General features: G+C 64.2%; 106 protein-coding genes and 2 pseudogenes (2 of these 108 running past the window's edge). 63 read left to right on the forward strand and 45 right to left on the reverse strand.

Annotated elements, in window-relative coordinates; genetic code table 11:
* The 3 genes in view from PAA8504_RS01720 to PAA8504_RS01730 are tightly spaced (at most 4 nt apart) and all read left to right on the forward strand, a layout consistent with a single transcriptional unit that may run on beyond the window.
* Window positions 1-212, forward strand: the 3' end of a protein-coding gene (locus PAA8504_RS01720) for an NADH-quinone oxidoreductase subunit 5 family protein (protein ID WP_108892423.1). The gene continues 1,714 nt to the left of window position 1, outside the view; only the last 212 of its 1,926 coding nucleotides appear in the window; its start codon lies off the left edge, out of view; its stop codon occupies window positions 210-212.
* Window positions 213-216: 4 nt separating this feature from the next.
* On the forward strand, window positions 217-1,689 hold the full coding sequence (locus PAA8504_RS01725; RefSeq protein ID WP_108892424.1) for a complex I subunit 4 family protein: 1,473 nt from the start codon (window positions 217-219) through the stop codon (window positions 1,687-1,689).
* Window position 1,690: 1 nt separating this feature from the next.
* On the forward strand, window positions 1,691-3,082 hold the full coding sequence (locus PAA8504_RS01730) for an NADH-quinone oxidoreductase subunit N (protein ID WP_108892425.1): 1,392 nt from the start codon (window positions 1,691-1,693) through the stop codon (window positions 3,080-3,082).
* Window positions 3,083-3,112: 30 nt separating this feature from the next.
* Here PAA8504_RS01730 and PAA8504_RS01735 read toward each other — a convergent pair whose 3' ends face one another.
* Window positions 3,113-3,478 carry an ArsR/SmtB family transcription factor gene (locus tag PAA8504_RS01735; RefSeq protein ID WP_245897485.1) on the reverse strand — a complete coding sequence of 122 codons (366 nt, stop codon included), beginning with the start codon at window positions 3,476-3,478 and terminating at the stop codon, window positions 3,113-3,115.
* On the opposite strand from PAA8504_RS01735, the gene PAA8504_RS01740 reads away from it, so the two are divergent.
* From PAA8504_RS01740 to PAA8504_RS01815, 15 genes are all read left to right on the forward strand, one after another.
* Window positions 3,462-3,986, forward strand: a complete 525-nt coding sequence (locus PAA8504_RS01740) for a YeeE/YedE family protein (protein ID WP_281259928.1) — start codon at window positions 3,462-3,464, stop codon at window positions 3,984-3,986. The genes PAA8504_RS01735 and PAA8504_RS01740 overlap by 17 nt on opposite strands.
* A gap of 11 nt (window positions 3,987-3,997) precedes the next feature.
* The gene (locus tag PAA8504_RS01745; RefSeq protein WP_091846753.1) at window positions 3,998-4,432 is read left to right on the forward strand and encodes a DUF6691 family protein; all 435 of its coding nucleotides are present in this window, start codon (window positions 3,998-4,000) and stop codon (window positions 4,430-4,432) included.
* Window positions 4,433-4,435: 3 nt separating this feature from the next.
* Window positions 4,436-5,347 carry an MBL fold metallo-hydrolase gene (locus PAA8504_RS01750; protein WP_108892427.1) on the forward strand — a complete coding sequence of 304 codons (912 nt, stop codon included), beginning with the start codon at window positions 4,436-4,438 and terminating at the stop codon, window positions 5,345-5,347.
* A gap of 14 nt (window positions 5,348-5,361) precedes the next feature.
* Window positions 5,362-5,748, forward strand: a complete 387-nt coding sequence (locus PAA8504_RS01755; RefSeq protein WP_219928886.1) for a rhodanese-like domain-containing protein — start codon at window positions 5,362-5,364, stop codon at window positions 5,746-5,748.
* A 97-nt stretch (window positions 5,749-5,845) separates the two neighbouring features.
* Window positions 5,846-7,348, forward strand: a complete 1,503-nt coding sequence (locus PAA8504_RS01760; RefSeq protein ID WP_146190435.1) for a multicopper oxidase family protein — start codon at window positions 5,846-5,848, stop codon at window positions 7,346-7,348.
* 88 nt (window positions 7,349-7,436) lie between these two features.
* Complete coding sequence (locus tag PAA8504_RS01765; protein ID WP_181375662.1) at window positions 7,437-7,817, forward strand: EF-hand domain-containing protein; 381 nt, start codon at window positions 7,437-7,439, stop codon at window positions 7,815-7,817.
* Window positions 7,818-8,039: 222 nt separating this feature from the next.
* On the forward strand, window positions 8,040-8,438 hold the full coding sequence (locus tag PAA8504_RS01770; protein ID WP_108892429.1) for a hypothetical protein: 399 nt from the start codon (window positions 8,040-8,042) through the stop codon (window positions 8,436-8,438).
* A gap of 78 nt (window positions 8,439-8,516) precedes the next feature.
* Window positions 8,517-8,738 (forward strand): hypothetical protein, encoded by a 222-nt coding sequence (locus PAA8504_RS01775; RefSeq protein WP_108892430.1) that lies wholly within the window; start codon window positions 8,517-8,519, stop codon window positions 8,736-8,738.
* A complete protein-coding gene (locus tag PAA8504_RS01780; RefSeq protein ID WP_108892431.1) occupies window positions 8,738-10,198 on the forward strand; it encodes a TolC family protein in 1,461 nt (486 codons plus the stop codon). Before PAA8504_RS01775 ends, PAA8504_RS01780 begins: the two co-directional genes overlap by 1 nt.
* 30 nt (window positions 10,199-10,228) lie before the next feature.
* Window positions 10,229-11,587, forward strand: coding sequence for a multicopper oxidase family protein (locus PAA8504_RS01785; RefSeq protein WP_108892432.1), 1,359 nt, complete (start codon window positions 10,229-10,231; stop codon window positions 11,585-11,587).
* Between the two features lie 33 nt (window positions 11,588-11,620).
* Window positions 11,621-12,121 (forward strand): cupredoxin domain-containing protein, encoded by a 501-nt coding sequence (locus PAA8504_RS01790; protein ID WP_219928887.1) that lies wholly within the window; start codon window positions 11,621-11,623, stop codon window positions 12,119-12,121.
* A 49-nt stretch (window positions 12,122-12,170) separates the two neighbouring features.
* Complete coding sequence (locus PAA8504_RS22405) at window positions 12,171-12,647, forward strand: cupredoxin domain-containing protein (RefSeq protein WP_245897486.1); 477 nt, start codon at window positions 12,171-12,173, stop codon at window positions 12,645-12,647.
* 30 nt (window positions 12,648-12,677) lie between these two features.
* A complete protein-coding gene (locus tag PAA8504_RS22410; protein WP_108892434.1) occupies window positions 12,678-12,959 on the forward strand; it encodes a copper-binding protein in 282 nt (93 codons plus the stop codon).
* A 1,485-nt stretch (window positions 12,960-14,444) separates the two neighbouring features.
* Window positions 14,445-14,651: a cold-shock protein gene (locus PAA8504_RS01810; protein WP_108892435.1), complete on the forward strand. Its 207-nt coding sequence runs from the start codon at window positions 14,445-14,447 to the stop codon at window positions 14,649-14,651.
* A gap of 529 nt (window positions 14,652-15,180) precedes the next feature.
* A complete protein-coding gene (locus tag PAA8504_RS01815) occupies window positions 15,181-15,573 on the forward strand; it encodes a DUF6481 family protein (protein WP_219928888.1) in 393 nt (130 codons plus the stop codon).
* 746 nt (window positions 15,574-16,319) lie between these two features.
* Here the strand turns inward: PAA8504_RS01815 and PAA8504_RS01825 are convergent.
* Both PAA8504_RS01825 and PAA8504_RS01830 read right to left on the reverse strand, forming a co-directional pair.
* On the reverse strand, window positions 16,320-16,625 hold the full coding sequence (locus PAA8504_RS01825) for a hypothetical protein (protein WP_146190436.1): 306 nt from the start codon (window positions 16,623-16,625) through the stop codon (window positions 16,320-16,322).
* Window positions 16,626-16,961: 336 nt separating this feature from the next.
* A complete protein-coding gene (locus tag PAA8504_RS01830) occupies window positions 16,962-17,279 on the reverse strand; it encodes an ArsR/SmtB family transcription factor (RefSeq protein WP_245897487.1) in 318 nt (105 codons plus the stop codon).
* A gap of 90 nt (window positions 17,280-17,369) precedes the next feature.
* On the opposite strand from PAA8504_RS01830, the gene PAA8504_RS01835 reads away from it, so the two are divergent.
* From PAA8504_RS01835 to PAA8504_RS01865, 6 genes are all read left to right on the forward strand, one after another.
* Window positions 17,370-17,828 carry a YeeE/YedE family protein gene (locus PAA8504_RS01835; protein WP_108892440.1) on the forward strand — a complete coding sequence of 153 codons (459 nt, stop codon included), beginning with the start codon at window positions 17,370-17,372 and terminating at the stop codon, window positions 17,826-17,828.
* Complete coding sequence (locus PAA8504_RS01840) at window positions 17,828-18,268, forward strand: DUF6691 family protein (RefSeq protein ID WP_108892441.1); 441 nt, start codon at window positions 17,828-17,830, stop codon at window positions 18,266-18,268. Before PAA8504_RS01835 ends, PAA8504_RS01840 begins: the two co-directional genes overlap by 1 nt.
* Window positions 18,265-19,182 carry an MBL fold metallo-hydrolase gene (locus PAA8504_RS01845; RefSeq protein WP_108892442.1) on the forward strand — a complete coding sequence of 306 codons (918 nt, stop codon included), beginning with the start codon at window positions 18,265-18,267 and terminating at the stop codon, window positions 19,180-19,182. The genes PAA8504_RS01840 and PAA8504_RS01845 overlap by 4 nt, the downstream gene beginning before the upstream one ends.
* A gap of 399 nt (window positions 19,183-19,581) precedes the next feature.
* The gene (locus PAA8504_RS01855) at window positions 19,582-21,375 is read left to right on the forward strand and encodes a SulP family inorganic anion transporter (protein ID WP_108892444.1); all 1,794 of its coding nucleotides are present in this window, start codon (window positions 19,582-19,584) and stop codon (window positions 21,373-21,375) included.
* 246 nt (window positions 21,376-21,621) lie between these two features.
* Window positions 21,622-22,740, forward strand: coding sequence for a radical SAM protein (locus tag PAA8504_RS01860; protein WP_108892445.1), 1,119 nt, complete (start codon window positions 21,622-21,624; stop codon window positions 22,738-22,740).
* Window positions 22,741-22,774: 34 nt separating this feature from the next.
* Complete coding sequence (locus tag PAA8504_RS01865; RefSeq protein ID WP_108892446.1) at window positions 22,775-23,263, forward strand: hypothetical protein; 489 nt, start codon at window positions 22,775-22,777, stop codon at window positions 23,261-23,263.
* A gap of 583 nt (window positions 23,264-23,846) precedes the next feature.
* Here the strand turns inward: PAA8504_RS01865 and PAA8504_RS01870 are convergent.
* The 13 genes and pseudogenes from PAA8504_RS01870 to PAA8504_RS01925 all read right to left on the reverse strand — a co-directional run bounded on the left by PAA8504_RS01870 (window position 23,847) and on the right by PAA8504_RS01925 (window position 38,150).
* Window positions 23,847-24,176, reverse strand: a complete 330-nt coding sequence (locus tag PAA8504_RS01870) for a GMC oxidoreductase (RefSeq protein WP_306419511.1) — start codon at window positions 24,174-24,176, stop codon at window positions 23,847-23,849.
* A 3-nt stretch (window positions 24,177-24,179) separates the two neighbouring features.
* Window positions 24,180-24,788, reverse strand: coding sequence for a hypothetical protein (locus PAA8504_RS01875; RefSeq protein WP_108892448.1), 609 nt, complete (start codon window positions 24,786-24,788; stop codon window positions 24,180-24,182).
* Between the two features lie 404 nt (window positions 24,789-25,192).
* A pseudogene (locus PAA8504_RS01880) lies at window positions 25,193-26,286 on the reverse strand (IS91 family transposase); the annotation flags it as partial.
* A 45-nt stretch (window positions 26,287-26,331) separates the two neighbouring features.
* Window positions 26,332-26,955 (reverse strand): annotated as a pseudogene (locus PAA8504_RS21950) (tyrosine-type recombinase/integrase); the annotation flags it as partial.
* 412 nt (window positions 26,956-27,367) lie between these two features.
* The gene (locus tag PAA8504_RS01885) at window positions 27,368-29,164 is read right to left on the reverse strand and encodes a cache domain-containing protein (protein WP_108892449.1); all 1,797 of its coding nucleotides are present in this window, start codon (window positions 29,162-29,164) and stop codon (window positions 27,368-27,370) included.
* A 2,297-nt stretch (window positions 29,165-31,461) separates the two neighbouring features.
* Window positions 31,462-32,538 carry an energy transducer TonB family protein gene (locus PAA8504_RS01890; protein ID WP_108892450.1) on the reverse strand — a complete coding sequence of 359 codons (1,077 nt, stop codon included), beginning with the start codon at window positions 32,536-32,538 and terminating at the stop codon, window positions 31,462-31,464.
* Window positions 32,535-32,921 (reverse strand): ExbD/TolR family protein, encoded by a 387-nt coding sequence (locus PAA8504_RS01895; RefSeq protein ID WP_108892451.1) that lies wholly within the window; start codon window positions 32,919-32,921, stop codon window positions 32,535-32,537. Before PAA8504_RS01895 ends, PAA8504_RS01890 begins: the two co-directional genes overlap by 4 nt.
* Window positions 32,918-33,271 carry a biopolymer transporter ExbD gene (locus PAA8504_RS01900; protein ID WP_108892452.1) on the reverse strand — a complete coding sequence of 118 codons (354 nt, stop codon included), beginning with the start codon at window positions 33,269-33,271 and terminating at the stop codon, window positions 32,918-32,920. The genes PAA8504_RS01895 and PAA8504_RS01900 overlap by 4 nt, the downstream gene beginning before the upstream one ends.
* A gap of 22 nt (window positions 33,272-33,293) precedes the next feature.
* Window positions 33,294-33,953, reverse strand: coding sequence for a MotA/TolQ/ExbB proton channel family protein (locus tag PAA8504_RS01905; RefSeq protein WP_108892453.1), 660 nt, complete (start codon window positions 33,951-33,953; stop codon window positions 33,294-33,296).
* A complete protein-coding gene (locus PAA8504_RS01910) occupies window positions 33,950-34,375 on the reverse strand; it encodes a hypothetical protein (protein ID WP_108892454.1) in 426 nt (141 codons plus the stop codon). The genes PAA8504_RS01905 and PAA8504_RS01910 overlap by 4 nt, the downstream gene beginning before the upstream one ends.
* An 838-nt stretch (window positions 34,376-35,213) precedes the next feature.
* Entirely contained in the window at window positions 35,214-36,737 is a 1,524-nt protein-coding gene (locus PAA8504_RS01915; protein WP_245897488.1) for a tripartite tricarboxylate transporter permease, read from the reverse strand.
* Window positions 36,719-37,165, reverse strand: coding sequence for a tripartite tricarboxylate transporter TctB family protein (locus PAA8504_RS01920; protein WP_108892455.1), 447 nt, complete (start codon window positions 37,163-37,165; stop codon window positions 36,719-36,721). The genes PAA8504_RS01915 and PAA8504_RS01920 overlap by 19 nt, the downstream gene beginning before the upstream one ends.
* A gap of 7 nt (window positions 37,166-37,172) precedes the next feature.
* The gene (locus PAA8504_RS01925) at window positions 37,173-38,150 is read right to left on the reverse strand and encodes a Bug family tripartite tricarboxylate transporter substrate binding protein (RefSeq protein ID WP_108892456.1); all 978 of its coding nucleotides are present in this window, start codon (window positions 38,148-38,150) and stop codon (window positions 37,173-37,175) included.
* A gap of 138 nt (window positions 38,151-38,288) precedes the next feature.
* On the opposite strand from PAA8504_RS01925, the gene PAA8504_RS01930 reads away from it, so the two are divergent.
* Both PAA8504_RS01930 and PAA8504_RS01935 read left to right on the forward strand, forming a co-directional pair.
* Entirely contained in the window at window positions 38,289-39,230 is a 942-nt protein-coding gene (locus PAA8504_RS01930) for a YihY/virulence factor BrkB family protein (RefSeq protein WP_108892457.1), read from the forward strand.
* Window positions 39,231-39,640: 410 nt separating this feature from the next.
* Window positions 39,641-43,888: a chemotaxis protein CheB gene (locus tag PAA8504_RS01935; RefSeq protein WP_181375663.1), complete on the forward strand. Its 4,248-nt coding sequence runs from the start codon at window positions 39,641-39,643 to the stop codon at window positions 43,886-43,888.
* A 57-nt stretch (window positions 43,889-43,945) separates the two neighbouring features.
* Here PAA8504_RS01935 and PAA8504_RS01940 read toward each other — a convergent pair whose 3' ends face one another.
* From PAA8504_RS01940 to PAA8504_RS01950, 3 genes are read right to left on the reverse strand one after another with little or no spacing between them, the layout of a single operon-like run.
* Window positions 43,946-44,899 carry an alpha/beta fold hydrolase gene (locus PAA8504_RS01940; protein ID WP_108892459.1) on the reverse strand — a complete coding sequence of 318 codons (954 nt, stop codon included), beginning with the start codon at window positions 44,897-44,899 and terminating at the stop codon, window positions 43,946-43,948.
* The gene (locus PAA8504_RS01945) at window positions 44,896-45,705 is read right to left on the reverse strand and encodes an SDR family NAD(P)-dependent oxidoreductase (protein ID WP_108892460.1); all 810 of its coding nucleotides are present in this window, start codon (window positions 45,703-45,705) and stop codon (window positions 44,896-44,898) included. The genes PAA8504_RS01940 and PAA8504_RS01945 overlap by 4 nt, the downstream gene beginning before the upstream one ends.
* Window positions 45,702-47,147 carry a flavin-containing monooxygenase gene (locus tag PAA8504_RS01950; RefSeq protein ID WP_108892461.1) on the reverse strand — a complete coding sequence of 482 codons (1,446 nt, stop codon included), beginning with the start codon at window positions 47,145-47,147 and terminating at the stop codon, window positions 45,702-45,704. The genes PAA8504_RS01945 and PAA8504_RS01950 overlap by 4 nt, the downstream gene beginning before the upstream one ends.
* Before the next feature lie 156 nt (window positions 47,148-47,303).
* Here PAA8504_RS01950 and PAA8504_RS01955 point away from each other — a divergent pair, with 156 nt between their 5' ends.
* The 13 genes from PAA8504_RS01955 to PAA8504_RS02015 all read left to right on the forward strand — a co-directional run bounded on the left by PAA8504_RS01955 (window position 47,304) and on the right by PAA8504_RS02015 (window position 61,164).
* Window positions 47,304-47,726 carry a DUF2383 domain-containing protein gene (locus tag PAA8504_RS01955; RefSeq protein WP_108892462.1) on the forward strand — a complete coding sequence of 141 codons (423 nt, stop codon included), beginning with the start codon at window positions 47,304-47,306 and terminating at the stop codon, window positions 47,724-47,726.
* A 127-nt stretch (window positions 47,727-47,853) separates the two neighbouring features.
* Window positions 47,854-48,897, forward strand: coding sequence for a C4-dicarboxylate TRAP transporter substrate-binding protein (locus PAA8504_RS01960; RefSeq protein WP_108892801.1), 1,044 nt, complete (start codon window positions 47,854-47,856; stop codon window positions 48,895-48,897).
* Window positions 48,898-48,968: 71 nt separating this feature from the next.
* Window positions 48,969-49,490 carry a TRAP transporter small permease gene (locus PAA8504_RS01965; protein ID WP_108892463.1) on the forward strand — a complete coding sequence of 174 codons (522 nt, stop codon included), beginning with the start codon at window positions 48,969-48,971 and terminating at the stop codon, window positions 49,488-49,490.
* 1 nt (window position 49,491) lies between these two features.
* On the forward strand, window positions 49,492-50,829 hold the full coding sequence (locus tag PAA8504_RS01970) for a TRAP transporter large permease (protein WP_108892464.1): 1,338 nt from the start codon (window positions 49,492-49,494) through the stop codon (window positions 50,827-50,829).
* A gap of 4 nt (window positions 50,830-50,833) precedes the next feature.
* A complete protein-coding gene (locus PAA8504_RS01975) occupies window positions 50,834-51,637 on the forward strand; it encodes an IclR family transcriptional regulator (protein WP_108892465.1) in 804 nt (267 codons plus the stop codon).
* A gap of 41 nt (window positions 51,638-51,678) precedes the next feature.
* Entirely contained in the window at window positions 51,679-53,748 is a 2,070-nt protein-coding gene (locus PAA8504_RS01980; RefSeq protein ID WP_108892466.1) for a 3-hydroxyacyl-CoA dehydrogenase NAD-binding domain-containing protein, read from the forward strand.
* A complete protein-coding gene (locus tag PAA8504_RS01985) occupies window positions 53,745-54,920 on the forward strand; it encodes an acetyl-CoA C-acyltransferase (RefSeq protein WP_108892467.1) in 1,176 nt (391 codons plus the stop codon). Before PAA8504_RS01980 ends, PAA8504_RS01985 begins: the two co-directional genes overlap by 4 nt.
* Before the next feature lie 14 nt (window positions 54,921-54,934).
* The gene (locus PAA8504_RS01990; protein WP_108892468.1) at window positions 54,935-56,131 is read left to right on the forward strand and encodes an acyl-CoA dehydrogenase family protein; all 1,197 of its coding nucleotides are present in this window, start codon (window positions 54,935-54,937) and stop codon (window positions 56,129-56,131) included.
* A gap of 1 nt (window position 56,132) precedes the next feature.
* On the forward strand, window positions 56,133-57,254 hold the full coding sequence (locus PAA8504_RS01995) for an acyl-CoA dehydrogenase family protein (protein WP_108892469.1): 1,122 nt from the start codon (window positions 56,133-56,135) through the stop codon (window positions 57,252-57,254).
* Window positions 57,251-57,673 (forward strand): PaaI family thioesterase, encoded by a 423-nt coding sequence (locus tag PAA8504_RS02000; protein WP_108892470.1) that lies wholly within the window; start codon window positions 57,251-57,253, stop codon window positions 57,671-57,673. Before PAA8504_RS01995 ends, PAA8504_RS02000 begins: the two co-directional genes overlap by 4 nt.
* Entirely contained in the window at window positions 57,670-58,455 is a 786-nt protein-coding gene (locus PAA8504_RS02005; RefSeq protein ID WP_108892471.1) for an oxepin-CoA hydrolase, alternative type, read from the forward strand. Before PAA8504_RS02000 ends, PAA8504_RS02005 begins: the two co-directional genes overlap by 4 nt.
* A complete protein-coding gene (locus tag PAA8504_RS02010; protein WP_108892472.1) occupies window positions 58,452-59,951 on the forward strand; it encodes a class I adenylate-forming enzyme family protein in 1,500 nt (499 codons plus the stop codon). Before PAA8504_RS02005 ends, PAA8504_RS02010 begins: the two co-directional genes overlap by 4 nt.
* Window position 59,952: 1 nt before the next feature.
* A complete protein-coding gene (locus tag PAA8504_RS02015) occupies window positions 59,953-61,164 on the forward strand; it encodes an acyl-CoA dehydrogenase (protein WP_108892473.1) in 1,212 nt (403 codons plus the stop codon).
* A gap of 59 nt (window positions 61,165-61,223) precedes the next feature.
* Here PAA8504_RS02015 and PAA8504_RS22675 read toward each other — a convergent pair whose 3' ends face one another.
* Window positions 61,224-61,355: a hypothetical protein gene (locus tag PAA8504_RS22675; RefSeq protein ID WP_281259929.1), complete on the reverse strand. Its 132-nt coding sequence runs from the start codon at window positions 61,353-61,355 to the stop codon at window positions 61,224-61,226.
* A 195-nt stretch (window positions 61,356-61,550) separates the two neighbouring features.
* On the opposite strand from PAA8504_RS22675, the gene pcaC reads away from it, so the two are divergent.
* The 7 genes from pcaC to PAA8504_RS02050 all read left to right on the forward strand — a co-directional run bounded on the left by pcaC (window position 61,551) and on the right by PAA8504_RS02050 (window position 66,552).
* Window positions 61,551-61,931, forward strand: coding sequence for a 4-carboxymuconolactone decarboxylase (gene pcaC, locus PAA8504_RS02020; RefSeq protein ID WP_108892474.1), 381 nt, complete (start codon window positions 61,551-61,553; stop codon window positions 61,929-61,931).
* Window positions 61,928-62,644, forward strand: a complete 717-nt coding sequence (gene pcaH / locus PAA8504_RS02025; protein WP_108892475.1) for a protocatechuate 3,4-dioxygenase subunit beta — start codon at window positions 61,928-61,930, stop codon at window positions 62,642-62,644. Before pcaC ends, pcaH begins: the two co-directional genes overlap by 4 nt.
* Window positions 62,644-63,249, forward strand: coding sequence for a protocatechuate 3,4-dioxygenase subunit alpha (pcaG, locus tag PAA8504_RS02030; protein ID WP_108892476.1), 606 nt, complete (start codon window positions 62,644-62,646; stop codon window positions 63,247-63,249). Before pcaH ends, pcaG begins: the two co-directional genes overlap by 1 nt.
* A complete protein-coding gene (locus tag PAA8504_RS02035; RefSeq protein ID WP_108892477.1) occupies window positions 63,242-64,069 on the forward strand; it encodes a 3-oxoadipate:acetyl-CoA acetyltransferase in 828 nt (275 codons plus the stop codon). Before pcaG ends, PAA8504_RS02035 begins: the two co-directional genes overlap by 8 nt.
* Complete coding sequence (gene pcaD / locus PAA8504_RS02040; protein ID WP_245897489.1) at window positions 64,066-64,848, forward strand: 3-oxoadipate enol-lactonase; 783 nt, start codon at window positions 64,066-64,068, stop codon at window positions 64,846-64,848. Before PAA8504_RS02035 ends, pcaD begins: the two co-directional genes overlap by 4 nt.
* Window positions 64,845-65,876 carry a 3-carboxy-cis,cis-muconate cycloisomerase gene (locus PAA8504_RS02045; RefSeq protein ID WP_108892478.1) on the forward strand — a complete coding sequence of 344 codons (1,032 nt, stop codon included), beginning with the start codon at window positions 64,845-64,847 and terminating at the stop codon, window positions 65,874-65,876. The genes pcaD and PAA8504_RS02045 overlap by 4 nt, the downstream gene beginning before the upstream one ends.
* Window positions 65,877-65,946: 70 nt before the next feature.
* Window positions 65,947-66,552: a GNAT family N-acetyltransferase gene (locus PAA8504_RS02050; RefSeq protein WP_181375664.1), complete on the forward strand. Its 606-nt coding sequence runs from the start codon at window positions 65,947-65,949 to the stop codon at window positions 66,550-66,552.
* Here PAA8504_RS02050 and PAA8504_RS02055 read toward each other — a convergent pair.
* Window positions 66,549-66,992, reverse strand: coding sequence for a PRC-barrel domain-containing protein (locus PAA8504_RS02055; protein ID WP_181375665.1), 444 nt, complete (start codon window positions 66,990-66,992; stop codon window positions 66,549-66,551). The genes PAA8504_RS02050 and PAA8504_RS02055 overlap by 4 nt on opposite strands.
* A 90-nt stretch (window positions 66,993-67,082) precedes the next feature.
* Between PAA8504_RS02055 and PAA8504_RS02060 the strand changes: the two genes are divergently transcribed.
* From PAA8504_RS02060 to preA, 7 genes are all read left to right on the forward strand, one after another.
* Window positions 67,083-67,514: a cupin domain-containing protein gene (locus PAA8504_RS02060; RefSeq protein WP_108892481.1), complete on the forward strand. Its 432-nt coding sequence runs from the start codon at window positions 67,083-67,085 to the stop codon at window positions 67,512-67,514.
* Window positions 67,515-67,558: 44 nt separating this feature from the next.
* Window positions 67,559-69,265 (forward strand): malto-oligosyltrehalose trehalohydrolase, encoded by a 1,707-nt coding sequence (gene treZ, locus PAA8504_RS02065; RefSeq protein ID WP_181375666.1) that lies wholly within the window; start codon window positions 67,559-67,561, stop codon window positions 69,263-69,265.
* Window positions 69,262-71,496 carry a malto-oligosyltrehalose synthase gene (gene treY, locus PAA8504_RS02070; protein WP_108892483.1) on the forward strand — a complete coding sequence of 745 codons (2,235 nt, stop codon included), beginning with the start codon at window positions 69,262-69,264 and terminating at the stop codon, window positions 71,494-71,496. Before treZ ends, treY begins: the two co-directional genes overlap by 4 nt.
* A gap of 98 nt (window positions 71,497-71,594) precedes the next feature.
* On the forward strand, window positions 71,595-72,713 hold the full coding sequence (locus PAA8504_RS02075; protein WP_181375667.1) for a sugar phosphate nucleotidyltransferase: 1,119 nt from the start codon (window positions 71,595-71,597) through the stop codon (window positions 72,711-72,713).
* A 21-nt stretch (window positions 72,714-72,734) separates the two neighbouring features.
* Window positions 72,735-74,747 carry a glycogen debranching protein GlgX gene (gene glgX, locus PAA8504_RS02080; protein WP_108892484.1) on the forward strand — a complete coding sequence of 671 codons (2,013 nt, stop codon included), beginning with the start codon at window positions 72,735-72,737 and terminating at the stop codon, window positions 74,745-74,747.
* 145 nt (window positions 74,748-74,892) lie between these two features.
* A complete protein-coding gene (locus PAA8504_RS02085) occupies window positions 74,893-76,266 on the forward strand; it encodes an NAD(P)-dependent oxidoreductase (protein WP_108892485.1) in 1,374 nt (457 codons plus the stop codon).
* Between the two features lie 45 nt (window positions 76,267-76,311).
* On the forward strand, window positions 76,312-77,616 hold the full coding sequence (gene preA / locus PAA8504_RS02090) for an NAD-dependent dihydropyrimidine dehydrogenase subunit PreA (RefSeq protein ID WP_108892486.1): 1,305 nt from the start codon (window positions 76,312-76,314) through the stop codon (window positions 77,614-77,616).
* A 1-nt stretch (window position 77,617) separates the two neighbouring features.
* Here the strand turns inward: preA and PAA8504_RS02095 are convergent, their stop codons facing one another.
* Window positions 77,618-78,223, reverse strand: coding sequence for a TetR family transcriptional regulator C-terminal domain-containing protein (locus PAA8504_RS02095; RefSeq protein ID WP_108892487.1), 606 nt, complete (start codon window positions 78,221-78,223; stop codon window positions 77,618-77,620).
* Between the two features lie 145 nt (window positions 78,224-78,368).
* Between PAA8504_RS02095 and PAA8504_RS02100 the strand changes: the two genes are divergently transcribed.
* Genes PAA8504_RS02100 through PAA8504_RS02130 form a run of 8 tightly spaced genes read left to right on the forward strand, consistent with a single transcriptional unit; the run spans window position 78,369 to window position 85,736 of the window.
* Window positions 78,369-79,625: a Zn-dependent hydrolase gene (locus PAA8504_RS02100; protein WP_108892488.1), complete on the forward strand. Its 1,257-nt coding sequence runs from the start codon at window positions 78,369-78,371 to the stop codon at window positions 79,623-79,625.
* Window positions 79,622-80,185 (forward strand): hypothetical protein, encoded by a 564-nt coding sequence (locus PAA8504_RS21750; protein ID WP_146190437.1) that lies wholly within the window; start codon window positions 79,622-79,624, stop codon window positions 80,183-80,185. The genes PAA8504_RS02100 and PAA8504_RS21750 overlap by 4 nt, the downstream gene beginning before the upstream one ends.
* The gene (gene hydA / locus PAA8504_RS02105) at window positions 80,182-81,636 is read left to right on the forward strand and encodes a dihydropyrimidinase (protein WP_108892489.1); all 1,455 of its coding nucleotides are present in this window, start codon (window positions 80,182-80,184) and stop codon (window positions 81,634-81,636) included. The genes PAA8504_RS21750 and hydA overlap by 4 nt, the downstream gene beginning before the upstream one ends.
* Entirely contained in the window at window positions 81,637-82,047 is a 411-nt protein-coding gene (locus PAA8504_RS02110) for a VOC family protein (RefSeq protein WP_108892490.1), read from the forward strand. It begins immediately after the preceding gene.
* Window positions 82,044-82,886: an ABC transporter ATP-binding protein gene (locus PAA8504_RS02115; protein WP_108892491.1), complete on the forward strand. Its 843-nt coding sequence runs from the start codon at window positions 82,044-82,046 to the stop codon at window positions 82,884-82,886. Before PAA8504_RS02110 ends, PAA8504_RS02115 begins: the two co-directional genes overlap by 4 nt.
* Window positions 82,883-83,887 carry an ABC transporter permease gene (locus PAA8504_RS02120; RefSeq protein ID WP_108892492.1) on the forward strand — a complete coding sequence of 335 codons (1,005 nt, stop codon included), beginning with the start codon at window positions 82,883-82,885 and terminating at the stop codon, window positions 83,885-83,887. Before PAA8504_RS02115 ends, PAA8504_RS02120 begins: the two co-directional genes overlap by 4 nt.
* Entirely contained in the window at window positions 83,884-84,723 is an 840-nt protein-coding gene (locus tag PAA8504_RS02125; protein WP_108892493.1) for an ABC transporter permease, read from the forward strand. The genes PAA8504_RS02120 and PAA8504_RS02125 overlap by 4 nt, the downstream gene beginning before the upstream one ends.
* Before the next feature lie 29 nt (window positions 84,724-84,752).
* Window positions 84,753-85,736 (forward strand): ABC transporter substrate-binding protein, encoded by a 984-nt coding sequence (locus PAA8504_RS02130; RefSeq protein ID WP_108892494.1) that lies wholly within the window; start codon window positions 84,753-84,755, stop codon window positions 85,734-85,736.
* 35 nt (window positions 85,737-85,771) lie between these two features.
* Here the strand turns inward: PAA8504_RS02130 and PAA8504_RS02135 are convergent, their stop codons facing one another.
* The 11 genes from PAA8504_RS02135 to PAA8504_RS02185 form a co-directional block, all read right to left on the reverse strand.
* Window positions 85,772-87,772: a hybrid sensor histidine kinase/response regulator gene (locus PAA8504_RS02135; protein ID WP_245897490.1), complete on the reverse strand. Its 2,001-nt coding sequence runs from the start codon at window positions 87,770-87,772 to the stop codon at window positions 85,772-85,774.
* A 101-nt stretch (window positions 87,773-87,873) separates the two neighbouring features.
* Window positions 87,874-89,037: an RsmB/NOP family class I SAM-dependent RNA methyltransferase gene (locus PAA8504_RS02140; protein WP_108892496.1), complete on the reverse strand. Its 1,164-nt coding sequence runs from the start codon at window positions 89,035-89,037 to the stop codon at window positions 87,874-87,876.
* Window positions 89,038-89,124: 87 nt separating this feature from the next.
* Window positions 89,125-89,889 (reverse strand): L-fucose dehydrogenase, encoded by a 765-nt coding sequence (locus PAA8504_RS02145; protein ID WP_108892497.1) that lies wholly within the window; start codon window positions 89,887-89,889, stop codon window positions 89,125-89,127.
* Window positions 89,889-91,133, reverse strand: a complete 1,245-nt coding sequence (locus PAA8504_RS02150; protein ID WP_306419512.1) for an L-fuconate dehydratase — start codon at window positions 91,131-91,133, stop codon at window positions 89,889-89,891. The genes PAA8504_RS02145 and PAA8504_RS02150 overlap by 1 nt, the downstream gene beginning before the upstream one ends.
* A gap of 26 nt (window positions 91,134-91,159) precedes the next feature.
* A complete protein-coding gene (locus PAA8504_RS02155; RefSeq protein WP_108892499.1) occupies window positions 91,160-92,002 on the reverse strand; it encodes a fumarylacetoacetate hydrolase family protein in 843 nt (280 codons plus the stop codon).
* Window positions 92,003-92,012: 10 nt separating this feature from the next.
* On the reverse strand, window positions 92,013-92,861 hold the full coding sequence (locus PAA8504_RS02160; protein ID WP_108892500.1) for an amidohydrolase family protein: 849 nt from the start codon (window positions 92,859-92,861) through the stop codon (window positions 92,013-92,015).
* Window positions 92,861-93,604 (reverse strand): SDR family oxidoreductase, encoded by a 744-nt coding sequence (locus tag PAA8504_RS02165; RefSeq protein ID WP_108892501.1) that lies wholly within the window; start codon window positions 93,602-93,604, stop codon window positions 92,861-92,863. Before PAA8504_RS02165 ends, PAA8504_RS02160 begins: the two co-directional genes overlap by 1 nt.
* A 23-nt stretch (window positions 93,605-93,627) precedes the next feature.
* The gene (locus PAA8504_RS02170) at window positions 93,628-94,068 is read right to left on the reverse strand and encodes an RbsD/FucU family protein (protein ID WP_108892502.1); all 441 of its coding nucleotides are present in this window, start codon (window positions 94,066-94,068) and stop codon (window positions 93,628-93,630) included.
* Window positions 94,069-94,186: 118 nt separating this feature from the next.
* Window positions 94,187-95,137, reverse strand: coding sequence for an ABC transporter substrate-binding protein (locus PAA8504_RS02175; RefSeq protein ID WP_108892503.1), 951 nt, complete (start codon window positions 95,135-95,137; stop codon window positions 94,187-94,189).
* A 20-nt stretch (window positions 95,138-95,157) separates the two neighbouring features.
* A complete protein-coding gene (locus tag PAA8504_RS02180) occupies window positions 95,158-96,153 on the reverse strand; it encodes an ABC transporter permease (RefSeq protein WP_108892504.1) in 996 nt (331 codons plus the stop codon).
* Window positions 96,150-97,655: a sugar ABC transporter ATP-binding protein gene (locus PAA8504_RS02185; RefSeq protein ID WP_108892804.1), complete on the reverse strand. Its 1,506-nt coding sequence runs from the start codon at window positions 97,653-97,655 to the stop codon at window positions 96,150-96,152. Before PAA8504_RS02185 ends, PAA8504_RS02180 begins: the two co-directional genes overlap by 4 nt.
* Before the next feature lie 223 nt (window positions 97,656-97,878).
* Here PAA8504_RS02185 and PAA8504_RS02190 point away from each other — a divergent pair, with 223 nt between their 5' ends.
* Window positions 97,879-98,718, forward strand: a complete 840-nt coding sequence (locus PAA8504_RS02190; RefSeq protein ID WP_108892505.1) for an IclR family transcriptional regulator — start codon at window positions 97,879-97,881, stop codon at window positions 98,716-98,718.
* Between the two features lie 10 nt (window positions 98,719-98,728).
* Here the strand turns inward: PAA8504_RS02190 and PAA8504_RS02195 are convergent, their stop codons facing one another.
* The 11 genes from PAA8504_RS02195 to chvE all read right to left on the reverse strand — a co-directional run bounded on the left by PAA8504_RS02195 (window position 98,729) and on the right by chvE (window position 112,464).
* A complete protein-coding gene (locus PAA8504_RS02195; protein ID WP_108892506.1) occupies window positions 98,729-100,243 on the reverse strand; it encodes an aldehyde dehydrogenase (NADP(+)) in 1,515 nt (504 codons plus the stop codon).
* 18 nt (window positions 100,244-100,261) lie between these two features.
* On the reverse strand, window positions 100,262-101,203 hold the full coding sequence (locus PAA8504_RS02200) for a Gfo/Idh/MocA family protein (RefSeq protein ID WP_108892507.1): 942 nt from the start codon (window positions 101,201-101,203) through the stop codon (window positions 100,262-100,264).
* Between the two features lie 24 nt (window positions 101,204-101,227).
* Entirely contained in the window at window positions 101,228-102,193 is a 966-nt protein-coding gene (yjfF, locus tag PAA8504_RS02205; protein ID WP_219928889.1) for a galactofuranose ABC transporter, permease protein YjfF, read from the reverse strand.
* Window positions 102,190-103,209: an ABC transporter permease gene (locus PAA8504_RS02210; RefSeq protein WP_245897491.1), complete on the reverse strand. Its 1,020-nt coding sequence runs from the start codon at window positions 103,207-103,209 to the stop codon at window positions 102,190-102,192. The genes yjfF and PAA8504_RS02210 overlap by 4 nt, the downstream gene beginning before the upstream one ends.
* On the reverse strand, window positions 103,206-104,732 hold the full coding sequence (locus tag PAA8504_RS02215) for a sugar ABC transporter ATP-binding protein (protein ID WP_108892508.1): 1,527 nt from the start codon (window positions 104,730-104,732) through the stop codon (window positions 103,206-103,208). The genes PAA8504_RS02210 and PAA8504_RS02215 overlap by 4 nt, the downstream gene beginning before the upstream one ends.
* Window positions 104,733-104,785: 53 nt before the next feature.
* Window positions 104,786-105,730: a galactofuranose ABC transporter, galactofuranose-binding protein YtfQ gene (gene ytfQ / locus PAA8504_RS02220; protein ID WP_108892509.1), complete on the reverse strand. Its 945-nt coding sequence runs from the start codon at window positions 105,728-105,730 to the stop codon at window positions 104,786-104,788.
* 99 nt (window positions 105,731-105,829) lie between these two features.
* Window positions 105,830-107,572: an L-arabinonate dehydratase gene (araD, locus tag PAA8504_RS02225; RefSeq protein ID WP_108892510.1), complete on the reverse strand. Its 1,743-nt coding sequence runs from the start codon at window positions 107,570-107,572 to the stop codon at window positions 105,830-105,832.
* A complete protein-coding gene (araD1, locus tag PAA8504_RS02230) occupies window positions 107,572-108,564 on the reverse strand; it encodes an AraD1 family protein (RefSeq protein WP_108892511.1) in 993 nt (330 codons plus the stop codon). The genes araD and araD1 overlap by 1 nt, the downstream gene beginning before the upstream one ends.
* A 4-nt stretch (window positions 108,565-108,568) precedes the next feature.
* On the reverse strand, window positions 108,569-109,777 hold the full coding sequence (gene mmsB / locus PAA8504_RS02235) for a multiple monosaccharide ABC transporter permease (protein ID WP_108892512.1): 1,209 nt from the start codon (window positions 109,775-109,777) through the stop codon (window positions 108,569-108,571).
* A complete protein-coding gene (gene mmsA / locus PAA8504_RS02240; RefSeq protein WP_108892513.1) occupies window positions 109,774-111,309 on the reverse strand; it encodes a multiple monosaccharide ABC transporter ATP-binding protein in 1,536 nt (511 codons plus the stop codon). Before mmsA ends, mmsB begins: the two co-directional genes overlap by 4 nt.
* A 90-nt stretch (window positions 111,310-111,399) precedes the next feature.
* The gene (chvE, locus tag PAA8504_RS02245) at window positions 111,400-112,464 is read right to left on the reverse strand and encodes a multiple monosaccharide ABC transporter substrate-binding protein (protein ID WP_108892514.1); all 1,065 of its coding nucleotides are present in this window, start codon (window positions 112,462-112,464) and stop codon (window positions 111,400-111,402) included.
* Between the two features lie 131 nt (window positions 112,465-112,595).
* Here chvE and PAA8504_RS02250 point away from each other — a divergent pair, with 131 nt between their 5' ends.
* Entirely contained in the window at window positions 112,596-113,567 is a 972-nt protein-coding gene (locus PAA8504_RS02250; protein WP_108892515.1) for a LysR family transcriptional regulator, read from the forward strand.
* A 47-nt stretch (window positions 113,568-113,614) separates the two neighbouring features.
* On the opposite strand, the gene PAA8504_RS02255 is transcribed toward PAA8504_RS02250, so the two are convergent.
* Window positions 113,615-114,468: the 3' end of an ABC transporter substrate-binding protein gene (locus PAA8504_RS02255; RefSeq protein ID WP_108892516.1), read on the reverse strand. It continues 871 nt past the right edge of the window; the window shows 854 of its 1,725 coding nt (coding positions 872-1,725); its start codon lies beyond the right edge, outside the window; the stop codon is at window positions 113,615-113,617.

Genomic DNA, 114,468 nt, shown 5'->3' on the forward strand with positions numbered 1-114,468 from the left:
GGACCGCGGTGCGCGCGACGTCCGGCCTTGCCGCACTGGGTGCCGGTCTGGGCGAACGGCTGAGCGACCTGATCCCGAACGGCAGCGGACGCATCGCGGGCATGGCGGGCGCGGACCTGCGACGGCTTCAGACCGGGCTTGCGCATCACTACTACTCCATTCTCGTGGCGGGCTTTGCCTTGGCCGTGGGGCTGTTAATTTTCGGAGGCTGAACCCGTGCTGACACTTGCCATTCTTATCCCGCTGCTGGCGTCCCTGGTCCTAGCCTTCGTCCCCTTAGGCGAGGTCGCATCGCGCTGGACCGCCACCGGGGCCGCCGCACTGTCGCTTGTGGCTCTGGTGATCGTCTGGGCGGGCGGCGGCGACGGCTTTCGCGCCGTGGCCGAAGTGCCGTGGATCCCGACCCTCGGGATCGCCTGGCGCGTGGGCGTCGACGGCATGTCGCTGGCGCTGGCGCTGATGAGCGCGCTGATCTTCGTCGCCGCGACCGCCTGGCCGCTGAAGCTGCACGATGCGCGCGCCTACTACGCCTGGATGGCGTTCCTTGCGGGCGTGTCCATCGGTCTCTTCGTCACGCTCGACCTGATCGTCTTTTACGTGTTCTTCGATCTCAGCCTTGTCGGCATGTATTTCCTCATCGGTCGCTGGGGCCATGGCGACGCGCAGCATGCGGCGCTCAAATTCTTCGTCTATACGCTCGCGGGCTCGCTGCTGATCCTGATCGGGATCATCGTGCTGGCGCTGAACATGCCGACACTGACCTTCGACATGCGCGCGATGATCGACAGCCCGCCGCTGGCCGCCGCGGGGATGGTGCCCGGTCTGGTGTTCCTCGCCTTCGTCATCGGCTTCGGGATCAAGACGCCGGTTTTCCCGGTCCATACCTGGCTGCCGCCCGCCCATGTCAACGCGCCGGGGCCCGCCTCGGCCATCCTGGCGGGCGTGCTGCTGAAGATGGGCACCTACGGGCTGATCCGCATCCCGCTGCAGATGATGCCCGACACCTTCGCCCGCTGGGCCCTGCCGCTGGCGATCGTCGGCGTAATCTCGATCCTCTGGGGCAGCATCGTCGCCTTCGCCCAAGACAACCTGAAGCGTCGCATCGCCTACACCTCGGTCAACCACATGGGCTACACCGTTCTGGGCATCGCGGTGGCGGGATCCGCGCTGGGGTCCGAGACCGCACGCCAGCTGGCCATGACCGGCGCGGTGGTCGAGATGATCGCCCACGGCCTGATCACGGGCGCATTGTTCCTGATCGCGGGCGCAGTCTGGCAGCGGACCGGGGATTACCACCTGCCCAATTTCGGCGGGTTGGCGGGCCCCGCCCCGCGGCTGACGGGTGCGGCCACGCTGGCGGCCTTTGCGTCGCTGGGCCTGCCGGGTCTGGCCGGTTTCGTGGCCGAGCTGCACATCTTCCTCGGTGCCTTCGGCGTCTATCCCTGGCTGGCGGCCATCGGTCTTCTGGGTATCCTGATCACCGCCGCGCTGTTCCTCCGGATGTTGCGGCAGATGTTCTTCGGCGACCTGCCGAAAGAACGCGCGGGTTTCACCGATCTCGACAGGACCGAAACGGCGCTTTTGGCGGGCGTGCTGATCCTCGTCGTGCTGATCGGTATCTGGCCCACATGGCTGTTGTCTCTCATCGACGCCGCTTCCCTGATCCCGACCCCCGGCGCGGGGGGCTGACATGCCCATCGGCGATCTCGCCCCAGAACTGGCGGTCCTGTTGACGGCGGTCGCCGTGCTTCTTCTGGCGATGGTCCTGCCGCAGCGCCGCCACGGCTGGTGCGCCCTGCTGGCGGCGGCGGGGCTGGCCCTGTCCATGGCTTTCGCCTGGGCACAGTCCGATGCGCACCGTTTGACCTTTTCGGGCACCTTCGCCTTGGACGGGGCCACGACATGGGCGCGGTTCGCCATACCGGGCCTGACGCTCCTGTGCGTCGGCCTTGCGCCGCGCTGGTTCGCCACCGACCGCCGACACGGCGAATTCTACGCGATGCTTCTGTTTTCGACCCTCGGCGCAATGGCGATGGCGGGGGCGGCGGATCTGATGCAGCTGGTGATGGGCGTGCTGCTGTCGTCGGTCACGGGATACGTTCTGGCCGCCTATCACCGCGACTGGGCGATCTCGCTGGAAGCGGGAATGAAGTATTTCCTGGTCGGCGCATTGGCCAACGCGCTTCTGGTGATCGGCGTGGTCTTCGTGATGGGCATGGCGGGCAGCACCGATTACCGCGACCTCGCCGGCGCGATCCCGGACAATCCCGTCGCGCTTGCGGGCCTGACCCTCGTGCTGATGGGCCTGTTCTTCAAGCTGGGTGCCGTGCCCGCCCATACCTGGGTGCCGGACGTCGCCGAAGGCGCGCCCGCCCCTGCGGCCGCGTTCCTGACCGTGATCCCCAAGCTTGCCGCGGCCGTGGCGCTCTACCGCTTGGTCGCGCTGACCCCCGAAACGCAAGCCCTGCCGCTGCTTGTCGCGCTGGTGGCTGCCGCGACGATGACGGTCGGCAACCTTTGCGCGCTGTGGCAGGACGATGTACGCCGCCTTGTCGGGTGGTCGTCGATCAGCCAGACGGGCTACGCGCTGATGGCCGTCGCCGTGGCGGGCGCGGTCCCGGACGCCCTGCCCGCGCTCCTGGCTTTCATGAGCGTCTATGGCATCGCCAACCTGCTCGCCTTCGCGGCCATCGTCGAATTGCGGGGACGCACTGCCATCGCGGACTACCGTGGTTTGATCAGAAAGCACCCCGGCCCGGCAATCGCCCTGACACTTGCCTTCCTGTCCTTCGTCGGCATCCCGCCGCTTGCCGGATTCCTGGGGAAGTTCGCGTTGTTCGTGGCCACGCTCGAAGCGGGTCTGGCCTGGCTCGTCGTTGTAGCCGTCGCCAACACAATCCTTTCGCTGTTCTACTACCTGCGTGTCATCGGGCCCGCGGTGTTTTCCCGACCCGAAGGCGCGATGGCGACGCTGGGCGGCACGGCGCGCGCCACGTTCTGGGCCCTGTTCGCGCTGCTTCTGGCCACCACATTCCTCTGGTCCCCCGTCTGGTCCGCCCTGCCCCGCGCCCTGCTGCCGTGAACGCGACCTTGCCGCACCGCACCGAACGGGTCAGACGTCCGGGGGCCGCTCCCCGTCCCCCGCATCCGCGCAGTAGATTCGGTAAAGCGCGTCGATCAGATCGTGCAGGCGCGGATCGGCGATGCGGTAGAAGATGCTTTGGCTTTCGCGCCGCGTCGCGACCATGCCCGCCGCGCGAAGGCGGGCAAGGTGCTGGCTGAGCGCCGATTGGCTAAGCGCAAGCTGGCCCTGCAGCGCGCCCACCGATCGCTCGCCCTCCAACAGGTGGCACAGAACCATCAGACGGTTGGCATTCGACAACAGCGCCAGCTGCTCGGCCACGTCCGCCGCGCGCGCCTGCAGGACCGGCAGCGGCGGACGGTTCTTCATATTATTAGAGTTGACTAATTTAGTCATTACTTACATATATCACGGCGTAGGTCAGATATCCATACAGCAATCGAAAGGATCGTGGATGGAACCGGTCGTCGCAACGCCCTTCACACCGTGGCTGTCGCTTTTCGGTGGCATCCTGATCGGCCTTGCCGCGGTCATGGTCATGGGTCTGTTCGGCAAGATCGCCGGGATCACCGGCATATCGAAGGGCCTGACATCGGCGGTGGCCGGCACCGGCGGGCCTGCGGATCGCGGCTGGCGGTTCGCGGTTCTGCTGGGATTGATCGCGGCCCCGCTGGCCGTGCTCCTGGCGACGGGATCCTTACCGCAGCAGACCGTGCCAATTAACCTCTGGGGCATGGCGCTGGCCGGTCTTCTGGTCGGGTTCGGCACGGCCTTCGGGTCGGGTTGCACGTCCGGGCACGGGGTCTGCGGTCTGGCGCGTCTATCGCCGCGGTCTGCGGCGGCTGTCGCCACCTTCCTCGTCGCGGCCGTCGCGACGACCACCTTCATCCGCCACGCCATCTAGGGAGACCCGTCATGCGCAACGCCATGGGCTTCGTCGCGGGTCTGATCTTCGGGATCGGGCTGATCGTGTCGGGCATGTCCGACCCGGCGAAGGTGCTGAACTTCCTGGACATATTGGGGCCGTGGGATCCCAGCCTCGCCTTCGTGATGGGCGGCGCGTCGGTGACGGCCTTCCTGGGCTATCGTCTGGTCTGGCGTCGCGACGCGCCCGTGCTGGGTAAAACGTTCGACCTGCCGACAGGCACGACCATCGACGCGCCGCTGCTGACCGGCGCCGCGATCTTCGGTGCGGGATGGGGCTTGGGCGGCTTCTGCCCCGGTCCCGCCTGGACATCGCTGGCGATGGGGGCACCGGGCACGCTGGTGTTCCTGCCCGCGATGCTGGTCGGGATCGTGCTGGCCGATCTCGGCAAATCCGCGACCCGTCTCGCAAGCAAAGGAGCGTGATCCATGTCCGAACTGAACGACCCCATCGTCCGCCTTTCGGCCTCAACCGGTCCCGACAGCCCCGATGTCTGGGGGATCTACGAGCCCGATACCGGCTCGATCCAGTATATCTGCGCCGACCCGGCGACGAAGAAGGCGGTCCTGATCGACGTGGTACTGAACTTCGACCCCGCGAGCTTCGCGCTGAGCGAGCGCAGCATGGAGCAGGTGCTGGGCCTGGTCGAAAAGCATGACCTGCACGTCGAATGGGTGCTCGACACCCACCCCCATGCCGACCACGTGATGGCCTCGGCGCGGCTGAAGGAGCGCATCGGCGCTCCCAACGCTATTGGTGAAAAGGTGCGCGAGATCGCAGACCTCTGGCGCGACTACTACAACACGCCCCACGCCTTCGATCCGGATCGCGATTTCGACCGGCTGTTCGCCGATGGCGATGCGTTCCCCATCGGCGATCTGAAGATGCGCGTGATGCTGTCGCCGGGGCATACGCTGGGCTCGATCACCTATATCTGCGGAGACGCGGCCTTCGTGCACGACACGCTGATGCAACCCGACAGCGGCACCTCGCGCGCCGATTTCCCCGGCGGGTCGACCGAAGACCTCTGGAACTCGCTGCAGGACATCCTGTCCCTGCCGAAGGAGACGCGCTTGTTCATTGGCCATGATTACGGGGCCGAAGGGCGCGACACGCCGGAATGGGAGGCCACGGTCGCCGCGCACAAGGCCCGCAACGTCCATGTCAGGGACGGCACCGACAAGCGCGAATTTATCGAAACGCGCGAGGGGCGGGACGCCACGCTGTCCCTGCCCGACCGGATGCTGGCGGCGTTGCAGATCAACCTGCGCGCCGGACGGCTGCCCGATGCCGAAGACGACGGCGCGCATTACCTGAAGATTCCCCTGAACAAGTTCTGAAAGGAGTTACCACCATGGCGAAATCAATGAAGGACCTCGTGGCAGACGCCAGATCCCGCATCGAAGCAATCAGTCCGGCGGACGCGCATGAAGCGGCGCGGAGTAGCGACGTGATCCTCGACGTGCGCGAACCGGTCGAACTGGACAGCGACGGTGCCATCGCGGGCGCGATCCACATCCCCCGCGGCCTAGCCGAAGCGCAGGCCGACCCCGACACCGGCAAGTCCAACGATGCCCTGACCGCCAAACGCGGCGGCGGTGGCCGGGTCCACGTCCTGTGCGCCTCGGGCGCCCGCGCGGCGCTTGCGGCCGACAGCCTGCGACAGATGGGCTACGACACCACGGTCATCGAAGGCGGGCTTGAAGGCTGGAAAAAGGCGGGACTAGCGCTGAAGGACTAACCGGGAATGCCCGTGTCATCGAAGGCATCTGTCCCATTCCCGCCCTCTCGAACCAAAACGCTGCCGACGCAAGTCTTCCCATGACGGAGCACTTCCAATGAAACGCCGCCAATTCCTGTCTCTCACCACCGCCGCGCTGGCTGCGCCCACCTTATTCGTCCGGCGCGCAAATGCGGCGGAACCCGGCGCGCCGCTTCCTGTGCCGGAGGTCATGGATGTTGGCCCCGGATCGGGGAACAGGCTTGAAGCGATCAGAAGCACCCGCGAGTTCGTCACCGGCGTCAGATCGGACACTCTGGGATATTCGCAGGACTATCTGGGGCCGCTCTTACGGTTTCGACGCGGACAAACCGCCAAAATGGATGTGACGAACCGCATCGACGCGCCGATCACAGCCCACTGGCACGGTATGCACGTGCCGGGTCATCTGGATGGCGGACCGCAACTCGCCTTCGGTCCGGGCGAGACCTGGTCGCCGGAGCTGCCAATCGACCACCCTGCGGCGACCCTCTTCTACCACAGCCACGTGCACGGCCGCACGGCGGATCAAGTCTATCGCGGCCTTGCCGGACTGATCATCATCGACGATCCCGATATCGACGTTCCGTTGCCGCGCGATTACGGCGTCAACGATTTCCCGCTGATCGTGCAGGATCGCAGCTTCGACGGCGCGGGCCGGATGACCTACGACATCGGCATGATGGACCTGATGCAGGGCTTTCACGGGACCGAGATTCTGGTGAATGGGGCGATCCGCCCGAAGCTGACCGTTCCTGCGGGTTTGGTGCGCCTGCGTCTCGTGAACGGATCGAACGCGCGGATGTATGATTTCAGCTTCACGGATGGGCGGACGTTTCACCAGGTCGCCAGCGATGGCGGCCTGCTGACCGCACCCGTCTCCATGACCGGCCTGCGCCTGGCCGCCGCCGAACGAGCCGAGATCGTGGTGGATTTCACGGATCGCGCCTCGGTACGGCTGGTCTCCACCCAAGGCGGATCGGGCATGATGGGCGGTGGCATGATGGGCAACAGTGGCATGATGGGTGGCAACGGCGGCATGATGGGCGGCGGTGCCGAAGGTTCGCCGCTCGAAATTCTGTCCTTCGAAATCGCCGATGCCCGCAACCCCGGTCCCGCGCGCCTTCCCGAAGCCTTGCCCGCACCCGTCGTCGATCTGGGCGAACCCGTGCGTCGCCGCGACTTCACGTTGAACATGCATGCCGGGAACATGATGGGCAGCATGTTGAACAACCTGATCGGGCGCGACGGACAGATCATGGGGATCAACGACGAGTCCTACGACATGGGACGCATCGACCTTCAGGTGCCGCACGGCGAAACCGAGCTTTGGCGCATCAACGCGGACATGTCGATGCATCCGTTCCACGTTCACGGGACATCCTTCCAAGTCGTCATGCAAAACGGGCGGTCTGTCGATCCGGCCCGGATCGGTTGGAAGGATGTCGTGCACGTTCAGGGTCCGACCGAGATATTGCTGCGGTTCGACAAGCGCGCGAGGGCAGATGCGCCGTTTATGTATCATTGCCACATCCTGGAACACGAGGATGTCGGCATGATGGGTCAGTTCACGGTTCTATGACGTCTGACCCGGTTTCACATCGAAACCACCGACTTTCCAAATGGTTGGAAAGAACGACACCAAGGAAGAAAGGCACGATACTATGAAGATGACCAATGGAATTTACGCCGTGATCCTTGCCCTCGCCGCGACCGCGGCGCAGGCCGAAGAGCATGGTGGCGACACCTCCGACACCGCGTCCCAGGACGGCATGCAGATAGGTGGAATGTCGCAGAGCGGATCCTCTAACGGAATGGGCATGATGGGTCAATCCGGCATGGGCGGCTCGATGATGCCTGGCATGATGGTCGCCATGATGGATACCGACAATGACGGCGCGCTGTCGCTGGAAGAGGTTCAGGCGGTGCATGAGCGGATGTTCAACATGGCCGATAGCGACAACGACGGTCGAATCTCGGTCGAGGAAATGCGCTCGATGATGGGCGGTGGAATCATGGGTGGCGGCATGATGCAGCGGAATTCGCAGTAGATAAGTTCCGTTACGGCGTGAATCTTTCTGCTCCAAGCAGGTATTTCCAACATGCCGAGCTCTCGGAGCGCCGGTTTTGTCTGTCATGAAACCTGTCTTCCCGGCCCGTCGCTCGATACGAGAATGGGCCGGGGTCAGCGGTAACTCGCTTGTGTTGCCCTGAATGACGGCGGCCCGACGAAAGTGGATGGACGAGCGCCCCCTTCCAATCCATAGACACTCATGGACTTGCTGATCGCCACAAAGAAACTCTTTCGCTCCAGCATTTTGCTGTTGTCTGTGATGTTTCTCGCGTTCGGCTCTTCGCTCCTACCGGTCTCCGCGAACGACGCCGATCGATCCGCCCTTTTGCTATCTCTTTCAGAGCTTGAGGCGACTTCGCCGATAGAGGATCACGGATCTGCCGAGGCCCATGAGGACGCGTTCTGTGCGTCTCAACACGCGACCGCTTCGCACGAAGACGGCGCTTGCTGCGACGCGATGTGTTCTGCTGTGATCGCGGTTCCGGCGCCTTTCGCCAGCTCCTTCGCGTTGCCGGAGTCTATTGCGCCCTCTTTCCATTCGATGCCTGCGCGCAGCAGTGTCGTCGAGTTTTTCCGTCCTCCCTCTCTGACAATCTGAGCCTGGCCCCAATGAGGGTCTGACATCGGATTACGATCCCGCAACGTCGGGATCTGCTTCAGACGAGCAGGACAGTTCATGACTACCAAGTTACTCGCTGCCGGGGCACTGCCCCTGGCGCTGGCCGCATGCAGTGCCGCCACACCCTTGCCGGACACCAGCTTTGTGGTGGCACCCGCGGCCCCTACGGTCGCCGCCCGGCAGACCGGATACGTCAATCCCATCCGCAACTACACGGCGCGACCCGTCGTCGACCCGGCCGACTGGCGCCAATCCAACCAGTCGCAGGAAGGTCTATAATGGCTTTCCTGAAAATGACGATTGCTGCGTTGCCGTTCGCCCTTGGTGCCTGCGCGGCGACTTTGCCAACAGGCGTGACAACTCCTGGAGCAGGGTTTGATCTGGTCTCAGGCAAAACCCAGGCGGCGACCGGGAAACGGTCCGTCTGGATGCAGAACGCCTCCCAGGCTCAGCAAGTGGCCCGCGACGTTCATGCCATGACGCATCGCAAGACCATTTCTGCGGATACTGCCGTACAGGTGGCACTCCTGAACAACCGTGGTCTCCAAGCGTCCTATGCAAATATCGGAATTTCCGCGGCTGAGGTTTGGCAGCAGGCAACACCGGAAAACCCAATCGTCTCGGTCGGTTTGCTCGGGATCGGTGCGCCCGAACTTGGGCTTTTTCGAGCTCTTGAATCCGTGGTTGCCGTAAACCTTCTGGATGTACCGACACGCAAACGCCGTGTCGCGGTCGCGCAAGCCGACTTTCAACGCGCCCAGATGCAAGCCGTCGTCGATACGCTGACGCTAGCTGCGCAGACCCGCACGGCCTGGATCGATGCGGTAGCAGCTTTCGAAACGGTAGCCCTGCTCAATCAGGCAGCCCAGACGGCCGATGCGTCGTCAGAACTGGCGGCCCAGTTGGGTCGCACCGGTGCCCTCAACCGTGCCGCTCAGGCGCGGGAGCAGGTCTTCGATGCCGAACTCGCCACGCAAACGGCAGAGGCGCGATTGGCTGCAGCCTCCGCGAAAGAGCAGCTGACGCGTCTGATGGGGCTTTGGGGGACAGAGGTGGACTACTTCGTTCCCGACGCCCTTCCAGCCTTGCCGAGCAGCCTTCGCTCGACTGCCGGGATCGAAGCACGCGCACTTCAGAACCGGGTCGATCTGCAAGTCGCGCGACTGAGTCTTGCCGCGACGGCGGCGGCCTACGGATTGACCGACGCGACACGCGTGCTCACGGACCTGGAAGTCATCGCCGGGGCTGAACTGGAACGCGAAGCAGAGGACGGCGACATCGAAGAGGAAGTGACCCCGCAGATCGAGCTGGAGTTCCAGATTCCCATCTACGACAGCGGAAAGGCACGGCTTCGCAAGGCCGAGTTGTCCTACCTGCAGGCGGCGAACGTACTCGCCGAAACGGCCGTCGCCGTCCGGTCGCAGGCGCGGGTCGCCGAAACGCAGTATCGCGGCACATATGCCATCGCCCGCCAATACCGGGACGTGGTCCTGCCCCTTCGCGAGATCATCAACGAAGAGTCCCTCCTTTCCAACAACGCCATGATCACCAGCACCTTCCAGCTTCTGGCGGATGTCCGAGAAGGTTTGGGCAGCGAACTCGACGCGGCGGAGGCAAAACACCAGTTCTGGCGCGCTGCGGCCGGCCTGGAGACCGCGATCTACGGCGGAGAGGCCGGCGGTGGCGGCGAGGGTGGCGGCGGCGTCGATCTCGGCGGCGACGGCGGTGCCGGACACTGAACCCTGACACTCATTCAAAGGAACGATACGATGCTCAACAGACGTCAACTTCTCGGTACCGGAGTGGCAGGTGCCACGCTCGTTTCCACCCGAGCCTGGTCCCAAACCTCGAACCGCGGCCTGCCGGAAGCCGCACTGACCAGCGAGTCCGCGACACAGGCTCCCGTCGTCCCCACCACCGGGGTCGATTACAATCCGGTCGTTACGCTGAATGGCTGGACGCTGCCCTTCCGGATGAAGGATGGCGTGAAGGAGTTCCATCTGGTCGCCGAACCGGTCGAGCGTGAACTGGCCGAAGGCACCACTGCATATCTCTGGGGCTACAACGGGACCTCCACTGGCCCGACCATCGAGGCCGTGGAAGGCGACCGGGTTCGCATCTTCGTCACCAACCGCCTTCCCGAACCGACCTCTGTTCATTGGCACGGACAGATCCTGCCCTCGGGCATGGACGGCGTGCACGGCCTGAGCGGTCCGGGCATTCCAACCGGAAAGACCTACGCTTACGAGTTCGACCTGCTGAAGTCGGGCACGTTCATGTACCACCCCCACGCCGACGAGATGGTGCAGATGGCGATGGGCATGATGGGTATGTTCGTCGTTCACCCCAAGGACCCGACCTTCCGCCGCGTCGACCGCGACTTCCTGATCATGCTGAATGCGTTCGACATCGATCCCGGGACTTACGTGCCGCGCATCATGGAGATGACGGATTTCAATCTCTGGACGTGGAACAGCCGCATCTTCCCGGGAATCGACCCGCTGGTCGTCAGCCAGGGGGATGATGTGCGGGTGCGGGTCGGCAACCTGACGATGACGAACCACCCGATCCACATGCACGGGTACGATTTCAAGGTTTCCTGTACCGACGGGGGCTGGGTGCCGCCGGAAGCCGCCTGGCCCGAGGTTTCCATCGACATTCCGGTGGGGGCGATGCGCGCTTTCGATTTCAAGGCGGACCATTTGGGCGACTGGGCGATCCACTGCCACAAGTCGCATCACACCATGAATGCCATGGGTCACGACATTCCGACCTTCATCGGGGCCGACAAGACGGCGGTGACGCAGAAGATCCGTCAGGTGCAGCCCGAATACATGCCGATGGGCACCGCTGGCATGGCCGACATGGGCAAGATGGAGATGCCGATCCCCAAGAACACCGTTCCGATGATGAACGGCTGGGGAAAGTACGGCCCGATCGAAATGGGCGGCATGTTCTCGGTCGTGAAGGTTCGCCAGGGAATAGCGGCAGGCGACTACTCCGATCCCGGCTGGTACGACAGCCCGCCGGAAACGACCGTCGCCGAATGGACGGGCGACGTGCCTGCCCCTGTCGAAGTGACCGATGCGGCCACGCATTACACCGATTTGTCGAAGATCAGCGGCTGAAGAAACCAAAGAGCAGTAGTGAGGAGTCTTACGATGAAGAAGACACTTGTTGCGGTCGCCATACTCGGAGCGCTCGGCGCTCCGGCAATGGCACCGGCAAATGCCTATCACCGGGGCGTCCACGATGGCCCGGTGCTTCACGCCGGTAACGTGCCGATCGGATATCCCGGAGAACCCGCACTGATTGATCGAACCATACGTGTGTCGATGGTCGATGTCTCCGATTTAGTGATGAGCTTCAATCCGGACGCGATTGAGATTGCGCATGGCGAGACGATCCAATTCGTCCTTAGGAACGAAGGATCCGGGCCCCACGACTTCGTAATGGCGACGCCCGAGGAAATCGCGGATCACCGCGATGAGATGCAAGGCTTCGATGACATGCGTCATGAGGCTGACTATGCCGTTCGGGTTGAGCCCGAAGAGACCCGGACATTCATCTGGACATTTGCGAACGAAGGAGACTTTGAATTCGCCTGCCTGATTCCCGGCCATTACGAGGCAGGAATGCACGGTCCCCTGACCGTCGACTAACGCCGAAAACAATCCTCAGTATCCAGAAGGAAAAACTATGAGAAGAACGATGATCCTTTCGGCAGCAATGCTGTCACTGACCGTTCCGGTCTTCGCCGCAGGCAAGCATGAGGGCGGCCATGGCGACGACGATAAAACCGAGATGGCGATCGGCATGCCTGCGGATGCGGATAAAGCCAGCCGGACGGTGGAGGTCTCGATGCTCGAGACCGATGATGGCGAGATGCTTTTCGAGCCGCAAAAGCTCACTTTTTCGGAAGGAGAGACGGTGCGCTTCGTGATTACCAATAACGGAGAACAAGAACACGAATTCGTCCTCGATACCGCCGAAGCCAATCAGGAACACAAGGAACTGATGGCACGGTTCCCCGAGATGGAACACGACGATCCGAACGCCGTACGGCTTCAGTCGGGCGAAGAAGACGAAATCGTTTGGACCTTCGCCAACGAGGGCGAGTTTGAATTCGCCTGCCTCATTCCGGGTCACTACGAAGCCGGCATGCATGGACCGCTTGTCGTAAACTGAAAACCGAAAAACCCACAAAAGGATAGTACCATGAAAAAGATCACTGCCATCGTCACCGCTTTCCTCGTCTTCGGCTCGACCGCTTTCGCTCAGGAAACCGTGTATACCAAAGGTAGCGTCAAGGCTTTGGACATGCCTGCCGGAAAAGTCACGATCATCCACGAAGAACTCATGAATCTCGACATGCCGGCCATGACAATGATCTTCCGCGCTGATGAAGAAACCCTCGCCAAGCTATCTGAAGGTCAGAATATCGAGTTCGTGGCCGACCGCGTGGAAGGGAAGCTGACGATCGTCGAGTTGAAAGAGTAAGAAGTTATTTCGCTTCATCCGCCATTAGCAGATAACCTCTAGCTTTGGCTAAGACCGAGCGAGCCTTTCGGTTCGCTCGGCAACCCTCGTTTTTATTTTGGAGAATAACCTCCCCGTGATCCATCATCGATGATCTATTCGCTGACGGTCTTAGCCCGCCGAGAAACCAATTAACCCTGCCCATTGTTTGCGCCACCACTTAGAGCTTGCAAGATGTTCGGATGTCCCGCCGGCGCTCATACACCCAATCATACATCCTTTTCCCAGCGCCCATCATGCCGGTAGCCCGGACGTCACCTGAGGTGGAAAAACCTGAACATCCAGTGCACACGAGACGCAGCAACCCATTGATAAGTTGAAACAATCCGTCCGGTCCATCATCGGGGCCGTGGACAATCTAGCGTGTACGTTTGTTTTCATTTTCGTATCTTCAAACTGTTGGCGGCGAATACTGCTACACTGGACGCCCCAATCTCCCCGATTATGGCCCTCTACGACGGTTCATTGCGCACACCGTGCACGCGAAAATGGCCTCCGTCAGCAAGCTCCCACCGAGGCCTACCGGGTCCGCATCAAACCAAAGGGCGGCTGTGCGAGCGAGACGTTCCCCGCCGCGATGAGGTCCTTCGTTGGGCCGCCGGGCGGAGGCCCGGATCGATCAGGGGCTGGCGCCTACAAGCGCGTCCGTTTTCCGCCTTGAGAGTTTTGGCGACCTCATCGACCTTGATATAACTGATATGTCTTAGGTAGGGAAACCGTCGCGTCTCAGCAAGGCCGCTACGCTCACGACGCTCAAGCGCGATCCTGGGAATCAGAAGATCAGCAAATTTGGACATCAGAAGCTGGTTGGCTACCGCAAGATGCGCGCCGATCAAGGCGCCACCTGCCCCTTCCGGTGACCCGGATCGGCAAGTTCGCGGTGGCAACGGCCATGCGGCTCGGCGAGATCTGCCGCGTCGAATGGACCGATCCCGACGTGAACCGTCGCATGCTCCTGATCCGCCACAGGAAGGATGCACGCAACAAGACGGGAAACGAACAGCGGTTCCCCCTCTTCGCGGCTGCAAGGTTTGGGAATTGATCACGGGCCAAACGAAAGAACTCGGGCACGCGAAGGGTCGGATCTTTGCCAACAACTCGAAACCAGTCGGAACGGCCTTCCGAAACGCCCGCGTTGACGTCTGCGTGAAAGACCTCCACTTCTGTGAAGAGCATCGCAGGAATGGAATCTGCTCGCTGCCAGAATCCGCGGAGTTCGAATGGGCATACCTGTTTGGCACTCAGATTTCACGAATGATGAAAACTTTATCTTCTTTGAACGGCTACGGTGGACAAGCAGCCCGAGACCTGTCATACGGGCGTTGCTACGTTACCTCTGTCGATCCCCTGCTTTCCCTACACGGACATCAGCGAACTCGATCTTGGCCGACTTTGCCACGCTGTTGCACTTCCGCGAACAGGTTGAAAACTACAGGAGATCTCACGATGGCCAATGGCACCGTGAAATGGTTCAACGCCACCAAAGGCTTCGGCTTCATTGCACCCGATACGGGCGGAAAAGATGTCTTCCTTCATATTTCTGCTGTCGAGCGCGCGGGCCTGAGCACCGTGAACGACGATCAGAAAGTGACCTATGACGTCGAATCCGGTCGCGACGGCCGGGAATCCGCGACCAATCTTCAGCTCGCCTGAAGGTCGATCCAAGTTTGGAGCAGGGCGTCTTCGGGCGCCCTTTTTCGTGGTAGTCAACATGCAATCCCGGGGCTCCTTGCACGAGCATGAGTCTTGCGCGAATCCAGATCCGGTCGCCCTTCGTCACCGTACTTTCCGTGGCGTTTGGCAAGGCTTTGGTGGGCATCGGTCCAGCCTGAAAGCACATACATCCAAGGCATGTTTGATGTCGGCGCGTTATGGCGCCAGCTTCTACGCTGCGATTTGACGTCAGCAGTTGGCATACGTGTACGCAGAAACGACGTCTTCATGCTAGGCTTTCACGACACGACCAAATGACAGGCCGTGACCTTTTCAGTGAATGCTCAAGCGTTGGACCTACGCAATGCTGCCGTACAAACGAGTTCGTCAACGCGCTCACCCCCGGGTGGCATGACGCATTTACGGTACGATGGCTGACCGAAGGGATTACGGGCGCATTCCCGTGTGTCCGACCTATTTCTTTTGAAGCGTGCCGGGAAATCTGGTCTGCGGACCTACAATCCTCTCAATGGAACACAGTTTGAAAAACCAAAAAAGTAATGATCTTGCCGATCGCCGAAGTGCCTCCGCAGAAGCGAAGGCAGCCCTGCTGAAGGCCCATCAGGCCGCGAAAGAGGCCGCAGAACCGACCCGTCGCGCACGGCAGGAAGAACGTCTGGCAGTAGCCAAGGCACGGGACGAACGGCGTGCGGAACGTGACAGGGCAAAAGCGGAAGAGCAGCAGCGTGCCGACGCAGAAGCCGCCCGAGAGCAAGCCGCTGCCGATGCTGCAGTCAAAGCCGAAGCCGAAGCGCGCCAAAAGTCCGAAAACGATATGATCTCACGGGTCGTTCGGGACGAAGCGACCCGAAAAGCCGAGCGCGATCGCCGCTATGCCAACCGCAAGGCGAGGCAGTCCTAGCGTTCTTTGCTTGCGTTCGGGTCGACATAAAGCTCACGACAGACAGGACGCGCTCGTCGAACCATTCCCGTTCCCTTCAGATATGGAGAGTATTTTGTCGACCAAGAACACAGTCTTCCGCCCAACTGCATCCGAGACCAAGGCAGATAGCATCACCAGGATCGTGAAGGGAATGATCGACGCAGATACATCCGCTCGCGAAGCCAAGACGCAAAGGCTCCGGGCCGCCCGTCTCGAAAGAGATACGTCGGAAGCGGCACAGGTGGCACCGGAACCGAAGAAGAAGTCGCGAAAGCGCTCCGCAAAGCCCAAGTCGACCGACTGACATGTACCTTGCTGTAAGAAGGTGACCGGCTGTTTCTCATCTATCACGGTGAGGACGACGAAGCTGCATCTAGATGGTAGACCAAGAGCCTAGGAACTAGCGGGCAATGACAACGCTCTTGGCCAGCCCCCATTGTTATGCGTAAGAGAGGCTAGTCAACCGGATCCCAACGGCAGAACATCTGGTTCCACACGTTTCCAGAAGACCGCGGAAGTATCGGTAATTGGGTTGGCCAACCGAAAGGTGTCGAGTTCTCGATATGATCGACGGAATGACCGTGATCGAAATCAAGCGAGATGGAATACACGCTGGTTTGGGCGTTCACTGCGGTCGGTCGCCGTCCGTGTGATCCACAGTAATGGCCGGACGGTTCGCGAAAAAAGCCTGCCATTCGATACCTTCCGCTTCTCGTGATCGCAGATCAGCATTCCATGGCGCTGTCCGCGCCACCCTCGCCCCAGCTATTGTTGCTGATCACAGGTGGTAGGCCAACCATCCCGGTGTTCGAGTTGCGAATGCGGCAGGGAAAGGCGTCTTTGCTGATACGCAGAAGCAGTCGGCTGGCAAGGGATTTGGCCGGACGCCCCTCCAAATCGCCGGATGAGGTCATGAACGCGGAGAGGTTGCCGGAACATAACGCTCCACGAAATCCGTGGGCCGCATAGCGAGGACCGGCAGCGAAATCCGCGACAGACCAGAACGATCCTGACTTCGCGACCATGCGCATGTAGATCTGCGATCCGGCGAAGGTGGTGGCTGTGACTGTGACGGGAAACCTCGCCGCATCGCGCCGAAGAGGCACCTCTTCCCGTCGGACAGGTGTGGATCAGCCCCGTATCGCAAACGGATGCAGCGGCCCGATCCGCGATATCGGACCATCAACCACTGCGAAGGGAAGCATGACCCGGTTGAGAGATCCGACCCCACTATGCAAATCACGGGCGGGGAGCTTGACCGATATGCCCGATCAGAGCGGCTGCCATTGGCGCTGCGCAGCACTGACCAGGCAAGGAGGGATCGGATTTGACGGCCCTACCGTTCGCGGCGTGGGTGCCAGGCTGCGTCAGACGTCCTTGCAGAACGCCTCGTAAAGCGCGGCCATCAGCAGCTCGAGCTCTTTGTCGCCGATCCGGTAATAGATTGTCTGACTTTCGCGGCGGGTTTCGACCATGTCAGCATCGCGCAGCTTGGCCAAATGCTGGCTCAAAGCCGACTGGCTGAGCCCGACGGCCGCTTGGAGCGAGCCGACCGATCGCTCTCCCTTCACGAGTTCGCACAGGATCAAAAGCCGCTTTGCGTTGGAGACGAGCGCCAAGCGACCCGCCACATATTCAGCCCGCTCCTGAAGAGCCGCGACGGACCTATCTGCATCCAGCTTCACTATATTAGCCTTGACTGATTTAGCTTGTCCTCATATATATCCGACAATCCCGGCCGAGGCAAGAGCGCCGGAACCGAACGGAGACGGATAATGGAAATGGATCTGCAGACGGCATTCACGCCCTGGGCCTCGCTCTGGGGGGGCGTACTGATCGGGCTCAGCGCGGTAATGGTCATGGGGCTGTTCGGCCGGATCGCGGGGATCGCGGGGATCACGAAGGGCTTCCTTGGCGCGTTCGTGCCGACCGCCGGCGCTCCACGCGACAGGGATTGGCGGCTGGCTTTCCTGATTGGCCTGATGGCAGCGCCCCCTGCCCTGATGCTGACCGGCGGGACGGTGTCGCAGACAGTGCCATCGAACCTGGTCGGCATGGCTGTCGCCGGCCTGCTCGTGGGTCTTGGCACTGCGCTCGGATCGGGCTGCACCTCGGGGCATGGCGTCTGTGGACTTGCGCGGCTGTCGCGGCGGTCCGTGGCGGCGGTCGCGACCTTCATGGGCGCGGGATTTGCCACGGTCTTCGTGCTGCGCCACGTTCTGGGGGGTGCATGATGCGTATGGCTTTCGGTTTTCTCAGCGGCCTCGTCTTCGGCCTGGGCCTCTTGATCTCGGGCATGTCCGATCCGGCAAAGGTTCTGAACTTCCTCGATCTTGCGGGAACGTGGGACCCGAGCCTCGCCTTCGTCATGGGCGGCGCGACGGTTACGGCCTTCATCGGATATCAACTTGTCTGGCGCCGGAAAGCTCCGGCGTTCGAGGCGTCGTTCGACGTACCCACAAGCACCCGGATCGACCGGCCGCTGATCCTAGGCGCGGCCCTTTTCGGCACCGGGTGGGGGATCGGCGGCTTCTGCCCCGGTCCGGCGTGGACTGCACTGCCGCTGCTCGCCCCCGGCACACTGGTTTTCCTGCCCGCGATGCTTGCCGGCCTCTGGATCGGCGCACGGGGAAAATCCTTGAACATCTTTGCGCGAAAAGGAGCAACACAATGAGCAATTCCAAGCTGAGACAGCGGATCGTGCGCCACTCTGCCTCTCGGGGCCAGGACAGTCCCGATGTCTGGGGCATCTACGAGCCCGATACAGGCTCGATCCAGTATATCTGCGCCGATCCGGTCACGAAGAAAGCCGCGCTGATCGACGTCGTCTGGAACTTCGACCCGAAGCCCTACCGCGTCTCGACCGAGAGTATGGACCAAGTGCTGGACCTCGTGCGCGAGAACGGCCTGACCGTCGAGTGGGTGCTCGACACGCATCCCCATGCCGACCACGTCATGGCCTCGGCGCATCTGAAGGAGCGGACCGGAGCACCAAACGCCATCGGTTCGAAGGTAAACGAGATCGCGGCGATCTGGGAAGAGATCTACAACTTGCCCGGAATCTTCGACCCGGCGCGGGACTTCGACAGGCTTTTCTCCGAAGGTGAGACCTTCCGGATCGGCGAGCTCGAGATGCGGGTGATGCTGTCGCCCGGTCACACGCTGGGGTCGATCACCTACGTCTGCGGCGATGCGGCCTTCACGCATGACACGCTGATGCAGCCCGATGTCGGAACGTCCCGCGCCGACTTCCCCGGCGGAGACACAGGGCAGCTTTGGGATTCTATCCAAGTTATCTTTTCCCTGCCCGCCCAGACGCGTCTCTTCGTCGGCCACGACTACGGCACCGAGGATCGTGACGAGCCGATGTGGGAAGCGACCGTGGCCGAGCACAAGGCCACAAACCGCCACGTGAAGGACGGCACACGTCGTGAAGACTGGATCAAGCGCCGCGACGAACGCGACGCCACCCTGCCGCTGCCCGACCGCATCCTTGCCGCGCTCCAGATAAACCTGCGCGGTGGTCGTCTGCCAGAGGTCGAGGATGATGGTCGCGCCTACCTGAAACTGCCCGTCAACCGCTTCTGAGCATATCACAGGACCGTGATGACCATGCACGACCTTATGTCAGACGCCCGCACCCGCGTCCGTGCCGACGTCCCGCGACAGGTTTGGGGCGCGGTGCTCCAGAATGAACTGATCCACGCAGTGGGCAAGTTCGCAGGGTCCGCGGCGGACGACCCCATCGCGGTTGCCCCGCACATCGCATGCGGCATCCTTGGGCCCGGGTCGTATGTGACGTCGCAAACCGCTGAATCCCGGCTTTCCGCAAGGCACGCAGCGGACACGGTCCAGGTTCCCTGCGGGTGCGGTGGGCGGGCTGCCCCGGCGTCGCCCTCGTTCAGGCGAATGGGCGACGACGCCGGGTACACCAGGTGTAGCCTCGGCGTGTGGCCGTCCGTCAGTCGTCCGGTCGGGGTCTGATCGATGTCCAGAATGTCCGGATACCTCCCCGTCCTCGACTGGGGTCGCCGCTACGACCGGCGGCGGCTGATAAGCGACGGGGTCGCTGCCGTGATCGTGACGGTAATGCTGATCCCGCAATCGCTGGCCTACGCCATGCTGGCAGGCTTGCCGCCCGTGGTCGGGCTCTACGCGTCGATCCTGCCGTTGGTCGCCTACGCGATCTTCGGCAGCAGCCGCACGCTCGCCGTTGGCCCGGTGGCCGTGGTCTCGCTGCTGACCGCGACAGCCGCCGGCGCCGTGGCGGCTCCCGGAAGCTCGGAATACATCTCGGCGGCGGTTGTCTTGGCACTTCTGTCAGGCCTTATCCTGTTGGCAATGGGGATCTTCCGCCTCGGCTTCGTCGCGAACCTGTTGTCCCACCCGGTTATCTCCGGGTTCATCACAGCCTCAGGCCTGCTGATCGCCGCCAGCCAGGTTAAGCACATCCTCGGGGTAAAGGCCGGCGGCCATACGCTGATCGAGTTGGGCCAGTCCCTTCTTCCGGCCCTGTCAACGACGAGCCTTCCGACGCTCATGGTCGGCGTCGCGGCAACGGTCTTTCTTTTCTGGTCGCGATCGAAGCTGAAGCCGACGCTCGAACGTTTCGGACTTCCCCCAGGCGTGTCCACGCTTCTGTCGCGCACCGGTCCCGTTCTTGCGGTCGCGGTGTCGATCCTTGCGGTGATCGGTTTGGATCTCGAAGCGCGCGGCGTGGCGGTGGTGGGGAACGTGCCACGGGGGCTACCGCCCCTGGCCCTACCGCCGCTCGACCTCGCGCTTTGGAGCACGCTTCTGCCGGCCGCCTTCCTCATTTCGGTCATCGGTTTCGCAGAATCCATCTCGATCGCCCAGACCCTCGCCGCGAAGCGGCGGCAGTCGATCCGCCCCGATCAAGAGATGATCGGCCTGGGCATGTCGAACCTGGCCTCGGCCTTCTCCGGCGGATACCCCGTTACCGGCGGCTTCGCCCGATCGGTGGTCAATTTCGACGCCGGGGCCGAAACCCCGGCCGCCGGCGCCTATACCGCGATCGGGATCGCGCTGGCATCGCTGTTCCTGACCCCACTCATCTTTCATTTGCCGCTAGCCGTGCTGGCAGCGACGATCATCGTCGCCGTACTCAGCCTCGTCGACCTTGGCACGCTGCGACGCACCTGGCGCTATTCGCGGTTCGACTTCGCGTCCATGGCCGGCACGATCGTCGTGACATTGGCCGCCGGCGTCGAGGCTGGCATCATCACCGGCGTGGCGCTGTCGCTGCTCCTGCATCTCTGGCGCAGTTCGCGGCCCCATATCGCAGTGATCGGACAGGTTCCCGGCACCCGGCACTACCGCAACATTCTGCGGCATGACGTGGTCTGCGCGGCCGAGGTCCTGTCGGTCAGGATCGATGAGAGCCTCTGGTTCGGCAATGCCAGAGCCGTCGAAAACGAAATCCAGCGTGTGGTGTCGGAACGGCCGGACCTGAAACATCTGGTGCTGAACTGCGCGGCGGTGAACGGCATCGATGCCAGCGCGTTCGAAAGCCTCGAACTGGTGATCCACCGGCTGGCCGATCAGGGCATCGACCTTCACCTGTCGGAGGTAAAGGGCCCGGTCATGGATCGGCTGGCAAAGTCATCGTTTGCGGAACACCTGACTGGCCATGTGTTTCTATCGCACCACGAGGCAATGGAGGCGCTGGCCCCGGAATGCACCAAAAGGGCCGATCGCATGACGCGGCAGACCTCGGATGCCCCCAAGCCATCTTCCAGGCCCGGGTCTATCGCTCGCTAATCTACCAGCGCCGTTAGTCGCCTTCACGATGGCTTTGTCTGTCCGCGCGTTTGGAAGTTCATGTCGGATGTAGGTGCAGGCAGAGAGCAGTCGGCCGCGGCGCGATGCAAGTGCGGGAGTCTACGTGAATAACCGAATTCCGGAAACGTCGTTCATAAGGTTCCTTGCCACGTAACGAGACGACTGTATTACGCAGGGTAAACCTTATAGGCGTGACACACGTTATGGCCGTTTTGGGGTTCCTCGATGATCACTACGGTTGTCATCAAAACTAACAGGGCCTGCAACCTGCGCTGCGGATATTGCTACTATATCAACGAGGCCACCGAGCGATATGGAGAGACCATCTCCCTCGACACTGTCGAGATGCTCTATCACCACCTTTCCGACCACGTTCCGCCAGATCAATCCGTCCGCCTGATCTGGCACGGTGGCGAGCCGATGATGATCGGTCCCCGCCGCTTCCTTCGGTTCCTAGAACTGCAAAGAGAATACTTCAAACGCCCGCCACTCAACTCGATTCAAACCAACGGAACCATCTGGAACCCGGCGTGGATCGAGTTGATACAGCATTACAGCGTCGAAATCGGATTGAGCATCGACGGCCCGGCTGACGTCCATAACCGCAAAAGACCGGACATTAGGGGTCGCGGGACGTTCGGCGCTTTGCGTGAATTCACCGACACCCTGAACTACTTCGAGATCCCTTGGGGTGCGCTCACGGTAGTCGCCGATGACTTCGTAGGCGCAGGCTACTTCAAAACACTCGACCTGCTCGGCGCCTCTTCGTGCGACCTGCTGCCGGTCATGCGGTTTCACGGCGCGCCGGATACTGACGAGACCGCGCGGATAAGGATGATTGCCGAGGTACTGCGCCTCTATCGAGAGTGGCGCGATCATTGGCAGGACCGCTTCCTCGTCCGGCTCTTTGCCTCCTATATCGGCGGTCTCGCCGGTCATCCGTCGGTATTTGCGAATACGGGGATGAGCCCCGAGGCGTTCCGCTCATTTGTGGTTCTCGAGACGGACGGCTCGATCTGCACCGACGTCGAGTTTTCCGAGATCGAACGTGCCAGCGGGGCCCCCCACTATACACTCGGTCGCGCGGTCTTCGATCGGGACTTCTCTTTCGCAAACGTCGTCGAAGAACTCGACCGCCGTGACAGGATGTTCGGTCTGACGGCGTTGTCCGAAGGGTGTCTCGGGTGCGACTTCAGTTCTGCTTGCGGCGGCGGACATCCCGGCTCGCGATACTCCCTCCTCCGCAACGATTTTCAGTCGAGAAGCGCGCATTGCGACCTTATGGCAGCCTTGGGGATCACGGTGCGCAGCGATCTGCAATCGATTGGATACGGGGGCAATTAACTTTTCAATAAATAGATAAATCAGGAGGAAGACCATGGCTATAAACGACGAACGCGCGACCGCTCGCGTGAACTTGGGCACGCTCGACAAAGAGACCCAGGAGCGTGTATTCAAAGCGCTCGATGAAGCCGGCGTACCCGTCGAGCGTCAAAGTGGCACGGACGAGGACCCCTACGGCGTCGACGCTTCCAGTGTCGACAATTCCAAGCTTCGCGCGGAAAAGTATGTCGAACTCATCGAGACCCAATTCCATGTGAACACTCAAGGAATGGAATTGGAAGAGGCCGACAAGGTGCTTCGCGAAGCCGACCGGCAGGCGGCAGAGAAACTGTTGGTGTCCGATGTCGTACGGCGGCTCCATGGTGGAGAGTTCGCAGCAAGCTCGGGCGGCATCTTTCTCAAATGGATGTGGTGCAAGAAATGCTGCGACGTGACCTTTCCGGACGGTCGTCTAGACTGGGACACCGTCCCCCGCATGGAAGGGTTCACCCGACATTACCAATTCGTCAGAGACCCGATATAGGGGCCAAACCGGGCATTTCTGATGGGGTCGGTCGACCCATTCCTGCAGCGAGAGCGGTTGCCGAGAGAAACCCTTTCGGGTCCGGATCACAGCAAGCGGCGACAGGGCGCCAGTTGTGTAAGCCCCTGTCAGGATCTTGATCCGATTGCGGCGCCTGAAGTGGCGTTTGGCGTATCGAACCGGCTTTTACTGCCACGAACACCCCGGGATGCGGTGATTCATTCACCTATCTGAACGGTGTTCGTGGACAGAATAAGCGTCATACCGGCGATCTCCGGCACTCAGTCGGTCGATCGCTACGAAGTAATAATGGCTGATACGATCGGCTGTTGTGAGTTCGCCCACAGGGCCGAAGGACCCAAGAAGCGGGTAAGGCGTCCGATGCTGTCATTGGGCGCGATGCTTCCTGTTCATCCCGCCCAGCCCGGCATGGCCTCGGTTATACCGGTCGGACTCCTGCTGGGTCCCATGATCCGCCATGTTGGCGGCGCCGGAAATCTTGCTGCCGCTTGCCTAACTCTAACACAGTCTACGAGCCTCGCTGATCTGATCGAACGGGGTCACCACAGTCTGGACAAACCTATCATCCTCGCAAACGAGCGGCCGGCCGAAGCGCCAGCGCGACGGCGGTAAGCGTCGGATCGGCCCAGCCGCCAGTCGGGAAGATGGAGGTTCCGGCGATGTGCATATTCGTCAGGCCATGGATGTGACAATCCGGATTGACCACGCCATTGGCGGCAATGCCCGACATCCGTGTCGTGCCCATATGTTGCTTTCCGCCGGTGGTCGACAGTGGCCAACCGCCATCGGCGCCCGGCGGAGTCCCCACAATCCGGCCAAGCCCACGTTGCGCCACCGCGTCGGCTAGTGCGGTCCAAAGCCGGTGCGCGCCCCGACCATCAGCCTCACCCACTCGCTAGGTGACGCGCGCGCGCCGCCGCCCCAGCCTGTCGCGGGCTTTCGTCAAGATCACCCGGCTGTCCTCGGATGGCGAGGTCTCGACCTGCATGCGCAGGGCCAGACGCGGTCTTGGCCGGGCCGCCTCAACCGCGTGGCGCAGACGCGCAGCGGCAGGCGCGTTCCGCCCGAGATCGGCGACGGTCGACAACGCCGAGCGGTCGATGAAGCGCTCTCTCCGCACCATCTCGGCGAAATAGGTGATCGCGCGACCGCCGGGGCCCTCGTAGTCGGTATGAAGCTGGAACGACGCTCGGTGCATGAGGAAGATACCCGCTCCGTTCAGCCCCTCCCGCCTTCGTAACGCGGGGTTCAGCATGAAGGCGGCGATTGCGCCCCCGCGTTCCTTCAGACTGTCGGCACGCTCGACGATGTGCGGTTCGGTCGTGGCAGCCGGCGGGGCCAGCTCGAAATGCCCGGCATAGCAAAAGGCATGATCCACGAAACCGCGGCCGACCTGATCGGCCCCGTTCCCGAGGCCGCCCCGGTTCGCCGTGTCGGACAGAAGAAGCAGACGCGCGTTTTCCACGCCGCCGGCGGCGAGAACAACATGGGCCGCCCGCCACACAGCGACACCCGCACGCCCTCTGCGCGCGTATCGTCTGGATCCGTCTCGATCTCGACCACATCCGAGTTGATGCAGGTTTCTCGGGCGCCTTGCGCGAGGTTTGAGTAAGGGGCGGCTTCGGCTGGCGTCCAAGAGGCGCTCAAGCGGGAAATCGCGGGGTTGGGATTGGGCGGACCGACCGGGTCTATGGGGATTTGAACCGCTTGATCGCCTTGGTTCCTGCCGGGAAGGTCGGGGCGACTTTACGCTTGCAGGCAGACTCAGCGTAGGTTTTGCGAGCTTTGATCAACATGCGTTATATCCCGCAGACATCGACACCCTTCGCGCTACCACCATCTGGGTTGCGCGCATGTCAGTCTGGTCGCGAGCGGTTGAGATTGAGATTCCGGTCTTTGGCGCGCGTGTCATGCAGCGGCCCTCGCTGTTCCTGGCGGTGCTCTTGGGTGTTGTTCCGGGGCGATCGTCTCGACGATGATCAATTGTCCACCGCAACATGGGCATGGAAATGCGAGGACGCGGCGGTGCGCATCGCTTCTTTCGATCGTGTCATCGCGAACCTTGCCACGAACGGGTGTTTCGGCCCCGAGAAGCTCTCTGATCCTGGTGTTATTGGCGGCACGGTTGGCATTTCCGAAGAAGCCGCAGTGGCGGATGCGGTGCTGGCCCTTTGGCAGGGCACGGATCAGGAACCGGCGGATGAACTCGTCGGTCCCGAGGGTCACGGTCTTGTGCCGGCCGGGGCCGTTGAGGCGGCAATCCTTGACGCGGAAGGTGATGCCTTGGTCGTCCATGGGGATCAGGCGGTTGTTGGAGACCGCGACACGGTGGGTGTATCGCGAAAGATATGCCGGCACGGCCCCGGGGCCGGCGAAAGGCTCTTTGGCATACACGACCCCGTCGATCCTGCGCAGCGGTTGCAGGACAGCGTCGAAGGCCGCACGATCAACACACCTTGCATGGCCGGCGAAGAAGTGCAGCTTGCCGACTTTGTGCCGCCGGGCCAGCCCGTCCAGGATGAGGCGGCGGTAGAGGCAGGACAGAACCCGGACGGAAAGGAAGAAATTCCCGCGGCAGGCGATCCACCCGGTGCCGTCCGCAGACAGGCCGCCTCCCGGCACGATCATGTGGACATGCGGATGGTGCGTCATCGCCGAGCCCCAGGTGTGAAGCACGGATGTGACGCCGACGCGCGCGCCAAGGTGTTTGGGATCGGCGGCGATCTTGATCACCGTGTCCGCGCTCGCCCGCGTCAGCAAATTGTAGAGCTCCCGCTTGTTCTGATGGGCGATGCCGGGGATCGGCCTTGGCAACGTGAAGACCAGATGGAAATATCGCACGGGCAGCAGTTCGGCCTCACGTGCCGCCAGCCAGGCCTTTGCCGCATCCACCTGGCATTTGGGCCCGCCTGGCATTCGGGGCAGTGCCTGTTGCAGCAGGAGCTGTAGGAGATGTGTTCATGCGCGCCGTCTTCGCACCGCGCGACATGACAGAGCAGCGCCTGTATGACCCGGATGTCCACACCGCGCTCCAGGAGATGGGTCGCAAAGGAATGGCGCAACGTATGCAGCGTGACCGGCTTGGTGATGCCTGCCGCCCGCGCCGCTTGTTTGAATAGCCGTGAAATCTGACGGGGAGATAGGTGCTTGCCGCGATAGCCGGGGAAAATGACCCTCTCAGGCCCGGCCCCGCTTGTGTCCTGACTGGTGGGACGTTCCGCCCACCAGTCCCGCAGCAGGCCCAGAATGTCAGCGGGCAGCATCACATTCCGATCCTTGCGACCCCTGGATTGCACGATGCGGATGATCTTCTGTTCCCCGTCAATGTCGCCGACCCGCAGCCGGACAACCTCGCCCGCCCGCATGTCGCAGCCATGGGCCAGCGACAGCATCACCCGCGTCTTCAGGCTCGGTGCCCAGAGATCATGCCGCCGAAGCGTCACCCGGAACAGAAATTTGACGCCAATCATGGTCTGGTTGCGCGTGCAGATGCTGGTGCCCGTTTCGACAAGATGCTGAAAGTCTCTCACATCATCCGGCGTCGCCGTCTTCGGTGACCGCCCGAGCCAGGCCGCAAACCGCTTGCAGGCGCGCAGGGGGCTGGTCTGGGATGCAGGGCCAAGAGTGCGCGCAGTCATGTCCGCAATCATGCGCGCGCGCAGCGGCGTCATCAGCGTGGAATGCTGAACATTCGTGGGACAAATCCTCTGCTCATCGAGGCAAAATCACCTCGATCAACAGAACACACCCAACATCACAAAACGCGGAACAAACTCCGATTCAGCGCAGCCTCCGCCGAACGCGCCCTATCGCGCAGCGATTTAGTGATCGAGTCCAAGTTGACTGCGTTGTCGGCAAACTTCTTCGCGTTTTCAGCATGGTCGGGCCCGACATTGTCGACCCAACCGGGCCCTCGAGGTAGATGGGGGCACTGCATGGCGGCTTCCCGGAACCGACCGCTCGTGCTTCGCGCAGCATTTTCATAGAGAATTTGACCGTTGTGCGGGACGAAACGGACTTTCGTTGCAGCGCCGCAATTCATTTCGCGGCGCTGTAGAATTCATAATCTCGTCTTACACAAAATCATCCTGCGTAGCGTTGGAAATCGTCGTCGTCGAAGACGTCCGACGCGAGGTCGAGATCAAAGGCTTCAACCATCGGCTCTTTGCCTTTGCGGCGGGGTGTGCTGCCGCCCTCCGGTCTGCCCTTGCCGTCGGGCATGAGCGCGACCCTCCAAGGACGGGCCGCAGTCGCAGCCTCGGGCATCCCGGCCTTCGGGCCTGCGACCTCAAAGTAGGAGATCACGCCGGTCAGCTGCTGGGACTGCGCCGCCAGCTCTTGGCTTGTCGCCGCCGATTGCTCGGCCGCGTCGGCATTTTGCTGGATCACCGCGTTCAACTCGCGGATCGCCTGGTTGATCTGTTCGGCGCCCACGTTCTGCTCTCTTGTGGAGGCCGAGATCTCGGCTACCAAATCAGCCGTACGCTGGATATTTGGCACAAGCGCTTCCAGCAACCGTCCCGCCTCGCCGGAGACGTCCAACGTCTCGACCGAGAGCTGGCTGATCTCCGACGCCGCTTGCTGGGAACGCTCGGCGAGTTTGCGCACTTCAGAGGCAACTACTGCGAAGCCCCTGCCTTGGGAACCGGCACGCGCCGCTTCGACGGCGGCGTTCAGCGCCAACAGGTCGGTCTGGCGAGCGATCTCCCGGATGACGGTGATGCGCTCGGCGATAGTTTTCATCACCCGGACGGCGTCGGCCACTGCCCCGCCCGATCGCCGAGCGTCAGCGGCAGATTGTCCGGCGATGGTCTCGGTCTGGGTTGCGTTGTTCGCGTTCTCGCGAATGTTGGCCGCCATCTCTTCGATCGAGGCCGAGGCCTGCTCGACAGCCGCTGCCTGCTGGGTTGATCCAGTCGAGAGCTGTTCGGCGGTGGAGGACATGTTCGACGCCCCTTCAGCGACGTGGGCCGCACTCGCGACCGAGTTCGAGATTACCTCGCGGAGTTTCAAGACCATGTCGCGCAAAGCGATGCCCAGACGATCCTCCTCGGAGCGGGGCCTGACGTCCACCTTCAGGTCGCCTTTCGCGATTGCTTCGGCCGCCTGGCTCATAGCCGTAAAGCTCTCCGCCATCCGATGGGTTTCGGCTACGAGAATTCCAATCTCATCACGGCGCTTACTCGCAGGAAGGTCCAGAGAGAGACAACCCCTTCCCAGGCTGGCCACGGCCAAGGTGACCCGCTCCAAAGGCTTTGCGACACTGTGCAAGAAGTACCAGCCGCAGCCTGCAAGAATGAGAAGAACCGGAAGCAATTCAAGCAATGCGAGTTTCGTCTTGGCCAGAATAACGGCGTCGAGGTCATCGACGTAGACGCCGCCCGCGACCATCCAACCCCATTCCGGCACCAACTCCGAATAGCTCAGCTTCTTTACCGGCGTCTCGTTCCCTGCCCGCGGCCACATGTAGGGGGTGAAGCCGCCGCCCTCCTGCGCACGATCGATCATTTCACGGAACAGGGGCACACCTTCAGGATCGGTTCGGTCGAGAAGCATTTGCCCGACGAGGTCCGCGTTCGGATGAACAATCATCCGGGCTTCCTCATCCGTGATGAAAACATAGTCGTCGTCGCCGAAACGGATCGCTGCGATGGCTTCGGCCGCGCGCTGCTGCGCCTCGACTACGGCCATTTCCCCATCCTCGGCGACAGCTACGAAATGCTCCGCAATGGAAACGGCAGTTTCAACCTCGGCTTGTACCGCATATTTGCGCGCCTCCTTTATCTGTACCCGAAGCGTGGACAAATTCATGCCCGTTGCCGCGAGTACCGTGAACAAGATCGCACCAAAGGCGATCAATAGTTTTATTTTTATGGTCATCGGAGTAGAACTTTCACCGTAATTGTCGATCGTGCCGCCTTCTGCGAAACACAGGAAGGGCCAGGGCCATTCGGCTCAGGGGGCTTGTTCGGTTCTCCGGAAAAACCCAAGCTCCGCCGCTGCCAAATGGACGGGAGCTGCGCTTTCATCTCGCCGAATTAATAACAGGGGATTAAGCTGGTCCCCGCCGTTGCATCGACTCGGAACCTTTTCGCTTACAGCGTTAATTTGGCAGCGCCGAGCGAGCCCTGTCTTCAGCAAAATGGAAGGCCCGTTTCCACTCGATCTTCTTGCTCGCTTGCGCTTGCGGACGACTGCCCGGGGTTCGCCCGCAACTCGTGGAACCGAAGGTCCGCTTCGGAGACGCGCTGCGATCGCCACACGGCAATGCCGCAGATCCGCGTCCACCCGCTCTCTAGAAGGCCTTCGCAGCCGCAACGTAAATCGAGCACTCGCGCGGCTAACGGCAGGTAAGGCCGCATTATGTAAGTTCGGCCTCGATCGCAGGGTTGCGGCGAGTGTCCGGTTCGGCGGGTCGCACTGCGGCATCGAGAGTAGAGGCCAACGGCAGCTTCGGACCGTTCGCGTCGCCTTGACCATGTCGCAGGCCTCGACTTTGCAAATTCCGCTTCCTGCGCTTTGTGGTCATTCATGTCACAAGCAGCGAACCTTCGGTTTCAGCTCTTCCTGTCTGCGCCGTGACCAATGATCGAGGTTCTGAGTGTACGCCTGCTCCAGACGATGCCATCGGTTGGACCAAGTCGCGATGGGTGGGAGCCCTTTGGCGCAGCGCAAGCTGCGCGTTACCCTCTACTCACTAGCCGAGAGTTGCACCCCTAGACCCCGGCGCCGTTGGCACGCCGCTCGGGAGACGCGCTGCCCTCCCAAACCCGCCTGGGGCTTTCCGCCGGCCCAAAGGATGCTTCGCCCCTCTGGACGCCCCGGGCAAGGTCTTTACTCGCCGCTCCCCCTGCACTCCCTGACGCGTCCCCCGACTGGCTCGGCGGCGTTCCCAAAGACCCCAAGCTCCCGGAGGATGCCGCTCCGCGCTCTCCGAACCTCCCCCACTCTCGCGAGGCCATTCGTATGCCTCCCCAAACCCCTCCGGCCCGGATCAGCCTCACAGCGTCGCCGCCCATGATCAGCCATTGCAATCCGCCTACCAAGATCTCACGGGCCGCCATCCGGCGGCGGTGGCTTCACCATAGTTACGAAACCACTTCTCGCCTTTTCTCTCGTCGATCTGCACGCGGCTATAGTACCGCGACCACGGCGTGTGCTAGATCGCGTTTCCACCGTTGATGTTGCCCTTGATCGGGCATCCCGGCCGGGGCGAGACCGCCGCCGCAGGCTTCCACTTGTCTGCCCGCGCCAAGTAGTCGGCGAAATACTCCACGAACGCCCAGGCAAGCCCTTCGGCAATGAGCGCCTCGCCGACATCTATTCCGTTGGGCTTGGTGCAGATCGAGACGACCCGTAGGCGTCGACGGTTTGCACCCCGCAGCGGAGGTCCGGGCCCGCCGCGAGATCGCCAAGCCGGTCTGCGCAGCTTCGTCGCAGCGCCACCTCCCTCCGGTAAAGACCTTGCAATTGTGGCCATCTTCTGGGGCCTCACTCCGTGGAGCCGCACGGTGACGTTGCCCACCTTCAGCCTGTCGCCGTGCGTGACCAACCACTGCCGCGCCGGTGAAGACCGCCGTCTGCGCCTGCGCCGCCCGAGGCGATCACTTTAGCCGAGAGGAGGAACGCCAAAAGAAACCGGTCGAGCGCTTCTAGCCGCCAATCGGGAAGGCCGCCTCGCGCGCCTCGTCGCCCCTATTGTCGATCGAACACAGTATCGACTGGAGCTTGGGTCTGAAACTTCTGGGACAGTGTGTCGAGCGCTTAACATTGTATCTCAGCCACCCGAAGGTTCGCGATCGGCAGGTAGCAATTTTAACGAGCCGATCCAACGTGCACGGCCTCGGGTATGCGGGCCCAAGGCGTCGAAATTCGAAGGCAGGTCAGAAGTCTGTCTCGCTATCTCACCCGAAAACCGGGTCGGGACGCCGGGCATCGCCGGTATATAGCGGAGTTGCATCGAACCATCCCATCGGCCGGTCTCAGGGCCGCCGCACCACAGGGTCGATCCCGGTCAGGCGATGGCGGCGCTGCGATCGCAAATCCCCGTGGACCGGGTGTGATCTGACTAGCCACAAACCGACCAGCAGGTCGGACCATCCACAAAGGACCACGGGCGTGGTACAGGGGTGCCTTGCAGGAAAACGATCGTATCGGGTTCCACACTTATAGATGTCTCATCGCCCGGCGATATTGATCGAGAACGAGCGCCGTGCACCCGGGGGTGGAGGAGGGAACGGCGCCGCACGCCGCACCAGCTGCACCGCAGCCCTGTCCAGTTCTGCCGAGCCCGATGAACGGGCGATACCGGCCGATGCCAGCCCACCCGAGCCCGCAACGGAGAATGCCACTACGGCCGTGCCCCGCGCCCGGACCGAAGGCCGTCCGACGCGCGACAGGCGCGCCATGACCTGCCCGGGATAATTCGCAGCGGCCGCATTGCCAGCTTGCGAGGATTGCCGGCGTTGACCCTGGCTGGTCTGCGAGCTTTGCGATGCCGCACCCTGCTGGGATCCGGCGCGGGCATTCGTGGTCGAATTTCCCTTTGCCTGCCGCGTGGGATGCGGATCAGGCTCGCGCGTTGGCTCTGACCGGGTCTGGCGCGACGGGGTCCGGGGATCGGGCCGGCGGTGTTCGACCTCGAACGCGTCGGTCCGCGTCGGCGGCCTGCGAGAGGACACCACGACGCCGGGCGGCAGGTCCTGACCGGTGATCCGTTCGGGTTCGGGAGGCGGGCTCGCCTCAGCCGGCTGGGTCGCTTCGGGCGACCGAGTCGGCGTCGTGGGCTCGGCGGTGATGGGCTCGACCTCGGGCGTGTCGGCGCGCCGGGGGGCGATTGGGACCGCAGGCAGATCGGCGGGGACTTGGACGGGCGTTTCGATCGGCAGGGTCGCGGTCGTTCGCGATGGCCGGCCGGGTTGGACCTCGGCAGGTTGCACTGTGTCGGGCCGTATCCCTGTGACCTCGGCGGACGGTGCGCGCTTGGCGCTGTTGGCGGGATCGGCAGGCTCCGCCGCATCGGGCGGCGTGGTGTCGGCCGCAGCCTCCGGCGGGTCAACGGACTCGACCGGGTCCGCAGCCATCACGCCCTGGGACATGTCGGCAAAGCTCGTGCCCAGCCGGGCCTGAACCTGCGCGCCGCCGCCTTCCATTTTGACCGGATCGGGCCGCACCCCGACCGACAGCGCGGCCCCCAGCGCCATCACCGACACGGCCCCGGCAACACCCTTCACAAGGTTGGATGACGGGATCATTCCAGCCCCCTTTCGGTCACGACCAATACCCTCTCCGCCCCGGCGCCACGCAGCTCTGTCGCGATCCGCACCAGGTCGGCCGCCGGCAGGTCACGGTCAGGCACCACCCGGATTTCGGCCCGCTCGCCCTCGGGAAGGGCGCCTGCGAAGGCGGCGGCCGACGCCACCGGATCGTCGCGATACCGCAGCGAACCGTCCGCCCGAACCACCAGCGTGTCTGGCGGCGCGCGCCCCTCCAGATCTGTGGCGCGCACCAGCGTCAGCTCGCGGTCCATCGACGGGGCGATCTGTCCCGCCACCATGAAGAAGACCAGCATCAGGAAAACCACATTGATCAGCGCGATCGTCGGCTCCTTCGCCGTGCTTTTCCGCCGCCGCATCATGACGCCCCCAGAACGGTGGGTGCGATGCCCGGGATCGACCTCAGCACACCCAGAAGATCGGTCAGCCGCTGCGAGGTAACGCCTTCAGCCAGCGAGACGAGGAGCACACGCGCCCCATCCCCGTCCCCCTCCGGCATCGCTTCGGGCAGGGCTTCCAGGTTCACAGCCTCGCCGTTCAGGGTGACCGTTTCGGGCGCAAGCCGCAGGAACAAGGGCGCCACATCGGACAACTGCCCGGTTCCGGCCGTCGCCCCGGTCAGTTCCACCTCGGCAAAGCGCGAGAAGGTCGAGGTCAGCATGAAGAACAGCAGCAGAAGGAAGATCACGTCGATCAAGGACGTGAGCGACATCGCCCGCCGCCTGCGGGTCCGTCTAGGCATGGGCGGGCTCGGCCGCAGGCGCGGCGTGCCTGGGGGGACCACCCAAGGGGGCCCGCACGGTCGAGATCGCGCGTTCGGCCAGGACCCGTTCGGCGTCCATCCGCCCCTCGAACCAGGACAGAGCCAACGCGGTGGGCATGGCCACGGCCAGACCGACCGCGGTTGTCAGAAGGGCCACCCAGATACCGCCCGCCAGGATCGATGGGTCGACCTGTGCGCCCGCGTCCTGCAACGACTGGAACGCTTCGATCATGCCCAGAACGGTCCCGAACAGCCCCAGAAGCGGAGCAAGCTGCACAACAGAGTCGAGGAAACGCAAACCGCGTTCGAGCTTGGCGAAACGGGTCTCGGCCTCGGCGATCAGGCGCGTCTCGGCCTCGGCTCCGCCGCGCGTGGCAAAGGCCATGTTCACCACCGGCGCGAGATAAGAGCGCGATCGGTCGAGGGCGCGACGAGCCTCGGACCGGTCGCCCCGGTCCCACGCGTTGATGGCGTCGCCTAGCGCCCGGTGTCGCCCGACCCCGGCCGCGGTGAATTGCCAAAACTTGTAAAGCATGACGGCAACCGTCACGACCGCGACCGCGATCAGAACCATGACGACCGGACCGCCCAGATCGGCGACCTGCAGGAGGGGCTCCAGAATCATGGTCATCCGATCACCTCGATCTCCGTCCGGGTGCCCACGGTCAGACCCGCCGCACAGACGGCGGGACCGGCATCGCCTGCATCACAGGCATGGACGCCGTTAAACAGCACGCGCCCGAAGTCCTCGCAGGCCCGACCCGGTACTGTGAACTGTCGAACCCGCGGGCGGCCCTGGGGCAAGGCGCCGAAGTCGAACAGCGTCAGGCGATCGACCTGCCCCGCATCGTCGAACAGCACGGCTTCGAACACGGCGCTGTCGATCTCGGTTTCGGTCCCGTTCTCGATCAGGAAACTGAATGTACATCCGCCGCTCTCCGCATTTGTGGCGGCGTTAAGCTCTATCGAAAGGCCCTGAGGGGTCGCATCCTGCGCGAAGGCCGGCGCGGCGATGGAAAGAACGATGGCGGCAAACAATACAGGTCGGATCATGCGAAGGCCTCGGTCATGGCGGTGATACCCGACTACTTTCATCAGATGAACCGATGATCAACTAAATTAGTCAGGTTTTATCTGCCGTATCGCGAGATTCCCGCCCACATCCGCGGAAGCCGCATTGCCATTGTCTTCTGCCAGTTGATCAGGCCGCGGTGCGATGTACAGCCTGCTTCGTCCCGTGTGGGTCCTATGCGACCGCAACCTACGTTGCGACCGCGTCTTGATGCTGTATCAAAGGGTCGCGCCACGCTTGGGCAAGGTTCAGCTCGTGATGGGCGCCGAAACCGAACACAGGGGTATGGAAGACCGAACGCCGCGATAGACCATCTGCGTGTTAGCCAGTGGCTACGGACTTGCCCGGGGCATTCCGGGGTGGACGACACCCCGATATGCCATGGCCCCGGCCCGCCAAACGGCGGGGTCTTCCGCACCCTGATGGGTCATTCCACAGTATGTCAGCTTTGCCACAAAGTCTTTTCCTGAATTCGACGTCGATTGCACCCGAAGCCTGCGATGGTGATCGGAGCGTGATGCAGGACCGTGCGCCACGCTGTGACACCGTTCACAGGGGGCAAGCACCGGTGGGCCTATACACAACCGGGGCTAGATGCCCGAGGCGCACACTTGGGCCCGTGGGCCTCGGGACGTCCGGGGCAACGGACAATGCACCGGGACCTTTCTATGGATGGAGGCGCCCGGGCGGAGGCACCTCGGATCGAGGCGATCTTCTGGTCCAGCACCGACGTTCCCATCGTCTAGCAAGCCAGTGAAGTCTAGTCCGATCGGCGCGCGTCAAACCACCTGTGCCGACCTTATCGGTCTGCACGGCCCTTCACGTCGTCCGGGGCCGGTCTGGACCCGTGTGGCGGCGGAAGGCTTGCCACAGCGACGCGATCAGAAGGGCCGCTGACGCCAGGACAAATCCGACCGCGATGGGTCGTTCCAGAAACACCATCGGATCCCCGCGCGAGATCAGCAGGGCGCGGCGCAGGTTCGTCTCGATCAACGGGCCAAGCACGAAACCAAGAAGCAGCAGTGCGGGGCTGAACCGCGCGAGGGCCAACAGATACCCCGCAAGTCCGATGACAGCGACGGCGACGATGTCGAACGTCAAACCGCGCACGGAATAGACGCCCAGGCAGACGAAAACCAGGATCGCCGGGTACAGCCAACGGAACGGGATACGCAGTATGGCCACCCAGATTCCGATCAGGGGAAGATTGAGGATCAGAAGAAGCAGGTTCCCGATCCCGAAACTGGCGACCAGGCCCCAGAACATCTCGGGACGGGCTTCCAGCATCAGCGGCCCGGGCTGGATGCCGTGGATCACCAGCGCCCCCAGCATCAACGCCATGATCGGATCGCCCGGAATTCCCAGGGTCAGGGTCGGGACGAAGGCGGTGATGGCCGCCGCGTTGTTGGCTGATTCCGGTCCGGCGACACCTTCGACCGCACCATGCCCGAAGCGCTCGGGTCGCTTGGCTACGCGACGCTCCATCGCGTAGCTGAGGAACGAAGACAGCGTTGATCCGGTGCCTGGCAAAGCGCCGAAGAAGCTGCCCAAAGCCCCCCCCCGCAGCGTCGGCCACCCCATGCGCCGGACGTCGTCGCGGCCGGGCATCATGGCGCGCAGCCCGATCCTTTCGGCCACCGCCTGTCGGTCGGGGTCGCGCACATTTCCGATGACTTCGGCCACTCCGAACAGTCCCATCGCAAGCGCCACCAGGTTGATGCCGTCCAGAAGCTCGGTCTGGCCGAAGGTGAACCGCTGCACGCCCGAATTTACGTCAGTTCCCACGCATCCCAGCAAAAGGCCCAATGTCACCATGGCGAAGCTTTTCGCCACCCTCTCGGTCCCGATGGTCGAGGCGGCGACCAGCCCCAGGATCATCATGGCGGCATAATCCGCCGCGCCGAAAGCCGTGGCCGCCCGCGTCAGCCAACCCGCCAGCAGGACAAGCACTGCGATCCCCAGGATTGAGCCCGCGAAGGACGACGCCATCGCGGCGAACAGCGCCACCCCGGCCCGACCGCTGCGCGCCATGGGATAGCCGTCCAGCGCGGTGACGGCCGATTGCGGTGTGCCCGGCAGACGCATGAGGATCGAGGCGACCGCCCCGCCGTATTGCGCCCCGTAATAGACGCCCGCCAGCATGATCAGCGCGGCTTCGGCGGTGATGTAGTAGGTCACGGGAAGCAAAAGCGAGATCGCCGCCATGGCCCCGATCCCCGGCAGCACGCCGACGAAACTGCCCAGAACGACGCCGAGCACACAGTAGATCAGGATACCGGGCTGAAGCGCGAACCCGATCCCGTAGAGAAGCCCCTCCCACGTCGTCACGGCAGGCGCGGCCACAGGGGTAATGTCATCTGCAATCCGAAGCTGAAGATCACGACCGTCAAGGCCGGGACGATCACGGTCAGCGCAATCCGCCACCCCCACCCCGCGAAGGGCGCGGGAAGGGTCGCGATCAACACCGAAAGGGCCGTCGCAGCCACAAGGCCCAGTCGCGACAATCCCAGACCGAAGATCACCACCGAGGCCAGCACCGCCAACGCCGCAAGCGGATGGACCGGCACCGAAGCACCCGTCCGCCGCCAGGCCGGCAGCGCCACGACAAGGCCCAGCACGGCAAGAAGCGCGCCGAGGGTCGCGGGAAAGAAGCCCGGCCCCATGCGTCTCAGGCTGCCGAGGTCATAGTGAACCAGCGTCCAGCCCAGCGCGGCGGCGCCCAGGGCGGCCAGTACAAGGCCGCCCCATATGTCGGGCCAATCGCGGCGCATCCGTGTCTTACTGCGCCTCGACCCGGTCGATCACCGCGCCCCACATCTGGGTGTCGGTGGCGATCCGCTCCTCCATCTCGGCCGGGGTGCCGGGGGCGGCCTGCCAACCGATGGCCAGCAGCTTCTGCTGCACCTCCGGGTCTTCGAGGATCTGGGTGATCTCGGTGTTCAGCCGGTCGATGACGGCCGGGTCGGTATCCCCGGGTGCCATGAAGGCGTTCCACAGCTCGGCCCGGAAATCGTCCGGCAGGCCCGCCTGCCCCGCGATGACCGGCACGTCTGGCGCTTGCGGGAACGGCTCGGCCGAGGTGATGCCCAGCATCCGCATGTTCCCGGACTCGACAAAGGGCAGTGCGGCGGACGGCGCCATGAAGCCCGCGTCGATCTCCCCGCCCATGATCGAGGTCGTCACCTCGGCATAGCTGGTGAAGGGGATGTGCAACATGCTGACCCCCGCCTCGTCCGAGAACAGCTCGGCCGTCAGATGCGCGCCGGACCCCTGCCCGACCGATCCGTAGGCCAGGGCCTCCTCCTCGGCGCCGGCCGCCGCGACGAAGCTTTCCAGGTCGGTCATCTCGGCGTCGGACGAGACGGCCAGAACCAGCGGAGACGTCGCAATCAGCGTCACAGGGGCGATGTCTTCGGCGACGTCATAGCCGGTCGACTCCAGCATCCGCTGCGCCGTGGTCAGCGGCCCGTTGATGGTGGTGCCGAACGTGTGCCCGTTCCCGGCAGAGGCCAGCATCTGCTGCACGCCGATCACGCCGCCCGCGCCGGGGCGGTTTTCCACCACGACGGGCTGGCCCAGACGCTCGGCCAGGGGATCGGTGATGATCCGCGCCAGAACGTCGGGCGACGACCCCGCCGGGAACCCGACGAAGACGCGCAGCGGCTCGGTGGGCCAGGTCTCCTGCGCCGACACGGGAAGCGCGGTCAATGCAAGCGCGCAGGATATCGCGGCGCGGCGGGTAAGATCGATGGTCATGGGTTTCTCCTCCTCGTTCCTTGCGGGGACAGAACACCAGACCGCCGGGGGTTTCAATCGTCGCGGCGACCGTGGGCTGCGCTGGCCGAACCCCGCGATGCGTCTAGGTATGGTCTTCCAGGGATGCAGGGGCCGGGAATGAGCGGACAGGTCAGTCACGAGACTGCGCGCGATACGGTTCCGACGCAGGGCATTGTCAGCCAGAACCCCGAAGAACTGATGCACGGCACGGGCTGGCGCGTGCCTTGGGCCGTGGCCCGCGAAGCCGGTCTTCGGCTTTGGAGCGACGACGCCTTCGGGCTGGCGGGAAACGTGGCGTTCCGCGCTCTTCTCGCGCTGTTTCCGTTCCTGATCTTCACCAGTTCGCTGACCGCTTTCATCGGCAACCGGTCCATGGCCGACGATCTGATCCATTTCCTGATCGCCATCGTCCCGTCTGCGCTGGTCGAACCTATCGTGGCCGAGGTCGAACAGGTGATGACCGTGCAGCGCGGCGGCGTGCTAAGCGTCGGTATCCTGCTGACGATATGGTTCGCCGTCGGTGGTGTTGACGGGGTGCGCGTGGGGCTGAACCGCGCATACGGCGTCCGCGAGACACGTTCGGCCGTCGTCCTTTATACCGTGATGACCGTGACGGTGGTGGTTTCGGGGCTGGTGCTGGTTCTCGTGGGGTATCTTCTGGTGCTCGCCCCCCGGGCGGGGTCGTGGCTTCATATGCTGATGCCGGGGTTCGACCCGTCCTCCGTTTCGGTCGGCCTGATCAGGTATCCCGCGGCGGCCGTGATCCTTCTGATCTCACTTTTTGCGGCGCATATATTCTTGCCCGCACGGCGCACGCGCTTTTCCAGCCTCTGGCCAGGCATCGTCTTTACCGTGCTGGCCTGGGCCATCCTGACGGCCGCGTTCTCGTTCTACCTGACCAGCTATGCGGCTTACGCAAGCTACTACGCCGGGCTGGCCGGTATCATCGCGGCGCTTTACTTCATGTATCTGGCCGCCCTGATCCTCATCTTCGGTGGTGAGTTGAACCGCGCCATCCGGATCCGACGGCTTGCGCGCGCCATGCGGAAGAAGGAATGAGGCGGGCCACGTGCGACAATCGCCGCCTTGCCGTCAAGCGCCACTCTGGGTAAAGCGCACGCGGGAAAATGCAACCGGGTCCACGACCGCACCGCGGGCCCCGCCGGAACTTCGGCGGTCGCGCAGGATCGGGCGCGACCTGTGTGACGAGGCGGGGTCGACATGTTCGGATTTGGCGGAACCGCAGAACCGCGCTTTTCCTGGCCCGAGGGCCGGTCCTTCCAAAATGTCCCACCGGCGGTATTCGGATCGGTCGATCGGTCCCGGATTTTGCCCGTGTTTTCCCGGGGCTGTTCTTGCGGAGATTCCGCAATCGCATCAAACTCCTCACTACGGGTGGCAAATTGCCGGGCCGATGGGTCCGCCGCGAACAGCGCCGCTGAACGACACGAACCGGAAGAATGAACACAATGACTGATCTGCCGACCGTCGTGGCCATCGGAGCATCCGCCGGGGGATTGGAGGCACTGCAGGACTTCGTGAAAGCGATCCCGAACGACAGCGGCCTTGCCTATGTCGTGATCCAGCACCTGTCACCCGACCAACCCTCGTTGATGGACAAACTGCTGAGCGCGCATACGCCGGTTCCGGTGAGCCGCATCGAGGACGGCGCCCCGATCGCACCCGACCATATCTACATCATCCCGCCAGGCCCATTCGCCGAGATCGAGGACGGGCATTTCAAGCTGATAGAACACCCCCGCGAAGAGGGGGTGCGCACCCCCATCGACAGGTTCTTCAGTTCACTGGCCGAGACGCTGGAGCGGCGGGCCTTCGCCATCGTCCTGTCGGGCACCGGATCGGATGGCACCACGGGCATCCGTGCGATCAAGTCGAACGGCGGCATCGCACTGGTCCAGGAAAGCGGCAGCGCCAAGTTTCCCGGGATGCCGGACAGCGCGGCGTCCACCGGTCTCGTCGATTTCTCGCTACGGCCCCAGGACATGCCGCGCCGCATCTTGGAGATCGTGCGCCACCGCGAGCAGATCGAGGACGACGGGGGCCGCGAGGATCTGCTGGAAGGGGTGGAAGGCAGGCTGAACGAGATTCTCGACCTGCTCGACACGGAAAACGGCGCAGCCTTTTCGGGCTACAAGCCGGGTACGCTGATCCGTCGTGTGGCCCGCCGGATGACGCTTTTGCAGCAAAGGACGATTGACGGCTACCTCAGGACGCTAGCCGAACGGGAGGAGGAGCGCGACCTTCTGACCCAGGACTTCCTGATCGGCGTCACCCGCTTCTTCCGCGACCCCGAAGCCTTCGACGTCCTTGCGGAGAAGGCGCTGAAGCCCCTTCTGGACAGCGACCAAACCAGCTTCCGCGTCTGGGTGCCCGGATGCTCGACCGGCGAAGAGGCGTTCTCCATCGCCATCCTCGTCTCCGAAATTGCCGAGGCGCGGGGCGACAAGCGACCGTGGAAGATATTCGGGACGGATATCGACGTGGACGCCCTGCGCCAGGCTCGGACCGGGCGGTTCTCCTCGGCGGCCATCGAAGGTCTGAGCGAGGCGCGGCGCAACCGGTTCTTCACCCGGGACGAGGAATACTGGCAGGTTGACAGTCATCTGCGGGAAATGTGCGTATTTGCACCGCACAACCTGCTGATCGACGCGCCATTCTCGAAGCTCGACCTCTTGTCGTGCCGCAACGTGATGATCTACCTGAACGCCGACAGTCAGGCCAAGCTGCTGCCGCGTTTTCACTACGCGCTGAATGCGTCGAAATACCTTTGGCTGGGTCCGTCTGAATCGCTGGGCCGGAACGAGCGTCTGTTCCGCACCCTGGGACGCGGTGCCAGGCTGTTCCAGCGCGATGACACGGTCACACCGTCCTATTCGTCCCTGAATTCCGACAGGCGCCGCATCGATCCGGGCGGGGCGAAGGCGGGTCAACGCATCCAGCAAGTCGACGTCAAACCGGCCGGCGACAACCTGGCCGGCCTGACCGAGCAGCTGTTCCTGCAGCGCTGCGCCGCGCCATTCGCGACGGTCAATCGCCAGAACGAAGTCGTCTACGTGTCCGAGGCAATGACCTCCCTGGTCAAACCCTCGCCCGGTATTCCCAGCACTGCGCTCGACGATTTCCTCACGACCGAGCTACGGCTGCCGGTGCATTCCGCGTTGGACGAGGCGCGCAAATCCGCGCTGCCGGCCGAGGTTCGCAACGTCGTCGTCCAGATCGGCGAGGCCCCGCACCTGTTCGACGTGTCCGTGGTTCCCTTCACCGGAGAGAGCGGCATGATGCTGGTCGCGTTGACCGAGGTCCGGTCGCGCGACCTCGCCAGCATCGTCGACGAATCCCCTGGCCGGCAGGAGGAAGGATACGGTCAGGAGCTTATGCTGACCCGAAAGCGCCTTGCGGCGCTGGAGCTGGAGTTCGAGACCTCCGAACAGGAATTGCGCAGCGCGAACGAAGAACTCCTCAGCATGAACGAGGAACTTCAAAGCTCGAACGAGGAGCTCGAAACCAGCCGCGAGGAGCTTCAGTCCATCAACGAGGAACTGGAGACCATCAATGCCGAGCTGTCGGAGAACAACCGACAGCTGACCCGGGCCAACAGCGATCTGAAGAACCTTCTGGAAAGCACGAATATCGCCACGCTTTTCATTGACGAACAAGACTGCGTCCGCCTGTACACGCCGGAAGTCAGCCGACTGTTCGGTGTCCGCGACCGCGATATCGGCCGGTCGATCCACGATCTGGCAAGCAAGGTTGACTACCCCGAACTCGGGAAAGACGCCGAGACCGCCCGCAGAACCCTTCAACCGGTCGAGCGCGAGATCCGGATCGACGCCACGGACGAGACGTTCCAGACGCGCGTCAGTCCCTATCGCACGGTGGACAATCGTATCGACGGGGTGGTGATCACGTTCGTCGACATCACGGCCCGGATCCGCAACGAACGGCAGCTTGAAGACAACGCGCGTGTCCTGCGCGAGCAATATTCCGAGCTCGAAACGCTGTACGACACCGCGCCGATCGGTCTCAGCCTGCTGGACCGTGACCTGCGTTATATCCGGATCAACGCACAACTGGCGGAGATCAACGGGATTCCCGTCGCTGACCATCTGGGGCGGAACCAGGCCGACCTCGTTCCCGACGCGCACCGGGAAGTCGCCGAGATTCAGCGCCGCGTCCTCAAGACTGGCGAACCTACTTTCGGCTTGACCGTGCGAACCCAGACCCCGGCGGCACCCGGCGAAGGACGCGAATTCCTGTGCGATTTTTACCCCGTCCGTGACGAAGACGAGGTCGTCGCGGTCGGCAGCTGCGTCCGCGAGGTCACGCACGAAAGGGAACTGGAACGGCGGATCGCCGCCAGCGCCGTGCGCCAGAAGGTGGCCGTCGAGGCCGCAGGACTGGGGGTTTTCGAATGGGACATGGTGAACGATCAAGCCCTTTGGGAAAACGACAGGATGTACGAGATTTTCGGGCATCCCCGCGAGGAAGGTCCGCTCAGTTTCGAGGCGTTCCGCCAGGACGTCCTTCACCCTGACGATTTCGCCCCGTTCTCCGCGCGCATCGAAGAAGCACGGCAGACGAGGGTCCTGAACGCGATCGTCCGGATCAAGCGGATATCCGATGGCGAACAGCTCCATATTCAATATTTCGGCAGCATTCAGAAAGGCAACAGCGGCGAGGAACGGTTGATCGGGGTCGTAGCCGATGTCACCGAACAGACCCTCGCCGCCGCCCGCGAGGCCGAGCATCGCCAGCGCCTGCAGACCTTGCAGGACAGCCTCAGCAGCTTTGTCGGGATGCTGACCCCCGACGGAACCCTCGTCGAGATCAACGCGACCGCTCTGGAACGGGGCGGACTGATCCGCGACGACGTTATCGGTCACAAGTTCTGGGACTGCTGGTGGTGGTCTTTCAGCACGGCGTCCCGGGATCGTGTTCGCATTGCAGTGGAAAAGGCCGCGGCCGGCATGGCGTCCCGATACGACGTTCCGGCCCGGATGGCCGGTGGCGAGATGCGGATGATCGACTTCCAACTCGTTCCCAGAGTGGACGAGACGGGCGCCGTGACCGAGATCATCCCGTCGGCTGTCGACGTGACCGAGCGGGTGAACGCCGAACGGCGCAAGGACATTCTACTGGCCGAGCTGGAACACAGGGTGAAGAACATTCTGGCCACGGTTCAGGCCGTCGCCCGCTTCACCGCCAGGATGTCGCTGGACAAGGACCACATGGCCGAGAACCTGATCTCTCGGCTGTCGGCCATTTCGCGCACCCATGAGGCACTGACGTCCAGCGGCTGGCAGGGAAAAAGTTTGCGCACTTTGCTGGAAGCCGAAGTCGCCCCTTACCTCGACACCGGGAACGACCGATTCATCTATTCCGGCGACGAGATCGCCTTGCCACCCGACATCGCGATGTCTCTGGGTCTTGCGCTGCACGAACTGGCGACGAACGCGGCGAAATACGGTGCGTATTCCAACGACAGCGGACGCGTGGAGGTCACAGTCCAGGGGCGGGACGGCCAGGTCCAGATGCTGGAATGGCGCGAGCGCAACGGCCCGCAGGTGGTCCCCCCGAAGCGCGAGGGGTTCGGCACCTTCCTGATCCAGACACTGCTGAAGCGCGAGCTGGATGCGTCGATCGAGGTTTTCTACGAGGAGGCCGGTTTGCGTTGTATCGTCCGGTCCATCGGCTGACTTCGGTCGCGGTCAACCCGGTTTGGGCGGGTCGATGCCCCGGACCGGTCGGTTCAGCTATGTCGGTTGATTGGTGATCTCGACGATGCGATCGACCTGGCGTCGTATCCAGTCGGCCGTCAGGTCGGGCTGGGTGACGGGAAGCATGTGGCCGCCAGGCACCACGTCGCATGTTGCGCCCGGGATTTCCGTGGCCGTACGCTCCCCTTGTTCGGCGGCATCCAGGATCGCGTCCTCGCGCCCGTAGAGGATCGCAACCGGCATCCCCATCCCAGGATACCCTTCCTGCACCTCCTTCAGTTCCTCGGTGCCGCGCGTCGCTTCTTCGGACATGGATCGGAACATCCTCGGCCGCGCCGCCAATAGTCCGCCGCAGTCTGTCGCGAACCAGTCGGGCGGGTCCTCTGGCGCGAAGATCCGGCGCAGGACCTGGGGGCCGCGCAGGACCGAGGTCGGCGCGGCCAGCGTATAGCTCACGACCGTCCGTCTGCGTCGGTCGGGAATGACAAGCGGTCGGAACACACCCGGCAAGGTGTCGAGGTGGCGGGTCAAAGGCGCGATCAGCGCAAGCCCACGGATCCGGTCGGGGGCGCGCCGCGCCATAGTCAACGACAGCGCACCGCCCAGGCTGTGACCCACCAGGATCGGCGCCTCGACACCGATCAGATCGAGCGCTTCCAGAAGGATGGCGGCCTGCCGATCGAGGCTCAGGTCGTCCGCCTTCTGCGGCTCGGAATATCCCATGCCGGGCCGATCGAGCGAGATGACGCGGAACCGATCCTTCAGTCTGCTTTCCAGCGTCGCGGTCAGGCTGCGCATCTGCGCCCCCGCCCCGTGGATCAACACGACGGCCTGCCCCTGGCCCACATCCCGGTAATGCAGCTTGCCACCGCCGGCCTTCACGAATTTCCCGTGCGGGGGGACGCGCAATCGACCCAACGCGACCAAAAACCCGGTCGCCAGGATTGGAGACACCAGGATCAGAACAAGGATGCCCAGAAACCACGTCATCGCATCAACCTCTCGACCAGGGAATAATGCGTCACCGGGGCCAGCCGCTCGAGCAGTGAAAGCATCTTGGAATCGTTGCCCACGAGGACGCGACGCTTGCGCCGTGCGATCCCCTCGGCGATGGTGCGGGCCGCCTCCTCGGGGGGCAAACGCAGGAAACGCTCGAACTTTTCGCGGTTCCGCGCAACCCGGTCAGGTGTCGCCCCCTCGGGATAGCTGGCATCCTTGGCAATATTCGTCGCGACACCCCCGGGATGGATCACGGTGATCCCCACCGACGATCCCGCAAGCTCGTTCGCCAGCACGTTGGAAAAGCCCCGAAGGGCGAACTTGCTGGCGGAGTAGGCCGATTGCCCCGGCGGAGAGATCAGGCCGTAAAGGCTGGAAAGATTGACGATCCGTGCCTCCGCGGCCCCCTTCAACATTGGCAGAAAAGCGCGGACCATTCGCACCGGGCCGTTGAAGTTGATCTCCATCACGCGGTCGAATTCCGCCTCCGAAAGCTCGTCGAAGCGGCCGCCTGCGGCGATGCCTGCGTTGTTCACCAGGATATCCAGCCCACCATGCCTGTCCGCGATCTTCTGCGGAAGCGACGCGACCGCGTCGCGATCCGCGACGTCCAGCACGTGGGTCGACGTGTCCGCGCGTCCCACGTCCGCGGCCGTCTCCTCCAGGCGATCCGGTCGGATATCGGCAAGCGCAAGGGCGCAGCCCCGGCGGGACAGCTCCTTCGCCAGCGCCTGCCCGATGCCGCTGCCTGCCCCGGTGATCAGGGCGGTGCGACCGTTGAGGTCAAAACGTGTCATGGCTGTCCCCTGAAATCGATCGCGCCGTCGACGACCGGCTTCAGTCGGAACTCGATCACGTCGCGAATATAGTTCTGGTGCACCCGCCACGGCGCGGCCCGTCCTTGCGAGGGCACCACGCCGCTGGCCCGTTTGACGTAGCCCGAGCTGAGATCGACGAACGGATCGCGGGGCGCCTTCGGATCGACGCGGGGTGTGGCGACGGTATGCCCCTTGCGCTTCATGTGGTTCAGCAGGCGGCACACATATCGCGCGATCTGATCGCATTTCAGCGTCCAGCTTGCATTGGTATAGCCGAACGCCATGGCCGCGTTCGGCAAGCCGTCCAGCATCGCACCCTTGTAGGACACATGCTCGGCCACGGAATAGGGCGCGCCATCCACCGTCAGGGTCGCACCGCCGAGGATCTGCACCGAAAGCCCGGTGGCCGAGACGATGATGTCGGCAGGCAATTCGCGACCGTCCTGCAGGCGGATGCCGGTCTCGGTAAAGGTGTCGATCCGTTCGGTGACGACATCGGCGGTGCCCTTGCGGATGGCGCGGAACAGGTCGCCTTGCGGGACCACGCACAATCGCTGATCCCAGGGGTCGTAGTCGGGCACGAAGTGTTTTTCGACGTCGAACCCTTCGGGCAGTTGCTTGCGGGCGTTTTCGATGAAGAAAGACCGCATCTTCTGCGGTCTGCGCCGCGACATCTGGTAGATCATCATCGACATGCCGATGTTCTTCCAACGGGTCAGTCGGTGGGCTGCGCGCAGCGGCAGGATCCGTTGTAACCGGCCCGCCCATTTGTCCTTCGAAGGCAGCGTGACGACGTAGGAGGGCGACCGCTGGAGCATCGTGACCTGCGCGGTCTCTGCCAGCGTCGGGACCAGCGTCACCGCTGTGGCTCCCGACCCGATCACGACGATCCGCTTACCGGACCAGTCCAGATCCTCGGGCCAGAATTGCGGCACGACGATCTCGCCGCCGAACTGGTCGGCGCCCGGATAATCGGGCACGTGGGCGCGGTCATAGTTGTAATAACCCGTACAGGCATAGAGGAATCCGCAGGTCATCGTCTCGGGCCCGTCGGGACCGTCCAGGGTGACGGTCCAGCGTGCCTCATCCGACGACCATGCGGCCGCGGTCACGGTCCGGCCCGTGCGAACCTTGTCCATGACGCCGGTCTCGCGTGCAGTCTCCAGGATATACTCCCGGATATCGCCACCGGCGGTGATCGCCTGATTGCCTTTCCACGGCCGGAACGGAAATCCCAGAGTGGTCACGTCCGAGTCCGACCGGATCCCGGGATAGCGGAACAGATCCCAGGTTCCGCCGATCCGCGCGCGCCGCTCGACGATCGCGAAGCTTCGATCCGGGCAGCGCTCCTGCAGGCGGACGGCCGCGTCGATACCCGACAGCCCCGCCCCCACGATCAGCACGTCAAAATGTTCTGGCATGTCCCCTCCGCGTCTTCCCCCCATAGATGATGGAGGGCGGACGACCATCGCAAGCCGCCGCGCGCAGGACGCGGCGTCACATCGCACGGCCAGCCCAGAAACAATGGGCCTGCCACCACCGTTGGGACCCCAAAGGTTCAACCAAAAGGACACGCCATGAGCGACAAGACCGACACCCTCAAGACCCTGCATACCCGCGTCATCGACAGCGTGAACGGATACCAAGAGGCGCAGGAACACGTTTCCGGCACGGCGCAAACCTTTGTCCACCGCTGTATCGAGGAGCGCAAGGATTTCCATGCCGCCCTTCACCGCGCGCTCGAAGCGGAAGGCGTCGATGTCACCGAGAAGGGATCGACGGCCGCGACCGCCCATCGCGGTGTGTTCAAGGTCCGGGACGCGATCTCGTTCGGCGATCAGGGCGTTCTTGCCGAATGCGCCCGCGGCGACGGATATCTAAAGGAGAGCTATGACGCGGCGATCGATGCAACGAAAGGTGATCCGGCCTGGGATTTCCTGATCGACCACCGCGCCAAGGTCGATGCGACGATCAACGAGGCCACTTCGATGGCCGCCTGATCTGACGCAGGACGGGGCCGACGCGCGGCCCCTTCCCCCCTGTTTACATCGCTTCACTCCTCCCTTACCGTTCCAACCATTCGAACGACGTTCCACTATGCGGAACGTAAGGATCTGGGAGGATCACATGCCAAAATTCCTGACATCGGCGGCGCTCGCGCTCGCCCTGACGGCCGGTGCGGCCACCGCGCAGACAACGCTTTTCTTCGGGGAAGCCGGACCGAACCGCGGATCGCGCGCCGATGCCATCAACTACTTCGCCGATCAGGTCGAGGAAATCTCGGAAGGCGATCTGAGCTTTGACATCCAATGGGGCGGTGCCCTGTTCAAGGCGGGCGCGGCGCGTCAGGGTATCGCTGACGGTGTTGCCGATGCCGGCACGATCATCGCCGTCTACTTCCCGCAGGAAATGGCCGCTTACGGCATCGCTGACTTGCCCATTCAGAACCCGGACCCCTGGGTCGGCATGAAGGCCACGGACGAGCTGATGCGGTCCAGCGACCAGATCCAGCAGAACCTCGCGGATCAGAACCTCGTCTATATCGGCACCTTCACGACCTCGGCCGTGCATATCGGCTGCAAGGGTGCGACCATCAACAGTGTGGATGATATCGAAGGGCTGAAGGTTCGGGGCGTCGGCGCATACGGCAACGCGTTTGCCGACCAGGGCGCGAACCTCGTGTCGATGTCGATCTACGACGCGTATCAGGGCCTGGATTCGGGCCTGATCGACTGCAGCCAGGGCTACAGCTACGTCGTGCCCGCGCTTCAGTGGCAGGAGGTCATCGACAGCTATACCCTTCTGAACTGGGGTCAGGTCGGTGCCTTGGGCGTGTTCATGAACAAGGACATGTTCGACAGCCTCAGCGCCGATCAGCAGGACGCCCTTATGGAAGCCGGCCGTCGCATTCCTGACGAGCTGGGCCGCATCCTGTCCACCGACAACGACGCGGCGGTCCAGATGATGCGCGATCAGGGTATCGAGGTGATCGAACTGCCCGAGGAAGAGCGCCAGAAGCTTGTCGAGGCCGGGTCCACCTATGTCGACAGCTGGAAGGAAACCGTTGGCGGCATGGGCATGGACGGCGACGCGATGCTGACCGAGTATCGCAGCCTGATCGACAAATACACCGAAGAGCGTGACGCCCAGGGCTATCCCTGGGAGCGTTGATCCCCCGTTGATCCTCCGGCCCGCATCTTCGGATGCGGGCCACCCTTTCCGCCATCTGACAGGGGGGCGCCATGCTCCGTTGGGTCGAACGGTTCCTTCTGGACCTCGCCGCCGCCGCCATCGTCGCACTTGGCCTTCTGATCACGGCCAGCGTGCTACTTCGGATCACTCTGAATTCCGGCATCCCCGACACCGTGGTCATGGTGGCCGAACTGATGGTCGCCGCGATCATCCTGCCGTTGGCCGCCACAATCGCCGCGCGGGCCAACATCGTGGTGGAAGTCCTCAGCCAGCATTTCCCCGGCCGCGTCCAGGATTGCCTGGTAATCCTGGGCGGCGTCATCGGGCTTCTGGCGCTGCTTCCCCTGCTTTGGGCGGGCTACCGCGAAGCCGCCAGCGCCATCGAAAGCGGCGGGTTCTTCTTCGGGCAGCTCAACTTGCCGAAATGGCCCGGCCGGGTGCTGTTCCTCTTCGGCCTGATCGTGTGCTGGGTGCGCCTTCTGGTCCAGGTGGTCGCCGACATGCGCACCTTTGCCCGGGGCGAGCGCATCGATACCGAAACGGGCACCAACTACATGCAAGAGGAAGCCTGACATGGACGGCACGCTTATCGGCATTGTGGCGTTCCTGGCCGTCATCGGCCTTCTGGCGATCCGCGTCCCCATCGCCTTCGCGCTGGCAGGTGTGGCCGCGGTGGGGGCGTTCTGCATCTTCGCCTTCCGCACGGGCGACTTCATGCCGGATCGGGCGATCCGCCCGACCTCCAGCCTCGTGTTCTCGAACTTTTTCGACCTGATCCACAGTTACGACCTGTCGATGATCCCCCTGTTCGTGGCGCTGGGGCACATCGCCTACCGGGCGGAGATCACGACGGCGATCTACCATGCCGCGCGCGTCTGGCTGGCCAAAATCCCCGGTGGGGTTGCAATGGCCTCGGTCGTGGGTTGCGGTGGATTTTCGGCCATCTCAGGCTCGTCAATCGCCTGCGCGTCGACCATGGGCCGCATCTGCGCGCCCGAGATGCTGTCGATGGGCTATGACAAACGCCTCGCCACGGCGTCGGTCGCAGCGGGCGGCACGCTGGGGTCGCTGATCCCGCCCTCGGTCCTGTTCATCATCTACGGCATCTTCACCGAGACCTCGATCTCGTCCCTGTTCCTTGCTGGCGTGTTGCCCGGCCTTCTGAGCTTGGCCGGCTTCCTTCTGGTGATCTGGATCTGGGTCCGCCAGAAGCCCGGCGATGCCCCCGCCTTCACCGGAGAGATCACCGCGGCCGAGCGTCGTCAGGCCGCCTTCGCCGCGTGGCCGGCCGCCGCGCTGTTCATCGTCATCGTCGGCGGCATCTATGGCGGCTTCTTTACCGCGACCGAGGCGGCCGCGATCTCGGTCGCGCTGGTCACGCTGACGGGCTTCCTGCAACGCAAGCTGACGCTGGCCGGGTTCTGGGCGGCACTGCGAGAGACGGGGATCCAGACCACATCCATCTTCCTCATCGCGGCGGCGGCCAAGATCTTCGTGGCCTTCATCGCGCTGACCGGCGTCGCGCCCGCCATTGTCGGCGCGGTCACCGGGGCCGAACCCAACGTGATCGTCCTGATGGGCGCGATCGCCCTGATCTATCTGGCGCTGGGCATGTTCCTCGATCCCATCGGGATCATGGTGCTGACCCTTCCGCTGATGGTGCCTCTGGTGGAAAGCTACGGGCTGGACCTGATCTGGTTCGGCGTGGTGGTCATCAAGCTGCTCGAAATCGGGCTGATCACGCCGCCTGTGGGATTGAACGTGTTCGTCATCTCCTCGGTCGTCGGGAAATCAGTGCCCATCGATCGCATCTTCTCAGGGCTGCTGCGGTTCCTGTCGATCGATATTCTCGTGCTGATCATCATCATGGCGGTCCCGGCGCTGTCGCTGCTGATCCCCTATTCGGTGTAGTGACATGAAGGACATGCCCGAAACCGACCGGCGCTTCGCCACGACCCTGGCCCGGGGGCTGTCGGTACTGCGCGCGTTCCGCCCCTCGGACGATGGCCTAGGCAATGCCGAGATCGCCGAGCGGACCGGATTGCCGAAAAGCACGGTCTCGCGTCTGACCTATACGCTGCACGCGCTGGGCTACCTGTCCCACGCGCGTCACGGGGAACGCTATCGTCCGGGCCCTGCCCTTCTGGCGATGGGCAACGTCGCCTCGGCCTCGATCGGGTTTGCGGATCTGGCTGGCCCTATCATGCAGCGGCTGGCGGACCAGACGCGCACCCTGTCGCTTCTGGCCGTTCGGGACCGTGACAGGATGCTTCTGACAAAGGCCTGGCGGCCGGCGGGCGTGTCGTCGATCTGGCTGGAAGTCGGGCACCGCCTGCCGATCCGCGGCTCGTCCTCGGGAGCGTGCTATCTGGCGGCGGTGTCCGACGACAGCCTGCCGCGCGTAGTGGACGAGATCGGAGGGGATCGCGACCTGACGCCCGACCGCGCGATGGCGATCCGCGACGACGCTTACGCGCAACTGCTGGCGCGCGGGTTCGCCATCACCCTGCCCGAGCACTATTTCACGTCAAACATTCACGCGGTTTCAACCTCGTTCCAGCCCCCGGACCTGTCCGAGCCAGTGGTCTTTACCTGCGGCGCGTCGCCTGCGGATCTGACCGTCGACCGGATGGAGGCCGAGGTCGGGCCCGCCCTGCGTGCCGCAGTCCGAGAGCTTGAAACCAGACTGGGGCTCGGCCCCGTTCCCCTGAGACGCTGACGGGGCACGCCGACCCCACGCAATACAAGATGGAGACGCCAATGACCGACCCAGTCACCTACGATACCGAAGGCAAGATCGCGATCGTCACCGTGAACAACCCGCCTGTGAACGCCCTGGGCTTTGCCGTGCGGCAAGGCCTGGTCGATGCCTTCGACCGGTTCGACGCGGATGCCTCGGCAGAGATCGCGGTCCTCGTAGGTGCCGGTCGGCTGTTTCTGGGCGGGGCGGATATCTCGGAATTCGGCAAGCCCATGAAGGACCCTCAGCTGCCCGGCGTCGTGAACCGGATCGAGCGCACCGCGAAACCGGTCGTGGCGGCAATCCATGGCGCGGCACTGGGCGGCGGTCTCGAGGTCGCGATGGCTTGTCATTACCGGCTTGCCTTTTCGGGGACGAAACTGGGGGTGCCTGAAGTGACGCTTGGCATCCTGCCCGCCGCCGGGGGGACGCAGCGCCTTCCCCGCTTGGCCGGGATGGACGCCGCGCTCGAGATGATCTCCTCCGGCAAGCCGGTCGCGCCGGAAAAGGCGCAGGTCTGGGGCCTGATCGACCGCATCGTGTCCGAAGGGGACCCTCGTCTTGCCGGCATCGCCTATGCCGAGGAACTTCTGGCCGAAGGCGCAACGCCCCGCCCGACCTCCGCGATGGAGGCCGCGCCGGCCACAAGCGACGCCGAGACCTGGGACCGCCTGATGCAGGATCGGTATCCCGGGCAGGCCGCGCAGCGCCATGCCGTTCAGGCTGCGTTCGGGGCCGTGACCCTGCCCTTCGAAGACGGGTTGAAGGAAGAACGGCGGCTGTTCCTCGACCTGATGGAAAGCCCCCAGCGCGAGGCCCTGGTCCACGCCTTCTTCCTGGAACGGCGCGTGTCCAATCTGCCCGACCTGAAGGACATCACCCCGCGCGAGATCGCCAGCGTCGGCATCGTCGGCGGCGGCACGATGGGGTCCGGCATCGCCACCGCCTGCATCTTGGCCGGCCTGCCCGTAACGCTGGTCGAAACCACGGTGGAGGCGGCCGAGAAGGCGTATCTGGCCGTGTCCAAGAACCTCGACGGGGCCGTGAAGCGCGGCAAGATGAGCGACGCCGCGCGCGCGGCGGCCGATCTGACGACCACCACTGAATACGAGGCGCTTTCTGAAGCCGACGTCGTGATCGAGGCGGTGTTCGAGTCCATGGACGTCAAGCGGCAGGTCTTCGACCAGCTTGACCGCGTGATGAAGGACGGCGCGGTTCTGGCGACCAACACGTCGTACCTGGATGTCAACGAGATCGCCGCAGGCACCAAGCGCCCCGAGGATGTGATCGGGCTGCATTTCTTCTCGCCCGCCCATGTGATGCGCCTGCTGGAGGTCGTCGTCGCAGACCGCACTTCGGCCGAGGTGGCCGCGACCGGTTTCGCGCTTGGCAAGAAGTTAAAGAAGATCGCGGTGCGGTCCGGCGTTTGCGACGGGTTCATCGGCAACCGCATCCTGTCGCATTACCGCTCGGCCGCGGACGAGATGATCCTGCAAGGCGCCTCGCCCTACCAGATCGACGCCGCGCTGGAACGTTTCGGGTTCGCCATGGGGCCGATGAAGGTGGCCGATCTGGCCGGGCTCGACATCGGGCACATGACGCGGCAGCGCAAAGGCCCCCAGCCCGGCGTGGTCAATCCCGACTGGGCCGACCGCATGCACGAGATGGGGCGCCTGGGCCGCAAGTCCGGCCGCGGATTCTACATCTACGGTGACGACGGCCCGCAGGAAGACCCCGAGATCCTGAAGATCATCGATGAGGTCCGAGAAGCGCACGGCATTACGCCGAAGGAGTTCACGGACCAGGATATCTGGGAACGCTACATGACCGCCATGGTCAACGAGGCCGCCCGCGTCGTCGGTGAAGGCATCGCCAAGCGGCCGCAGGACGTCGATGCGGTCCTTCTGTTCGGCTACGGGTTCCCGCGCTGGCGGGGCGGGCCGATGATGTATGCCGATCACGTGGGCCTCGCGACGATCCGCGACCGCATCGCGCGTTATGGCGAAGAAAACCCCGAGTTCTGGCAGTCAGCGCCGCTGATCGAAGAGCTCGCCCAATCCAACCGCAAATTTTCGGAGTTGAACACATGAGCCGTGCCGTCATCGTCTCGGTCGCCCGGACCCCCATCGGGAAGGCCAATCGCGGCGCCTACAATTTGACCCACGGGGTCGATCTGGCCGGACACGCCACGAAGGCCGCGGTCGAGCGCGCCGGGATCGATCCCGCCACCATCGAGGACTCGATCTGGGGCTGCGGCTATCCGCAAGGCTCGACCGGGCGCAACATCGCGCGGCAGGCGGTGATCCGCGCCGGGCTGCCGGTCTCCATCGCCGGAACCACCGTGAACCGCTTCTGCGCCAGCGGCCTGCAAGCCATCGCGCAGGGGGCGCACGCCATCACGGCCGAGGGCGCGAAGGCCATCCTTGCCGGCGGTGTGGAATCGATCAGCCAAGTCCAGCCGCCCCCCGACGAGTCCCCGAACCCCTGGATCATGGAGCACAAGCCCGACCTCTACCTGCCGATGATCGACACCGCCGACATCGTGGCGCAGCGCTACGGCGTCAGCCGCGAGGCGCAGGACGAGCTGGCCTATCAGTCGCAGATGCGCACCGCCGAGGCGCAGAAAGCAGGCCGCTTCGACGCCGAGATCGTGGCGATGGACGTGGTGCAGTCGGTCAAGGACAAGGCCACGGGCGAGACCGCAGAACAGTCCCGCCGGATCGAGATGGACGAGTGCAACCGCCCCCAGACCACGCTGGAGGGGCTGCAAAAACTGGACCCGGTGCGTGGCGAGGGCAAGTTCATCACCGCGGGCAACGCCAGCCAGCTGTCCGACGGCGCCGCCGCGCTGGTCCTGATGGACGAGAAGGAGGCCGAGCGTCAGGGGCTGGAGCCTCTGGGCGCCTTCCGCGGCTATGCCGTCGCAGGCTGCGAGCCCGACGAGATGGGCATCGGCCCGGTCTTCGCCGTGCCCCGCCTGCTGGAACGCGCGGGCCTGTCGGTGGACGACATCGACCTGTGGGAGCTTAACGAGGCCTTCGCCTCGCAGCTTCTCTATTGCCGCGACAAGCTGGGGATCCCCAACGACATCCTGAACGTCAACGGCGGCTCGATCTCTGTCGGGCACCCGTTCGGCATGACAGGCGCGCGCATGACCGGTCATATCCTGCACGAAGGCCGCAGGCGCGGCGCGAAGCTGGGCGTCGTGACCATGTGCATCGGCGGCGGCCAGGGGGCCGCGGGCCTTTTCGAAATCTTCTGAAGGAAGGACAGACCATGGACCTGAGCTATTCTGAAAAGCACGAGGCATTCCGCAAGGATCTGCGCACCTTCCTTGACGAGAAGTTGCCCAAGCGCCTGTCCGACAAGGTGCGTCTGGGCCAGCGCCTGACCAAAGAGGACATGGAGGAATGGCACGCCATCCTTCAGACCCGCAACTGGCTGGCCGGACACTGGCCCGAGGAATACGGCGGCTCTGGCTGGGACGCGGTCGAGCGCCACATCTTCGAGGAGGAGACCACCCGGGCCAATGCCCCGCGCATCCTGCCCTTCGGCATCATGATGCTGGGACCGGTGCTGATGAAGTTCGGCAGCGAGGACCAGAAGGCACACTGGCTTCCGCGGATCCTGAACGGCACCGACTGGTGGTGCCAGGGCTATTCCGAACCGGGCGCGGGGTCGGATCTGGCGGCGCTGAAGACCACCGCCGAACGGGACGGCGACCACTACGTGGTCAACGGCCAGAAGACCTGGACCACCCTTGCGCAATATGCCGACCACATCTTCTGCTTGGTGCGCACCGGCAAGGACGGCAAGAAGCAGGAAGGGATCAGCTTCCTTCTGATCGACATGGACGACCCCGGCATCGAGGTGCGCCCGATCTATCTGATCGACGGCGGGGCCGAGGTGAACGAGGTCTGGTTCAAGGACGTCCGCGTTCCGGTTGAGAACCTCGTGGGCGAGGAGAACCAGGGCTGGACCATCGCGAAATACCTGCTGACGCATGAGCGGACGAACATCGCCGGTGTCGGCTTCGCCACCCAGGCGCTGGAGAACCTCAAGAGGATCGCCGGGCTGGAGCATCAGGCGGGCAAGCCGCTGATCGAGGATCCGCTGTTCGCGGCAGAGATCGCGCGGCTGGAAATCCAGCTGATGGCGATGGCCACGACGAACCTGCGCGTCGTCTCGGCGGCCGCCGAAGGGAACGCACCGGGGGCCGAAAGTTCGATGCTGAAGGTGAAGGGCACCGTCATCCGGCAGGAGCTGAACGACCTGACCCGCCGCGCCTGCGGCCCCTACGCCATGCCCTTCGTCTCCGAGGCGCTGGAGGCGGGATCCAATGTCGAACCGGTCGGCCCCGACTATGCCGCGCCGGTGTCGGGCAAGTATTTCAACAATCGCAAACTCTCGATCTATGGCGGATCGAACGAGGTGCAAAAACAGATCATCGCCAAGATGAAACTGGGGGCCTGAGATGGATTTCACCCTGACCGAAGAACGTCAGATGTTGCAGGACGGCTTGCGCCGGATGCTGGCCGACAAGGTGGACCCCAAGGCCGTCGCCCGCGGCGATACCGCCTGGAGCACCGAGACCTGGGAGGCGCTGGCCGAGATGGGCGTGATCGGCGCCCTGTTTTCCGAAGACGACGGCGGCTTCGGCGGCGCGGGCTTCGACCTGATGGTGGTGTTCGAGGAGATGGGCCGTGCCGGCGCACCCGAGCCGCTGATGGAGACGCTGATCGCCGGCGGCCTGATCGCCGAGCTTGGATCGGATGCGCAGAAGGCGCATCTGGACGCGGTGATCGGCGGCGCGGTGCAACTGGCCTTCGCCCATTCCGAACCGGGCGCCCGGTTCGACCTTGAACGGGTCGCGACCGAGGCGCGGCAGGACGGCGACGGCTGGATCCTGACGGGGCGCAAGTCCGTGGTCGCGAACGGGGGCGAGGCCGATTACATCGTCGTCTCGGCCCGGGTGTCGGGCAACACGGGCGACCGTGACGGTCTGGCCCTGTTCCTGGTGCCGAAGGGCACAGAGGGGCTGGACCTGCGCGACTATCCCCTGACCGGCGGCGGCCGTGGGGCCGAGATCGCGATGGAGGACATGCGCCTGCCCGCGGATGCGCTTCTGGGCGAGGCAGGCCACGCCTTCCCTGCGATCGAACGCGCCAATGCCCGCGCCGTCGCCGCCCAGACCGCCGAGGCGCTGGGCCTGATGGAACGGATCAAGGACCTGACGGCCGACTACCTGCAACAGCGCACCCAGTTCGACAAACCGTTGATCAAGTTCCAGGCACTGGCCTTCCGCATGGCCGACGTCCTGATCGAGATCGAGCAGGCGCGGTCCGCCGTCATCAACCTGTGCGGGCATCTGGATGCCGACCGCGAGACGCGAGAGCTGCACGTCTCGGCCACGAAACAGCTGGTGGGGGAAACCGCCAAGCTGGTGGTCGAGGAGTCGATTCAGATGCATGGCGGCATCGGGATCACCCAGGAATACGACCTGGCGCATTTCGCCCGCCGCCTAACGATGGTGGAACACCGGTTCGGCGACGCGCTGTTCCATCTGGGCCGCTTCTCGCGGTTGCGCATGGCATGAGCGGGACGGACGGCATCATCCGGGACGAAACCGGCACGCAGCGCACGCTGGGCTACGTGCTGGACGTCTCGCGCGGGGACGGGCGCGCGCGCTGCACCCTGACGCTGGACGACCGGCACACCAACCGCCACGGGATGCTGCACGGGGGCTTGGCGGCCGTCATGCTGGACAACGCGATGGGGGCCACGGGATCGCTATCGGTGGATCCGTCGGGCTTGCACCCGATGCTGACGCTGTCCTTGACGACGAATTTCCTGTCCTCGGGCCGGGTCGGCGACACGTTGACGGCCGAAGGCTGGATCACCGGCGGCGGGCGCAAGACGAAGTTCATCGACGGCCGCCTGACGGCCGAGGACGGGCGCGTGGTGGCGACCGCGACGGGTGTCTTCAAGCCGATGCCAACGGGGTCGAAGACATGACCGCGAGGATCGAGACCGACCACCACGCGTTGATCGTCTGGAACGAGAATACCAATCGTCGCAACGCCCTGACCCCCGCCTTTTACGACGCGATCCAAGAGGGCTGCGCACGTGCGGAGGGCGAGGCCGGGATCGGGGCCGTCATCATCGCCGGTGCGGGCGGGTATTTCTCGGCCGGTGGTGACCTGAACGCGCTCAAGACCCGCGCCGAGTTGCCAAAGCGCGAGCGCGCCGAGAAGATCGAACGTCTGCACGACGCCATCCGCGCGGTCCGTCATTGCCCCGTTCCCGTGATCGCCGCGGTCGAAGGGGGGGCTGCCGGGGCCGGCTGGTCCATTGCCGCCGCCTGCGACATGATCGTCGCGGCGCGCGGGGTCGAATTCCGCGCCGCCTACGTGCGCGCGGGCCTCGTGCCCGACGGCGGGTTGACCGCGACACTTGCCGCGACGCTGCCGCCGGCCACCGTCCTGCCGCTTCTTCTGAGTGGGGAGCCGATCACGTCCGACCGCCTCCACGCCCTCGGAGCGGTGTCCGAGCTTTGCGAAACAGGCGAAGCGGTTGCGCGTGCCGCGGTGCTTGCCAACGCCTTCGCACACGGTCCGCGCGAGGCGCAGACGCGCATCAAGAGGCTGGCACACGCGGCGTATGAGGGCACGCTGGCAGCCCAGTTGGACGCGGAACGCGACGCCATGGCCCGGGCCCAAGGCGGGCCGGAAGCGGCCGAGGGGATCGACGCCTTCCTGTCGAAACGGAAACCGGACTACGAGAGGTTCCGAAAGTGACGCCCATCCACGATCATATTGACCGCCATGCCGACGACCGGCCCAATGCCCCGGCGATGAGGGATTCGACCGGGATCGTGCTGGATTGGTCCGCCTATCGCGCCGCAACCAAAGAGGCGCGGGACTATCTGGCCGATGCCGGGGTCGGCCCCGGCGATCGGGTGATGATCGTCGCCGAGAATTGCGCCGCCCTTGCCGCCCTGATCTTCGGGGTCAGCCGGCTTGGCGCCGTGGCCGTTCCGGTGAACGCCCGCATGAAGGGGGCCGAACTGGCCAAGATCGCGGGCCATTGCGAACCGAAGGCGACGATCTACACCGTGGCCGCCTCGCCTGATGCCCGGATCCATGCCGAAGCGGCCGACACCACCGTGCGCGACACTGCCTGCGGCGAGGTCATGCTGGCGACTGCCCCCGACGCGCGGGCCGAGCCTGCGTCCGATGTCGCCGTCCTTCTTTATACCACCGGAACCACCGGCGATCCCAAGGGGGTCATGCTGACCCACGGCAACCTGAACTATGCCGGCAAAACCTCGGCCGAATTGCGCGGCATGGGCCCGGACGAACGGCTGTATGGCGCCCTGCCCCTGACCCACGTGTTCGGGCTGGCCTCGATGCTGACGGCCGGGGCGGTCGCGGGGGCCGAGGTTCAACTCGAGGCGCGGTTCGCCCCCGACAGGCTGCTGTCGGCGCTGAACGACGGCGCGACCATCCTGCCTGCGGTTCCGCAGATGCACGCGGTGCTGATGGCCCATACCGCCGATCTGGGCATGGAAAAGCTGCAAGACGCGCAGCTGAAGTACGTCTCCTCCGGCGCGGCGCCGTTGGACCCGGCATGGAAGCGCAAGGCCGAGGTGTTCTATGGTCTGCCCCTGCAGAACGGCTATGGCATGACCGAAACCACCGCCGGGATCTGCGCCACCCGCAACCGGATCGGTGATCCCGACACCTCGGTCGGTCCGCCCCTGCCCGGCTGCGAGGTGCGGATCCTGTCGCCCAACGACGACGGCGTGGGCGAGATCGCGACGCGCGGCCCGCATGTGATGGCGGGCTATTACCGCGCGCCCGACCTGACAGCCGCGGTTCTGGATGCCGATGGATGGCTGTCCACCGGGGACCTGGGCAAGATCGACGATCAGGGGCGGCTTCACGTCGTGGGCCGCACCAAGGAACTGATAATCCGATCGGGGTTCAACGTCTATCCGCCCGAGGTCGAGGCCGCGTTGAACGACCATCCCGATGTGGTGCAAAGCGCCGTCATCGGCCGCGCGCGCGACGGCAACGAGGATGTGTTGGCCTTCGTCCAGCCGCGTCGCGCCGATCTGGACCCCGCGCAGCTTGCCGCATTTGTCTCGGGGTCGCTGTCGGCGTATAAACGGCCATCCGCGATCTTCGTCGTCGACGCGCTGCCTGCTGCCCCGACCGGCAAGATTTTGAAACATCGACTGCTTGATACCTTCGCCGCCCAGATCGCGGCCCAAGACGCGAAAGGACTCTGACATGCCCAAGGACACCACAGGCCACGGCCCCGAACTGGGCCAATTCGAATGGAGCGATCCGTTCCTTCTGGAACAGGAGCTGACCGAGGACGAGCGGATGCTGCGCGACGCCGCGCGCACCTTCGCCTCCGACGTGCTACAGCCCCGAGTCGCCAACGCCTATCGCGACGAGACGGCCGATCCCGACCTTTTCCCCAAAATGGGCGAAGCCGGGCTTCTGGGTGTCACGGTCCCCGAGGAATATGGCGGGCTGGGGGCCAGCTATGTCACCTACGGCCTTGTCGCGCGCGAGGTCGAGCGGGTGGATTCAGGCTACCGCTCGATGATGTCGGTGCAGTCCAGCCTCGTAATGTACCCCATCCAGGCCTATGGATCCGAAGAGCAGAAGCAGAAATACCTCCCCGGGCTCGCCTCGGGTGAGCTGATCGGCTGCTTCGGCCTGACCGAGCCCGACGCCGGGTCCGACCCTGCGGGCATGAAGACCGTCGCGAAGAAGATCGATGGCGGTTACGTGCTGAACGGCGCGAAGATGTGGATCTCGAATTCGCCCTTCGCAGACGTGTTCGTCGTCTGGGCCAAGTCCGAGGCGCATGAGGGCAAGATCCGTGGCTTCGTGCTGGAAAAAGGCATGAAGGGTCTGTCCGCCCCCAAGATCGGCGGCAAGCTGAGCCTTCGCGCGTCGACCACGGGCGAGATCGTCATGGACGGTGTCGAAGTCGGGGAAGAGGCGCTTCTGCCCAACGTACAGGGCCTGAAGGGTCCGTTCGGCTGCCTCAACCGCGCCCGCTACGGCATCTCGTGGGGGGCCATGGGCGCCGCCGAGGCGTGCTGGCACGCTGCCCGCGCCTACGGGCTGGACCGCAAGCAGTTCAACAAGCCCTTGGCCGGGACGCAGCTGTTCCAGAAGAAGCTGGCCGACATGCAGACCGAGATCTCGCTTGGCCTGCAAGGATCCCTGCGTCTGGGGCGGATGATGGATAACGGCACTGCCTCGCCCGAGCTGGTCAGCCTGATGAAGCGCAACAATTGCGGCAAGGCGCTGGAGATCGCGCGCGTTGCCCGCGACATGCATGGCGGCAACGGCATCTCCGAGGAATACGTGGTGATGCGCCACATGATCAACCTCGAGACGGTGAACACCTATGAAGGCACGCATGACGTCCACGCCCTGATCCTGGGCCGGGCGCAAACGGGCATTCAGGCGTTCTTCTGATCCACGGCCCGGGGGGACGGCCGCTGGTGGTCCGTCCCCCCGGAATTCTATCATTAGAGTCAAGCTAGGACACGGCCGCCCTGCACAGGCGCGGTGAGTCCGAGCGTGTTATCTGGTTGCCGGGCGGCGAGGAACGCCATGGCCCCCAGCACAATAAGCGCGGCAATCGCAAGTGCGAACCAGATGCGCATGTTCCATATCTCCGCAAGGTTACAGTAATATAGCCGACGATGTTGATGCGGGGGAGCCGTGTCGACACCCGTCGAAGGGGCAACATAGACCCATGGTCTTGGCATTCGAATTGTGCATCATGCGGCCATGATGGACACCTTTTCGATACGCCCCGCCCACGCACTGCCGACCTTCGGATCGCAGGACGCCCGTCCATGACAGATCGCCGGTCCGCAGGGATGGAGGTGCGCCGCGCCGTCCTGGGCGATGCACATGTCGACCGCGCCGAGGCGGCCAAGTCCGCATTCGATACCCCCTTCCAGGACATGATCACCGAAAGCGCTTGGGGCACGGTCTGGGCATCGGACGGGATTTCCCGGCGAGAACGGTCGATGCTGACCGTCGCCCTTCTTGCCGCGACCGGCAATTTCGAGGAGATCGCGATGCATATCCGCGCGACCGAACGCACGGGCGCCTCGCCCACCGATATCGCCGAGGCGTTGCAGCATGTCGCGATCTATGCCGGGGTGCCGCGCGCGAACCATGCGCTGAAGATCGCAAAGGAGACCTACCGCGAGATGGGGATAGAGATTTGACGGCCGAATACTTTCAACGCGACCGGCGGTGGCATCCGCCCGCCCTGACGCCCGACTACAAGACCAGTGTCGCCCGCAGCCCAAGCCTACCGCTTCTGTCGATCGAGAACTCGCTGAGCGAGATCACCGGCCCGACCTTCAGCCACGCGGCCCTGGGGGGACTGGACAACGACCTGATCCTCAATTTCACGGGCGAGCCTGCGATCGGCGAACGCACCGTGGTGCATGGCCGCGTCACCGACGAGACCGGGCGCCCGGTCAAGGGCGCGCTGCTGGAGGTATGGCAGGCCAATGCCGGGGGGCGCTACCGGCATGTGAAGGACGGGTATCTGGCCCCGCTCGACCCCAATTTCGGGGGGTGCGGACGTTGCCTGACGGACGAGGACGGGTTCTACGTCTTCCGCACCGTGAAGCCGGGCGCCTATCCGTTCCGCAACTATTCCAACTCATGGCGGATGGCGCATATCCACTTCTCGATCTTCGGGGCGGGTCTGACGCAACGCCTTATCACCCAGATGTATTTCGAGGGCGATCCCCTGCGCGATCAGGACCCCATTGCCCAGACGATCCCGGACCCGGCTGCGCTGGACCGGCTGGTGGCGCCTTTGGACCTGAACGCCTCGGTCCCGTTGGACAGCCTGGCCTATCGGTTCGACATCGTCCTGCGCGGGCGCCGGCAGACCGTGTTCGAGAACAAGCTGGAGGGCGCGTGATGCCGTTGGAATACCCAAAGGAAACCCCGGCGCAGACCGCAGGACCGTTCGTCCATATCGGCGCCATGCCCCGCATCGCCGGCTTTACCTGCTTCGATGTCGAACTGGGCCAGCAGATCGCCGGGCCGGACGTGCCGGGCGAGCGCATCGTGATCGAGGGGCAGATCCTCGACGGGACCGGCACGCCCTGCCGCGACACGATGGTCGAGGTCTGGCAAGCCGACGATCAGGGCCGCTATGCCCATCCAGAGGACCCGCGCGGCGCAGAGGTCGCGGACGGGTTCACCGGGTTCGGCCGGGCCCATACCGATTTCGACACCGGCCTCTTCAGGTTCGAAACTATCAAGCCCGGCATCGTGCCCGGCCGCCACGGTCGCGACCAGGCCCCGCATGTCAGCTTCTGGATCGTCGCCCGGGGCATCAATATAGGGCTGCATACCCGCATGTATTTCCCCGAGGACAACACCTCGACCGACCCCGTCCTGAGCATGATCGAGCAGCCGCATCGACGCGACACCCTGATCGCGGAAAGGACCGCGGACGGGCAGTACCGCTTCGACATCCGCCTTCAAGGCGACCGGGAAACGGTGTTTCTGGATGTCTGATCCCGCCATCATCTGCGTCGCGATCACCGGATCGGTCCCCACCAAAGCCGATAATCCGGCCGTCCCGATCACCGTGACAGAACAGGTTGAAAGCACGCGCGAAGCCTTCGAGGCAGGCGCCAGCATCGCGCATTGCCACGTGCGCGACGACGACGGCAAGCCGACCTCGGACCCCGGACGCTTCGCCGACCTCAAGGCCGGGATCGAGGACGCCTGCCCCGGCATGATCGTGCAGCTTTCGACCGGGGGCCGTTCGGGCGCGGGACAGGCGCGCGGCGGGATGCTGCCGCTGAAGCCGGACATGGCGTCCCTGTCCGTGGGATCCAACAACTTCCCCACGCGTGTCTACGAGAACCCGCCCGATCTGGTGGACTGGCTGGCGTCCGAGATGAAGACCCACGGCGTGAAGCCCGAGATCGAGGCCTTCGATCTCAGCCATATCTACCACGCCAAGCTGATGCACGACCGCGGGCAACTGGCGGATGTGCCCTACGTCCAGTTCGTGATGGGTGTGAAGAACGCCATGCCGGCCGACAAGCGGGTCTTCGACTTCTACGTCGAGACGGTGAAGACGCTGTTCGGCAACGTGCCATGGTGTGCGGCAGGCATCGGACGGCATCAGGCCCAGGTGAACGACTGGGCGGCGCAAGCGGGCGGTCATCTGCGCACCGGGCTGGAGGACAACATCCGCTTGGACCGCGACACGCTCGCGCCGTCGAACGCAGCGCTGGTCGAACGCGCGGCCGAGATCTGCGCGCGGCATGGCCGTCCCGTCGCGACCCCGGAACAGGCGCGCACAATCCTGGGACTGGCCGCGTGACGGGGTTCGCACGCATCGACGATTGCGTCCTTCACTACACGTTCCGCGAGGGGCGCGGTCCGGCGGTCGTGTTCCTTAATTCGTTGGGCACGGATCTGCGCATCTGGGACGGTGTGGTCGACGCACTTCCGACCGACCTATGCCTTTTGCGCATGGACAAGCGCGGCCATGGTCTGAGCGAAACGGCGCCTGGCGACATGGCCCGCTTTGCCGCCGATGCGGCCGGGTTGATGGACCGGTTCGGCCTGTCGCGGGCGCTGATCTGCGGCGTCTCGATCGGGGGGATGATCGCGCAGGAGCTTGCCCTGTCGCGCCCCGACCTCGTCGGTGGCCTGCTTCTGTCGAACACCGCCGCCAAGATCGGCGACGCTGCTGGCTGGCAGGACCGGCTTTTCCGGATCGAGACCGACGGCCTGCCCGCCATGGCCGACGGCGTGCTGGACCGCTGGTTTCCGCGCGCCTTCAAGGACGGCCACCCCGACATGGTGGCGGGGTATCGCACGATGCTCAGCCGGACGGATGCAGAGGGCTATTCCAACGCCTGCCGCGCGTTGGCGGGGGCCGATCTGCGGGACCGCGTGGGCACCATCGCCTGCCCCACCGTGGTCATCGGCGGGTCGGAAGACGGCTCGACCCCGCCCGACGTGGTACGCGGTCTGGCCGATGCCATCCCGGGCGCGGATTACATCGAAATTGGCGGCGCGGGCCACCTGCCCTGCATCCAGACCCCCGGAGACGTTGCCGCGCCCTTGATGGACCTTCACCGGCGTATTTCGTGACGGACGTCTTCGCGCACCCATGGCTGTCGGGCCTCTTCGCGGACGCGGAGGCGCAGGCGATCTGGTCGGCAGGCGGGGACCTTTCGCGCATGATCGCGTTCGAGGCGGCGTGGTCCCGCGCGCTGGGCACGAGCGGCGCGGTGGAGGTCTCCGTCGCCGAGGTGGCCGCGAAGGCCATCGAGGACTGGCAGCCCGACATGGCCCTCCTTCGGGACGGTACCGCGAAGGACGGCCTGCCCGTCCCAGCGTTGGTTCGCGCGTTGAAAGCCACCGCGGGCGATGCGGCTGATGCCGTCCACGCAGGCGCGACGTCGCAAGACGTGATGGACAGCGCGCTTTCGTTGGCGCTGGTGCAGACGGTCGATCTGCTGGCCGGACGGGTCGACGCGCTTCAGACCGCTTTGGCTAACTTGTCCGACCGGTTCGGCGGGGCCGAAATCACCGGGCGCACGCGGATGCAGGACGCCCTGTCGATCCGGGCCGGGACGCGCATCGCCGCATGGTCGTCCCCCCTGCCCCGTCATGCCGACCGCCTGAGTGAACTCCGGTCCCGGGTCGCGGTCATCCAGATCGGCGGCCCCGTCGGTGACCGGCGCAACATCCCGGAGGAACTGGTCGCAGACGTCGCGCACCAGCTCGGGTTGTCTCCCGCGCCGTGCTGGCACAGCGCGCGTGATACCGTAGCCGAAGCGGGTGCGGTCTTCGCGGGGATCGCGGGAAGCTGCGGCAAGATCGGGCAGGACATGGCGCTGATGGCCCAGGACCGCACGCTGGCGCTGAACGGCGGCGGCGGGTCTTCGGCGATGCCGCACAAGATAAACCCCGTCCGTGCCGAGCTTCTGGTCACCCTCGCTCGCTTCGCCGTAGCGCAGACTGCCGCCCTGACCGGCGCACTGGTCCACGAGCAGGAAAGGTCCGGCGCCGCCTGGGCCCTGGAATGGATGACGATACCGCAGCTGGCCGTCGCGACCGCAAAGGCTTTGGCGACCGCGGCAGAGCTTTGCGAGGATGTTGCCGGCATCGGTTGATGCGCGCCCGCCGATTTGGACCTGCGCGCCACGCGCCCTAATCTTTCGCGAGACGCACGAGGGGATACCGATGCAACAGCAAGACCAGACCGCGCTCGCTTCGGGGACCTACGACATTCCGAAGGGGCATCTGGCCGTGGTCGTGACGCATATGGTCTGCGCCGAGGCGGCCGAGCCCCGCCCGCAGCCCCCCGGCGTGGTTCTGCGGCGCGAGGATCGGATCGAACCCGAAGTCTATCGAATGCTGTTCCGGATGGTCGGGCGCGATTGGCTCTGGACCTCGCGGCTGATGCTGGAGGATGACGCGCTGGTTCAGATCCTGCTGGATCCATCCGTGACGCTTTACACCCTTCAGGGGGAAGACGGCCCGCTCGGGATCGTCGAGCTTGACCAGAACGACAGTGCGTCGCCCGAGATCAGTTTCTTCGGATTGGTGCCGACCGCGATGGGGCGCGGCATCGGGGGGTGGCTGATGGGGCACATGCAGCAGCGCCTTTTCCGCGGCGGGGCCGACCGCATCCGGCTGAATACCTGCACCCTGGACAGTCCGAATGCACTGAAGTTCTACATGCGCAGCGGCTTTCGGGCCGAGCGGCGCGACGTTCAGGTGTTCCCCGATCCCCGCGCCGTGGGATTGCTGGACGAGGCCGCCGCGCCGTTCGTGCCGCGGACCTAGTCCTCGATCTCGAACTCGGGCAGATCCTGCAACGGCTCCATCCCCAGGCGGGTGACGATCGTGATGTCGGACCCGTCCGCAGGCCGGACAAGGCGAATATCTTCGAGCGGGATCATCACCGTCTTGTCGCCGATGCCGATGAAGCCCCCGACATCCGTGGTCAGTCCCAGCATCTGCCCATCGACGCTGAGGACGACATCCTCGACGCCGCCGATTTCGGTCAGGTTCGCGACCATGGCGCTCAAGGGAGCAGAGTCGTCCCACACATCCTGGTCGTAGTTCCCTTCCAGAGAGACCACGCGCGCATCTTCAAGCATCTCTGCGGTGATGATGTTCTGCGGATCGGGCGCGGCGGCGTCTTCGGAAAAGGACGCCGCGTCCTGCGCAGCGGCGGGCAGCGCGAAAAGGATGGCCGCAGCGATCACGGGTTTGCGCAACATGGGAATGCCTTTCACAATGGCTTTGTCAGGCGGGAAACCGCCCGCTGCGCCCGGTGGTTCCGTCGCGCCGCACCCACGAAAGGACAAATGATGACCGCAGACGAAATTGTCAGCTTGCTGGACCTGGCCCCCCATCCCGAAGGGGGGCATTACCGCCAGACCTGGGAGGCGGACGGCCCGGGCCGCCCGGCCGGGACTTGCATCTATTTCCTGTTGAAAGCGGGCGAGCAAAGCCATTGGCACCGGGTCGATGCCGCCGAGATCTGGCACTTCTACGCCGGGGGGCCACTGACGTTGCGCCTTTCGGAGACGGCGGAGGGGCCTGCACAAAGTCACATTCTGGGCCCGGATCTCGCCGCGGGTCAGCGCCCGCAGGTCATCGTGCCGACCGGGGCATGGCAGGCGGCCGAAGCCGGGGCGGACTGGACGCTTGTGGGATGCACAGTCAGCCCGGGTTTCCGGTTCGAGGGGTTCGAACTGGCCGCGCCCGACTTCGACATTCCCGAGGCGCGGAACGATTAAGCCCCGGGGCGATTGGTCGTGCGACATCAGAGGCATTACGCAGCATGACCGACACGGAACGACATTGGGGCCACCGCCGGATCGAAGGCGGTTGGGAGATCGCGACATGGGCACCGACCGCCGAGCGCATGACGCTCGAAGTGGACGGCACCTCGCGCAAGATGGAAACGCAAGACGGCTGGCATATCGCACGGATTGAGGCTGTCGAGGGCGCGACCTACGGCTTTCGGCGCGACGGCGACACCCTGCTGCCCGACCCCGCAAGCCGTGCCCAGAGCGGCGGGGTCCACGCGCCGTCGAAACTGATCGACATCTCCGCCATCCCGCGCACCGAATGGTCGGGACGCCCCTGGGAGGAAACCTCGATCCTCGAGCTTCACGTCGGCACCTTCACCGAAGAAGGTACCCTCGCCGCCGCCGCGCGTAAGCTTCCCGATCTGGCGTCGCTTGGGTTCACATGTGTCGAGCTGATGCCGCTGGCCCAGTTCGACGGCGACCGCGGATGGGGATATGACGGCGTACTTCCGTTCGCCGTTCATCCCGCCTATGGCACCCCCCGCGACATGGTCGCCTTCGTGTCGGCCGCGCACGAGGCCGGGCTGATGGTGCTGGTGGATGCGGTCTATAACCATTTCGGCCCGGAAGGCGCGGTCCTGTCGCAACTATGCCCGACCTTCTTCGACGAACAGCGCCATACGCCGTGGGGCGCCGCCATCGATTTTGACAAGCCGCAGGTGCGGTCGTTCTTCCTGCAAAATGCCGAGATGTGGCTGCGCGATTACGGCGTCGATGGCCTGCGGCTGGACGCCGTGCACCAGATCGGTCGCGAGGGCGACACCGATTTCTTGACCGAACTGTCCGAGCGGGTCATCGCGCTGGATCTGGACCGCCCACTGCACCTGGTGACCGAGGACGAGCGCAACCTCGTCTCCTACGTCGGGCGCGATGCGTTGCAGGCGCAGTGGAACGACGACTATCACCACGCCGTCCACTGTCTTCTGACCGGCGAAAGCCAGAGCTACTACGCGCCGTTCTCGGACGACCCGTTCGGCGACATGGTGACGGCGCTGCGCGACGGCCAAGTCGATCAGGGCCAGCCGCGCCCGAACACCGAAGACCGGCGGGGCGAGCCGTCGTCCGAGCTGCCGCCGATCTGCTTCGTCAACGCCAACCAGACCCACGACCAGATCGGCAACCGCGCCTTCGGGGACCGCCTGATCGCGCTGGCCGGACCTGAGCGGATGGAGGTCATGCATGCCATGCTGTGCCTGGCGCCGTTCGTGCCGATGCTGTTCATGGGCGAGGAGATCGGATCGCGGGCGCCGTTCCAGTTCTTCACGGATTTCCACGGCGATCTGGCGGATGCGGTCCGCAAGGGCCGCCGGTCCGAGTTCCCCGAATTCGCCGATGCCCAGGACGAAATCCCGGACCCCAACGCACCGGAGACATTCGCCCGATCCCGCCCCTACGCGGATCTGCCCGAAGATGCCGACGATTGGCGCGCCCTGACACGCGCGTGCCTTGCCCTGCGCAAGTCCCACGTCGTTCCGCTGCTGAAAAGCGGCTGGCGTGAAACTCGGGTGGAACGGACCGGCCCCGGCACCCTTCTGGCGACGTGGGTGTTTGAACAAGGTCGCCTCGATCTGACCTTTTCAACCGAAGGCCCGGCCCCTGCTATCCCGACGACCGAACTCTTTTCACATGAAAGACCCGGCGCGGCGATGCGCATGGGCATTGGGGGTGCAGAATGACCCGTATCGCAAGTTACCGCGTCCAGCTGCGCGACGGCATGGATTTCGGAACCCTCGAACACCGGCTGCCGCAGATTGCCGATCTGGGGGTCAGTCACCTCTACCTGTCGCCGATCCTAACCGCCGCGCCGGGATCGACCCACGGTTACGACGTGACCGACCCGACCGAGATCGATCCCGTATTGGGCGGGGTTTCGGGGTTCGAAAGCCTGGCCCGCGCCGCGGACGAGCTTGGGCTGGAGATCATTCTGGATATCGTGCCGAACCACATGGCCTTCGGGCTGGAGACGCCGTGGCTGCGCGACGTTCTGGCGAAAGGCGAACGCAGCCCCCACGCCTCGGTTTTCGAGATCGACTGGGACGCCGGGCCCCTGGCGCTTCCCTGGCTGACCGCGCCCCTGCCCGAGATGGCGCAGGCTGGCGATGTGCGGATCGACGGCGAGACGCTGAAGGTCGGCGGGCTGGACGTTCCGCTGTCGCCGGGCAGTTCTTCCGAGTTTGACGAGGACAACATCGATCAGCTTCATGAACGCCAGCACTGGCGGCTTCTGCCTTGGCAGATGGAGCGTGACAGCATCACCCACCGACGCTTCTTCTCGGTCACCGGCCTGATCGGCGTCCGGGTCGAGGATCCGGACGTGTTCGAGAAAGTCCACGCGGCAGTTTTCGATCTGGTCGACCGTGGGCTGATCCAAGGGCTCCGGGTGGATCACGTGGACGGTCTGGTCGATCCCGGCGGATATCTGCGCCGCCTGGCGGACCGCGTTCCGGGAACGGACATCTGGGTCGAGAAAATCCTGGTTTCGGGTGAAACCCTGCGCGATTGGCCCGTTGCCGGGACTACAGGGTACGAGGCAGCCGCTGTCATCGGCCGCGCTTTGGCCAGCCGCTCCGGATTCGAGCGGATCGACACCCTCTGGCGGGACGAGGCGGAGATCGAAGGCACGTTCCACCCGATGGTCGAGGAGGCCAAGCGCGAGGTGCTGGTCGACGAACTGGCCGCCGAACTGCGCCAACTGCGCAGCTTGGTGGAACGCGTGGCCGAAGAAGAGGCCCGGCCCATGGGCCCCGAAACCCTTCGCGAGGCGATCACCGAGCTTCTGGTCGCGTTTCCCCGCTATCGCAGCTATGTCGGCGCGGCGGCGTCCGAAGAGGATCGGCGCATCTGGACCGACAGCGCCGACCGCGCGGCCGAGCATGTCCGCCAGCGCGACGGCATCGACTGGGTGCGGGATACGATGCTGGACGGCACCTCGACCGCGGCGCGCGCCTTTACCGTCAGGATGGAGCAGGTGACCGGCGCGCTTTTGGCCAAGGCTCACGAGGATACTGCCGGCTTTCGGTTCAACCGCTACCTGGCCGCGAACGAGGTCGGCGCCGATCCCGACCATCCCCTGGCCTCGCCCGACGACATTCAGGCCTTCCTGACGGATCGCCAGACCCATTGGCCCGGATCCCTGACCCTGGGATCCAGCCACGACACCAAGCGCAGCGAAGACGCCCGCATGCGCCTCATCGCGGCCACCCACGAGCCCGAGGCCTTTGCCACGCTCTGGCAGGATGCCAAGGCGCTGCCCGGATCGGATGGTTTGAACGCCAACCGGCGCTTCTATGCCTTCCAGATCGCCCTTGCGATCCATGGCGAGCCCGAAGCGCAGGACCGCGCCGCCGAGCATATGGTCAAAGCTCTGCGCGAGGGCAAAGAGGTGTCATACTGGACCGCCCCGGACGAAGACCGCGAGGCAAGGATGCAGTCATGGGTCCGCAGCCTTCTGGACCTTTGGGACGAAACCCGGCCCGACACGCTGGAACGGCTGAAAAGCCTTGGGGCGCATCTGTCGTTGTGCGAGGTCGCCCTTCGCTGCCTGATGCCTGGCATGCCCGACATCTATCAGGGCGGGGAAGGCATGATCCTGCAGCTGACCGATCCGGACAATCGACGCACCCCGGAATGGGACAGGCTGGCCGGACTGCCCGCCGGGCGCGACCCATCGTCTGTGAAGGCCGGTCTGTTCCACCTTCTTCTGGGGCTGCGACGTGCGGACCCCGACCTTTTCGCGAAGGGAACGGCCAGCTGGAGCGTGGATAACGCGGGATGGCGCCTCTCGCGACAGCACGACGGACGCGAGATCGCCGCGATCCTGACGGATGGCGATCCCGATGCCGAAGGCCTGGAATGGCTGTCGCGGGACGAGACCAGCGGACAAACGCTCGCCATCCTCAAGAGCTGAGGCGCGCGATCACAATTGGCCGCCTTGGGGGAACCGGGGCGGCCATTCGCGACCTTTCCAGTAAGACGGCCACGCCGTCGCTGTTGGGAGGTATGTGTATGTCTTTTCACGCTTTAACCAGTTCATCCCCGTTTCGCGATAGCGTGGCCGTTGCCCGCGATACGCTGCCGGTCCTGCTGGCCGGAGGTCGCGGCTCTCGGCTGTACGAGCTGACCGAAACGCTGTGCAAGCCCGCGGTTCCGTTCATCGGCCGGACGCGGATCGTGGACTTCACGATGGAGAATCTGCGCCAGGCGCGCATGGATCGGGTGATCGTGGCCACGCAGTACCAGGCCGCCGCCCTGCACCAGCACCTGATCGACCGGTGGCAGCCCTACATGTCCGTCCACTTGCGACATGCGCCCACGCTGACCGGACGCCCGGAAGGGTCCCGGGGGACGGCAGACGCGGTGCGCCTGATGATCGACGAGATCGACGCGGCCCGCCCGCGCGAAGTCCTGATCCTTGCCGCCGATCACGTCTACAAGATGGATTACAACGCGATGATCCGCGATCACCGGGACCGCGGAGCCTTGGTAACGGTCGCCGCAGACAGTGTTCCGCGCGGGCAGGCCAATGCCTTCGGCGTCATCGAGGCAAACCTAAACGCCCGCATTTCGCGCTTTGTCGAAAAACCCAGCGATCCCCCGTGCTGGACATCGGACCCGACGAAGGTCCTGGCCAGCATGGGTCTGTATATCTTCGACTGGCCCTACTTGCGCGACCTGCTTCTGAACGAGGCCGACCTTATGGATTTCGGGCACGACGTCCTGCCACATGCGGTGGCCGAGGGGCGGGCCTATGTCCATGCCCCGGCCCAAAACGGCCCCTTCTACTGGCGCGATGTCGGGACGCTGGACGCGTTACGCTGTGCCGCCCTGGACTTCATGTCGGACACGCCGCCCTTCTCGCTACCCGACCCCTCGACCGATCCGGTCCGTCTGGGGTACATGGAGTCGGTCGTCATGGACGGGTCTTTCGTCTCGGCCGGGGCGCTTCTTTCGAAATGCATCGTCTCACCCGGTGTCGTGCTTCCGTTCGGGACCGAGATCGGGATGCACCCCGACCGCGACGCCCGTCATTTTCGACGGACCGAGGAAGGGACGATCCTTGTCACGCCATCGATGATCGCAGGCTTGAAAAAAGCCAATGCCACTTACCTATCTGCAAACGCATAATTTCCATATCGGGGTGTCTTCGTGACGCAGTTCAAGTTCGATCCAAGCGGGGCCTACGCGACCGCACTCGGGGCGCAGTTCAATGGTGAGGGGACCAATTTCGCCTTGTTCAGCGACCACGCCGAACGGGTCGAGCTTTGCCTGTTCGACGAGGCCGGGAATGAGACCCGCCTCGACCTGCCCGAGATGGAGGGCGGTGTGTGGTACGGCTACCTTCCGGGCGTCGTTCCGGGCCAAAGGTACGGGTATCGTGTCCACGGCCCGTATGCCCCAAGCGAAGGCCACCGCTTCAACGCCAACAAGCTGTTGATCGACCCCTATGCGCGCCAGTTGACCGGTCCGGTGGTCTGGAACGGCGCGCTGTTCGGCTATGACGTCTCGACCGGGGACGACACGACGTTCGACGAGCGCGACTCGGCGCCTTACGTGCCGAAATGCTTCGTCACCGACCCCGCCTATGACTGGGATCAGGACCGCGCTCTGCACACACCGTGGTCCGAGACGGTGATCTACGAGGCCCATGTCCGCGGCCTGACCATGCTGCGCGACGATGTCCCCGAGGAGATGCGCGGCACGTTCGCCGGCCTCGCCTCTGACCCCATGATCGAGCACCTCCAGAAGATCGGCGTCACCGCGGTCGAGCTTTTGCCCGTCCACGCCTTCCTTCAGGACAGCCACCTGATCGACAAAGGGCTGTCGAACTACTGGGGCTACAACACGCTGAACTTCTTCGCGCCTGAACGCCGCTATCTGCGCACGGGCGAATGGGGCGAGATCAAGGAGGCCGTCACCCGCTTTCACAAGGCCGGGATCGAGGTCATTCTGGACGTCGTCTACAACCACACCGCGGAAGGATCCGAACTTGGCCCGACCCTGTCCTTCCGCGGGATCGACAACCAAAGCTATTACCTGCACGGCGAGGACAAGCGCCATTGCTACGACGTGACGGGCACCGGCAACACGGTGAACGTCGCGCATCCGATGGTGCTTCGCATGGTCCTCGATTCCCTGCGCCACTGGGTGCAGGAGATGCACGTGGACGGGTTCCGCTTCGATCTGGCCTCGACCCTGGGGCGCGAGCCGACGGGCTTCGAGCGTGAGGGCGGGTTCTTCGCGGCGATCCGGCAGGACCCCGTTCTGGGCAGCGTCAAGCTGATCGCCGAGCCGTGGGATATCGGCGAAGGCGGCTATCAGGTCGGCGGGTTCCCGTGGCCCTTCCGCGAGTGGAACGACAAGTTCCGCGACGATGTGCGCGCGTTCTGGGCCCGCAAGGGCGGGATGAAGGGCAAGCTGGCCGAACGGCTGTGCGGCAGCCCGGTGCAGTTCAATCACTCGAACCGGCCCGCGACCTCCAGCGTCAACTTCATTGCCGCCCATGACGGATTCACGCTGTGGGACGTCGTCAGCTATAACGACAAGCACAATGCGGCGAATGGCGAGGACAACAACGACGGTCACGACCATAACCTGTCCGACAACATGGGCGCCGAAGGGCATACCGACGACGCGGATGTCATCGCGGCCCGGATGCGGCGCGTTCGCGCGATGCTTTCGACCCTGATGCTCAGTCGCGGGGTGCCCATGATCCTGGCCGGCGACGAAGTCGGCAACAGCCAGGACGGCAACAACAACGCCTATTGTCAGGATAACGAGATCGGCTGGACCCGCTGGGCGAACGAGGCCGAAGGACTGACCAAGACGCAGGCCGAACTGGCCGCCTTGCGCCAAAAGCACCCCCTGTTGGGCGAGGCGCGGTTCGCCTCGGACACGACCGTGACATGGCGCGGCCCCGACGGCGGAGCGATGACCGACGAGCTTTGGCAGGACGACGACAGCAGCATTATCATGGATATCGAAGGGGCTGAGACGCGGCTTCTGGTCGTCATAAATGGCGGGGACGCGGAAACGGTGGCGTTGCCAGAAGGCGAATGGCAGCTCAGCTTCGCGTCCGAAGACGGGTCGGCGACGTTGAAGGACGACGGGACCCTCAACATGGATTGGCAGGCCGTGGCCGTTTTGGCACCGCCGGCCTGACCCACACCGATTTCTAACGGCATCAACCGCCCCGGGACCCATCCCCGGGGCGTTTTCGCGTTTTCATTCCGCCCAAAATTTACCGTTTGATAAAAAAACATTCCGTGCCAAGCTGATCCTCGCCAGATGACTCGAGAGGACCGACATGGCCGACATGCTGACCCCCGGGATCGCCGCCGGACGCTTGGGCGAGGACGAGATCGCCCGCAATTTCGCCGATCTTCACCCCGCCCTCGACCCGCACGAAGCCGCCGTGGCCGCCGATCGCTGCTATTTCTGCTATGACGCGCCCTGCGTGACCGCCTGCCCGACCGAGATCGACATCCCGATGTTCATCCGGCAGATCCAATCGGGCCGGCCCGAGGAAGCAGGCAAAACGATCTTCGACCAGAACATCCTTGGTGGTATGTGCGCCCGCGTCTGCCCGACCGAAGACCTGTGCGAGGGCGCCTGCGTGCGCGAAAAGGCCGAGGGAAAGCCGGTCGAGATCGGGCGGCTGCAACGCTACGCCACGGATTCCGTAATGGCGCGGCAAGGCCATCCCTATGACCGGGCGCCGTCCACGGGCAAGCGCGTAGCGGTCGTCGGCGCCGGTCCCGCAGGCCTGTCCTGCGCCCACCGTCTTGCCATGCGGGGCCATGACGTGACGCTGTTCGATGCCAAGGAAAAGCCCGGCGGGCTGAACGAGTTCGGGATCGCCGCCTACAAGTCGACCGGCGATTTCGCGGCCGATGAGGTCACTTGGCTGATGCAGATCGGCGGGATCGAACTGAAGCCCCGCCACACGCTGGGCCGCGACATCACCGTCGAAGGCCTGAAATCCCAGTTCGACGCCGTGTTCGTCGGCGTTGGTCTGGCGGGTGTGAACGCGCTGGAGGCCGAGGGCGCCGACCGCGACGGCGTGCAAGACGCCGTGGGCTTCATCGCCGCCCTGCGTCAGGCCGACGACATGACCAGCCTGCCCGTGGGCCGCAATGTCGTGGTGATCGGCGGCGGCATGACCGCCGTGGATGCCGCCGTGCAGTCCAAGCTTCTGGGCGCGGAAAACGTGACCATCGCCTATCGCCGGTCCCAGGACCGGATGGGCGCGTCCGAGTACGAGCAGCAGCTGGCCACCTCGAAAGGCGTCCGGATCGTCTGCAATGCCCAGCCCGTCGCCATCCACGGCAATGGCGCGGCCGTCGAGATCGAGCTGGAATACACCGCCGACGACGGCACCGGCCTGAAGGGCACGGGCGAGACGATGCGCCTGCCCGCCGATCAGGTCTTCAAGGCCATCGGCCAGACCTTCACCCTCGATGCGGGGCTGGAGCTGGAGCGGGGCAAGATCAAGGTGACGGGCGCAGGACGGACCAGCCTCGATGGCGTCTGGGCCGGCGGCGATTGTACCGCGGGAGACGACCTGACCGTTGTGGGCGTGGCCGACGGCCGCGACGCCGCCGAGGATATCCATGCCACCCTCATGAACCAGCCGGCCGCGACGACGGGCGCCGAGATCGGCGAAGCCGCCCGCGCCTGAGCGACAGCCATTCCCCTAGGGGAACCAGCCGAAGGAGAGAGCCCGATGGCCGACCTGACGACCGATTTCGTGGGCATCAAAAGCCCGAACCCGTTCTGGCTGGCCTCTGCCCCGCCGACGGACAAGGAATACAACGTCCGCCGCGCGTTCGAGGCCGGTTGGGGCGGCGTCGTCTGGAAGACACTGGGCGCCGAAGGGCCACCGGTCGTCAACGTGAACGGCCCCCGCTACGGCGTAATCTATGGCGGCGACCGCCGCGTGCTGGGCATCAACAATATCGAGCTGATCACCGACCGCCCGCTCGAGGTGAACCTCGAGGAAATGGCGCGGGTGAAGGCCGACTGGCCGGATCGCGCGCTGATCGCGTCAATCATGGTCCCCTGCGAGGAAGCGGCGTGGAAGTCCATCCTGCCCCGCGTGGCCGAGACCGGCGCCGACGGGATCGAGCTGAACTTCGGCTGCCCCCACGGCATGGCCGAACGCGGCATGGGATCCGCCGTGGGCCAGGTCCCGGAATACATCGAAATGGTCACGCGCTGGTGCAAGACCTACTACGACAAGCCTGTGATCGTGAAGCTGACGCCCAACATCACCGACATCCGCAAGCCTGCGCAGGCGGCGAAGAACGGCGGCGCGGACGCGGTCAGCCTGATCAACACGATCAACTCGATCACCAGCGTGAACCTGGACACCATGTCGCCCGAGCCGATGATCGACGGCAAGGGCACGCATGGTGGCTATTGCGGTCCCGCGGTCAAACCCATCGCGATGAACATGGTGGCCGAGATCGCGCGCGACCCGGGCACCCACGGCCTGCCGATCAGCGGTATCGGCGGCATATCAACCTGGCGCGACGCGGCCGAGTTCATGGCGCTGGGCTGCGGATCGGTGCAGGTCTGCACGGCCGCGATGACCTACGGCTTCCGCATCGTCGAGGAGATGAAGGCGGGCCTGTCCGCGTGGATGGACGAGAAGGGACACGCCACGATCGACGATGTCGTGGGCCGCGCGGTGCCGAACGTCACCGACTGGCAGTACCTGAACCTCAACTACATCACCAAGGCCCGGATAGATCAGAACGCCTGCATCTCCTGCGGTCGCTGCTTTGCGGCCTGCGAGGATACCTCGCATCAAGCCATCGCCATGTCCCCGGACCGCAAATTCACGGTCATCGACGAGGAATGCGTGGCCTGCAACCTGTGCGTCGATGTCTGCCCGGTGGAGAACTGCATCTCCATGGTCGAGCTTCAGCCGGGCGAGGTCGATCCCCGAACCGGCAAGACGGTGCCGGGCGAATACGCCAACTGGACAACCCACCCGAACAACCCGGCCGCAACCGCAGCCGAATAGGTCACACCTCGATCAGGCGGCGGAACAACCTCTCCAGATGTTGGGCCGCCCCTGCCATCGGATCGCCCGAACCCATGACGGCCCGGACTTGGACGTCGAAATCTGCGTAGTGCTGAGTCTCGGCCCAAACCGAGATGATGAGGTGCCGCCCCGACACCGCGGCGATCCGTCCGTCCGCCGCCCAAGCTTCGATCAAGGCGGCCTTTTCGTCCACCAGGGCCCGCAACTCCCCGTTCAGATGGTCGCCGACAAGCGGCGCCCCGCGCAGCACCTCGTTCGCGAACAAGCGGCTTTCGCGCGGCATCTCGCGGGACAGGTCCAGCTTGCGTCTGACGTAATTCAGGATCTGCTCGACCGGGTCGCCCTGCGGATCGAGGTCCCTCAGGGGGTCCAACCAAGTCGACAACACCCCCGTCAAAAGCTGCTGATAAATCGCTTCCTTGGACTTGTAGTAATATAGCAGGTTCGGCTTCGACAGCCCCGCCTCGCTGGCAATCTCGTCCAGCGTCGCGCCGCGGAAACCCTGCCGCGAAAAAACGTCCAGCGCGGCCTCGCTGATCGCCGCGCGGTTGCGGCGCTGGATACGGGATTGCGGCACGGCCTGCATCACTCCTGCTTCTTGCGACGCCCTTTTGCATGAATGTTAGGCATCTGCCTTGGCCATGCGCGCTATTCTTGACTGAAGGTTGCCCCGTGGTAGCGTCGATTTGACCAGATGGTCAAACAAAGACGACAAGAGCAGGAGCTTTCCGATGCCCCCATCCGCCCCCGGCGAGAACATGAAGATCGACGCCGACCGGCTATGGGACTCGCTGATGGAGATGGCGAAGATCGGCCCGGGCGTCGCGGGGGGAAACAACCGCCAGACCCTGACCGATGCCGACGCCGAAGGCCGGGCCCTGTTCCAGCGCTGGTGCGAGGATGCGGGCTGCACCATGGGCCTCGACACGATGGGCAACATGTTCGCCTGCCGCGAGGGAACCGACCCCGACGCCCTGCCGGTCTATGTCGGCAGCCACCTCGACACCCAGCCCACGGGCGGCAAGTATGACGGCGTTCTGGGCGTGCTGGGGGGGCTCGAGATCCTGCGCACCCTGAACGATCTGGACGTGAAGACAAAGCACCCCATCGTGGTGACCAACTGGACGAACGAGGAAGGCACCCGCTTCGCCCCGGCCATGCTGTCCTCCGGCGTCTTCGCCGGCATTCACACACAGGATTGGGCCGAGGATCGCACGGATGCCAAGGGCGCCCGCTTCGGGGACGAGCTCGACCGCATCGGCTGGCGCGGCGAAGAGCCTGTGGGCAGCCGCAAAATGCACGCCTTCTTCGAGCTCCATATCGAACAAGGCCCCATCCTCGAGGCCGAGGGCAAGCAGATCGGCGTCGTCACCCACGGCCAGGGTCTGAGCTGGACGCAAGTGACCATCACCGGCAAGGAAAGCCACACCGGCTCGACCCCTATGCCGATGCGCAAGAACGCCGGTCTGGGCATGGCCCGCGTGCTCGAGGCCGTGGACCGCATCGCGTGGTCCCACAAACCCGACGCCGTGGGCGCCGCGGGCCATATCGAGGTCTTCCCGAATTCGCGCAACGTGATCCCCGGCAAAGCCGTCTTCACCGTCGACTTCCGCTCGCCCAACTTGGCGGTGATCGAGGATATGGAACGCCGCCTACGCGAAGAAGGCTCGGCGATCTGCGACGACATGGGACTGGAGATTGCGTTCGAGAAGGTGGGCGGCTTCGACCCCGTGGAGTTCGACGAAGCCTGCGTCACCGCTGTGCGAAAAGCGGCCGAACGACTGGGCTACACCCACCGCGACATCGTCTCGGGCGCGGGCCACGACGCCTGCTGGATCAACCGCGTCGCGCCCGCCGCCATGGTGATGTGCCCCTGCGTCGACGGGCTGTCGCACAACGAGGCCGAGGAGATCACCAAGGACTGGGCCAAGGCGGGGGCGGATGTCCTGCTGCATGCAGTGGTCGAGACGGCGGGGGTCGAGGGTTGATAAACGAAGAACGATCCAGCCTGTCGATCGACAAAGCCGAATTCGCCTTCTGGGCAGTTGGAGATATCAATTCGAATACGAAGCGTGGCATGCTTGCTGAGTATATTGTGGGTAAAGCCCTTGGTTGCCTGACGGAACACCAGGATGCATGGCATAGCAGTGATCTACTCTACCGAGGCTTCGCGATTGAAGTAAAATCGAGCGGTTTCGGAACTCCGCCGTTTTGGCCAACGAAATTACCGCCCGTCCCGAAGTTCGACATAGCAGAGCGAAAATGGGCTTGGTCGAATACGACCGGCGCGTTCGTTGGTGACGGAACACCGAAGAGACATGCTGATCACTACGTCTTCGCCTACACTTTGGCGAAGGAGATCGGAGAGTTTGCACCCTTCCATACTGATGGCTGGAGGTTCGTCGTATGCTCCGAGCAAGACATCGCTCGAAGCTATGGAGCACAAAAGTCGGTTTCATTAACCTCGCTCTGCATTGACCATCAGACCCTAGCAGTCGGCGAACTCAAAAGCGCCGTCGATCAAAAGATACGGGAGACACTTCAATGACCACCGTCATCAAGAACGGCACCATCGTCACCCACGACCTAACCTATGCCGCCGACGTCCTGATCGACGACGGCAAGATCGTCGAGATCGGGCAGAACCTCACCGGCGACGAGACGCTCGACGCCACCGGATGTTACGTCATGCCCGGCGGGATCGACCCGCATACGCATCTGGAGATGCCCTTCATGGGCACCTACTCCGCCGACGATTTCGAATCCGGCACCCGGGCCGCGCTGGCAGGCGGGACCACGATGGTGGTCGATTTCGCCCTGCCCTCGCCCGGACAGGGGCTGCTCGACGCGCTGAAGATGTGGGACAACAAGTCGACCCGCGCGCATTGCGACTATTCCTTCCACATGGCCGTCACGTGGTGGGGCGAACAGGTCTTCGACGAAATGGAAACGGTCGTGAAAGACCGCGGCATCAACACATTCAAGCACTTCATGGCCTACAAGGGCGCGCTGATGGTGCAGGATGACGAGATGTACGCCTCGTTCCAGCGCCTCTCGGAACTCGGCGCCATCGCTTTGGTTCATGCCGAGAACGGCGACGTCGTGGCCGACCTTTCGGCCAAGCTTCTGGCCGATGGCAATACCGGCCCCGAGGGCCACGCCTATTCGCGCCCGCCCCAGGTGGAGGGCGAGGCCACGAACCGCGCCATCATGATCGCCGACATGGCGGGCGTGCCGCTCTACGTCGTGCACACCTCCTGTGAGGAAAGCCACGAAGCCATCCGCCGCGCCCGCCAGCAGGGCAAGCGCGTCTGGGGCGAGCCGCTGATCCAGCATCTGACGCTGGACGAGTCCGAATACTTCAATGCTGACTGGGACCATGCCGCCCGCCGCGTGATGTCCCCCCCGTTCCGAAACAAGCGCCATCAGGACAGCCTGTGGGCCGGACTGCAATCGGGGTCGCTGTCGGTCGTGGCCACTGATCACTGCGCCTTCACCACCGCACAAAAGCGCACCGGCGTGGGCGATTTCACCAAGATCCCCAACGGCACCGGCGGGCTGGAAGACCGGATGCCCATGCTTTGGACCCACGGCGTCGCAACGGGGCGGCTGACCCCGAACGAGTTCGTGGCCGTCACCTCGACCAACATCGCCAAGATCCTGAACTGCTATCCCCGAAAGGGCGCCGTTCTGGTCGGGGCGGACGCGGACCTCGTCGTCTGGGATCCGCAGAAGGAGAAGACGATCACCGCCGATGCCCAGCAATCGGCCATTGATTACAACGTCTTCGAAGGCCAGTACGTGACCGGCCTGCCGCGCTATACTCTCTCGCGCGGGCGCGTCATGTTCGCCGATGGTGAGATGCGCGGTCAGGAAGGCCACGGCCAGTTCGTCAAGCGCGCCCCCAAGGGCGAGGTGAACAAGGCCCTGTCCTCGTGGAAGGCCCTGACCGCCCCCCGCCCGGTCGAACGGTCGGGCATCCCGGCCAGCGGCGTCTAAGTGGCCGCGCCAGCGACCTCCGGCCTGCTCGAGACAGCGCTCTACGCCGAGGATCTCGGTGCGGCCGAAGCGTTCTATGCCGGAAAGCTGGGCTTGCCGGTGGCCCTGAAACTGGACGGACGGCACATCTTCTTTCGCTGCAACGAAACCGTCCTGCTGGTCTTCAACCCGGCCGCCGCCGAACAGCCCAGCGAGCACCCGTTGGCCGCGCCCCCCCACGGCGCACGGGGGCCCGGCCACGCCTGTCTTGCCTCGACCGATCTGGCCGCCTGGGAAGATCACCTCGCCGCCAACGAGATTGAAATCGAGCGTCGCATCGATTGGCCGAACGGTGCCCGCTCTCTCTATTTCCGCGACCCGGCGGGCAACTCGCTCGAGATTGCCGAACCTACCCTTTGGACGACCCAATGACCGACACCGATCTTCATCCTTGGAAAAATACCCCAGGGGGGCCCGAAGGGCGGGGGGCAGCGCCCCCCTCCGTCGTCCGCGCCGACGGCCTCAACCTCACGTTTCAGACGAATGACGGCCCGGTCCACGCCCTGAAGGAGGTCGATCTCTCCGTCGCGAAGGGGGAGTTCGTCAGCTTCATCGGCCCCTCGGGCTGCGGCAAGACCACCTTCCTGCGCTGCGTCGCGGGGCTCGAGACCCCGACCGGCGGCACTTTGACGGTCAACGACATGAGCCCGGACGAGGCCCGCCGCGCCCGCGCCTATGGCTACGTCTTCCAGGCCGCAGGCCTATATCCCTGGCGCACGATTGGCGGGAATATCCGCCTGCCTCTCGAGATCATGGGATTTCCCGCGGCCGAGAAGAAGCGTCGCGTGGCCGAGACCCTGAAGCTCGTCGATCTCGACGGGTTCGAGAAGAAGTTTCCCTGGCAGCTTTCCGGCGGCATGCAGCAACGGGCCTCCATCGCCCGCGCGCTCAGCTTCGATGCCGATCTTCTGTTGATGGACGAACCCTTCGGCGCCCTGGACGAGATCGTGCGAGATCGCCTTAACGAAGAGCTGTTGGCCCTGTGGGACCGGACTGGCAAGACCATGCTGTTCGTCACCCACTCGATCCCCGAAGCCGTTTACCTCTCGACCAAGATCGTCGTCATGTCGCCGCGCCCCGGCCGGATCAGCGACGTGATCGACAGCCCCCTGCCCCGCGAACGTCCGCTGGACATCCGCGACAGCCGGGAGTTCATCGAAATCGCGCATCGCGTCCGTGAAGGGCTTCGCGCGGGAATGGACGCCGTATGACCGGGACGACGGCACCCCTCTCGGCCCCCGGAGCGGGCGTCGGAAGGTCAGGCCGGGTGGCCCTCTGGCTGCGGTCCGTTCGAACGGGGTTTCTGCCGATCCTGACCGTGATCGCGGGGCTGATCCTGATCTGGTATTTTGCCTGCATCCCGATGAACGCCCAGCAATCCGTTCTGCTGGCCGAGCGTGCGGGCCAGACGGTGACGCCCGAAACTGCCGCCGATCGGCGCGGCATGTCCGGGGCCGCAATCGCACTGCGCAATCCAGCCGCGGCCATGGCCAGCGCCTTTGTCCAGGACCGGCCCCGCCTACCCGCCCCGCACCAGGTGGCGGCGGAGCTTTGGGGGTCGACCGTTGGTCTGGCCGTCACGTCCAAGCGCAGTCTAGTCTATCACGCCTGGGTAACGCTGTCCGCCACGCTTCTGGGCTTTGCGTTCGGCACGGCGCTCGGCATTCTTCTGGCGATCGGGATCGTCCACAGCCGCGTGATGGACATGAGCGTCATGCCCTGGGCCATCGTCAGCCAAACGGTTCCGATCATCGCCATCGCGCCGATGATCATCGTCGTTCTCTATTCCATCGGTCTTCAGGGCATCGTGCCCAAGGCCATCATCTCGACCTATCTGTCCTTCTTTCCGGTCGTGGTCGGCATGGTGAAGGGCCTGCGCAGTCCCGATGCGATGCAGCTCGATCTTCTGCGGACCTATGGGTCCAACCAAAACCAGACCTTTTGGAAACTGCGCCTACCGGCCTCGCTGCCCTACCTGTTCGCCTCGCTGAAAATCGGCATATGCGCCTCGCTGATCGGTGCGATCGTGGGCGAGCTTCCGACAGGTGCGGTTGCCGGCCTCGGGGCGCGGCTTCTGGCGGGAAGTTACTACGGGCAAACGGTGCAAATCTGGTCGGCCCTGTTCGCCGCGGCGATTCTGGCGGCCGTTCTGGTGGGTCTGATCGGCGCGATCGAGAAGGTCCTTCTTCGCCGCATGGGGCTGAACGCATGATACTCGTTCTCTTCGCCTTGACCCTCTGGGCGGCGGCTTTCGCCCTCAATATCCGCCTCGCCGCGGGGCCGCACACGCGAGCCGTGCACCTGGCCGTTCCACTGATCTTCGGTCTGACCATCCTGGCCATGTGGGAACTGATCGTGCGTGGTCTGGACGTGCCCATGGTCATTCTGCCCGCCCCTTCGCTGATCGCTGGGGCATTCACGGACAACCTTCCCGTTCTCTGGGCGGACCTGAACCAGACGTTCGTGAAGGGGGCGCTGACGGGCTATGCCATCGGGGCCACTGCTGCTTTCGCCGTGGCGCTTCTGGCTGACCGCTACACGTTCCTGAAACGCGGCCTGCTTCCAGTTGGCAACTTCATGGCCGCCCTGCCCATCGTCGGCACCGCGCCGATCCTGGTGATGTGGTTCGGCTTCGATTGGCAGTCGAAGGCGGCGGTCGTCGTGGTGATGGTGTTCTTCCCGATCCTCGTGAACACCGTGGCGGGGCTGACGGACACGCAGGCCATGCAGCGCGACCTGATGCGCACCTATGGCGCAAGCTACGGTCAGACCCTGTTGAAGCTTCGCCTGCCCGCAGCAATGCCGTTCATCTTCAACGGGCTGAAAATCTCGACCACACTTGCCTTGATCGGCGCCATTGTCGCGGAATTTTTCGGCAGTCCAACACTGGGCATGGGATTTCGCATCTCGACCTCTGTCGGTCAGCTCGCGCTCGATATGGTGTGGGCCGAGATCGTCGTGGCGGCGCTGGCGGGCAGCGCATTCTATGGCATTGTCGCGTTCATCGAAAAACGGGTGACGTTTTGGCACCCGTCTCACCGGGGATGATCCCCCGGCAACAACAGGGGAGTAACGACATGAAACGTATCATCGCAGGCGCAATTGCCGCCGTCGCGCTGACGGGCACGGCCCAGGCGCAGGACGAGGTGAACTTGCAACTGAAATGGGTCACGCAGGCCCAGTTCGCGGGCTACTACGTGGCCCAGGATCAGGGCTTCTACGAGGAAGAGAACCTCGACGTCACGATCCTGCCCGGCGGGCCCGATATCGCGCCTCCGCAGGTTCTGGCCGGGGGCGGGGCGGATGTCATGGTCGACTGGATGCCGTCGGCGCTATCGGCTCGGGAAAAGGGCCTGCCCATCGTAAATATTGCCCAGCCCTTCAAGTCATCTGGCCTCATGTTGACCTGCTGGAAGGATACCGGAATCACGGGTCCCGAGGATTTCCGGGGGCGCACCATTGGCGTTTGGTTCTTCGGGAACGAATATCCCTTCCTGTCCTGGATGAGCCAGGAGGGTATTCCGACGGACGCGTCCGACGACGGCATCACGGTCCTGAAACAGGGCTTCAACGTCGATCCGCTGCTGCAGCGTCAGGCCGACTGCATCTCGGTCATGACCTACAACGAATACGGTCAGGTTCTGGATGCCGGCGTGACCGAGGACGAGCTGGTGACGTTCAAGTACGAGGACCAGGGCGTCGCAACGCTCGAGGACGGTCTGTACGTCCTGGAAGAGAATCTCGAAGACGAGGCGTTCCGCGACAAGATGGTCCGCTTCGTGCGCGCCTCGATGAAGGGGTGGAAATGGGCCGAGGAAAACCCCGAAGAGGCGGCGATGATCGTCCTGGACAACGATGCCACCGGCGCACAAAGCGAAGAGCATCAGGTCTATATGATGGGGGAGATCGCGAAGCTCACGGAAGGCGCGAACGGTGCGCTGGACGTGGCCGACTATGAGCGCACGGTCGAGACGCTTCTGGCAGGCGGCTCGGACCCGGTTATTTCGGCCCAGCCCGAAGGGGCTTATACGCTCGAGATCACGGACGAAGCGCTGAACTGAACGCTCCGGCGGGCCGACCCACGGCCCGCCAACCCTCAGGCTCGTAGCTGTTCCGAGACGGCCGCCGTAAGATCGGCCAGAGAGAAGGGCTTTTGCAGGAACGCCGACTTGGGGATCCGTGCCTGAGTTTCGGCGAAGCTTTCCTCGGCGTAGCCCGACATGAAGATGACAGGCGTTCCGGAGCGGATCCGGTTCGCATCCTGAACCCACGACGGACCGTCCCGCCCCGGCATGATGACGTCGGACACGAAAAGGTCGATCTTGACCGTAAGATCCTGCGCGATCGCCAGTGCGTCCTCTGCATTCTCCGCCTCGAGCACCTCGTAGCCATTCAACCGCAATGCGCGGGCCGCAAAGGCGCGTACCGGTGCTTCGTCCTCGGCCAGCAGGATGACCTCGCCCGCGGCGGCGGCGGTCTTCTTGGGCTCCTCGGGTGCGACGGGATCCTCGACCGCGTGGCCTGACTGCGTGATCGGGAAAAACAGAACGAAGGTCGTGCCCTGACCGACCTTACTGTCGGCGAAGATATATCCCCCGGTCTGCTTGACGATCCCATACGCCGTGGACAGACCCAGGCCGGTCCCTTCCCCCAGCCGCTTTGTCGTGAAGAATGGTTCGAAAATCTTTTCCAACACCTCGGGAGCAATCCCTGACCCCGTGTCAGAAACCGAGATGACGGCGTATTCGCCCGCCGGCACCGTGACCCGGTCCCGGGTCCAAGGCTGCCGCAACACGCGAAGTTCGGTCTTGAGGTCGATGGTGCCCCCTTCGGGCATCGCGTCGCGTGCGTTCACGACCAGGTTCATGATGACCTGCTCAAGTTGCCGACGGTCCGCACGCACCCGGGGCAGGTTTTCGGCGTGGCTGAAGGACAGGGCGACTTTCTCGCCCACCAGTCGATTGAGCAGGTGGGTCAAGTCAGAAAGAATGCCCCTCAGATCAACCATTTCCGGGCGGAGATTCTGCTTGCGCGAGAAGGCTAGAAGTTGGCCGACTAGGCTGGCCGCGCGGTTGGCGTTCTGATTGATCTGTTCCAGGTCCGAAAAATTGGGATCCCCCGGGTCATGCCGCAAAAGCAGAAGGTCGCAATGGCCGCGGATTGCCGTCAGCAGGTTGTTGAAATCATGCGCGACACCGCCGGCAAGCTGGCCGATCGCCTGCATCTTCTGGGACTGGACGAACTGCGCTTCGAGCGTCTTCAGCTCGGTCGCATCATGCAGCACGGCCATGATGTGGTCTTCCGACCCATTGTCCAGAGAGTTTAAGGTGATCTGAAGGAAGACGTCCGGTTGGCGGCGTGAGGCGCGTCCGACTTCAGGCCGTTGGATTGAGATCCCGCCGAATGCTTCCTCGATCCATTGCGGAACCGAGCGGCCCAGCCCTTCAACGAGGTCCGAGAACACGACACTTTCGCCCGGCTGAATGGCCAGGAGGTCGCGGCCAACACGGTTTCCGCGCACCACCGTTCCGTTTCGGTCAAGTTCCAGCAGCGGAATCGGCAAATGCTCGAACGCAACGCCCTTCTCGGACGCGGGACCCTCGGCAATACCCGTATCCAGGCGCCACAAAAGGTCCCCCCCCGCGATTCGCGTCGCCGAGATTCTACGACGTGGATGACAGCCGATCCATCTCTCGGCGCTGCCCTCGGCCAGCGCACGTCCGCGTAGTTTGGCGACCTCCTCGGACGGATCGGCCAGATCGCGCGCCAGTTCATCGTAAAAATTGCCTGCCGCGTTCGACCACAGGCGCGCCCCCCTGGCATCGGTGACATAGACAGGATGACGGTCGTTTGCATGGATCGCCCGCAGCGCCGAAAGCCAGCCGCGGCGCTTCATGCGTTTCGGTCCGCCGATGGCGATCAGCAAGACAGACACGGCCCCCGCCGCAGCGGCAGCCACAGCGACCGTCAATGCGATCACGGGCAACCCGATCACCGCGGCGACGCCGGACAGAACCAAGGCGGCCAGCAACAGGAAACACGCGACCGGGACGTACCTCGCCGCGACATCGGACATGGGCAAGCGGGTTTCTGACACGTATGGCACCTTGCGCTTCCAGGGCGGCTCACAGTCTCACCCGTTCGTTAAAAGAAGGTTAATTCTGGTAGTGACTATCAACTTATCAAATTGGGCCGCAACTACGGGTTGAACCGCAGAAGCGCACAATAAAACCCGTCGCCCCCGTCCATCGGCGTCAGATGCCGTTCGGCCACAACCTCTGTAGCCCGGCCGGCGCTGAAATGATCCACGCGGGCGCGATTTTCCACATCCAACAGCGAACACGTGGCGTAGGCCAGCAATCCCCCCGGCCGCACATGTCGAACCGCCTCGCACAGGACGCGATCCTGAAGCGCAGTCAGACGGTCCAGTGCCTGTGGCGTAAGGCGGATCTTACCCTCGGGTGACCTGCGCCAAGCCCCGCTTCCCGAACAAGGTGCGTCGACGAGAACCAGATCATACAGATCTTCGTCTGATAGGGTGCCCGGTGCGACCGTCCGGATCTGCACGCCGGCCCGTTCCGCGCGCACCGGCAGATCGCGCATGCGCGCCGCATCGGCATCGTGGGCGTGGATCGTCGCTGCCGTGCGCGCCGCCATTGCCAGCGCCTTGCCCCCTCCGCCGGCGCAGTAATCCAGAATGCGACGGGTTCCGTCCAGGGGCAGCAGATCGACGATCGCCTGGCTGGCGGCGTCCTGAAGTTCCACCAGACCATCGGCCCACGCCCGGGATCCCTGCACCCTACGTGGGTTTGTTGTAACCTCAAGGGCGGTCGGCGACAGGGGATGGGGCAATGTCTCGATCCCTTCGGCCAGAAGCGCGGAACGGGCGCTGTCCCGGTCCCCCTTCACCAAGTTCGCCCGGAGGAAAACCGGGGCGCGCGACTGCAGCGCGGTCATCACCGGGTCAAAATCCTGATCCAGCGACGCGCGTAGCTGCGGCGCCAGCCAAGCTGGGCAATCCAGTGCATCGACACCTTCAGGTGCCGTTCCGGATGCGCGCTCGGTTTCCGTCAGAGGGTCCGGGCCGTAGCCCGCGCCTGTGAAAAGCGTCGTCGGATCAATACCTTCTGCGCGGAGTAGGCCGATCATGCGGGCCCGCCCCGTCTGGTCCCCGCCCCAAACGGCCGATGACCACCAGCGCCGTAACGCATCGAACACGTGGTCCCGTACAGCAGCGCGATCCTTGCTGCCGGCGTGACGGGCCGTGCGCGCCCAACCGGTCAGAACCTTTTCGGCCGGCTCGCCAGCGGCGATCCGGTCCAGGCAAACGATCGCCGTCTCTATCCGTGCGGCCGGAGTCATTTCGTACAGGCTTCCCGTGACATATCCGATGGTGGGACACCTAGTCGCGGGTTCGCCCGAATGGAAGGCCGGCGCGGCGTGCCGGTCTCAGGGTCCGATCCGCCGGTCCAGATGCGTGTATCCGCCGTCCGGAAAGACCCATTGCCCGGTCATATGACTGGACCTGCGCGACAGTAGGAAAAGGCAGGTATCGGCTATCTCTTGCGGGGTCGTCATTCGGCGGCCCAGGGGGATGCGCGCCTCGATCTGTGCGGCTGCCTTTGCGGGGTCGGCCAGTGTATCAAGCCACCGACGATAAAGCGGTGTCATCACTTCGGCCACGACGATGGCGTTAACGCGTACGCCCGTATCCAGGAACTCCACCGCCCATTCCCGCGTCAGGCCGAGCTGTGCGGCCTTCGCCGCGACATAGGCAGATGTCCCGCCCTGCCCAGTCAGCGCGGTTTTCGAGCTGATATTGACGATCGCGCCCGTCGTGGCCTCTAGATCGGCGCGCATATGATGCACCAGGGCGTAATAATGCACCAGGTTCCGGTTCAGGCTTGACCGGAAGGCGTCCGGACCCGCGTCCAGTCCAACACTGTCATTCGCCCCGGCATTGTTGACCAGCCCATCGATCCGCCCGTGTTCGGCCCGGATCGCCGCCACCGCATTCGCGACCTGTTCATCATCGGACAGCTCGGCCCGGACGAACCCCGCACCATAACGGCGCAGCCATTCGGCATCCGGATCGCGTCGGGCCAGAACGATCGGCCGGGCTCCCTCGGCCGCCAAGCCTTCGGTGATGGCCTCTCCGATCCCCGAAGCACCACCGGTCACGACGATTACCTTGTCCCGAAGCCCCAGGTCCATTAGGTGCGCCCGAAACTGAATTGCGCAACGCTTTCGGGCTTCATCTCGATCGAGAATCCCGGCCTTCGGGGCGGCATGTATGCTGCGTTCTGGATGACGCAGGGATCCACAAAATGCTCGTGCAGATGGTCGACATATTCGATGACCCGCCCTTCTCGCGTGCCCGCAATGCACAGGTAGTCGATCATCGACATGTGCTGGACGTATTCGCAAAGACCGACCCCGCCGGCATGCGGACAGACGAGCAGATCATACTTCGCGGCCATCAGCATGACGGCCAGAACCTCGTTCAGCCCGCCAAGTCGACAACTGTCGATCTGCACCACGTCGATGGCGTTTTGCATGATGAACTGCTTGAACATGATACGGTTCTGGCACATCTCGCCCGTCGCGACCTGCACCGGGGCGACGGCTTGGCGAATGGCGCGGTGGCCGGCGACGTCATCGGGGCTGGTCGGCTCTTCGATGAACCATGGTTGCGCGAAGCCAAGCGCGTTGATCCATTCCACGGCCTGATCGACTTCCCACACCTGGTTGGCATCGATCATCAATTGCACGTCCGGTCCCACGGTCTCACGTGCAATGCGCAAGCGTCGGATGTCGTCCTGAAGGTCGCGGCCGACCTTCATCTTGATGTGCCGGAACCCCTGGTCGACGACCTCCCGGCAGAGCCTGCGCAACTTCTCGTCGTCATAGCCCAGCCACCCGGCCGAGGTGGTATAGCACGGATAGCCTTCCGCCATCAGCGTCGCGATCCGGTCCGCTTTTCCCTCGGATTGCCGGGTCAGAAACGCGACCGCCCAATCGGGTGTCACACAATCGGTGATGTAGCGAAAGTCGATGCAGCGCACGAGGTCCTCGGGGCCCATATCCGCGACCAGCTGCCAGACCGGCTTGCCCTGGGACTTGGCCCACAGATCCCATGCCGCGTTGATCACCGCCCCCGTGGCCAGATGGATCGCGCCCTTGTCGGGGCCGATCCATCGCAACTGACTGTCGCCGGTGACATGGCGCCAGAAGCGCCCCATGTCCTCGGCGATCCAGTCGAGGTCCAGCCCCACGACCAACGGACGCAATGCCTCGATGGCGGCGACGCAGATCTCGTTGCCACGCCCGATGGTGAACGTCAGGCCGTGGCCGTCATGATCGCCATCGGTTTCCAGCACCACGTAGGCCGCAGAATAGTCCGGATCGGGGTTCATCGCGTCCGATCCGTCCAGCGCGTCCGACGTCGGAAACCGCACATCCGCGGTTCTGAGGCCGGTGATCCTCATGCGCGCACGACACGCTGCGTCTGCTCGCCCAGACCCTCGATCCCGAGGCGCATCGTCTCGCCGCCCTTCAGGTAGACCTTCGGTCGTTGCCCCATGCCGACACCCGGCGGAGTTCCGGTCGAAATCACATCCCCCGGCTGAAGCGACAGGAACTGGCTGAGATAGTGGATGATGTGGGCGACCCCGAAGATCATCGTCGACGTTGAACCGTCCTGGTACCGGTGCCCGTCCACCTCGAGCCACATGGACAGGTTGCCGATGTCCCCCGCCTCGTCCGGTGTCACAAGCCAGGGCCCCAGCGGGCCGAACGTGTCGCAGCCCTTGCCCTTGTCCCAAGTGCCGCCCCGCTCGATCTGCCACTCGCGTTCAGAGACATCGTTGATGACGCAATAGCCTGCGACATGGTCAAGGGCGTTCGCTTCCTCGATATAGCGACCGCCCTTGCCGATCACGACGCCCAGCTCGACCTCCCAGTCCGTCTTGGTCGCGCCTCGCGGGATTTCGACGTCGTCGTTCGGGCCGCAGATGGCGGATGTCCACTTGTTGAAGACCACCGGTTCGCTGGGAATGTCGGCGCCGGTTTCGGCGGCGTGATCGGCGTAGTTCAGCCCGATACAGACGAATTTCCCGACTTGGCCGACGCAGGGCCCGATACGGGGGGTGCCTTCGACCCGGGGCAAGGCGTCCGGATCCAACGCCGCGATCCGCGCCAGTCCCTGAGGGGTCAGTATATCCCCAGAAATATCGTCAATCTCGCCCGACAAATCGCGGATCGTGCCCGATGCATCCAGAAGGCCCGGTTTTTCCTGACCCTTGGGGCCGTATCGCAGAAGTTTCATCTTGTCCTCTTCAGTTGGATGTCGCGATGGGTTGGTCTGCCACCGCATAAAAACGCGCGCCGTTGTGGCGCATGATCGCGGTTCGCTCTGACCGGGACAGTCCCGATAGAAGCAAGTCTGTCAAATTGCGCCACTCATGCCACGACGCAGCCAGCGTCAGGACCGGCCAGTCGCTACCCCAGATCAGGCGCTCCGGCCCGAACCAGTCCAGAAGCTGGTCGAAGATGGACCTCAACGCCGGAAGCGGATCCCGTCGGTCAGGGTCGGTCAGCTCGGTCAGAAGTCCAGAGAGCTTGCAGTGAACATGCGGCAGCCTGGCCAGCGCGGCCATGCCCTCCTCCCATACCGGATGCGGTCCCGGTTTCGGCTTGGCGGCGTGATCGACCACCAGGGGAAGATCCCGGTTTTCCGAGGCAAAGTCACACAGCATTGGCAGGTGCCGTTCGGTGACGAGGGCATCGAAGGAAAGGCGGTTGCGCACCAGGCTTGCCATTGCGTCAGGTCGCGCGTGATCGATCAGCCAGTCCGTCGCTTCGATATCCTGAAGCATCGGGCGAACACCCTTGAACTTCGGATGCCGGGCCAGCGTCTCGATCTCGGCCGCGCAATCCGGGTGCTCGAGGTCCACCCACCCGACCACCCCGACGACCCGCGGATCACCGGCTGCGATGTCCAACAGGAAATCAGTCTCGGCCCGGGTCGGTACCGCCTGAACCAGGATCAGGTCAGTCGCCTCGGGATACTCCTCGACCGAAAAATCGCGCCTGATGGGCGAAAGAGCCGCGCCACCTGCCGTCAGCCAATCGTAGTCGCCTCGGGCCAGACGCCAGACATGACAATGGGCGTCGAGCGGCTTCATCAGATCGTCACCCCACCATCGACCGAGACGGCCTGGCCAGAGACGAAGCGGCTTTCGTCGGACAACAAGTAGACAACAAGCGGCGTGATATCCCCGACCGCCGCAAGGCGCCCCATGGGCTGACGCGCGATGAAGTCCTTTTCGGCCTGGACCGGATCGGGCGCGGCGGCAATCCGCCCCCGAAGCGAGGGGGTGTCGACCGTTCCGGGGCAGATCGCGTTGACGCGCAAACCCTGCCCCACGAAATCCGCCGCCACTGCCTTGGTCAGCCCGATGACGGCGGCCTTCGTCGCGCCGTAGGCCGTGCGGTTCGGAAAGCCCTTAAGCGAAGACGCCATCGACGCCATGTTCAGGATCGCCGCCGTCCCCGTCTGTTCAGCGCGGGACAGCATTCCCGGAAGACAGGCGCGTGTCAGGCGCAGCATCGAAGTGACGTTCACATCCACGCTGCGGGCCCAGTCGTCGTCAGACACATCAAGGATCGTACCGTGATGGACGATGCCCGCGCAGTTGAACAACCCATCGAGCGCGCCCAGCCGGTCCACCGTGTCGCGGATCGCGTGTGGGTCCGTCACGTCCAGCGCAGACGTAGCAATTCCGTGCTCGTTCAGACTGGCAAGCAGGCTTTCGTCCATGTCCGTCGCGTGAACCTCAGCACCTTCGGCGGCGCAGGCAATGGCGCTGGCCCGGCCCATGCCCTGACCCGCCGCGGTGATAAGGATCCGCTTGTCCCGAAGTCGCATGATCGTCGTCCTTTTCCGATCCGTCAGCGTGTGGACGCGATGACGCCCTTGCGGAGAATGAAATTGCCGTAAGGGCGCGCCTCGGCGGTCCGCAGAACCGCGAAGGCCGTCTTGGCCCGGTCGTAGAACGCAAACCGTTCCAGCGCGCGCCGTTCGGCCCCGAAGGGCTTCAGAACGCGCTCTGCGTTGGCAACTACGTCGGGGGTCGCCTTGGGATCGTCGACGACTTGCATCGTGTGAACCGCAGGCCCGTCGAACGTATCAAGGGGCAAGACGGACAGCACCACCTCCAGCATCCGGATTGCGTCGCAATCTGCCCGCAGCGGCGTGCCGCGAACGGTCGTGCGCGCGACCGACGCCCCCGGGAAGTTGGCGTCCGAAATCACGATCTCGTCGCCATGCCCCATGGAGGCGAGCGTCCACAGAAGATCGGGGCCGAGCAGCGGATCGATGCCCTTCAGCATGGGACATGAACGGGGTGGCCTGACCGGAACATGGGCGGGCCGTAGAATTGGAAAGGCATTTGACCTCGACTTGGTAAAAGTGGATCGGGGACCGAAAGAGGCCCCCGACCGGTCCGGTTCAATCGTAGAGGACGGCCTGGATTTCCTGGTCGTCGATATTCGACTGGTCGTACCAATAGAAGCCGGTGTCGATATCGCCTTCGACTTCTTCGCCGCGCGCGGCGGCAACGGCGGCGCGGACGGTTTCATACCCTATACCGACGGGGTTCTGGGTGATCGCACCGGCCATGAGGCCTTCACGGATCGCGTCGGTCTGGGCCTTGCCGCTGTCATAGCCGACGATGGTGATCCCCTCCTGCCCGCTTTCGCGCACGCCGTTCACGACTCCGATTGCCGACCCCTCGTTCGTTCCGAAAATGCCGTCCAGATCCGGATGCGCCGCCAGAAGGGCACGCGTGATCTCGGTCGAGCGCAGGTGATCGCCACCGCCGTATTCCACCGCGACGATCTCGACATCTGGATACTCTGCTTCCATCCGGTCGACGAAACCGTCGCGACGGTCCACGCCGGTGCGCGAAGTCTGGTCATGCGCCACGACAGCGACCTGACCCGATCCCCCGATCAGCTCGGCCATCTTGTCGGCCGCCATCGCGGCGGCGGCCTTGTTGTCGGTGGCCGCCGTGGCGACCGGGATGTCGCTGTCCACGCCGGAGTCGAAGGCGACCACGGGCACACCCGCCTCCTGCGCCTGGCGCAGCAGCGGGATCGCGGCCTGGCTGTCCAGTGCGGCGAAGCCGATGGCGTCGGGGTTGTTCGCCAGCGCAGCGGCCAGCATGTCCATCTGCTTGTCGACCTGGGATTCGTTGTCCGGCCCTTCGAAAGTGACGCGCACGCCGAACTCTTCGGCGGCCTGTTCGGCGCCCTGGTTCACGGCCTGCCAGAACTGGTGCTGGAACCCTTTCGAGATGACGGGGATGAACAGCTCCTCGTCCTGGGCCATGGCGCCCGACCCGAGACCCGCCAGCGCGATTGCGGTGGCCGTCCCGATCAAGTGTCTTCTGGTGAACATTTGGTTTCCTCCCTGATTGCTCACGTCTTCCCCCTCCGCAGCTGGTCGGCATAGACCGCCACGATGATGATCCCGCCGGTGACGACGGTCTGCCATTCGGGCGCGACAGACAGCACGCGCAGGCCGTTCGTCAGCACCGCCATGATCAGCGCCCCGATCAATGTGCCAAGGATAGTCCCACGCCCGCCCGCGAGGCTGGTGCCGCCGATGACCACCGCCGCGATCGCCTCGAGCTCATATCCCAGCCCCAACGCGGGCTGCGCCGAGTTCAGGCGGCTGGCAATCAGCAGGCCGCCGATACCGACGATGGCGCCCGAGAGTGCATAGATCGCCATCTTCCACGCGTCCGCATTGACGCCGGACAGGCGCACCGCCTCCTCGTTCGAGCCGAGGGCGAAGGTATATCGCCCCAGCACCGTGCGCGACAGGATCCAGGCCGCGAAGCCCGCGACGAGGAACAGGATCAGCACCCCGTTGGGCACCGGAAAGCCCGGCAAGACCCAGCCGATCAGAGACCCGCGCGAGATCAGGTCGAAGCCGGGCGTGTCGTTGAAATAGATCGGACGGGTCCCGGTGACGACCAGCGACAGCCCCTTCAGGATCAGCATCATGCCCAGCGTCGCGATGAAGGGCGGGATCTTCATCTTGGCGACGAACGTGCCCGAGACCAGACCGCTGAGCGCGCCGGTCCCGATGGCGGCGACAACCCCGAAGATCAACGGCGCGCCAAGCCATGTCAGCACGACGCCGGTCATCACCGCGCAGAAGGTCATCAGCGTCCCGATGGACAGGTCGATCCCCCCGGTGATGATGATCAGCGTAGCGCCAATGGCCAGCACCCCGTTGACCGAAGTCGCCTGCAGGATCGCCATGATGTTCGACACCTGGAAGAAATTCGGGCTGGCCAGCGAGAAGCCGATCACAAGCGCGATGAGGCTGGCGAAGGCCAGGAGCTTCTGGTGCGCGGTGCCGCGGCGCGACGGCCGGGGCGCGGTGGTGGTGTCCACGGCGGTCATGCTGCGGTCTTTCCTTCGCGTTTGGTCGCCAGGGCGACGATCTCTTCCTGGCGCGCGCCGCCGGGTAGAATTCCGGTCAGGCGCCCCTCGCACATGACGGCGATCCGGTGGCTGACACGCAGAACCTCCGGAAGCTCGCTGGAGATGACGATGATCGCTTTTCCCCGCTTCGCCAGATCGGCCAGCAGGCGGTAGATCTCTGCCTTTGCGCCTACGTCGATCCCCCGCGTCGGCTCGTCGAAGATCAGGATGTCGCAATCGCGCAGAAGCCACTTGGCGATGACGACCTTCTGCTGGTTGCCGCCCGATAGAAGTCGCACCTCCTGCGCGTCATGGGGGGTGCGGATACGCAGCATGTCGATATAGCTGCGCGCGACCTCGCTCAGTTTTCCTTCATTTATGCGACCCATACGGTCCGAATGACGGCCCATGCTGGGCAGGCCGATATTGGCGCGCACGTCGAGGCCCAGGGCCAGGCCGAACTGCTTGCGATCCTCTGACAGATAGCCGATCCCCTTGCGCACCGCGTCCGAGGGGGACGCGATCCGGACCGGCTTGCCGTGAACCCGGATTTCTCCGCGATCGATGGGCTCGGCGCCAAAGATGGCGCGCGCAAGTTCGGTCCGCCCGGCGCCCATCAGGCCCGCAAAGCCCAGGATCTCGCCCTGTTTCAGATCGAAGCTGATGTTCTTCAACTCGGCCCCGCGAGAAACATCGATGACCTCCAGCGCGGTCTCGGCCCCGCTCAGATCGGGGATCGCGATGTCCGAATGCTGAATTTCACGGCCGACCATCATCGCGATGATCCGTTCGATGGGGGTGTCCGCCGCAGCGACGGTATCCACGTAGGTCCCGTCGCGCATGACCGTCACCCGGTCCGAAATCTGACGGATCTCGTCCATCTTGTGGCTGATATAGATGATCCCCACACCTTCGCTGCGCAGCCGTCGGATGATGGCGAAGAGTTCGGCAATCTCGGTATCGTTCAGCGCCGCGGTGGGCTCGTCCATGATCAAGACGCGCGAGCGGTAGGACAGGGCCTTCGCGATCTCGACCATCTGCTGGCGGGCGATGGTTAAGGAACTGACCGGCGTGCGCGGATCCATCTTCACATTCATGCCGTCAAAGATCGCCGCGGCATCGGCGTTCAGCTTGGCTTCGTCCAGCCGCCCGAATGATTTGCGCGGCTCGCGCCCGATCCAGATGTTCTGCGCGACGGTCAGGTCCCGCATCAGCGCAAGTTCCTGGTGGATGATCCCGATCCCCTGATCCTGGGCCGATCTGGGCGTGGGCAAGCTGACCGGCTTCCCGTCGATCAGGATGCGCCCGCCATCGGGCTGATATACACCGGACAGGCATTTCATCAGCGTGGACTTGCCCGCACCGTTCTCGCCCATCAGTGCGTGAACCTCGCCGGCGAGAAGATCGAAATCCACGGCATCCAGCGCTTTCACCCCGGGAAAGACCTTGTCGATCCCCTCCATCCGGACAAGCCGGGTCATCGCGCCACCGCCCAAAGACGAATGCCGCATGGCGATCCGGGCGCAGGATAGAGACGGCAAAGTCCCACGGGACGACGCCAATCGAAAGCTCGCATCGGACCTCCTCCCTTCCGGTGCGTGAGTTCTTATTTGAACAACGTATCCATATCTGAATAATTGAGGCAAGAAAAACTTGACCGCCCGACAGCGCTCATCGACCTGGTCTGCCTTGCGAGGATGCATCATGACGACACCGGATCCTGCGCGACACAGTGAAACCCCACCTAATGGGCCGGATCGGTATCGCGCCCCGGCGCTGGACCGCGGGCTGGACATTCTCGAGGTTCTCTCCGATCAGGCGCGCGGCCTGACGCGGGCCGAAATCGTACGCGAGTTGGGCGTCAGCGCCTCTCAGATCTACCGAATGCTCGAACGTCTCGTGGCTCGAGGATACGTCTGCCGGATCGAGGGGGGCGACCGCTATGCGCTGACGATGCGCCTGTTCCTGCTGGGCACGGGCCATCCGCCCCTGCGCCGTCTCATCGCACAGGCGCAGCCGAAGATGGATGCTTTCGCGACGCGGCTTCGGCAATCGTGCCATCTGGTCCTGCCCGAACACGGACACGCGGTGATCGTGGCACAAGCCAGTCCTCGGTCGCACTGGGAGTTTCGTGCCCTTGTCGGTGCACGGATGGACCTCTTTGCAACCAGTTCCGGGCTGACGCTTCTGGCGTTCCAGCATCCCGATCGCCGGGCCAAGACGATGGGCCACTGGGGCCTTGCCCCCGAAGAAGCGCGTATTGCGGACCTCACGGAAGACTTGTCCGAGGTGCGTGAAGCCGGGTTTCGCATGGCACCATCGCAGCAGGCTGTCGGCGTCACCGACATCAGTGCCCCGATCTTCGGACCCGCCGGGGATGCGATGGCGGTTTTGACCTGCCCGTTCCTGGATCGACCGGACGAGGCGAACACTCGGGCGCGCGAAAAAGCCCGCGAGGCCCTTCTGGACCTCGCAGGCGCGCTTTCCTTGAATACCGCGGCCCCGTCACCCGAACCTGCGGACGACAACGGGGGCCGCAGTTAGGCGCTCGCCCTCAGCGCAAATCGGCCGGCAGAAGCGCCTCGGGCATGTTCTGATAGCAGACAGGACGCAGGAAACGCCGGATCGCCAGGGTGCCGACGCTGGTCGCGCCAAAATTGGTGCTGGCGGGGAACGGCCCGCCATGGACCATCGCACCTGCAACCTCGACCCCTGTCGGGAAGCCGTTGACCAGAACACGGCCGGCCTTCCGTTCCAGCACCGGAACAAGCGGACGCGCGGCGTCGGTGTCGCCCTCGTCCATCTGCAGCGTCGCTGTCAGCTGCCCGTGCAGATTACGGGCGATGTCCAGCATCTGCTCCGCGTCGGAGGCCCTGACCACGATGCCGGAGGGGCCGAACACTTCCTGCGCCAAGTCGGGATCCGCCAACCAGTCGGAACCGGCGACCTCAAACAGCGCAGGCGCGGCGTTCCGCCCCTCGGCCGAAGGGTCAAGATGCGCCTGGGTCCCTTTGGCCGAGGACAGCGACGAGACGCCCTTGCGATACCCCTCGGCCGTGCCGGCCGTCAGCATCGGCTGCGCCTGAACGTCCGAAAGTGCACTGCGCGCAGCCTCGACAAAGCTGTCCGCATCCGCGTCGTCCTGCAGGATCACGACGCCGGGGTTGGTGCAGAACTGCCCCACGCCCATGGTCAACGACCCCGCCCAGGCGGTTCCGAGATCGCCGGCGCGTGCGGATTGTGCTGCCGGCAGGACGAAGACCGGGTTGATCGCGCCGAGCTCGCCGAAGAAGGGAATGGGCTCGGGGCGTGACATGGCCAGATCGAACAGCGCCTTGCCGCCCCGGAACGAGCCGGTGAAGCCCACGGCACGGGTCAGCGGATGGGTCACAAGCGCCTCGCCCGCCTCGGTCGAGTTCGACTGGACGAAGCCGAAGACGCCTTTGGGCATTCCCGTTTTCTCGATGGCGGCGTGGATTGCCAGCGCGACCAGCTCGCCGCAGCCCGGGTGCCCGGGATGTCCCTTGTAGACAACTGGACAACCAGCAGCCAGCGCCGCTGCGGTGTCGCCACCCGCGGTAGAGAACGCCAGAGGGAAGTTCGACGCGCCGAACACGCCGACAGGGCCCAGGGGACGCTGCATCATCCGCAGATCGGGGCGCGGCATAGGCTGGCGATCGGGCAGCGCTTCGTCATGGCGGCGGTCAAGGTAGTCGCCGTCACGGATATGATTGGCGAACAGGCGGATCTGATTGGCCGTGCGCGGCAACTCGACCGAGCGCAGGCGCGGCTCGGGCAGGCCCGTCTCGGCCATGCCGACCTCGACAATCTGGTCGACGCGGGCCTCGATCTCTTCGGCAATGGCTTCGAGAAACAGCGCGCGATCCTCGCGCGACGTCCAGCCATAGGTGGCAAAGGCGGCTTCGGCGGCCTTCATCGCAGCGTCGATCTGCGCCTTGCCGCCGTTGCATACGGTCATGGGGTCGCCGGAAACCGGATCGGACGTGAAGGTCTCGCCCCCGTCGGTCCAGGTTCCGTCGATCAGATGGCGTCCTGTCAGGTCGGTCATGTCGTCTCCCAGTGGTTTTCAGTCTTCAAACGGCTCGACCGTCAGGTGACGGCCCAGCATGAATGCATCCGCGACGTGGATCAGCGGCAGTGGGTCCACATCCGAGGCGCCGTCGGCCAGCAGGTCTCCGAACCGACGGTAAAGATCGGGGTATTCCCCCGGATCCTCCAGCCCCCGTTCCGTGCCGTCCACGAACATCCGCGCGCCGCCCTCGGTCAGGCTTAGGGTGCCGGCATCGGTCTCGACCTCGATCTGCCAGATCTCGCCACCCTTCTGCCGCCAATCAAACGCGGCCATTGCCGTCAGGTCCTCCCCATCGGAGAATTCCAGATCGGCCGCAATGGGTGTAGCCCTGTTTTCCGGCACGGAAAGGGTCGCGCTGGTTAGATGCAGTGGCACGGGACAGATCGCGGTTAACAGCGACAGGGCGTTGATCCCCGGATCGAAAACGCCAAGGCCCCCGGCCCGCCAGATCCAGTCTTGGCCGGGGTGCCATTTGCGAACGTCTTCTTTCCAGTCCACGCGGATGCCGGTCAGGCGCTTCTCGGCCAGCCAGTCCCGTGCCGGTCCAGCGGCAGCAGCGTGGCGCGAGTGCCAGGTCGCAAACAACGTCACATTCGCATCGCGGGACATCCGGTCCAACGTCAGCACTTCGGCCACCGTGGCGCCCGGCGGTTTCTCCAGCATCACATGGCGTCCGGCTGCAATGGCCGCGCGCGCCGCGTTGAACCGTGGAATGGGCGGCATGCAAAGCGATAGGGCTTCGACGTCCGGTCGCGCCTCCAGCAGCGCCTCGACAGAAGCGTGGTTCTCGACCCCGTCGACACCGCCCGAACGACTGACCGTCGCGGCCAGTTCGAACCGCGGATCGGCGGCGATGGCGGGGATATGCTGGTCGCGGGCAATCTTGCCGACGCCGACAATGGCAATTGGCGTTGGCTGACGTGGCGTTTCGGTCATGGTTTCTTTCGGTTTCAGGACAGGTCAGGCCCGCACGGCCGTTGCACGCACGAGGCCGCGTTGCAGGAGGATGAACAAAAGCAGCAGAATGCCGATGACGATCTTCGTCCACCAACTAGACAAGCTGCCGTCGAACACGATGTATGTTTGTATAAGGCCCATGGTTAGCACGCCGAAAAGCGTACCCAGAACATAGCCCGCGCCGCCCGTCAGCAGCGTGCCGCCGATCACGACGGCTGCAATGGCCGTAAGCTCGGTCCCCACCGTCGCCAACGGATAGCCCGATCCGGTATAGATCGAGAAGACGATCCCCGACACGCCGGCCATGAAGCCCGAGAACGCATAGATGCCCACCGTCGTCGCGCCAACCCGAACCCCCATCAGCCGCGCCGTCCGCTCTCCCCCGCCCAGGGCGAAGACGCTGGCCCCGAAGCGCGTGCGATGCGCAACCACTGCGCCCACAGCCACGGACAACAGCATCACGATGCCGATCAACGTCAGCCTGCCCTTGCCCGGCATCAGCCAGTAGGCATCCTTCAAAAGCTCATAGAACGGATGCTGGATCGGAACGGAGTCGATCGTCAGCATGTACGAAGCCCCGCGCGCAAGAAACATGCCGGCCAGGGTCACGATGAAGGCCGGCATCCCCAAAACGTGAATAACCCCGCCCATCGCGGCCCCGAACGCGGTCGTGACGCCCAGCAAAAGGACAAAGACCACAAGGGGGTGAAGCCCGGTCTCGCGCAGCAGAACGGCGATGAACACGCCCGAGAAAGCGATGACCGACCCCACCGACAGATCGATCCCCCCCGACAGGATGACCAGCGTCATGCCTACCGCGACAATGCCCAGATAGGCATTGTCGGTCAGCAGATTGCCCGCCACGCGGGTCGACAGCATGTACGGGAACTGGATCCAGCATACGATATAGGCCGCGATGAAGATCCCGATGGTCGCCAGAAGCGGATAGAGGCGTGGATTGATCGTCATGACTTGGCCCCCCGCGGCGATGCGTCGGGATCGCGACGCAGACTGTGACGCAGGAAATGCCAGTGCCCCACGAGGTTCGGCGACTGGATCAGAAGGATCATCAAGACCAGTCCCGCCTTGATGACCAAGTTGTATTCCGAAGGGAACCCGGCCAGCAGGATCCCGGTGTCGATGGTTTGGATGATCATCGCGCCCAGCACCGACGCTGCGACGGAAAACCGCCCGCCCAGCAGGGAGGTGCCGCCGATGACAACCGCCAGGATGGCATCAAGCTCGAGCCAGAGGCCGGCATTGTTCGCATCCGCCCCCCGGATGTCCGCGGTCGCGATGATCCCGGCAAGCGCCGCACAAAGGCCCGAGGCCATGTAGACGGCGATCAGAAGCACGGTCGCGTTCACTCCCGCAAGTGCCGAGGCCGAGCGGTTGATGCCAATTGATTCGACCAGCAGGCCCAGTGCCGTCCGGCGCATCAGGGCCGCGACGCCTACCGCCGTCAGCACCCAAATGAAGACCGGGACAGGCAGGCCCAGCAGGATGCCAGACCCCAACCACGCGAATGGTCCCGCGTCGAAGGTCAGGATCCGTCCCTCGGTGATCAGCTGCGCGATGCCGCGGCCAGAGGTCATCAGGATCAACGTCGCCACGATGGGCTGGATTCCGACGATGGCCACGAGGCACCCGTTCCACAGGCCGCAGACCAGTCCCGCGCCCACCGCCAGAATGACCGCAGGGCCTGCCCCCCACCCCGAGGACAGCGCCCATGCCGCCACCGCGCCCGAAATCGCCATGATCGTACCGACCGAAAGGTCGATGCCGCGCGTCGCGATCACAAGCGTCATGCCCACCGCCAGCAAGGCGACCGGGGCGCCGCGCTTGAGCACGTCGATGACCGGCCCCGAAAGGCGCCCTCCGGCATAGTCGATGGACAGGAACTGCGGGAAGAACAGCGTCACCAGCGCCATCAAGGCGGCGAGGGTCAGAAGCTGCGGAAGGACCCGGCGGAACGACCGTTTCACGCTGCACCTCTCTGCGTCCGGGGGTCGGCATCGTCGCGCGCAATCTCCCGCACGATCGCGTCCGAGGTGACGTCGCTGCCCGACAGCTCTCCGGTGTGGCGACGGTCGCGCAGAACGATCACCCGGTCAGCCACCGCGATCAGTTCGTCGAACTCGGACGAGATGACCAGCACCGCCATCCCCTGCCCCGTCATCTCGTGGATCAGGCGCAGGATTTCGGCATGTGCACCTACGTCGATTCCGCGCGTGGGCTCGTCCAGGATCAGGAAGCGCGGGTTCATCGCCAGCCACCGTGCCAGCACGACCTTCTGCTGGTTGCCGCCCGAAAGGTCGCCGATCGCCTTCTCGGCGTCCGAGGTTCGGATATCCAGTTTGGCGATATACTCGTCGGCCAGCCGGTTCTGCTCGGACCGGGGGATCGGTCGGGTCCAGCCGCGATGGGCCTGAAGCGCAAGGATGATGTTCTCGCGCACGGACAGGTCGGCGACGATCCCGTCGGTCTTTCGATCCTCGGGCGCGAACCCGAAGCCTGACTGGATCGCCTCGCGCGGGTTGCCATGCGCCACTGGGCCGTCCGCATCCCGGGTCCGGCCCCCCTGCGACGCGCGGACCCCGAACATCAGTTCGGCGCTTTCGGTCCGGCCCGAACCCAGAAGCCCCGCCAGGCCGATCACCTCGCCTTTATGTACAGTCATGTCAAATGGCTCGACGACGCCATCGCGCCCGATCCCCTCGAACCGAAGAAGCTCGGGTCGGGACCTGGAGTGCGGGTCCTTCTGCGCGGCCTCGTGTTCCGTCGCTTCTTCCAGTTCACGGCCCAGCATGTGTTCGATCAGCGTCAGCCGGTCCAGGTCGGCCACCACCTCGGTCGTGATCTTGCGCCCGTTGCGCAGGACGGTCAGGCGATCGCAAATCTCGAACACCTGGTCCAGGAAATGCGAGACGAACACGATCCCGAGGCCCTGATCGCGCAGATCGCGCACCACGTCGAACAGCATCCGAACCTCGGCCGCGTCGAGACTGGCCGTCGGCTCGTCCAGGATCAGGACCTTGCCCGACAGAGCCACGGCCCGGGCAATCGCGACGATCTGCTGGATGGCGACGGAATACGCGCCCAGATCACGCCCGACATCTATGTCGAGATTGTAACCCGACAGCATTTCCTGCGCCATCTTGCGTTGCGCGCGACCGTCGACCAGCCCGAAGCGGCGCGGCTCGCGGCCGAAGGTCAGGTTCTGCGCCACGGTCAGGTTCGGCAGCAGGTTCACCTCCTGATAGACCGTGCCGATCCCCAGTTCCTGCGCCTCGGAGGTCGAGGCGGGAGAAATCGGATTGCCTTCCAGCCGGATCTCGCCGGAATCGCGGCGATACGCGCCGGTCAGACACTTGATCAGGGTCGACTTGCCGGCGCCGTTCTCGCCGAGAAGTGCGTGCACCTCACCGGCCCGAAGCTCAAAGTCGACATCGTCCAGGGCCAGCGTGCCCGGGAACGACTTCGACAGGTTGCGGATCGACAGCAGCATAGTCCCCCCTTCACAAGAGCCGGGGCAGGCGCACCCGCCCCGGTCTGAAATCATCAGTACCCCAGATCCTTGCGCGCCTCGTATTCGGCCATCGGATCGTCGTCCTGGGTGTAAAGGGTCGACTCGGTCTGGATGAACTTCTCGGGCTCGGTCCCGTCGCTCCAGTAGGCTTCCAGCGCATCGAAGGCCGGACCGGCCATGTTCGGCGTCAGTTCAACCGTCGCGTTGGCATCGCCATTCGCCATGGCCTGGAAAATGTCCGGCACCGCGTCGATGGACACGATCAGGATGTCCTCGCCCGGATCCATGCCAGCCTCGGTGATGGCCTGAATCGCACCCAGGGCCATGTCGTCGTTATGGGCATAGAGCGCGCAGATCTCGTTGCCGGACTCGGCCTGCAGGAAGCTTTCCATCACCTCCTTGCCGCCTGTCCGCGTGAAATCCCCGGTCTGCGAGCGGACGATCTCGAGGTTGTCCATCCCCTCGATCGCGTTCCGGAAGCCCGTCGCCCGGTCGATCGCGGGCGAGGATCCGGTCGTGCCCTGCAATTCCACGATCCGGCACTCCTGATCGCCCACGGTGTCGGCAAGCCACTGGCCCGCGACCTCGCCTTCATGCACCAGATCCGAGCCGACGGCGGTCAGGTACAGATCCTCGGACGAGTCCACCTGCCGGTCCAGGAGGACGACGGGGATCTCGGCTTCCTGGGCTTCCTCGAGCACGCTGTCCCATCCGGTCGCGACGACCGGTGCCAGAAGGATCGCGTCCACGCCTTGTGCGACGAAGGACCGGATCGCGGCGATCTGGTTTTCCTGGCGCTGCTGCGCGTCCGAGAAGCGCAGGTCGATCCCGCGTTCTTCGGCCTGCTGACGGGTCAGGGTCGTCTCGGCCGCGCGCCAACCGGATTCCGAACCGATCTGCGAAAAGCCGACGGTCTGCGCCGAAGCCGCCGCGGCCAGGCCCATCACGGCCGCCGTCGTCAAAAGTGTCGTCTTCATTGGTCTCACTCCCTATTCTGGTTGTTTCGCGTAGCGTCGCGAGCCGTTTGATGCCCTAATTCGGGCCATACCTTTTTTGCCGCGGCCTCCTCTCCGCGGTCAGTGACTGTCGCGCGGTACCTCCCTTCCCCGGCAGCCTTTCAGGAAATCGAAATCCGCACCCGTATCCGCACCTTCCACGTGGTCGTGGAACAGCTTGGCATAACCGCTTGGGGGAGGTGCGGTATGGGGCGTCCAGTCGGCCAGACGCTGCGCCAGTTCCGCATCCGGGATGTCCAGGTGCAGGCGCCGGGCCTCGACGTCGAGCTCGATCATGTCGCCGGTCCGGACCACGGCGAGGGGCCCGCCGACGGCGGCCTCTGGCGCGGTGTGCAGGACGACTGTGCCGTAGGCAGTCCCGGACATTCGCGCGTCAGAGATCCGGACCATGTCCTTGATTCCCTTGCGCAACACCTTCGGCGGCAGACCCATGTTGCCCACCTCGGACATGCCGGGATAGCCCTTCGGGCCGCAGTTCTTCAGAACCATGACGCAGGTCTCGTCGATCTCGAGCGTCTCGTCGGCGATCTTCGCCTTGTAGTCGTCGATATCCTCGAACACGACGGCACGACCGCGATGCTTCATCAGGTGGGGCGACGCGGCCGAGGGCTTCAGAACGGCGCCTTCGGGCGCAAGATTGCCGCGCAGCACGGCGATCCCGCCCGAAGAGGTCAGCGCCTTTTCCACCGGCAGAATGACGTCTTCGTTCCAGTTGACGGCGTCCTTGACCTCGTCCCAGATCGGCCCGCCAGACACGGTCAGCGCGTTCCGATTCAGCACGCCGGCCTCACCCAAACGCTTAAGAACGACCGGTAAGCCACCGGCATAAAAGAATTCCTCCATCAGGTACTTGCCCGACGGCATGAGGTTCACGATCGTGGGCACGTCGCGTCCCAGACGGTCCCAGTCGTCGAGCGTCAGGTCCACGCCGCACCGGCCCGCCATCGCCAGAAGATGGACCACCGCGTTGGTAGACCCGCCGATGGCGCCGTTCGTGCGGATCGCGTTCTCGAATGCGGCTTTCGTCATGATATCAGAAGGTTTCAGGTCGTCCTTCACCATCTGCACGATGCGACGGCCGGAGATCTGAGCCATCACGCGCCGCCGTGCATCGACCGCCGGGATGGCCGCGTTTCCGGACAGTGCCATGCCCAAAGCCTCGGCCATGGATGCCATGGTCGACGCGGTGCCCATCGTGTTGCACGTCCCCGAGGAACGCGACATCGCCTGTTCGGCCTCCAGAAAATCCTCTTGGCTCATCTTGCCGGCCTTGATGTCCTCGGACATCTGCCAAAGCGCGGTTCCTGACCCGACACGTTCGCCCCGGAACCAGCCGTTCAGCATCGGCCCACCGGTGACGACGATAGACGGAATGTCCGTGGACGCCGCGCCCATAATCAAAGACGGCGTAGTCTTGTCGCACCCGACCAGAAGGACGGCCCCGTCGATGGGCTGGGCGCGCATCGTCTCCTCGACCGCCATGGCCGCAAGGTTGCGATACATCATCGCCGTGGGGCGGAACGTGTTCTCGGACGCGCTGAACACCGGCACTTCCAGAGGAAAGCCCCCGGCCTCCCACACGCCGGCTTTCACCTTCTCGGCCAACTCTCGCAGGTGGCCGTTGCAAGGGGTCAGCTCACCCCAGGTGTTCAGGATTCCGATGACAGGACGGCCGTCGAACAGGTCGTGCGGGTAGCCTTGGTTCTTCAACCAGCCCCGGTGATAGATGTTGTCGCGGCTGGTCCCGCCATACCATTCCTGACTACGCAGCTTGCGGGGCCATTCTGCAGGTTCGAAGGTCATCAAAGCACCCGGATTTCGGTCAGGGGTTCCGCCGTGCCCAAGGGGCGATGTCGGAGCGTATTGCGCAAGGCCATGCCGAAGGGCGCGGCCTCGATCTCGAACACATCGCCGTCCTCGGGGGTTACCCCTTCCGCGAAGGACAGGGTGGCGGTCCCGAACATATGGACATGCACATCGCCCGGCTGGCGGAACAGATCGTATTTGAAGTGATGGTGTTCGAGGTTGCGGATCGAGTGGGACATGTTCGCCTCTCCCGACAGGAAGGGCTTTTCGAAGATCACGTCGGTCCCGCGACGGATGCGGCTGGTGCCCTCGACGCTATCGGGCAGATCACCGACCAGAAGTTCAGGGCCAATGGCACAGGGGCGCAACTTGGAATGCGCGAGATACAAGTAATTCTGCCGCTCCGTCACGTGGTCCGAGAACTCGTTGGCCAGCGCGAAGCCCACGCGGAAGGGCGTGCCGTCCGGGCCAATGACGTAGACGCCGGCAATCTCGGGCTCTTCGCCGCCATCCAGCGCGAAGACGGGGCTTTCCAGCGCGGCACCGGGCGCGACAAGCGCGGCGCCGTTTCCCTTGTAGAACCACTCGGGCTGGACGCCAGCATGGCCGTTCGCGGGTTTTCCACCCTCGACCCCCATGCGAAACATCTTCATCGAGTCGGTCTCGTCCTCGGGCTTTTTCGCGTGCATCGACGCGCGGGTCGAGGCCGAGCCCAGATGCGTCAAACCGGTGCCGGTCAGATGCAGGTGCGCCGGGTCGGGATGGGTCAGCGGCGGGGCCAGACGTCCTTCCCCGGCGATCCGATCCAGATCGACGGCCCCGTTCAACCCAGCCGCCAGTACCAGTTCGCGCAGCGGTGTGCCTTGTGCGGCGGCCTCCATCGCCATCTCGTAAAGCGACTGCTCGGACTTCACTTCGTAGGCTTCGGACCCTTCCCGCGCAACGACCTGCAGGCGGCCCCCGGCGGTGCGATATTGCGACAGCAACATGTCCCTACCCTTTCTTCTTGTTCATGACGTCGAAGACCACCGCGGCCAGCAGAACCAGCCCCTTGATGACCTGCTGATAATCGATGCCGATGCCCAGGATCGACATGCCGTTGTTCATCACGCCCATGATGAAGGCTCCGATCACGGCGCCCACCACGGTGCCGACGCCGCCCGCCATTGACGCGCCGCCGATGAAGACGGCCGCGATCACGTCAAGCTCGAACCCGGCGCCAGACTTCGGGGTCGCGGTGTTCAGACGCGCGGCGAAGACAAGACCCGCCAGCGCAGCCAGCATCCCCATGTTGGCGAAGGTCAGAAAGGTCAGGCGCTTGGCATTGATCCCCGACAGCATCGCCGCCCGCTCGTTGCCGCCGATGGCATAGATGCGCCGCCCGGCCGTCGTGCGCGACGTCACGAAGGAATAGACCGCGATCAGCAGCGCCATGACGATGAAGACGTTGGGCAGCCCCCGGAAATCCGCCATCAGCCAGCTGAGATAGGCGATGCCAACGAAGATGATCGTGGTTTTCGCGGCGAAGAAGGCAAAGGGCTCGTCCGGCGTGCCGGTCCGCGCCTGCGCCGCACGATTGCGGATCGCCAGCACGGCCAGACCCGCGGCCACGACCAGCCCGATCACCAGCGAGAACAGGTTCATCCCCTCGGCCCCGAACAGATCAGGCACGAACCCCGACGAGATCAGCTGGAACTGCGGCGGGAACGGCCCCACCGACTGGCCGGCCAGAAGCCACAGGGTCAGGCCCTTGAAGACCAGCATTCCCGCCAGGGTCACGATAAAGGACGGGATGCGGAAATAGGCGATCCAGAAGCCCTGCGCCATGCCGATCACGGCCCCCATCGCAAGGCACAGGACCGCCGCGATCAGATAGGGAATCTCCCAGTTGACGATCATCACCGCGGCCAACGCGCCGATGAACCCCAGCACCGAGCCCACGCTGAGGTCGATATGCCCGGCCACGATGACCAGCAGCATGCCGATGGCCATGATGACGATATAGCTGTTTTGCAGAACCAGGTTCGTCAGGTTCACGGGCCGCAGAAGGATGCCGCCCGTCGCGACCTGAAAGAACGCCATGATCGCGATCAGGGCGAACAGAATTCCGTATTCGCGCAGGTGGGTTTTCAGAAAGCCCCAGCTGGCGCGGGCCTGCTCTCCGGCGGGCGCGGTGGCGGACGTGTCGATGGTGTCGCTCATGTAATGCGCTCCCCCGATTTGATGATGGACGCCATGATCTTTTCCTGGCTGGCCTCGGCCGTGGGCATCTCACCCACGAAACGGCCCTCGTTCATGACGTAAAGACGGTCGGTGATGCCTAGAAGCTCGGGCATCTCGGACGAGATGACGACGATGGCCTTTCCGCTTGCGGCAAGGTCGCGGATCACGGTGTAGATCTCGAATTTCGCGCCCACGTCGATGCCCCGGCAGGGCTCGTCCAGGATCAGGATGTCCGGGTCCGCGAACAGCCATTTCGACAGGACGACCTTTTGCTGATTGCCGCCAGAGAGGTTCACCGTCTCCTGCTCGATCGAGCTGGACTTGATGTTCAGCCTTTCGCGATAGCGTTCGGCCACCTCTGCCTCGCGGCTGCGGTTGACCACCCCACGATCGGCGATGGCATCCAGCTTGGCCAGCGGCACGTTGCGCCGGATTGTGTCATCCAGCACCAGACCGTAGGTCTTGCGATCCTCGGTCGCGTAGGCGAGGCCTGCGTTGATCGCGGATCTGACCGTCGAAAGGTCGACCTCGCGCCCGTTGATCTTTGCCGTCCCGGAGATGTCGCGCCCGTAGGAACGTCCGAACAGGCTCATCGCCAGTTCCGTCCGCCCGGCTCCCATCAGCCCGGCGATGCCCAGAACCTCGCCCCTTTTGACGTGGAACGAAACGTCCTTGACCACCGTGCGGTCCGCGTCGACCGGATGATGGACGGTCCAGTTCGACACCTCCATCGCGATGTCGTCCGAAATCTTGGGATCCCGCGCCGGATACCGATCGTCCAGAGCGCGGCCAACCATGTCGCGAATGATGTCGTCTTCGGAAATGCCGTTCTTGCAATCCAGCCGCGAGACCGCCGAGCCGTCGCGGATCACGGTGATCGTGTCGGCCACGCGGGAGATCTCGTTCAACTTGTGGCTGATCAGGATCGAGGTCACGCCTTGCCGACGGAATTCGGTCAAAAGCTCCAGCAGCTTCTCGCTGTCCTGTTCGTTCAGGGAACTCGTCGGCTCGTCGAGGATCAGCAGGCGCACATCCTTCGACAAGGCTTTCGCGATCTCGACCAGCTGTTGCTTGCCCAGGCCAAGGTCGCCCACCAGCGTCTTCGGGCTTTCTTTCAGCCCGACCCGCTCCAGAAGCTCTTTCGCGCGCGTCTCGGTCTCGCGCCAGTCGATGACGCCGCCTTTCGCACGTTCGTTGCCCAGGAAAATATTCTCGGCCACTGAAAGCAGCGGGATCAGCGCAAGTTCCTGGTGGATGATGATGATGCCGCGGCTTTCGCTGTCGCGGATCGAGGCGAAGGATTGCACCTTGCCGTCATAGACGATGTCGCCGGTATAGCTGCCATGGGGATAGACGCCCGAAAGCACCTTCATCAGCGTCGATTTGCCGGCGCCGTTTTCCCCCACGAGGGCGTGGATCTCGCCCTCTTCCACCTTCAGGTTCACCCGGTCGAGAGCCTTGACCCCCGGGAATTCCTTGGTGATGTCGCGCATTTCCAGAATAGTCGCCATCGCTCCCCCTTTTGGCTTCAAAAGGCCCTCCGACCCAACGGAAGGGCCGGAAGGCAGCGCGGGGCGGCCGAAGCCACCCCGCAGGGAGGCTCACTCGATCTGGTTGCGGGTGTAGTAGCCCGACTCGATCAGCACGTCGCTCCAGTTGTCCTGCGTCACCTTCACGGGCTCCAGCAGGTAGGAGGGGACGACTTTCACGCCGTTATCGTAGGTCTCGGTGTCGTTGATCTCGGGCTCACCGCCCTGAAGCAACGCGTCGACCATGCCCACGGTCACGCCGGCCAGTTCGCGGGTGTCCTTGAAGATCGTCGAATACTGCTCGTCGTTCAGGATCGACTTGACCGACTGCACTTCGGCGTCCTGGCCGGTGACGATCGGCATCTCCATGTCGCCCGAGCCATAGCCGACGCCCTTCAGCGAGGACAGGATACCGATGGAAAGCCCGTCATAGGGCGAAAGCACACCATGCACGCGTTCATCGGTGTAGTTGGCCGACAGCAGGTTATCCATGCGTGCCTGCGCGACCGAACCGTCCCAGCGCAGCGTACCGACCGTGTCCATGCCCATCTGGCCGGAAACGATGTTGATCGAGCCGTCATCGATCAGCGGCTGAAGCACCGACATCGCGCCATCATAGAAGAAATAGGCGTTGTTGTCGTCGGGGCTGCCGCCGAACAGCTCGACATTCCAAGCGTCGGCATCGGGGAACCGCTCTTCCAGGCCGGAAACCAGCGTTTCGGCCTGCTGCACGCCGACCTGGAAGTTGTCGAACGTGGCGTAGTAGCTGACATCGCCGGAGTCGCGGATCAGTCGGTCATAGGCGACCACGGGGATGTCCATGGCGGCGGCGTTGGCCAGTGCGTTGGTCAGCGTGGTGCCGTCGATGGCCGCAATCACCAGCGCATCGACGCCCTTGGTGATCATGTTCTCGATCTGGGCCAGCTGGTTGGGAATGTCGTCCTCGGCGTATTGCAGATCGGTGGCATAGCCTGCCTCTTCGAACTGCTTCACCATGTTGTCGCCGTCGGCGATCCAGCGGGCCGAGGATTTCGTCGGCATCGCGATGCCGATCGTGCCCTTGTCCTGCGCATAGGCCGGAACGGCGAGTACCAAAGCAAGTGCGGTCGCGCCCAGGGCGCGGCGAGTGAAATTCATGATGTCCTCCCATCAGGCAGGCGTTTGCGGCCTGCCGGTTATTGCGTCAGTTGCCTGACGGACGACACTATTGCGCCGGGGCGATATATTTATCAAATACGGATTATCGCTTCTGGTATACCGGTATTGATATGTCATCAGAGATTCCGAAGGGAAACGAGCTTGTTCGCAGGGGGCTGAAATTCTCGCAACTGCGCTTGCTGGCAGCGCTTCGCGAAACCGGACAGATCGGTGCGGCGGCGGCTCATGTCGGGATGACTCAACCCGCCGCGTCAAGGTTGCTGTCGCAGCTTGAAGCGATGATCGGAACGCCGCTGTATGCCCGCCATTCACGCGGGATCGCCCTGACGGAGGCGGGATCGGTGCTGGCCGATCAGGCAATGACTACCCTACGCGGTCTGGATCAGGCGGCCGAGAAGATGGCGCAGCTTCGCGGGGGAACGCGCGGTCACGTGCGCATCGGGTCGGTCACGGGGCCATCACTGGAACTGCTGCTGCCCGTCCTGCGCGAGGCGCGCCTCGCCTTCCCCGAAGTCGAGGTGACGGTCCGTGTCGAGACGTCGGACCGACTGGCCGAAGCGCTGCTGGCCGATGATCTGGATTTCTATATCGGCCGGATCCCCGACGGTGCCGATGCCCGCCCCTTCGCTATCGACATGATCGGGGCCGAGCCCATCAGCCTTCTGGTCCGGCTCGACCATCCGCTGGTGAATCGTCAGAATATCACGCTGGAGGAGTGTCTGTCTTATGACTGGGTGATGCAGCCCCCGGGCGGATTGCTGCGCCGTACGGCCGAGACGTACCTGCTGGAACGCGGCCACGCCCTTCCACGCCGCGTGATCGGGACAACCTCGATCCTCTTCACGCTGGCCTTGATCAACGAAACCAACGCCGTCGCCCCGCTGGCCCGGGCTGTAGCGCAGTTCTTCATCGAACGCGCCGCCCTGGGCAGCCGCCTGGAGGTGCTGCCAGCGGCGATGGACATGGCCGTCAAGGATTTCGGGTTGGTCCGCCGGGCGGATGACGATCCACGGCCCGTCACGGACCGGATCCTGAACCTTCTGCGCGCTCACGCAGCAAAGCGTGGCCAGCAGACCGGTTGATCGTAGGATGTCCGGGGCAAGTTCGCCCTGCCCCGGACGGTCGAGGCTTACTGCCAGGACTGGACCAGCTCGTCATACGAGATGGTCTGAGGCTCTTCGTCCTCGTTCTCCAAAGCAGGCTTCGGCGCGCCCGGCTGTTCCAGCCAGTACTCCGCGCTCTGCTCCTCGTTGAGCTCAGGGCCCAGGTCGCCCTGCACACCGGCACGTTCGAGGCGCATCATCACGTCCTCCATGTCCGAGCACAGCGTATCCAGCGCCTCTTGCGTGGATTTGGCGCCGGACATGGCGTCGCCGATGTTCTGCCACCACAGTTGCGCCAGCTTGGGATAGTCGGGCACGTTCGTCCCCGTCGGCGACCAACGCACGCGGTCGGGCGAGCGGTAGAACTCGACCAGACCGCCAAGACGCGGCGCACGCTCGGTGAAGTGCTCCGAGTTGATCGTGCTTTCGCGAATGAAGGTCAGGCCCACGTCCGACTTCTTCACGTCCACCGTCTTCGACGTCACGAACTGCGCATAGAGCCAGGCGGCCTTGGCACGGTCATCGGGCGTCGAGTCGAGGATCGTCCACGAGCCCACGTCCTGATAGCCGACCTTCATGCCCTCTTCCCAGTAGACGCCATGAGGCGAGGGGGCCAAGCGCCACTTGGGCGTGCCGTCCTCGTTCATCACCGCGTCCGAGTCGACCAAGGGTGCCACGAACGTGGTGTACATGAACATCTGCTGGGCGATGTTGCCCTGCCCCGGAACCGGACCGGCTTCCGAGAAAGTCATGCCGGCGGCCTGCGGCGGCGAATAGTTCTGCAGCCACTCGATCGCCTTGTCGACCGCATAGACGGCGGCCGGCGAGTTGGTTGCGCCACCGCGATCCATGCAGGCACCGACCGGCTGGCTGTCCTCGT

The sequence above is a fragment of the Palleronia abyssalis genome (assembly GCF_900302445.1).
Lineage (GTDB): Bacteria > Pseudomonadota > Alphaproteobacteria > Rhodobacterales > Rhodobacteraceae > Palleronia > Palleronia abyssalis.

Excerpts from the sequence above, each read along its gene's own strand:
- PAA8504_RS01945 (WP_108892460.1), bottom strand. The coding sequence starts at position 45,705 with ATGACACGTTTTGACCTCAACGGTCGCACCGCCCTGATCACCGGGGCA.
- PAA8504_RS02075 (WP_181375667.1), top strand. The coding sequence starts at position 71,595 with ATGTCTTTTCACGCTTTAACCAGTTCATCCCCGTTTCGCGATAGCGTG.
- PAA8504_RS01910 (WP_108892454.1), bottom strand. The coding sequence starts at position 34,375 with ATGATCCGACCTGTATTGTTTGCCGCCATCGTTCTTTCCATCGCCGCG.
- PAA8504_RS22410 (WP_108892434.1), top strand. The coding sequence starts at position 12,678 with ATGAAAAAGATCACTGCCATCGTCACCGCTTTCCTCGTCTTCGGCTCG.
- PAA8504_RS02190 (WP_108892505.1), top strand. The coding sequence starts at position 97,879 with ATGACGACACCGGATCCTGCGCGACACAGTGAAACCCCACCTAATGGG.
- PAA8504_RS01815 (WP_219928888.1), top strand. The coding sequence starts at position 15,181 with ATGGAACACAGTTTGAAAAACCAAAAAAGTAATGATCTTGCCGATCGC.
- PAA8504_RS02170 (WP_108892502.1), bottom strand. The coding sequence starts at position 94,068 with ATGCTGAAGGGCATCGATCCGCTGCTCGGCCCCGATCTTCTGTGGACG.
- PAA8504_RS01930 (WP_108892457.1), top strand. The coding sequence starts at position 38,289 with ATGAGCGGACAGGTCAGTCACGAGACTGCGCGCGATACGGTTCCGACG.
- PAA8504_RS01755 (WP_219928886.1), top strand. The coding sequence starts at position 5,362 with ATGGCGAAATCAATGAAGGACCTCGTGGCAGACGCCAGATCCCGCATC.
- PAA8504_RS02185 (WP_108892804.1), bottom strand. The coding sequence starts at position 97,655 with ATGACCCGGCTTGTCCGGATGGAGGGGATCGACAAGGTCTTTCCCGGG.
- PAA8504_RS02035 (WP_108892477.1), top strand. The coding sequence starts at position 63,242 with ATGTCTGATCCCGCCATCATCTGCGTCGCGATCACCGGATCGGTCCCC.
- PAA8504_RS02195 (WP_108892506.1), bottom strand. The coding sequence starts at position 100,243 with ATGACCGACCTGACAGGACGCCATCTGATCGACGGAACCTGGACCGAC.
- PAA8504_RS01895 (WP_108892451.1), bottom strand. The coding sequence starts at position 32,921 with ATGATGCGGCGGCGGAAAAGCACGGCGAAGGAGCCGACGATCGCGCTG.
- preA (WP_108892486.1), top strand. The coding sequence starts at position 76,312 with ATGGCCGACCTGACGACCGATTTCGTGGGCATCAAAAGCCCGAACCCG.
- PAA8504_RS02145 (WP_108892497.1), bottom strand. The coding sequence starts at position 89,889 with ATGGACCTGGGGCTTCGGGACAAGGTAATCGTCGTGACCGGTGGTGCT.
- PAA8504_RS22675 (WP_281259929.1), bottom strand. The coding sequence starts at position 61,355 with ATGCGCATCTGGTTCGCACTTGCGATTGCCGCGCTTATTGTGCTGGGG.
- PAA8504_RS02015 (WP_108892473.1), top strand. The coding sequence starts at position 59,953 with ATGCCCAAGGACACCACAGGCCACGGCCCCGAACTGGGCCAATTCGAA.
- PAA8504_RS02140 (WP_108892496.1), bottom strand. The coding sequence starts at position 89,037 with ATGACTCCGGCCGCACGGATAGAGACGGCGATCGTTTGCCTGGACCGG.
- PAA8504_RS01775 (WP_108892430.1), top strand. The coding sequence starts at position 8,517 with ATGACTACCAAGTTACTCGCTGCCGGGGCACTGCCCCTGGCGCTGGCC.
- PAA8504_RS01735 (WP_245897485.1), bottom strand. The coding sequence starts at position 3,478 with ATGACTAAATTAGTCAACTCTAATAATATGAAGAACCGTCCGCCGCTG.
- PAA8504_RS01890 (WP_108892450.1), bottom strand. The coding sequence starts at position 32,538 with ATGATCCCGTCATCCAACCTTGTGAAGGGTGTTGCCGGGGCCGTGTCG.
- PAA8504_RS01760 (WP_146190435.1), top strand. The coding sequence starts at position 5,846 with ATGAAACGCCGCCAATTCCTGTCTCTCACCACCGCCGCGCTGGCTGCG.
- PAA8504_RS02100 (WP_108892488.1), top strand. The coding sequence starts at position 78,369 with ATGCCCCCATCCGCCCCCGGCGAGAACATGAAGATCGACGCCGACCGG.
- PAA8504_RS02085 (WP_108892485.1), top strand. The coding sequence starts at position 74,893 with ATGGCCGACATGCTGACCCCCGGGATCGCCGCCGGACGCTTGGGCGAG.
- PAA8504_RS01745 (WP_091846753.1), top strand. The coding sequence starts at position 3,998 with ATGCGCAACGCCATGGGCTTCGTCGCGGGTCTGATCTTCGGGATCGGG.
- PAA8504_RS02155 (WP_108892499.1), bottom strand. The coding sequence starts at position 92,002 with ATGAAACTTCTGCGATACGGCCCCAAGGGTCAGGAAAAACCGGGCCTT.
- PAA8504_RS01935 (WP_181375663.1), top strand. The coding sequence starts at position 39,641 with ATGACTGATCTGCCGACCGTCGTGGCCATCGGAGCATCCGCCGGGGGA.
- PAA8504_RS01840 (WP_108892441.1), top strand. The coding sequence starts at position 17,828 with ATGCGTATGGCTTTCGGTTTTCTCAGCGGCCTCGTCTTCGGCCTGGGC.
- PAA8504_RS02165 (WP_108892501.1), bottom strand. The coding sequence starts at position 93,604 with ATGCGACTTCGGGACAAGCGGATCCTTATCACCGCGGCGGGTCAGGGC.
- PAA8504_RS02000 (WP_108892470.1), top strand. The coding sequence starts at position 57,251 with ATGAGCGGGACGGACGGCATCATCCGGGACGAAACCGGCACGCAGCGC.
- PAA8504_RS02200 (WP_108892507.1), bottom strand. The coding sequence starts at position 101,203 with ATGACCGAAACGCCACGTCAGCCAACGCCAATTGCCATTGTCGGCGTC.
- PAA8504_RS02115 (WP_108892491.1), top strand. The coding sequence starts at position 82,044 with ATGACCGACACCGATCTTCATCCTTGGAAAAATACCCCAGGGGGGCCC.
- PAA8504_RS01780 (WP_108892431.1), top strand. The coding sequence starts at position 8,738 with ATGGCTTTCCTGAAAATGACGATTGCTGCGTTGCCGTTCGCCCTTGGT.
- araD1 (WP_108892511.1), bottom strand. The coding sequence starts at position 108,564 with ATGTTGCTGTCGCAATATCGCACCGCCGGGGGCCGCCTGCAGGTCGTT.
- PAA8504_RS01885 (WP_108892449.1), bottom strand. The coding sequence starts at position 29,164 with ATGACCATAAAAATAAAACTATTGATCGCCTTTGGTGCGATCTTGTTC.
- PAA8504_RS02180 (WP_108892504.1), bottom strand. The coding sequence starts at position 96,153 with ATGACCGCCGTGGACACCACCACCGCGCCCCGGCCGTCGCGCCGCGGC.
- PAA8504_RS01810 (WP_108892435.1), top strand. The coding sequence starts at position 14,445 with ATGGCCAATGGCACCGTGAAATGGTTCAACGCCACCAAAGGCTTCGGC.
- PAA8504_RS01990 (WP_108892468.1), top strand. The coding sequence starts at position 54,935 with ATGGACCTGAGCTATTCTGAAAAGCACGAGGCATTCCGCAAGGATCTG.
- PAA8504_RS01860 (WP_108892445.1), top strand. The coding sequence starts at position 21,622 with ATGATCACTACGGTTGTCATCAAAACTAACAGGGCCTGCAACCTGCGC.
- PAA8504_RS01975 (WP_108892465.1), top strand. The coding sequence starts at position 50,834 with ATGAAGGACATGCCCGAAACCGACCGGCGCTTCGCCACGACCCTGGCC.
- PAA8504_RS22405 (WP_245897486.1), top strand. The coding sequence starts at position 12,171 with ATGATCCTTTCGGCAGCAATGCTGTCACTGACCGTTCCGGTCTTCGCC.
- PAA8504_RS02250 (WP_108892515.1), top strand. The coding sequence starts at position 112,596 with ATGTCATCAGAGATTCCGAAGGGAAACGAGCTTGTTCGCAGGGGGCTG.
- PAA8504_RS01855 (WP_108892444.1), top strand. The coding sequence starts at position 19,582 with ATGTCCAGAATGTCCGGATACCTCCCCGTCCTCGACTGGGGTCGCCGC.
- PAA8504_RS01925 (WP_108892456.1), bottom strand. The coding sequence starts at position 38,150 with ATGACCATCGATCTTACCCGCCGCGCCGCGATATCCTGCGCGCTTGCA.
- PAA8504_RS01955 (WP_108892462.1), top strand. The coding sequence starts at position 47,304 with ATGAGCGACAAGACCGACACCCTCAAGACCCTGCATACCCGCGTCATC.
- mmsA (WP_108892513.1), bottom strand. The coding sequence starts at position 111,309 with ATGGCGACTATTCTGGAAATGCGCGACATCACCAAGGAATTCCCGGGG.
- pcaC (WP_108892474.1), top strand. The coding sequence starts at position 61,551 with ATGACAGATCGCCGGTCCGCAGGGATGGAGGTGCGCCGCGCCGTCCTG.
- PAA8504_RS02005 (WP_108892471.1), top strand. The coding sequence starts at position 57,670 with ATGACCGCGAGGATCGAGACCGACCACCACGCGTTGATCGTCTGGAAC.
- PAA8504_RS01940 (WP_108892459.1), bottom strand. The coding sequence starts at position 44,899 with ATGACGTGGTTTCTGGGCATCCTTGTTCTGATCCTGGTGTCTCCAATC.
- PAA8504_RS01995 (WP_108892469.1), top strand. The coding sequence starts at position 56,133 with ATGGATTTCACCCTGACCGAAGAACGTCAGATGTTGCAGGACGGCTTG.
- PAA8504_RS02130 (WP_108892494.1), top strand. The coding sequence starts at position 84,753 with ATGAAACGTATCATCGCAGGCGCAATTGCCGCCGTCGCGCTGACGGGC.
- PAA8504_RS02160 (WP_108892500.1), bottom strand. The coding sequence starts at position 92,861 with ATGAAGCCGCTCGACGCCCATTGTCATGTCTGGCGTCTGGCCCGAGGC.
- PAA8504_RS01970 (WP_108892464.1), top strand. The coding sequence starts at position 49,492 with ATGGACGGCACGCTTATCGGCATTGTGGCGTTCCTGGCCGTCATCGGC.
- PAA8504_RS01900 (WP_108892452.1), bottom strand. The coding sequence starts at position 33,271 with ATGTCGCTCACGTCCTTGATCGACGTGATCTTCCTTCTGCTGCTGTTC.
- PAA8504_RS01920 (WP_108892455.1), bottom strand. The coding sequence starts at position 37,165 with ATGCGCCGCGATTGGCCCGACATATGGGGCGGCCTTGTACTGGCCGCC.
- PAA8504_RS01950 (WP_108892461.1), bottom strand. The coding sequence starts at position 47,147 with ATGCCAGAACATTTTGACGTGCTGATCGTGGGGGCGGGGCTGTCGGGT.
- PAA8504_RS01985 (WP_108892467.1), top strand. The coding sequence starts at position 53,745 with ATGAGCCGTGCCGTCATCGTCTCGGTCGCCCGGACCCCCATCGGGAAG.
- PAA8504_RS01845 (WP_108892442.1), top strand. The coding sequence starts at position 18,265 with ATGAGCAATTCCAAGCTGAGACAGCGGATCGTGCGCCACTCTGCCTCT.
- PAA8504_RS01980 (WP_108892466.1), top strand. The coding sequence starts at position 51,679 with ATGACCGACCCAGTCACCTACGATACCGAAGGCAAGATCGCGATCGTC.
- PAA8504_RS02050 (WP_181375664.1), top strand. The coding sequence starts at position 65,947 with ATGCAACAGCAAGACCAGACCGCGCTCGCTTCGGGGACCTACGACATT.
- PAA8504_RS01770 (WP_108892429.1), top strand. The coding sequence starts at position 8,040 with ATGGACTTGCTGATCGCCACAAAGAAACTCTTTCGCTCCAGCATTTTG.
- mmsB (WP_108892512.1), bottom strand. The coding sequence starts at position 109,777 with ATGAGCGACACCATCGACACGTCCGCCACCGCGCCCGCCGGAGAGCAG.
- araD (WP_108892510.1), bottom strand. The coding sequence starts at position 107,572 with ATGACCTTCGAACCTGCAGAATGGCCCCGCAAGCTGCGTAGTCAGGAA.
- pcaG (WP_108892476.1), top strand. The coding sequence starts at position 62,644 with ATGCCGTTGGAATACCCAAAGGAAACCCCGGCGCAGACCGCAGGACCG.
- PAA8504_RS02215 (WP_108892508.1), bottom strand. The coding sequence starts at position 104,732 with ATGCTGCTGTCGATCCGCAACCTGTCGAAGTCGTTCCCGGGCACGCTG.
- treY (WP_108892483.1), top strand. The coding sequence starts at position 69,262 with ATGACCCGTATCGCAAGTTACCGCGTCCAGCTGCGCGACGGCATGGAT.
- PAA8504_RS01765 (WP_181375662.1), top strand. The coding sequence starts at position 7,437 with ATGACCAATGGAATTTACGCCGTGATCCTTGCCCTCGCCGCGACCGCG.
- treZ (WP_181375666.1), top strand. The coding sequence starts at position 67,559 with ATGACCGACACGGAACGACATTGGGGCCACCGCCGGATCGAAGGCGGT.
- chvE (WP_108892514.1), bottom strand. The coding sequence starts at position 112,464 with ATGAATTTCACTCGCCGCGCCCTGGGCGCGACCGCACTTGCTTTGGTA.
- PAA8504_RS02060 (WP_108892481.1), top strand. The coding sequence starts at position 67,083 with ATGACCGCAGACGAAATTGTCAGCTTGCTGGACCTGGCCCCCCATCCC.
- PAA8504_RS02125 (WP_108892493.1), top strand. The coding sequence starts at position 83,884 with ATGATACTCGTTCTCTTCGCCTTGACCCTCTGGGCGGCGGCTTTCGCC.
- PAA8504_RS01960 (WP_108892801.1), top strand. The coding sequence starts at position 47,854 with ATGCCAAAATTCCTGACATCGGCGGCGCTCGCGCTCGCCCTGACGGCC.
- PAA8504_RS01730 (WP_108892425.1), top strand. The coding sequence starts at position 1,691 with ATGCCCATCGGCGATCTCGCCCCAGAACTGGCGGTCCTGTTGACGGCG.
- yjfF (WP_219928889.1), bottom strand. The coding sequence starts at position 102,193 with ATGACGATCAATCCACGCCTCTATCCGCTTCTGGCGACCATCGGGATC.
- PAA8504_RS01825 (WP_146190436.1), bottom strand. The coding sequence starts at position 16,625 with ATGCGCATGGTCGCGAAGTCAGGATCGTTCTGGTCTGTCGCGGATTTC.
- PAA8504_RS02095 (WP_108892487.1), bottom strand. The coding sequence starts at position 78,223 with ATGCAGGCCGTGCCGCAATCCCGTATCCAGCGCCGCAACCGCGCGGCG.
- PAA8504_RS01785 (WP_108892432.1), top strand. The coding sequence starts at position 10,229 with ATGCTCAACAGACGTCAACTTCTCGGTACCGGAGTGGCAGGTGCCACG.
- PAA8504_RS01905 (WP_108892453.1), bottom strand. The coding sequence starts at position 33,953 with ATGACCATGATTCTGGAGCCCCTCCTGCAGGTCGCCGATCTGGGCGGT.
- PAA8504_RS01750 (WP_108892427.1), top strand. The coding sequence starts at position 4,436 with ATGTCCGAACTGAACGACCCCATCGTCCGCCTTTCGGCCTCAACCGGT.
- hydA (WP_108892489.1), top strand. The coding sequence starts at position 80,182 with ATGACCACCGTCATCAAGAACGGCACCATCGTCACCCACGACCTAACC.
- PAA8504_RS01790 (WP_219928887.1), top strand. The coding sequence starts at position 11,621 with ATGAAGAAGACACTTGTTGCGGTCGCCATACTCGGAGCGCTCGGCGCT.
- PAA8504_RS01965 (WP_108892463.1), top strand. The coding sequence starts at position 48,969 with ATGCTCCGTTGGGTCGAACGGTTCCTTCTGGACCTCGCCGCCGCCGCC.
- PAA8504_RS02175 (WP_108892503.1), bottom strand. The coding sequence starts at position 95,137 with ATGTTCACCAGAAGACACTTGATCGGGACGGCCACCGCAATCGCGCTG.
- ytfQ (WP_108892509.1), bottom strand. The coding sequence starts at position 105,730 with ATGAAGACGACACTTTTGACGACGGCGGCCGTGATGGGCCTGGCCGCG.
- PAA8504_RS01835 (WP_108892440.1), top strand. The coding sequence starts at position 17,370 with ATGGAAATGGATCTGCAGACGGCATTCACGCCCTGGGCCTCGCTCTGG.
- PAA8504_RS01865 (WP_108892446.1), top strand. The coding sequence starts at position 22,775 with ATGGCTATAAACGACGAACGCGCGACCGCTCGCGTGAACTTGGGCACG.
- PAA8504_RS02055 (WP_181375665.1), bottom strand. The coding sequence starts at position 66,992 with ATGTTGCGCAAACCCGTGATCGCTGCGGCCATCCTTTTCGCGCTGCCC.
- PAA8504_RS02120 (WP_108892492.1), top strand. The coding sequence starts at position 82,883 with ATGACCGGGACGACGGCACCCCTCTCGGCCCCCGGAGCGGGCGTCGGA.